The sequence below is a fragment of the Arthrobacter sp. TJ-178 genome (genome assembly GCF_058269275.1).
The window spans coordinates 226,029-341,371 of record NZ_JBZCNK010000002.1; the positions used below are offsets into that span (position 1 = coordinate 226,029).

Annotated in this window: 82 protein-coding genes, 1 tRNA gene and 2 pseudogenes (1 of these 85 only partly in view); 38 read left to right on the forward strand and 47 right to left on the reverse strand. The window is 63.9% G+C overall.

The window, feature by feature from the left end; all coding sequences use genetic code 11:
- Nucleotides 1-734 precede the first annotated feature (734 nt).
- From AC4D2Q_RS07400 to AC4D2Q_RS07420, 5 genes are all read left to right on the forward strand, one after another.
- Nucleotides 735-2,330, forward strand: coding sequence for an acyl-CoA carboxylase subunit beta (locus AC4D2Q_RS07400; protein ID WP_490945869.1), 1,596 nt, complete (start codon nt 735-737; stop codon nt 2,328-2,330).
- Nucleotides 2,327-2,587, forward strand: coding sequence for an acyl-CoA carboxylase subunit epsilon (locus AC4D2Q_RS07405; RefSeq protein ID WP_490927211.1), 261 nt, complete (start codon nt 2,327-2,329; stop codon nt 2,585-2,587). Before AC4D2Q_RS07400 ends, AC4D2Q_RS07405 begins: the two co-directional genes overlap by 4 nt.
- Nucleotides 2,588-2,671: 84 nt before the next feature.
- Nucleotides 2,672-4,396, forward strand: a complete 1,725-nt coding sequence (locus tag AC4D2Q_RS07410) for a DUF885 domain-containing protein (protein ID WP_490945870.1) — start codon at nt 2,672-2,674, stop codon at nt 4,394-4,396.
- Between the two features lie 260 nt (nt 4,397-4,656).
- Nucleotides 4,657-6,012, forward strand: coding sequence for a dicarboxylate/amino acid:cation symporter (locus AC4D2Q_RS07415; RefSeq protein ID WP_490946213.1), 1,356 nt, complete (start codon nt 4,657-4,659; stop codon nt 6,010-6,012).
- 93 nt (nt 6,013-6,105) lie between these two features.
- Nucleotides 6,106-6,741, forward strand: a complete 636-nt coding sequence (locus AC4D2Q_RS07420) for a Maf family protein (RefSeq protein WP_400926312.1) — start codon at nt 6,106-6,108, stop codon at nt 6,739-6,741.
- A gap of 222 nt (nt 6,742-6,963) precedes the next feature.
- Here the strand turns inward: AC4D2Q_RS07420 and AC4D2Q_RS07425 are convergent, their stop codons facing one another.
- Nucleotides 6,964-7,779 carry an endonuclease domain-containing protein gene (locus AC4D2Q_RS07425; protein ID WP_490945871.1) on the reverse strand — a complete coding sequence of 272 codons (816 nt, stop codon included), beginning with the start codon at nt 7,777-7,779 and terminating at the stop codon, nt 6,964-6,966.
- A 354-nt stretch (nt 7,780-8,133) separates the two neighbouring features.
- Here AC4D2Q_RS07425 and AC4D2Q_RS07430 point away from each other — a divergent pair, with 354 nt between their 5' ends.
- Complete coding sequence (locus AC4D2Q_RS07430; protein WP_490945872.1) at nt 8,134-10,014, forward strand: acetyl/propionyl/methylcrotonyl-CoA carboxylase subunit alpha; 1,881 nt, start codon at nt 8,134-8,136, stop codon at nt 10,012-10,014.
- 71 nt (nt 10,015-10,085) lie between these two features.
- On the opposite strand, the gene AC4D2Q_RS07435 is transcribed toward AC4D2Q_RS07430, so the two are convergent.
- Nucleotides 10,086-11,483 (reverse strand): MFS transporter, encoded by a 1,398-nt coding sequence (locus AC4D2Q_RS07435; protein WP_490945873.1) that lies wholly within the window; start codon nt 11,481-11,483, stop codon nt 10,086-10,088.
- Nucleotides 11,484-12,154: 671 nt separating this feature from the next.
- Complete coding sequence (locus tag AC4D2Q_RS07440) at nt 12,155-13,558, reverse strand: NAD(P)H-quinone dehydrogenase (RefSeq protein ID WP_490945874.1); 1,404 nt, start codon at nt 13,556-13,558, stop codon at nt 12,155-12,157.
- Between the two features lie 94 nt (nt 13,559-13,652).
- On the opposite strand from AC4D2Q_RS07440, the gene AC4D2Q_RS07445 reads away from it, so the two are divergent.
- Together AC4D2Q_RS07445 and AC4D2Q_RS07450 are read left to right on the forward strand one after the other, a co-directional pair.
- A complete protein-coding gene (locus tag AC4D2Q_RS07445) occupies nt 13,653-14,453 on the forward strand; it encodes a purine-nucleoside phosphorylase (RefSeq protein ID WP_490927205.1) in 801 nt (266 codons plus the stop codon).
- Between the two features lie 53 nt (nt 14,454-14,506).
- Nucleotides 14,507-16,267: a phospho-sugar mutase gene (locus AC4D2Q_RS07450; RefSeq protein WP_490945875.1), complete on the forward strand. Its 1,761-nt coding sequence runs from the start codon at nt 14,507-14,509 to the stop codon at nt 16,265-16,267.
- Between the two features lie 25 nt (nt 16,268-16,292).
- Here the strand turns inward: AC4D2Q_RS07450 and AC4D2Q_RS07455 are convergent, their stop codons facing one another.
- The 3 genes from AC4D2Q_RS07455 to AC4D2Q_RS07465 all read right to left on the reverse strand — a co-directional run bounded on the left by AC4D2Q_RS07455 (nt 16,293) and on the right by AC4D2Q_RS07465 (nt 19,427).
- Nucleotides 16,293-17,858, reverse strand: a complete 1,566-nt coding sequence (locus tag AC4D2Q_RS07455) for a putative bifunctional diguanylate cyclase/phosphodiesterase (RefSeq protein WP_490945876.1) — start codon at nt 17,856-17,858, stop codon at nt 16,293-16,295.
- Nucleotides 17,851-18,288, reverse strand: coding sequence for a SpoIIAA family protein (locus tag AC4D2Q_RS07460; RefSeq protein ID WP_490945877.1), 438 nt, complete (start codon nt 18,286-18,288; stop codon nt 17,851-17,853). The genes AC4D2Q_RS07455 and AC4D2Q_RS07460 overlap by 8 nt, the downstream gene beginning before the upstream one ends.
- A 101-nt stretch (nt 18,289-18,389) precedes the next feature.
- Nucleotides 18,390-19,427, reverse strand: a complete 1,038-nt coding sequence (locus AC4D2Q_RS07465; RefSeq protein WP_490945878.1) for a hypothetical protein — start codon at nt 19,425-19,427, stop codon at nt 18,390-18,392.
- Nucleotides 19,428-19,887: 460 nt separating this feature from the next.
- Here AC4D2Q_RS07465 and deoC point away from each other — a divergent pair, with 460 nt between their 5' ends.
- Nucleotides 19,888-20,562: a deoxyribose-phosphate aldolase gene (deoC, locus tag AC4D2Q_RS07470; RefSeq protein ID WP_490945879.1), complete on the forward strand. Its 675-nt coding sequence runs from the start codon at nt 19,888-19,890 to the stop codon at nt 20,560-20,562.
- Nucleotides 20,563-20,601: 39 nt separating this feature from the next.
- A complete protein-coding gene (locus AC4D2Q_RS07475) occupies nt 20,602-20,853 on the forward strand; it encodes a hypothetical protein (protein WP_490927198.1) in 252 nt (83 codons plus the stop codon).
- 98 nt (nt 20,854-20,951) lie between these two features.
- Here AC4D2Q_RS07475 and mfd read toward each other — a convergent pair whose 3' ends face one another.
- Entirely contained in the window at nt 20,952-24,581 is a 3,630-nt protein-coding gene (mfd, locus tag AC4D2Q_RS07480; RefSeq protein ID WP_490945880.1) for a transcription-repair coupling factor, read from the reverse strand.
- Between the two features lie 655 nt (nt 24,582-25,236).
- On the opposite strand from mfd, the gene AC4D2Q_RS07485 reads away from it, so the two are divergent.
- Nucleotides 25,237-26,829 carry a carboxylesterase/lipase family protein gene (locus AC4D2Q_RS07485; protein ID WP_490945881.1) on the forward strand — a complete coding sequence of 531 codons (1,593 nt, stop codon included), beginning with the start codon at nt 25,237-25,239 and terminating at the stop codon, nt 26,827-26,829.
- 424 nt (nt 26,830-27,253) lie between these two features.
- Here AC4D2Q_RS07485 and AC4D2Q_RS07490 read toward each other — a convergent pair whose 3' ends face one another.
- Nucleotides 27,254-28,954 carry a M28 family peptidase gene (locus AC4D2Q_RS07490; RefSeq protein WP_490945882.1) on the reverse strand — a complete coding sequence of 567 codons (1,701 nt, stop codon included), beginning with the start codon at nt 28,952-28,954 and terminating at the stop codon, nt 27,254-27,256.
- 340 nt (nt 28,955-29,294) lie between these two features.
- On the opposite strand from AC4D2Q_RS07490, the gene AC4D2Q_RS07495 reads away from it, so the two are divergent.
- The 4 genes from AC4D2Q_RS07495 to nhaA all read left to right on the forward strand — a co-directional run bounded on the left by AC4D2Q_RS07495 (nt 29,295) and on the right by nhaA (nt 32,401).
- A complete protein-coding gene (locus AC4D2Q_RS07495) occupies nt 29,295-30,023 on the forward strand; it encodes a hypothetical protein (RefSeq protein ID WP_490945883.1) in 729 nt (242 codons plus the stop codon).
- 146 nt (nt 30,024-30,169) lie between these two features.
- Entirely contained in the window at nt 30,170-30,667 is a 498-nt protein-coding gene (locus tag AC4D2Q_RS07500; protein ID WP_490927192.1) for a DUF2505 domain-containing protein, read from the forward strand.
- Nucleotides 30,668-30,679: 12 nt separating this feature from the next.
- Nucleotides 30,680-30,913, forward strand: coding sequence for an SCO4848 family membrane protein (locus AC4D2Q_RS07505; RefSeq protein WP_490945884.1), 234 nt, complete (start codon nt 30,680-30,682; stop codon nt 30,911-30,913).
- 69 nt (nt 30,914-30,982) lie between these two features.
- Nucleotides 30,983-32,401 (forward strand): Na+/H+ antiporter NhaA, encoded by a 1,419-nt coding sequence (gene nhaA / locus AC4D2Q_RS07510; protein WP_490945885.1) that lies wholly within the window; start codon nt 30,983-30,985, stop codon nt 32,399-32,401.
- A gap of 15 nt (nt 32,402-32,416) precedes the next feature.
- Here nhaA and AC4D2Q_RS07515 read toward each other — a convergent pair whose 3' ends face one another.
- From AC4D2Q_RS07515 to AC4D2Q_RS07540, 6 genes are all read right to left on the reverse strand, one after another.
- Nucleotides 32,417-33,319, reverse strand: a complete 903-nt coding sequence (locus AC4D2Q_RS07515) for a hypothetical protein (RefSeq protein WP_490945886.1) — start codon at nt 33,317-33,319, stop codon at nt 32,417-32,419.
- Nucleotides 33,320-33,458: 139 nt separating this feature from the next.
- Entirely contained in the window at nt 33,459-33,959 is a 501-nt protein-coding gene (locus tag AC4D2Q_RS07520) for a hypothetical protein (RefSeq protein WP_490945887.1), read from the reverse strand.
- 13 nt (nt 33,960-33,972) lie between these two features.
- A complete protein-coding gene (locus AC4D2Q_RS07525; protein WP_490945888.1) occupies nt 33,973-34,911 on the reverse strand; it encodes a hypothetical protein in 939 nt (312 codons plus the stop codon).
- Complete coding sequence (locus tag AC4D2Q_RS07530) at nt 34,911-35,663, reverse strand: signal peptidase I (RefSeq protein ID WP_490945889.1); 753 nt, start codon at nt 35,661-35,663, stop codon at nt 34,911-34,913. Before AC4D2Q_RS07530 ends, AC4D2Q_RS07525 begins: the two co-directional genes overlap by 1 nt.
- 8 nt (nt 35,664-35,671) lie before the next feature.
- Complete coding sequence (locus AC4D2Q_RS07535; RefSeq protein WP_490945890.1) at nt 35,672-36,247, reverse strand: hypothetical protein; 576 nt, start codon at nt 36,245-36,247, stop codon at nt 35,672-35,674.
- 97 nt (nt 36,248-36,344) lie between these two features.
- Nucleotides 36,345-36,881: an alternate-type signal peptide domain-containing protein gene (locus AC4D2Q_RS07540; protein WP_490945891.1), complete on the reverse strand. Its 537-nt coding sequence runs from the start codon at nt 36,879-36,881 to the stop codon at nt 36,345-36,347.
- Nucleotides 36,882-37,176: 295 nt separating this feature from the next.
- Between AC4D2Q_RS07540 and AC4D2Q_RS07545 the strand changes: the two genes are divergently transcribed.
- The 5 genes from AC4D2Q_RS07545 (at nt 37,177) to AC4D2Q_RS07565 (ending at nt 42,204) form a co-directional block, all read left to right on the forward strand.
- Entirely contained in the window at nt 37,177-37,752 is a 576-nt protein-coding gene (locus AC4D2Q_RS07545; protein WP_490945892.1) for an arsenate reductase/protein-tyrosine-phosphatase family protein, read from the forward strand.
- A complete protein-coding gene (locus AC4D2Q_RS07550) occupies nt 37,749-38,303 on the forward strand; it encodes a VanZ family protein (RefSeq protein ID WP_490945893.1) in 555 nt (184 codons plus the stop codon). The genes AC4D2Q_RS07545 and AC4D2Q_RS07550 overlap by 4 nt, the downstream gene beginning before the upstream one ends.
- Before the next feature lie 242 nt (nt 38,304-38,545).
- A complete protein-coding gene (locus AC4D2Q_RS07555; RefSeq protein WP_490945894.1) occupies nt 38,546-38,908 on the forward strand; it encodes a hypothetical protein in 363 nt (120 codons plus the stop codon).
- A gap of 106 nt (nt 38,909-39,014) precedes the next feature.
- Nucleotides 39,015-40,760, forward strand: coding sequence for a sensor histidine kinase (locus AC4D2Q_RS07560; protein WP_490945895.1), 1,746 nt, complete (start codon nt 39,015-39,017; stop codon nt 40,758-40,760).
- A 757-nt stretch (nt 40,761-41,517) separates the two neighbouring features.
- Nucleotides 41,518-42,204 (forward strand): 7-cyano-7-deazaguanine synthase, encoded by a 687-nt coding sequence (locus tag AC4D2Q_RS07565; RefSeq protein WP_490945896.1) that lies wholly within the window; start codon nt 41,518-41,520, stop codon nt 42,202-42,204.
- 525 nt (nt 42,205-42,729) lie between these two features.
- Here AC4D2Q_RS07565 and AC4D2Q_RS07570 read toward each other — a convergent pair.
- Entirely contained in the window at nt 42,730-43,551 is an 822-nt protein-coding gene (locus tag AC4D2Q_RS07570; protein WP_490945897.1) for a response regulator transcription factor, read from the reverse strand.
- Between the two features lie 116 nt (nt 43,552-43,667).
- On the opposite strand from AC4D2Q_RS07570, the gene AC4D2Q_RS07575 reads away from it, so the two are divergent.
- From AC4D2Q_RS07575 to AC4D2Q_RS07590, 4 genes are all read left to right on the forward strand, one after another.
- On the forward strand, nt 43,668-45,350 hold the full coding sequence (locus AC4D2Q_RS07575) for a sensor histidine kinase (RefSeq protein WP_490945898.1): 1,683 nt from the start codon (nt 43,668-43,670) through the stop codon (nt 45,348-45,350).
- 449 nt (nt 45,351-45,799) lie between these two features.
- Entirely contained in the window at nt 45,800-46,852 is a 1,053-nt protein-coding gene (locus tag AC4D2Q_RS07580) for a glycosyltransferase family 4 protein (RefSeq protein ID WP_490945899.1), read from the forward strand.
- Nucleotides 46,839-48,110, forward strand: coding sequence for a lipopolysaccharide biosynthesis protein (locus AC4D2Q_RS07585; RefSeq protein WP_490945900.1), 1,272 nt, complete (start codon nt 46,839-46,841; stop codon nt 48,108-48,110). The genes AC4D2Q_RS07580 and AC4D2Q_RS07585 overlap by 14 nt, the downstream gene beginning before the upstream one ends.
- Nucleotides 48,111-48,166: 56 nt before the next feature.
- Entirely contained in the window at nt 48,167-48,964 is a 798-nt protein-coding gene (locus AC4D2Q_RS07590) for an ATP-grasp fold amidoligase family protein (RefSeq protein WP_490946214.1), read from the forward strand.
- Nucleotides 48,965-49,708: 744 nt separating this feature from the next.
- On the opposite strand, the gene AC4D2Q_RS07595 is transcribed toward AC4D2Q_RS07590, so the two are convergent.
- From AC4D2Q_RS07595 to AC4D2Q_RS07605, 3 genes are all read right to left on the reverse strand, one after another.
- The gene (locus AC4D2Q_RS07595) at nt 49,709-51,868 is read right to left on the reverse strand and encodes an acyltransferase family protein (RefSeq protein ID WP_490945901.1); all 2,160 of its coding nucleotides are present in this window, start codon (nt 51,866-51,868) and stop codon (nt 49,709-49,711) included.
- A gap of 748 nt (nt 51,869-52,616) precedes the next feature.
- A complete protein-coding gene (locus AC4D2Q_RS07600; RefSeq protein ID WP_490945902.1) occupies nt 52,617-53,867 on the reverse strand; it encodes a hypothetical protein in 1,251 nt (416 codons plus the stop codon).
- Nucleotides 53,868-53,941: 74 nt separating this feature from the next.
- Nucleotides 53,942-54,907: a glycosyltransferase gene (locus AC4D2Q_RS07605; RefSeq protein ID WP_490945903.1), complete on the reverse strand. Its 966-nt coding sequence runs from the start codon at nt 54,905-54,907 to the stop codon at nt 53,942-53,944.
- 312 nt (nt 54,908-55,219) lie between these two features.
- Here AC4D2Q_RS07605 and AC4D2Q_RS07610 point away from each other — a divergent pair, with 312 nt between their 5' ends.
- The 5 genes from AC4D2Q_RS07610 to AC4D2Q_RS07630 all read left to right on the forward strand — a co-directional run bounded on the left by AC4D2Q_RS07610 (nt 55,220) and on the right by AC4D2Q_RS07630 (nt 62,370).
- Complete coding sequence (locus AC4D2Q_RS07610) at nt 55,220-56,704, forward strand: tyrosine-protein kinase domain-containing protein (protein ID WP_490945904.1); 1,485 nt, start codon at nt 55,220-55,222, stop codon at nt 56,702-56,704.
- A 79-nt stretch (nt 56,705-56,783) separates the two neighbouring features.
- A complete protein-coding gene (locus AC4D2Q_RS07615) occupies nt 56,784-58,181 on the forward strand; it encodes a sugar transferase (protein WP_490945905.1) in 1,398 nt (465 codons plus the stop codon).
- 1 nt (nt 58,182) lies between these two features.
- The gene (locus AC4D2Q_RS07620; RefSeq protein ID WP_490945906.1) at nt 58,183-60,093 is read left to right on the forward strand and encodes a DUF4012 domain-containing protein; all 1,911 of its coding nucleotides are present in this window, start codon (nt 58,183-58,185) and stop codon (nt 60,091-60,093) included.
- 242 nt (nt 60,094-60,335) lie between these two features.
- Nucleotides 60,336-60,914 (forward strand): LPXTG cell wall anchor domain-containing protein, encoded by a 579-nt coding sequence (locus tag AC4D2Q_RS07625; protein ID WP_490945907.1) that lies wholly within the window; start codon nt 60,336-60,338, stop codon nt 60,912-60,914.
- A gap of 142 nt (nt 60,915-61,056) precedes the next feature.
- Nucleotides 61,057-62,370: a UDP-glucose dehydrogenase family protein gene (locus AC4D2Q_RS07630; protein WP_490945908.1), complete on the forward strand. Its 1,314-nt coding sequence runs from the start codon at nt 61,057-61,059 to the stop codon at nt 62,368-62,370.
- A 458-nt stretch (nt 62,371-62,828) separates the two neighbouring features.
- Here AC4D2Q_RS07630 and AC4D2Q_RS07635 read toward each other — a convergent pair whose 3' ends face one another.
- The 3 genes from AC4D2Q_RS07635 to AC4D2Q_RS07645 form a co-directional block, all read right to left on the reverse strand.
- Complete coding sequence (locus tag AC4D2Q_RS07635) at nt 62,829-62,966, reverse strand: hypothetical protein (RefSeq protein ID WP_490945909.1); 138 nt, start codon at nt 62,964-62,966, stop codon at nt 62,829-62,831.
- Nucleotides 62,967-63,110: 144 nt separating this feature from the next.
- A complete protein-coding gene (gene sufU, locus AC4D2Q_RS07640; RefSeq protein ID WP_490927165.1) occupies nt 63,111-63,575 on the reverse strand; it encodes a Fe-S cluster assembly sulfur transfer protein SufU in 465 nt (154 codons plus the stop codon).
- On the reverse strand, nt 63,576-64,892 hold the full coding sequence (locus AC4D2Q_RS07645) for a cysteine desulfurase (protein ID WP_490945910.1): 1,317 nt from the start codon (nt 64,890-64,892) through the stop codon (nt 63,576-63,578). It abuts the gene before it with no gap.
- A gap of 298 nt (nt 64,893-65,190) precedes the next feature.
- Between AC4D2Q_RS07645 and AC4D2Q_RS07650 the strand changes: the two genes are divergently transcribed.
- Together AC4D2Q_RS07650 and AC4D2Q_RS07655 are read left to right on the forward strand one after the other, a co-directional pair.
- On the forward strand, nt 65,191-67,440 hold the full coding sequence (locus AC4D2Q_RS07650) for a LamG-like jellyroll fold domain-containing protein (protein ID WP_490945911.1): 2,250 nt from the start codon (nt 65,191-65,193) through the stop codon (nt 67,438-67,440).
- A gap of 99 nt (nt 67,441-67,539) precedes the next feature.
- Entirely contained in the window at nt 67,540-67,965 is a 426-nt protein-coding gene (locus tag AC4D2Q_RS07655; protein WP_490945912.1) for a VanZ family protein, read from the forward strand.
- Here the strand turns inward: AC4D2Q_RS07655 and AC4D2Q_RS07660 are convergent.
- Nucleotides 67,958-69,448 carry a glycerophosphodiester phosphodiesterase gene (locus AC4D2Q_RS07660; RefSeq protein ID WP_490945913.1) on the reverse strand — a complete coding sequence of 497 codons (1,491 nt, stop codon included), beginning with the start codon at nt 69,446-69,448 and terminating at the stop codon, nt 67,958-67,960. The two genes, AC4D2Q_RS07655 and AC4D2Q_RS07660, sit on opposite strands and share 8 nt — an antisense overlap.
- Entirely contained in the window at nt 69,445-69,897 is a 453-nt protein-coding gene (locus AC4D2Q_RS07665; protein WP_490927160.1) for an FAD synthase family protein, read from the reverse strand. The genes AC4D2Q_RS07660 and AC4D2Q_RS07665 overlap by 4 nt, the downstream gene beginning before the upstream one ends.
- A 247-nt stretch (nt 69,898-70,144) precedes the next feature.
- Between AC4D2Q_RS07665 and AC4D2Q_RS07670 the strand changes: the two genes are divergently transcribed.
- The 3 genes from AC4D2Q_RS07670 to AC4D2Q_RS07680 all read left to right on the forward strand — a co-directional run bounded on the left by AC4D2Q_RS07670 (nt 70,145) and on the right by AC4D2Q_RS07680 (nt 75,654).
- Nucleotides 70,145-73,255: a CBM96 family carbohydrate-binding protein gene (locus AC4D2Q_RS07670; RefSeq protein WP_490945914.1), complete on the forward strand. Its 3,111-nt coding sequence runs from the start codon at nt 70,145-70,147 to the stop codon at nt 73,253-73,255.
- Between the two features lie 192 nt (nt 73,256-73,447).
- Complete coding sequence (locus tag AC4D2Q_RS07675) at nt 73,448-74,122, forward strand: hypothetical protein (protein ID WP_490945915.1); 675 nt, start codon at nt 73,448-73,450, stop codon at nt 74,120-74,122.
- Nucleotides 74,123-74,184: 62 nt separating this feature from the next.
- Nucleotides 74,185-75,654: a tyrosine-protein kinase domain-containing protein gene (locus AC4D2Q_RS07680; RefSeq protein ID WP_490945916.1), complete on the forward strand. Its 1,470-nt coding sequence runs from the start codon at nt 74,185-74,187 to the stop codon at nt 75,652-75,654.
- A gap of 336 nt (nt 75,655-75,990) precedes the next feature.
- Here AC4D2Q_RS07680 and AC4D2Q_RS07685 read toward each other — a convergent pair whose 3' ends face one another.
- From AC4D2Q_RS07685 to AC4D2Q_RS07705, 5 genes are read right to left on the reverse strand one after another with little or no spacing between them, the layout of a single operon-like run.
- Entirely contained in the window at nt 75,991-77,223 is a 1,233-nt protein-coding gene (locus AC4D2Q_RS07685) for an MATE family efflux transporter (protein WP_490945917.1), read from the reverse strand.
- Entirely contained in the window at nt 77,224-78,015 is a 792-nt protein-coding gene (locus tag AC4D2Q_RS07690) for a CDP-alcohol phosphatidyltransferase family protein (RefSeq protein ID WP_490945918.1), read from the reverse strand.
- Complete coding sequence (locus AC4D2Q_RS07695; RefSeq protein WP_490945919.1) at nt 78,012-79,490, reverse strand: O-antigen polymerase; 1,479 nt, start codon at nt 79,488-79,490, stop codon at nt 78,012-78,014. Before AC4D2Q_RS07695 ends, AC4D2Q_RS07690 begins: the two co-directional genes overlap by 4 nt.
- Nucleotides 79,480-80,610: a glycosyltransferase family 4 protein gene (locus AC4D2Q_RS07700; RefSeq protein WP_490945920.1), complete on the reverse strand. Its 1,131-nt coding sequence runs from the start codon at nt 80,608-80,610 to the stop codon at nt 79,480-79,482. Before AC4D2Q_RS07700 ends, AC4D2Q_RS07695 begins: the two co-directional genes overlap by 11 nt.
- Nucleotides 80,603-81,460 carry a glycosyltransferase family 2 protein gene (locus tag AC4D2Q_RS07705; RefSeq protein ID WP_490945921.1) on the reverse strand — a complete coding sequence of 286 codons (858 nt, stop codon included), beginning with the start codon at nt 81,458-81,460 and terminating at the stop codon, nt 80,603-80,605. The genes AC4D2Q_RS07700 and AC4D2Q_RS07705 overlap by 8 nt, the downstream gene beginning before the upstream one ends.
- Nucleotides 81,461-81,539: 79 nt before the next feature.
- On the opposite strand from AC4D2Q_RS07705, the gene AC4D2Q_RS07710 reads away from it, so the two are divergent.
- Entirely contained in the window at nt 81,540-82,322 is a 783-nt protein-coding gene (locus AC4D2Q_RS07710) for an SGNH/GDSL hydrolase family protein (RefSeq protein WP_490945922.1), read from the forward strand.
- A gap of 20 nt (nt 82,323-82,342) precedes the next feature.
- Here the strand turns inward: AC4D2Q_RS07710 and AC4D2Q_RS07715 are convergent, their stop codons facing one another.
- The 14 genes from AC4D2Q_RS07715 to AC4D2Q_RS07780 all read right to left on the reverse strand — a co-directional run bounded on the left by AC4D2Q_RS07715 (nt 82,343) and on the right by AC4D2Q_RS07780 (nt 106,232).
- Nucleotides 82,343-83,017: an LbetaH domain-containing protein gene (locus AC4D2Q_RS07715; RefSeq protein WP_490945923.1), complete on the reverse strand. Its 675-nt coding sequence runs from the start codon at nt 83,015-83,017 to the stop codon at nt 82,343-82,345.
- On the reverse strand, nt 83,014-84,390 hold the full coding sequence (locus AC4D2Q_RS07720; protein ID WP_490945924.1) for a glycosyltransferase: 1,377 nt from the start codon (nt 84,388-84,390) through the stop codon (nt 83,014-83,016). The genes AC4D2Q_RS07715 and AC4D2Q_RS07720 overlap by 4 nt, the downstream gene beginning before the upstream one ends.
- Before the next feature lie 3 nt (nt 84,391-84,393).
- Nucleotides 84,394-85,362: an NAD-dependent epimerase/dehydratase family protein gene (locus AC4D2Q_RS07725; RefSeq protein ID WP_490927148.1), complete on the reverse strand. Its 969-nt coding sequence runs from the start codon at nt 85,360-85,362 to the stop codon at nt 84,394-84,396.
- Nucleotides 85,363-85,411: 49 nt separating this feature from the next.
- Nucleotides 85,412-86,944: a sugar transferase gene (locus AC4D2Q_RS07730; RefSeq protein WP_490945925.1), complete on the reverse strand. Its 1,533-nt coding sequence runs from the start codon at nt 86,942-86,944 to the stop codon at nt 85,412-85,414.
- Nucleotides 86,945-87,415: 471 nt separating this feature from the next.
- Nucleotides 87,416-90,220 carry an AAA family ATPase gene (locus AC4D2Q_RS07735; protein ID WP_490945926.1) on the reverse strand — a complete coding sequence of 935 codons (2,805 nt, stop codon included), beginning with the start codon at nt 90,218-90,220 and terminating at the stop codon, nt 87,416-87,418.
- A complete protein-coding gene (locus AC4D2Q_RS07740) occupies nt 90,217-93,093 on the reverse strand; it encodes a helix-turn-helix transcriptional regulator (RefSeq protein WP_490945927.1) in 2,877 nt (958 codons plus the stop codon). Before AC4D2Q_RS07740 ends, AC4D2Q_RS07735 begins: the two co-directional genes overlap by 4 nt.
- Nucleotides 93,094-93,336: 243 nt before the next feature.
- Complete coding sequence (locus AC4D2Q_RS07745; protein WP_490945928.1) at nt 93,337-96,081, reverse strand: helix-turn-helix transcriptional regulator; 2,745 nt, start codon at nt 96,079-96,081, stop codon at nt 93,337-93,339.
- Between the two features lie 199 nt (nt 96,082-96,280).
- Complete coding sequence (locus AC4D2Q_RS07750) at nt 96,281-98,986, reverse strand: LuxR C-terminal-related transcriptional regulator (protein WP_490945929.1); 2,706 nt, start codon at nt 98,984-98,986, stop codon at nt 96,281-96,283.
- Between the two features lie 34 nt (nt 98,987-99,020).
- Nucleotides 99,021-101,639, reverse strand: a complete 2,619-nt coding sequence (locus AC4D2Q_RS07755; protein ID WP_490945930.1) for a helix-turn-helix transcriptional regulator — start codon at nt 101,637-101,639, stop codon at nt 99,021-99,023.
- Between the two features lie 395 nt (nt 101,640-102,034).
- Nucleotides 102,035-102,619: an aminoacyl-tRNA hydrolase gene (gene pth, locus AC4D2Q_RS07760; RefSeq protein WP_490945931.1), complete on the reverse strand. Its 585-nt coding sequence runs from the start codon at nt 102,617-102,619 to the stop codon at nt 102,035-102,037.
- A 66-nt stretch (nt 102,620-102,685) separates the two neighbouring features.
- Complete coding sequence (locus AC4D2Q_RS07765) at nt 102,686-103,294, reverse strand: 50S ribosomal protein L25/general stress protein Ctc (RefSeq protein ID WP_490945932.1); 609 nt, start codon at nt 103,292-103,294, stop codon at nt 102,686-102,688.
- 299 nt (nt 103,295-103,593) lie between these two features.
- On the reverse strand, nt 103,594-104,577 hold the full coding sequence (locus AC4D2Q_RS07770) for a ribose-phosphate diphosphokinase (protein WP_490945933.1): 984 nt from the start codon (nt 104,575-104,577) through the stop codon (nt 103,594-103,596).
- On the reverse strand, nt 104,577-106,088 hold the full coding sequence (glmU, locus tag AC4D2Q_RS07775; RefSeq protein WP_490945934.1) for a bifunctional UDP-N-acetylglucosamine diphosphorylase/glucosamine-1-phosphate N-acetyltransferase GlmU: 1,512 nt from the start codon (nt 106,086-106,088) through the stop codon (nt 104,577-104,579). Before glmU ends, AC4D2Q_RS07770 begins: the two co-directional genes overlap by 1 nt.
- Nucleotides 106,089-106,160: 72 nt before the next feature.
- A tRNA-Gln gene (locus AC4D2Q_RS07780) sits at nt 106,161-106,232 on the reverse strand.
- A 199-nt stretch (nt 106,233-106,431) separates the two neighbouring features.
- Here AC4D2Q_RS07780 and AC4D2Q_RS07785 point away from each other — a divergent pair.
- Together AC4D2Q_RS07785 and AC4D2Q_RS07790 are read left to right on the forward strand one after the other, a co-directional pair.
- Nucleotides 106,432-107,019: pseudogene (locus AC4D2Q_RS07785) on the forward strand (TetR/AcrR family transcriptional regulator); the annotation flags it as partial.
- Between the two features lie 51 nt (nt 107,020-107,070).
- Nucleotides 107,071-107,457 (forward strand): annotated as a pseudogene (locus tag AC4D2Q_RS07790) (NUDIX hydrolase); the annotation flags it as partial.
- Between the two features lie 559 nt (nt 107,458-108,016).
- Here AC4D2Q_RS07790 and AC4D2Q_RS07795 read toward each other — a convergent pair.
- The 3 genes from AC4D2Q_RS07795 to rsmA all read right to left on the reverse strand — a co-directional run bounded on the left by AC4D2Q_RS07795 (nt 108,017) and on the right by rsmA (nt 111,914).
- Nucleotides 108,017-109,882: an ABC-F family ATP-binding cassette domain-containing protein gene (locus AC4D2Q_RS07795; RefSeq protein ID WP_490945935.1), complete on the reverse strand. Its 1,866-nt coding sequence runs from the start codon at nt 109,880-109,882 to the stop codon at nt 108,017-108,019.
- 61 nt (nt 109,883-109,943) lie between these two features.
- On the reverse strand, nt 109,944-110,924 hold the full coding sequence (locus tag AC4D2Q_RS07800) for a 4-(cytidine 5'-diphospho)-2-C-methyl-D-erythritol kinase (protein WP_490945936.1): 981 nt from the start codon (nt 110,922-110,924) through the stop codon (nt 109,944-109,946).
- A gap of 66 nt (nt 110,925-110,990) precedes the next feature.
- Nucleotides 110,991-111,914 (reverse strand): 16S rRNA (adenine(1518)-N(6)/adenine(1519)-N(6))-dimethyltransferase RsmA, encoded by a 924-nt coding sequence (gene rsmA / locus AC4D2Q_RS07805; RefSeq protein WP_490945937.1) that lies wholly within the window; start codon nt 111,912-111,914, stop codon nt 110,991-110,993.
- 255 nt (nt 111,915-112,169) lie between these two features.
- On the opposite strand from rsmA, the gene AC4D2Q_RS07810 reads away from it, so the two are divergent.
- A complete protein-coding gene (locus AC4D2Q_RS07810; RefSeq protein WP_490945938.1) occupies nt 112,170-113,414 on the forward strand; it encodes a helix-turn-helix domain-containing protein in 1,245 nt (414 codons plus the stop codon).
- An 84-nt stretch (nt 113,415-113,498) separates the two neighbouring features.
- Here AC4D2Q_RS07810 and AC4D2Q_RS07815 read toward each other — a convergent pair whose 3' ends face one another.
- Nucleotides 113,499-114,665 carry a resuscitation-promoting factor gene (locus AC4D2Q_RS07815; RefSeq protein ID WP_490945939.1) on the reverse strand — a complete coding sequence of 389 codons (1,167 nt, stop codon included), beginning with the start codon at nt 114,663-114,665 and terminating at the stop codon, nt 113,499-113,501.
- A 371-nt stretch (nt 114,666-115,036) separates the two neighbouring features.
- Nucleotides 115,037-115,343, reverse strand: the 3' portion of a protein-coding gene (locus AC4D2Q_RS07820) for a TatD family hydrolase (protein ID WP_490945940.1). 596 nt of this gene lie beyond the right edge of the window; only the last 307 of its 903 coding nucleotides appear in the window; its start codon lies beyond the right edge, outside the window; its stop codon occupies nt 115,037-115,039.

Sequence of the window (115,343 nt, forward strand, 5' to 3'; positions counted from 1 at the left end):
GAGCCGGGTTTGGCGGGCTCCGGTGCAGTTCGGTGCCTGCGGGTCCGTCGTTTGTACAGATAACGGCCCTCTTCAAATCCGTTGTACAGATAACGGGCCTAAATCCGCTGCTTAGGCCCGTTATCTGTACAACAGTCCCAACGAGCACCGGCGGGAGACTGCCACATTTGCCCGAGGTTCCGCGGGAACGTCGAAGTTGGACGCCCGCCGCGAGGCCGAGCCGGCTGGCTTCCCGAAAATGAGCAGGCCGGGCCGGGAACGCGGAGACAGGTTCTGCGACCCTGCGGAGCCACCCCTGGGGCGAAACCTGTCCTTCGTGCAGATAACGGGGGTTTCCACATTCCTTCGTGCAGTTCCCGGGCTTATATCGCGCAAAAAGCTTGTTTTGGCACCGGTGTCTGCACAGAGGATCTCAACAGCCTTGTTTTGACCCCGGTATCTGCACGAAGGATCTCAGCCTCCCGGTTATGACCCCGGCAGCTGCCCGAAGGATCCCCGCCCACCTGGAAACCTCGCCGGGCCACAGCAATCCGAGCACCACCAACACACCCGCCGCACCACTCAGGCCAAGGGCAGCGGCGCGAAATTGTAGGATCCCTACACCGGGGGCGGACGAATGCCCTCACTAGACTGGATAAATCGCCGTGTGCATTGTGCAGTTCCTACTTAACGCAGAAATCCCGCATCAACACCGCACCGCGAACGCCCCACCCACTCAGCGCTCCGGAGACCAGATGAGCATCGACCAGGACCTTGATCTGCAGACCACAGCGGGCAAGATCGCGGAGTACCGCCGCCGCCAGGCACAGGCTGAAATGCCGTCCGGGCCGGCAGCCGTAGAGAAGCAGCACGCCCGGGGCAAGCACACCGCCCGCGAGCGCATCGAGATGCTGGTTGATGCCGGATCCTTCGTCGAGTTCGACGCCCTGGCCGTGCACCGCTCCACCGCCTTCGGCATGGAAAAGAAGAAGCCGCTGGGCGACGGCCTGGTTTCGGGTTATGCAACGGTGGACGGCCGGCCGATCGCCGTCTACAGCCAGGACTTCACCGTGTACGGCGGCTCGCTGAGCCAGGTCAACGGCGAAAAGATCGTCAAGGTCCAGGAACATGCCCTGCGCAACGGCTGCCCCGTCGTCGGCATCCTGGACGGCGGCGGCGCCCGCATCCAGGAAGGTGTCGCCTCGCTCGCCATGTTCGCGGACATCTTCCGCAACAACGTCCACGCATCCGGCGTGGTCCCGCAGATTTCCCTGATCATGGGCCCGTCCGCCGGCGGCGCCGCCTACTCCCCCGCGCTCACCGACTTCGTGGTCATGGTGGACAAGACCAGCCACATGTTCATCACCGGCCCGGACGTCATCAAGACCGTCACCGGCGAGGACGTGGACATGGAAACCCTCGGCGGCGCCCGGCAGCACAACACCAACACGGGAACGTCCACCTACCTGGCCTCCGACGAGGAAGACGCCATCGAGTTTGTCCGCGAGCTGCTGGACTTCCTGCCCTCCAACAACCTCGCCGAAGCTCCGCTGGCCGCCTTTGCCCCGGACATGGAACTGAACGACGGCGACCTCGCCCTGGACGAGCTCATCCCGGACTCCGCCAACCAGCCCTATGACATGCGCACCGTCGTCGAACAGGTGCTCGACGACGGCCACTTCCTGGAAATGCAGGCCCTCTACGCCCCCAACGTGATGATGGGCTACGGCCGCGTGGAGGGACACACGGTGGGCATCGTGGCCAACCAGCCGATGCAGTTCGCCGGCACCCTGGACATCGCCGCTTCGGAAAAGGCCGCCCGCTTTGTCCGCCACTGCGACGCCTTCAACATTCCCATCCTCACCTTCGTGGACGTTCCGGGCTTCCTGCCGGGCACGGACCAGGAGTTCAACGGCATCATCCGCCGCGGCGCCAAGCTGCTCTACGCCTATGCCGAGGCCACCGTTCCCAAACTCACCGTCATCACCCGCAAGGCGTACGGCGGAGCGTACATCGTGATGGGGTCCAAGAAGCTCGGCGCGGATCTGAACCTCGCCTGGCCCACGGCCCAGATTGGCGTCATGGGCGCCCAGGGCGCGGTGAACATCCTCTACCGCGGCCAGCTCAAGCAGGCGTCCGACGCCGGTGAGAGCGTTGAGCAGGCACGCGCGGACTACATCACCCAGTACGAAGAAGAGCTGCTCAACCCTTACCAGGCCGCCGAGCTGGGCTACGTGGACGCCGTCGTCGCGCCGTCCGAAACCCGCCTGCAGCTGATCCGCGGCCTGCGCGCCCTGCGGGACAAGCGCGCGTCGCTGCCCGCCAAGAAGCACGGGAACATCCCGCTGTGACCGCCTGGGACATGCCGGACACCTGGGGCCGGGAACCGCAGGCCGCACCGCCGCAGCCGCCGCTGTTCTCCGTGCTCGGCGGAAATCCGTCGGACGAGGAGCTGGCGGCGCTGGCCGCCGTCGTCATGGGTCTCACGGCCGACGACGGCGCCTCCCGCCCCGCGCCGGAGTCCGCCCGCCGCACGTGGCACCGGCGTCGGATGCTCAGCCTCGCGCCCAAACCCGGCCCCGGTTCCTGGCGGCGCAGCTTCCGCTAGCCGGCGGCCCGCGGGGCAACTGTTTGCGTTACGTTGGGATTTCATTCATCCGGGGATGTCCGAGGGACGCGTTAGGCTTCACCTGTGACCCAACAGACTCCTTCATCAGATCCCCTGTCCTTCGCTGGCTCGCACAACCGCCAGCCGACCGCCATCGACGCCGTTGCCGATGCGTTCACTGAGACGCTGCTGCAACTGGATCCCTCCCTGGCCACTTCGCTGGGGATCCCCGGCCACGAAACCGAGTACGCGGACTATTCCCCCGCCGGACTTGAATCCGGTGCCGAAGCCATCCGCGAGACGCTGGAACGCCTGGACGGCCTGCAGCCGACCGACGACGTTGACCGCGTCACCCTCGACGCCATGCATGAGCGCCTGGGCCTGGAACTGGAAATCCACGCCTCCGGCTGGAACCTCTCGGACCTGAACAACATCGCGTCCCCGGCCCAGGAAATCCGTTCCATCTTCGACCTCATGCCCGCGGCCACAGTCGAGGACTGGCAGCACATTGCCGGACGCCTGCATAACGTTCCGGACGCCGTCTCCGGCTACATGACCTCCCTGCGCGCCGGCAAGGAACGCGGCCTGCTGCCGGCCCGCCGCCAGGTGCTGATCGTCATGGAACAGACCACCAAGTACGCCGAGGACGGCGGCTTCTTTGACAGCTACGTCGCCGGCGCCGCACTGGCCGACGGCGGCGCCCTCTCCGAGAGCCTCACCGCTGCGCTGCGCGACGGTGCCGACGCCGCGCGCGCCGCCTACCGCAACCTGGCCGCGTTCCTGGAAAGCGAACTGCTGCCCGAGGCTCCGGAAAAGGATGCCGTGGGCCGCGAGCGCTACGCCCTGATGTCCCGCCGCTTCCTGGGCTCCGCCGTGGATCTCGAAGAGACCTATGCCTGGGGCGTGGCCGAGCTGGACCGCATCATCGCGGAGCAGGAAGCCGTTGCCGAGCAGATCAAGCCCGGGGCCACCGTTGAGGAGGCCATGCGCCTGCTGGATGAGGATCCCGAGCGGCAGCTGCACGGCACCGCCGAACTGCAGGCCTGGATGCAAGGCCTGGCGGACCGCGCCGTGGCCGACCTCGCCGGCACCCACTTCCAGATTGACGGGCCCATGCGCGAAATTGAGTGCATGATTGCCCCCACCCAGGAAGGCGGCATCTACTACACGGGCCCCAGCGACGACTTCAGCCGCCCGGGCCGCATGTGGTGGTCCGTTCCCGCCGGCGAAGACACCTTCACCACGTGGAAGGAAACCACCACGGTCTACCACGAGGGTGTGCCGGGCCATCACCTCCAGATCGCGACGGCGACGGCGGCCCGCGGGCTGCTGAACAACTGGCGCCGGAACATCTGCTGGGTCTCCGGACACGGTGAGGGCTGGGCCCTGTACGCCGAGCGGCTCATGGATGAGCTGGGCTACCTCAGCGATCCCGGAGACAAGATGGGCATGCTGGATGCCCAGCGCATGCGCGCCGCCCGGGTGGTCTTCGACATCGGTGTTCACCTGGAACTGGACATCCCCGAGCGCTGGGGCTCCGGCACCTGGACCGCCGAAAAGGGCTACGAATTCCTGAAGCAGAACATCGCCATCTCCGAGGGGCAGCTGAACTTCGAGTTCACCCGCTACCTCGGCTGGCCGGGACAGGCCCCCGCCTACAAGCTGGGCCAGCGCCTCTGGGAGCAGATCCGCGACGAGGTGCGCACCCGCGAGGGCGACGACTTTGATCAGAAGCGCTTCCACACCCGGGCGCTGGAGCTGGGTTCGGTCGGACTGGACACCCTGCGCCGGGCACTGCTGGAGGCCTAGCATCCGCATCAGATGACGGCTTCCCTCAGCCGCACGGTGCGACATTCCTCACAGCACTCCGCGGAATAACCCCCGGGACGGGCGATTCAACGCCATGTTCCGGGGGTTTTCGCTTTTACTGGCGCGAAATCGCCCAATCGGCGGACGTAACATTTCGCAACGGGCAATCGAGTCTGCTAATGGCCCCCCGCTAGTGTTTCAGGGTGACCACACAGACCCCCTCCACCAAGACATCGGCCGGCCGACGGCTGCCCCACTGGATGACTGCCTTCGGACCGCAGATCATCGCCGCCCTGGTGGCCGGCCTGCTGCTGGGCCTGCTGGCCAAGAACATGGGCACCGCCGGCGACGGCGAGCCCAACTGGCTGACGACCACTCTGAGCACCATCGGCACAAGCTACGTCTCGCTGCTGAAGGCCGCCGTCGTCCCCCTGATCTTCACCGCCGTCGTGAGCTCGATTGCGAACCTGCGCGCCGTGTCCAACGCCGCCCGGCTGGCCTGGCAGACCCTGCTGTGGTTCGCCATCACCGCGCTGATCAGCGTGGTCATCGGCATCCTGCTCGGCGTCATCCTGCAGCCCGGCAGCAACGCCGACGTTTCCGGGAAGGATTACACCGGCAGCCAGGGCAGCTGGGTCGGCTTCCTGACCGGCCTGGTTCCGGGAAACTTCCTGGGTCTGGGTGCCAGCTCCAAGGTTGCGGAGAGCGGTGACGTCAGCACCAGCGTGAGCTTCAACGTGCTGCAGATCCTGGTGATCGCTATCGCCGTCGGCATTGCGGCCCTGAAGGTCGGCAAGCCGGCCGAACCGTTCCTGGCCCTGAATGCCTCGGCCCTCGCCGTGATCCAGAAGGTCCTCTGGTGGATCATCCGCCTGGCCCCGGTGGGCACCATCGGCCTGATCGGCACCGCCGTGGCCACCTACGGCTGGGACACCATCGGCTCCCTGGGCATGTTCGCCCTGACCATCTACATCGGTCTGTTCCTGGTCCTGTTTGTGGTCTACCCGGTGCTGATCAAGTCCCACGGCCTCTCCGTCCGCCAGTGGTTCTCCGGCGCCTGGCCTGCCATCCAGCTTGGCTTCGTCTCCCGCTCCTCGGTGGGCACCCTGCCGCTGACCCAGCGCGTCACCGAGCGCAACCTCGGCGTCTCGCGCTCCTACGCCTCCTTTGCCGTGCCGCTGGGCGCCACCACCAAGATGGACGGCTGCGCCTCGATCTACCCGGCCGTCTCCGCGATCTTCGTGGCCCAGTTCTTCGGCGTTGACCTCGGCTTCACGGACTACCTGCTGATCGCCCTGGTTTCGGTGCTGGGTTCGGCCGCAACCGCCGGCACCACCGGCGCCGTCGTCATGCTGACCCTGACGCTGTCCACCCTGGGCCTGCCGCTGGCCGGCGTCGGCCTGCTGCTGTCCATCGATCCGATCCTGGACATGGGCCGCACCGCGGTGAACGTTGCCGGACAGACCGTGGTCCCGGCAATCGTCGCCAAGCGCAACGGCCTGCTCGACGCGGCCATGTACAACGCCAAGCGGACCGGCGATCCGTTCGCGGATGACTCCGCGGACATCGACACCCGCGTTGAGGTGCCGGTGCCGGAGACCGCCCGGGCCCGCTAAGGCTCTGACTGTGTCACCGAAGGCCGCTCCGGATGTCCGGGGCGGCCTTCTTGGCGCTCCGGGACTGTGCGCCGGCCGGGCTAGGCTTGAGGGGTGACTGACCTGAATCTGATCCTCGCTTCCGCTTCCCCCGCCCGCACCAAACTGCTGACCAACGCCGGCATCGCGCACAGCGTCATGGTGTCCGACGTCGACGAAGACGCCGTCACCGCCCGCTACGGCACCCCGGACCCGCACGACACCGCCCTGCTGCTCGCCCGAGCCAAGGCCGAAGCCGTTGCTGCGCTGCCCGAGGCCGAGGGCTCCCTCGTGGTGGGCTGCGACTCGGTCTTCGAATTCGAGGGCGAAGCACACGGCAAGCCCTGGGAGCCCGAAGTGGCCCGCGAACGCATCCGCCGGATGAGCGGAAACGTGGGCGTGCTGCACACCGGCCACTGGCTCGTGGACTGCCGCGACACGGACGACGACGGCGGATCCGGCGCCACTCTGGGCGGCGTCAGTTCTGCCTCGGTCCACTTCGCCAAGCTCACGGACGAGGAAATTGACGCCTATGTCGCCACCGGAGAGCCCCTGCAGGTGGCGGGGTCCTTCACGATCGACTCCCTGGGCGGAGCGTTCATCGAGAAGGTTGTGGGCGACCCGCACGCCGTCGTCGGCCTGTCCGTCTCGATGCTGCGCGAGCTTCTGGCCAGCGCCGGCGTGAAGATCACGGACCTCTGGGACCGGTAACCCCCTCCTGGCCCGTCCGTTGTACAGATAACGGCCCCATTCCGGCTCCACTCCCGTCCGTTGTACAGATAACGGGCCTAAAACAGCTCCGCTGCAATCCTTCGTGCAGCTCCCGGGCCCAAAACGGCTCTGCGCAAATCCTTCGTGCAGCTCCCGGGCCCAAACAGCCGCTAAAAGCCCTTTTGAACCCTTTATCTGCACGAAGGATTCTGGCAAAGCCCGTTATCTGCCCAAAGGACCGGGGTTCCACCCTCCCAGCCTCAAACCGCGTTGAACCTTCGTCAGCACATGGGCTTTGCCCCGCCGCATATCCTCCTTGCTGACTTTCACCTGGTGCCAGCCTGCTTCGGCTGTGAAAAGGTCTCGCTGATGATCGCTGTGTTGCTGTTCCGGGGAAAGGTGATGGCCGCCGTCGTATTCCAGGCAGGTGCGGAACTGCTCGCAGGCCAGGTCCGTCCATGCCTGCGGACGCCCCCGAGAGTTCAGCAACGGATAATTGGGCACAAACTCAGGCAATCCGGCATGGTGAAGCAGGAGCCGCAACCAAGACTCCGGCGGCGAATCGACTCCCACGCGCATGAGGGCCAGCGCGTCACGGGCACGCTGCAGGAAGGGCAGCCACTTCTTGGATTCCACGTAAGCAGTCAGTTCGGCGAGCGGGACAATCGCAAACCGGGGAGGTCCGAACGCGCGGTGGTGCTCACTGACCAGATGGTCCCCGGCGACCACCAGCTCATCGACAGACAGCATCGCCGCCATATCCAGCCAGGTCCGCTCCACCGACGTCACGGCTACCCCCGAAACAGTTATGACCTCCCGTTCAGCAAGCGCCAGCCGGTGTCCCGTAACCTGCCGCCGCCTTGGCACGGCTTGCGAAGGCTCCCTGCTGAGATGGAGGGTGGGATCCGCTTCAGCCCTGAGGGGCAACACCATTCCGTGGATACGGGCCGCTGACGTATGGCTCACGACCACCCCGGGAAGAAGACCCGCGTAGGGCCGGCACCGTTCCACAAGCGTCGGTTCCTGGCCGGCCGGCATGCGGATTTCTCGGCTGGGCGCGTGAAGGTCGGAACCCCGGAGACGGTCGGGGGTCAGGCCTGCCGCTAGCCCCTGGGCCACGGTGAAGGGACTCAACAATTCGGGAGGGAGGGGACGGCTGGAGCGCATGCGTCAATTACGCAACGAATCTGCCCCGCCTGCAGAAGTTATCCACAGCCGAGGCCATGCCCGCCGAACCTCTGTCCGAACACAGCGGGATGTCCGGACAGCAGGTCCAGTTGTAGGGTCTCCACAACGAAACGCCGCGTCCCACGCAGAAACAGCACGCATTATGGCCGGAGACCACAAAATCGCGCTAGGCTCCGAGAAGATCAAAAGGAGCCAGTGCATTCAATGAGCCAGTTCAACCCCGCACCCGCCGGCAGCCCCGAGGGATCCGCGCAGGAGACCCTGCAGGACCAGGACCGCCCGCAGACCAGTACCCCGAACACCCGAAGCATCACCAAGGTCCTGATCGCCAACCGCGGTGAAATCGCCGTCCGCGTCATCCGTGCAGCCCGCGATGAAGGCCTCGCCTCCGTTGCCGTCTACGCCGATCCTGACCGGGACGCCCTGCACGTCCGCCTCGCCGATGAGGCGTATTCCCTGGGCGGGAGCACCGCGGCGGAGTCTTACCTGGACATGGGCAAGATTATCGACGCCGCCCGCAAGTCCGGCGCGGACGCCATCCACCCCGGTTATGGCTTCCTCTCCGAGAACGCCGAGTTTGCCCAGCGCGTCATCGACGCCGGCCTGACCTGGATCGGTCCCTCCCCGTATGCCATTTCCCAGCTCGGCGACAAGGTGCAAGCCCGCCACATTGCGGCCAAGGTTGGCGCACCGCTGGTTCCGGGCACCGCCGATCCGGTGAAGAACGCACAGGAAGTCCTGGACTTCGCGGACACCCACGGCCTGCCGCTGGCCATCAAGGCAGCTTTCGGCGGCGGCGGGCGCGGCATCAAGGTAGCCCGCACCCGCGCTGAAATCCCCGAAATGTTCGAGTCAGCCGTCCGCGAGGCCACGGCTGCGTTCGGCCGCGGCGAGTGCTTCATCGAGCGCTTCCTGGATGCCCCGCGGCACGTGGAAACCCAGTGCCTCGCCGACGCGCACGGCAACGTCGTCGTCGTCTCCACCCGGGACTGCTCGCTGCAGCGCCGCAACCAGAAACTGGTGGAGGAGGCTCCGGCTCCGTTCCTCACCGAGGACCAGAACCAGCGCCTGTACGCCGCATCCAAGGCGATCCTGCGCGAAGCCGGCTATCAGGGTGCGGGCACCTGCGAGTTTCTCGTGGGGACCGACGGCACCATTTCCTTCCTCGAGGTCAACACGCGCCTGCAGGTGGAGCATCCGGTGTCCGAGGAAGTCACCGGCCTGGACCTGGTCCGCGAGCAGTTCCGCGTGGCCCGGGGCGAGGAGCTCGGCTACGGCGATCCGGAAATCCGCGGCCACGCCTTCGAATTCCGCCTGAACGGTGAGGATCCGGGCCGCAGCTTCATGCCCTCCCCCGGCACCGTGGACACCTTCAAGCTGCCCACCGGCCCGGGTGTCCGCGTGGACTCCGGCATCGAAGCCGGTGAAACCGTCGGCGGGAACTTCGATTCCATGCTGGCCAAGCTGATCATCAGCGGCGCCACCCGCGAACAGGCCCTCCAGCGCGCCCGCCGCGCCCTGGCCGAAATGGAAATCACCGGCATGCCCACCGTCCTGCCCTTCCATGCCGCGGTGGTGTCGCATCCCGATTTCGCGCCGGAAGAAGGCCCGTTCAAGGTCCACACCCGCTGGATCGAGACGGACTTCGTCAACGAGATTCCGGCCTGGTCCGGTGAGCAGAATTCACGGAACGACGACGGCGGCCGCCAGCGCGTCACCGTCGAGGTCGGCGGCAAGCGGCTCGACGTCGTGCTCCCTGCCGGACTGGGCGGCAACGGTTCGAATGGCGCAGCAGGCCGCGGTGCCGGTGCCAACGGCAAGGCCCGCAAGTCCTCACGCATCCGCGGCGGGGCGAACCCGGCCGCCACCGGTGCGGACCTGACGTCCCCCATGCAGGGAACCATCGTGAAGGTGGCCGTGCAGGACGGTTCGGTAGTCGCTGAGGGCGATCTCGTCGTCGTGCTGGAAGCCATGAAGATGGAGCAGCCGCTGACCGCGCACAAGGCCGGCACCGTGTCCGGGCTGAGCGCGCTTCCCGGCGCCACTGTCTCCGCGGGTGCAGTGATCGCCTCGATCCTGGACTAGCACTTACGGCAGCAACAAAACGGCTCGGCCCCCTTCATCGGGGGCCGAGCCGTTTTCGTTAGTCCAGGGACTTAGCTGGAGTGGTTCGCGTAATCCACGTTCTTGGTGTCCTTGGTGACGAACAGGGCGATCAGCGTGAGCACCGCCATGGAGGACAGGTACACGCCCACCAGCCACGGGCTGCCGTCCGCTGCCTGCCACAGGGCCACGGCAATGAACGGAGCCACGGCCGCGCCCAGGATCGAGGAGACGTTGTAGGCAATGGCCGAGCCGGTGTACCGCACGTTCGTGGGGAACAGTTCCGGCAGCATGGCGCCCATCGGTCCGAAAGTCAGGCCCATCAGCGTGAAGCCGATGATCAGCAGCGCCATGACACCCACAGTTCCGCCGTCGAACAGCGGCGAGAAGGAGAACCCGAACAGGAAGATCCCGGCGGTCACCACCAGCAGCGTCTTGCGGCGGCCGAACTTTTCGGCCAGCGGGCCGGAGACCAGCGTGAAGATTCCGAAGAACACCACACCCACAATCAGCATGAGCAGGAAGTCGTTGCGCGCGTAACCCAGGCCGGCGGTAAAGGTATCCGGGTCAAAGGCCTTTCCGGCCTTCTCTGCAGCGGCCCGGGCTGCGTCCTCGCTCTTGGCGGCGGTGCCGTAGGAGAGGGTGAACGTGGTCATCAGGTAGAAGAGCACGTACGTGGCCAGCATGATGAACGTGCCGGCGATCATCTGGCGCCAGCTGTACTTGAAGGCACGGCTCAGCGGCAGCTTACTGATTTCACCGGAGTCGACCACCTTCTGGAACGCCGGGGTCTCCACGAGCTTCAGCCGCACGTACAGGCCGATGATCACCATGACGGCGCTGGCCAGGAACGGAATGCGCCAGCCCCAGGAGTCGAACTGGTCGGCGTCCAGCTGCAGGCTCAGCAGCAGGAACAGGCTGTTCGCCAGGATGAATCCGATCGGCGCGCCAAGCTGCGGGAAGGTTCCCCACACCGCGCGCTTGTTCGCCGGGGCGTTCTCCGTGGCCAGCAGAGCGGCGCCGGACCATTCCCCGCCGAGGGCCAGACCCTGGGCAAAGCGCAGGACCACCAGCATGGCCGGAGCCAGGATGGTCCAGCCGTCCGTGGCGGTGGGCAGGCAGCCGATCAGGAAGGTGGCAATTCCCATGGTCAGCAGGGATGCCACCAGGGTTCCCTTGCGCCCCACCTTGTCCCCGAAGTGTCCGAAAATGATGGATCCCAGCGGACGGGCAACAAAAGCCACGCCGAAAACGGCGAACGAGCTCAGCAGTGCCGTGACACCTTCCGCGTTAGGGAAGAACAACCTCGGGAAGACGAGGACGGCAGCCGTGGCATAAACATAGAAGTCGTAAAACTCAATGGACGTTCCAACGAGGCTGGCAACAATCACCCGGCCCTTGGTATTGGCCTTGGCCGGTGCCGGCGCCGCAGAGGGATTCGTAGTAGACATGAGGAGTCTTTCTCAGGTGGGAGTGAAGTTATCGACAATGCTAAGAGCTCTATCCCACCATTCGGACATTGTGTCCACAATATGGACTATGTTTCTTTTTGGGAGTTTTCAGGGCCCGACGACGGCGTCCGGCACCTTCCGTGCCCACCCGCCTGACCTCCCCTGCTGCCGAGACAGGGTGCGGGTTTGTCCGGGGACTTCTCCGTGCTCATGCGCTCAGGTCTGCGACGGATGCCGGAGCCTGTTTGGGTTGCCGTTGCCGCTGCCGCTTGGATCCTTCGTGCAGCTCCGGGGCTCAAACAAGCCCTGCCCAAATCCTTCGTGCAGCTCCCGGGCTCAAACAGGGCCTCCCCAAATCCTTCGTGCAGAGCCCGGGCTCAAACAGGGGATTTTTCCCGGAATGGCCCCGTTATGTGCACGAAAGAATTTTCATGGTCCCGTTACCTGCACGAAGGAATACCGTCGCCCCATCACCCCATCGCTCCCATCTCCCCGCTCCCCGCTCCCCGCTCCCCGCTCCCCGCGCCCCGCGCCCCGGACCAGGATCCCCCAACAGCCCCCAGCGCGGATAACCCGCACTTCGAACACCCAAGACACAAAAAAGCCCGCACCCGCAGCGGAACAAATCCGCCGCGGATGCGGGCTCAACAATCTCAGCCGGCTGGGAAAAGCTACATGTGCACGTGCAGGCGCCGGGCAGCCTCGGAAATGGACCCGGTCAGCGACGGGTACACCGTGAAGGTGTTCGCCAGGTCATCCACGTGCAGCTTCTGCGTGACGGCGATGGCGATCGGGAAGATCAGCTCGGAGGCACGCGGGCCCACCACCACGCCGCCGATCACGGTGCCGGAACCCTTGCGCGCGATGATCTTGACGAAGCCTTCCTTGACCTCCATCATCTTGGCCCGGGCATTGGTGTGCAGGGAAAGCTTGATGACGTCGCCCTGGTAGCGTCCGTCGGCAATGTCCTGCTCGGACACGCCCACGGAGGCAATCTCGGGCGAGGTGAAGATGTTCGAGGCGACGTTCTTGAGCTTCAGCGGCTTCACGCCGTCGCCCATCAGGTGCGCAATGGCGATCCGGCCCTGCATGGCGGCCACGGAGGCCAGGTTGAACACTCCGGTGCAGTCGCCGGCGGCGTAGACATTGGAGGCCGTGGTGCGCGAGACTCCGTCGACCTTGATCTGGCCGCGCTCGTCCAGCGTCACGCCGGCTTCCTCCAGGCCAATGCCCGCAGTGTTGGGAATGGCACCCACAGCCACGAGGCAGTGGCTGCCCTCGACGGTCCGGCCGTCCTCGAGCTGCACCACCACGCCGTCGCCGGTGTTCTTCACGCTTTCCGCACGGGAGCGGTTCAGCACGGTCATCCCCCGGTGCTGGAAGACGTCTTCCAGCACGACGGCGGCATCGGCGTCTTCGCCGGGCAGCACGCGGTCGCGGCTGGAGATCAGCGTGACCTTGGTGCCCAGGCCGTTGTACGCGGACGCAAATTCGGCCCCGGTGACACCGGAGCCGATGACGATCAGGTGCTCGGGGATTTCCGTGAGGTTGTAGATCTGCTTCCAGGTGAAGATGCGTTCGCCGTCGGGCATGGAGGATTCCAGCTCGCGCGGGTTGGCACCCACGGAAATCAGCAGGGCTTCGGCCTCCACGGTCTCGGTGCCGCTGTCCGTGGTGACCTCGATGGTGCGGTTGTCCAGCAGCCGGCCGTCTCCGATGATGACCTTCACGCCCACACGTTCCAGCGTGGTGCGGATGTCATTGGACTGTTCCTTGGCCAGCGCCAGCAGGCGGTTGTTGACCATCTTCAGATCGGCCACCGCGGGCTGGCCGCTGGTGCCGAAGTCCACGCCGAGGCTGGAGGCGGAGGCGAAGCGGGTCATCACGTCCGCGGTCGCAATCAGCGTCTTGGAGGGAACGACGTCGGTCAGCACGGCGGAGCCGCCCAAACCGTTGCGTTCCACGATGGTGACGTCTGCTCCGAGGGATGCGGCTACCATGGCAGCCTCATATCCGCCGGGGCCGCCGCCGAGGATTGCGATTTTTCGAGCAGTGAAATCAAGTTGGGTCGTCACAGTTGTCCATTCTGTCCCATCCCCGCCGCCCGCTCAAACGCCGGGACTTTACTGCTTCTGCCGGGGGTGGCAGATATCACGGTAAGTTGGACGGGTGAACAATGATCCTTTTGAACTAGCCCAGCAGGCCGCCACGTACATTGCCGAGAAAACCGGTGTGCCCAGCCACGACATTGCCCTGGTCCTCGGCAGCGGCTGGGGTGAGGCCGCCGACCTGATCGGCGAAACCACCGCCACCCTCGACGCGAGCGAAATCCCGGGCTTTTCCGCCCCGGCCGTGCAGGGCCATGTGGGTACCATCCGCTCCGTCCTGACCCCCTCCGGCAAGCGCGCCCTGGTCCTGGGTGCCCGCACGCACTACTACGAGGGCAAGGGCGTCCGCGCCGTCGTCCACGGCGTGCGCACCGCAGCCGCTGCAGGCGCCAAGGTGATGGTCCTGACCAACGGCTGCGGCGGCTTGAACCCCAGCTGGAAGCCCGGCACCCCGGTCCTGATCAGCGACCACCTGAACCTCACGGCCACCTCCCCGCTCGAAGGCGCCACGTTCGTGGACCTGACGGACCTGTACTCTTCCCGTCTGCGGGATCTGGCCCGCACCGTGGACCCCACCCTGGATGAGGGCGTCTACGCCCAGTTCACCGGCCCGCATTACGAAACCCCGGCCGAGGTCCGCTACGCCAAGACCATCGGCGCCGACCTGGTGGGCATGTCCACCGCCCTCGAAGCCATTGCCGCCCGGCACGCCGGCATGGAGGTTTTCGGCATTTCCCTGGTCACCAACCTGGCCGCCGGCATCAGCGACGAGCCGCTCAGCCATGCCGAGGTCCTGGAATCCGGAGCGGCCGCCGGCCCCCGCATCTCCCGGCTGCTGGCAGACATCATCGGCAAGCTCTAACCCAGCTGCCTCTTCCGCACATCCCGAACTACCCCGATCCGTAGGTATTCCCCATGACGCTAAACCCCACTGAGCTCGCCGAGCTCGTGACCGCCGCCAAGAGCTGGGCGGATGAAGATCCCGATGAGGCCACGGCCGCCGAGCTGCGGACCCTGCTCGCAGCCCTGAGCACCGATGCCCCCGCAGCGGCAGCCGCCGCCGAGGAGCTGGCAGACCGCTTCGCCGGAACCCTGGAGTTCGGCACCGCCGGCCTGCGTGCCGCCCTCGGTGCCGGGCCGCGCCGGATGAACCGCGTGGTGGTGCGCCGCACCGCCGCCGGAATTGCTTCCTTCCTGCAGGACGCTTCCGGCGACAAGTACACGCCCAGCGCCGTGATCGGCTACGACGCACGGCACAACTCCCACGCCTTCGCCCTGGAGACCGCTGCCGTGTTCAGCGCCGCCGGGATCGAAACGTTCCTGCTCCCCTGCACACTTCCGACGCCGGTGCTCGCCTACGCGGTCCGCGCCCTGGACACCGACGCCGGTGTCATGGTCACCGCCAGCCACAACCCGGCAGCGGACAACGGCTACAAGGTTTACCTGGGCGGGCGGACGGTGAAGGGGCCGGGCAAGGGGGCGCAGATTGTTGCACCCTACGACGCCGAGATTGCCTCGCGCATCAACTACGACGTGCCGCTGGACAGCATCGAGACGGCGCCCGAAGGCTGGACCGATGTCTCCGAATCCATCGTCGCGGACTACACCAGCGTGGTGGACCGGCTGGTGGCCCAGGAGCACTATCCGGAGCGGGACCTGAAGATTGTCCTGACCTCACTGCACGGCGTGGGCGGCGCAACCATGAAGGCGGCCCTGAAGGGCGGCGGTTTCTACAGCGTCATCCCCGTGGCCGCCCAGGCCGAGCCGGACCCGGACTTCCCCACGGTCGCGTTCCCGAACCCCGAGGAGCCCGGCGCCCTGGACATGGCCCTGGAAACCGCCGTCGAACACAACGCAGACCTGGTGATCGCCAATGATCCCGACGCCGACCGCGTGGCAATTGCCGCAAAGAATCCGGCCGACGGGCAGTGGCGGATGCTGCGCGGAGATGAGGTTGGTGCCCTGCTGGGCGCTCACCTGACCCGCCGCATCAAGTCCGGCCACTGGAAGGTCCGCGGGGACAAGGCGCGCTCCGGCGTCGTCTTCGCGAACTCCATTGTGTCCTCCCGCCTGCTGGCACGCATCGCCGAGGACGCCGGGTTTGCGCATGTGGAAACCCTCACCGGATTCAAGTGGATCTCCCGCGTGCCGCAGCTGACCTACGGGTACGAGGAGGCGCTGGGCTACTGCGTGGCTCCGGGCCTGGTGCGGGACAAGGACGGCATTTCCGCCGGCCTGCTGCTGGCCGAGCTGGCCGCAGCGCTGAAGGCCAAGGGGCGCACCCTCTTTGACGAGCTGGATGACCTGGCGGTGCAGCACGGCCTGCACCTGACGGACCAGCTCTCCATCCGGGTGGAGAACCTGGACCTGATCGGGACCATGATGAACCGGCTGCGCTGGCACAAGCCCGCGTCTCTGGGCGGCTCGCCGGTGGATTCCGCCGTCGACCTGGCGGTGGGCACCGCAGACCTGCCGCCCACCGACGGCATGCTCTACCTGACTGCGGACAACACCCGCGTCATCATCCGGCCCTCCGGCACCGAGCCCAAGCTCAAGTGCTACCTCGAGGTGATTGTGCCGGTGGACGCCGCCGCGGACCTTCCGGCCGCGCGCGAGCAGGGACGGGCCCGGCTGGACGCGGTTCTCGCCGATGTGAAGACCGCCCTCGGGCTGTAATCTTCGCGGGCCGCCGGCTGTTCCTTCAGGGAAGGGCGCCGGCGGCTTTCGGGAGTACGACGGCGGCAGCGGGCAGGGCGCGGCCCTCCCGCAGCAGGGCGGTCACCTGATCTGCCGGGACCGGCCTGCTGAAGTAGTAGCCCTGCCCGCTGCAGCAGCCCATTTTCTGCAGCCGGCGGGCCTGCTCCGCGGTTTCGATGCCTTCAAAGACCGCTTCCATTCCGGCGGCGCGGATCAGGTGGTGCACGGCGTCGACAAACCGCAGCTGGCCGTCGTCGTCGTCGATGTCCGCAATGAGTGTCCGGTCCACCTTCACGGTGTCCACGGGAAGCCGCCGCAGGTAGCTGATCGAGGAATAACCCGTGCCGAAATCGTCAATCGCCAGGCTCACGCCCAGCGCCTGCAGTGACCGCAGCGAGTAGGTCTCCACGTCGCCTCCGGAGATGAAGGCACTTTCAGTAATCTCCAGGACGAGTTCGCCGGCCTGCGATCCGGTTTCCCGCAGGGTCCCGCGGACGAAGTCCACCAGATCCATGCTCTGAAGTTCCGCTGCGGCCAGGTTGACCCGCAGGAGGAACTTCTCCCCCGCAGGGACGAGCGGCCGCCAGCGGGCATGGTGTTCCAGGGCGGCCCGCAGCACCCACCGGCCAATGCTGACAATCAGCCCCGTCTCCTCAGCCAACGGGATAAAGGCATCCGGCATGACCTGCCCGCGCGTGGGATGGTTCCACCGCACCAAGGCTTCAACACCCTGCATCCGTCCGGTCGCGAGATCCACCACGGGCTGGTATTCCAGGAAGAATTCACCATTGGGCACGGCCCGGCGAAGCTCCTGCGCCATATCCCGGCGCAGCTGTCTGCTGTACAGCATCACCGGTTCAAACACCTTGATCCGCCGGTGCATGTCTTCCTTCGCCGCATACATTGCGGTGTCAGCGCGCAGCAGAATTCCGCCGGCATCCTCAAGGGGAGCGGCCAGATGAATGCCGATACTCGCCCGCGGCCACAGGTCCACGTCTTCCACCAGGATGTGCCGGTTCAGGGCCTCCGTAATTGTTGCTGCCGCTTTCCGGGCCTGCTGCACCGTGGACACCGGCAGCAGCACGGCAAACTCATCTCCGCCCAAGCGGGCGACGAAGGTCCCGGCGCCCGCTGCCTTCACCAGCCGGCCGGCGATTTCGATCAGCACCAGGTCCCCGGCGTGGTGGCCGAAGCTGTCATTGATATCCTTGAAGTTGTCCAGGTCGATCATCAGGATCGCCGGGCCGGGCTCCCCGTCCTTTCGCTCGCGAACTGCTGCTTCCAGTTTCTGGTGCAGGGAAGAACGGTTGCCGGCCCCGGTGAGCGGATCCGCCATAGCCATCTGCTGCATGGTCAGATGTGCTTCCTGAAGCTCACGGGTCCGCACCTCCACCCGCTGTTCAAAGTCGGCATAGACCTCGTTGAGTTCCCCGGCCAGCAGGTTGATGCCCGTGATCACGGCGTCCACCTGGTCCCGGGCCGGAGACACCGGAATGTACGTGTTCAGGTCCCCGGAGGCCATGCGGATGATGCCTTCAACAACCTGGCTCAGCCGGTCATCTTCAGCCACAGGCAATGTTTGTCTTTCTCTTCAGCCAGGCCAGGGCCTCCTGCTCGGTTGAAAAGTAGCGGGTGGGGCAGGGTTCGGCGATTCCGCCGAGCCGGAAGTTTGCGATGACCCGGTCAACCGGTGTGACGCCGAGAACGGCAACAGCGGCCAGGAAACCCGCAGCGCTGAAAATGCTGCGGGCTTCCCGGGTGACAGCCTCCACTCCGGTCAGCACCAGCAGCAGCGGAACCTTCCGTGAACCTGCCAGCCTGGCCAGCTCTGCGGAGGCGGCCTCCGCCATTGCTCCGGTGACCACTCCCCCGGGCGGCAGCACGAGGACAAGATGTCCTTCCGGTGCCATGCGGACGCTGATCGCTGCGGTGTGCAAAAACGTTGAGCCGTCCGGAAAGTCGTTCCCCACTTCATATTCCGTAGATCTTTGCTGTGCCATGCTTCCCCCCAGAAGCGTCACGACATTTCTGCACACTGACTCCGCAGTATCCCGTTCCGCGCTTAGACCAAATACCTGCTTTGCGGCGCCCGGACTACTGCTTATGTTGGTGCTGAAGTGCCGGTAATGCTCTCGATAAGGTTGCGGGACTCAAGGGCCCTGCGATGTGAACCGTGCCCAATAAAAACTTTCTCGGAATGTACTGCCGCGGCCAACGCTTCATCATTCCGTCCAAGCTCGTGCAAAGCAAGAGCTGAAACGTATTCCACTTCCGCCAAGGTGTGCTCGGGGAGAAGTTCTTGGTGGGCCAGGATTTGAAGCGTTATTTCAGCAGACTCAGCAGCGGCACCACTGAGAACCAGCCAGAGAGCCCGTGCGGTGGAAATCTCCAATTCCAAGATCGGGCTTCCGCCGGTCACTGAGTTGGCAAGTTCTGCGCGTTCGATACAAGCAAGAGTTTCATCGTCCACGACGCCGGCGATGAGCCGCGCGTGCGCTGACCCCTTGTTAAAAAATGCCCACGTGTTGACGTCATTACCGGGAGCCAGATTTTCAGCCGCCAACTTATGGTAATAGATTCCCTTTTCAGGATCCTCGTTCAAAAAGGCAACGTTTCCGACGGCCCAGTATGCCTTTCCGGCAACTCGCTGATTCTCGACCTCACTGGCCAATTCGGCCATCTTCAATGCGTACTCCCATGCCTCTTTCTCATAGCCGCTTTCCGCGAGGGCGGCGATCAGGCCGTGAAGCATTTCAACTTCTTCAACCTTGTCCACCAGGCCGGACACATCGATGGCAGCGGCTTCCCGGGCCACGACCAGTGACTCACCCGTATGCCCCAAGGCTTCCAGTGCCCTCGAATGCAGCACCTTCGCTCGCTTCACAAGCACGCGGTCCCCTTGCACAGCGGGATTCTCAGCCAGCTCCTTTGAACTGGCGGCGAATTCTTGCACCATACCCAACTCCAGCTGGCACTCCGCCAGAAGGAAGGTCATCCGCCAATATCCGGTAACATCTTCCTTCCCCAGGGCTTCATCGGCGGCTATCGTCGCGTGACTCAGCGCAGCCTTGTAGTCCCTTCGGTCCCAGTGCAAACGCGCACGATACTCATTCAGCATTTGGTCGACAGAGTTGCTCAATTCCCACGGCACCTAACTATGCGGCTCAACCCCGGTGTGTTCTTTCTGCCATACCCTACTCCAGATCTGCATTGACACGATGCATGCCCTTCCGCAGGGTCGTTCTTCAGCCGAGAGCGGAGTAAAAAAATGCAGAATAATATCTTCAGGGTCTCGATTTTTACAGTCTTATCCGCGATGCTTATCGGTGTTGTTATTTATCACTACTTGGAGGAATCAGATGAAAAAGCTCGGATCCGCTCTACTACTTGCTGCAACCATTGCAGTTGTCGGTGCAGCGGCACCCGCATCTGCCGCCGGTCTCAGTGCTGCACCGTCTGTAGTCAAGCCGCAGACAATCTTTCCTGTTAGCTTCGACTAGCAGTCACCGTATGGCCGGGCGTCGTCGTTAGACGATTCCCGGCCATACGTTTATCCGGCACCGAAAACGGCAATGCACCCCTGTGGCAAGATAGAGGGCATGTCTAATGCCATTGCCTCATATATCGACCACACGCTCCTCAAGCCCGAAGCGAGCCGTGAAGACATCCTGAAAGTCTGCGCTGAAGCAGCCGAATACGGATTCAAGTCTGTCTGCGTCAACCCCCTGTGGGTTGGCACCGTGCGCAATGCGCTCAAGGGCAGCGGCGTGCTGACCTGCTCGGTCATCGGTTTCCCCCTGGGCGCCACCACCACCGAGGTGAAGGTCTTCGAAGCCCGCGGTGCACTGCAGGACGGCGCGGATGAGATCGATATGGTCATCGACATCGCCGCAGCCCGCCGCGGAGACCGCGAAACGCTGGTCCGGGACATCGCCGCCGTCGCCGATGAGGTCCACACCGGCGGAGGAATCCTCAAGGTCATCATCGAGACCTCCCTGCTCACGGACGAGCAGAAGGTCCTCGCCTGCGAAGCAGCCGTGGAAGCCGGCGCCGATTTCGTGAAGACCTCCACCGGATTCAACGGCGGCGGAGCCACTGCTGAGGACGTCGCCCTCATGCGCCGGACGGTCGGACCGGACCTGGGAGTAAAGGCTTCCGGAGGTGTCCGCTCGCGCGAAGATGCGCAGGCTATGATCGACGCCGGAGCCACGCGTATCGGAGCAAGCTCAGGTATCGCTATTGTTAACGGTGGGAACGTCGCGTCGGACTACTGATCCGCCGGCTACTGAACACTTTGTGAAACGGAGAAAACCATGGCAGGAACACGGGTCAAGCAGCCCACGCACTCGGGTGAAGGGCACCTTGGCAGCAACCTGGTCAGCTTTATCATCTACCTGGCGATCTTCCTCGTCGGCCTGTACTCGCTGACCTGGCTGAGCCTGGACAACGTCTGGCCGATGGCCATCTGCCTGGGCCTGTGCACGCTGGCTTACTTTGTGCCGTTTGTCACGGGACGCTCCGACACGGCCAAGGTTCTGGCCGAGGGCCGGGCTGCAGGCAAGTAGCAGCACCCCCTAAACAACATCTGCACGCAGCCGATTCGGCTGCGTGCAGATCTGTTTAACGGACGGGGTCCCTCATATCCGGGCCCCGTCCGGCAGGGTCACTCCTTGAAGACCGCGTCCACCACCTGCTGCGCCCAGGCCAGGATCTCGGCGTCCACCAGGTCCCGGCCGCCAATCCGCGCGGTCTTCGGCTTGGGCACCAGCACGGCGTTCAGCGCCGGCTTCACCTGGGCGCCGGGGTACATCCGCTGCAGGCGCATCACGCGGGATTCGGGCAGGTTTCCGGGGGCAAACTTGATGAAGTTGCCCTGCAGCGCCACGTCCGTGAGGCCCGCCTCGCGCGCTCCCACCCGGAACCGGGCCACATCAATCAGGTTCTTCACGGCCAGCGGCGGCTCGCCGTAACGGTCCACCAGCTCTGCCAGCACCTCGTCGATCGCCTCGTACGTCACCGCGGAGGCCAGCTTGCGGTAGGCCTCGAGCCGCAGCCGCTCCCCCGGCACGTAATCGTGCGGCAGGTGCGCATTGACCGGCAGTTCGATCTTCATTTCGGCGGCCTTTTCCTCGGCCTCCCCGCGGTAATCCGCCACGGCCTCGCCCACCAGCCGGATGTACAGGTCAAAGCCGACGCCGGCAATATGCCCCGACTGTTCCCCGCCGAGCAGGTTGCCCGCCCCGCGGATCTCCAGGTCCTTCATGGCCAGCTGCATGCCGGCGCCGAGCTCGTTGTGCGTGGCCACGGCCTTGAGCCGTTCCAGCGCCACCTCGCCCAGCGGCTTTTCCGACGGATACAGGAAGTACGCGTACGCACGTTCCCGGCCGCGGCCCACGCGTCCGCGCAGCTGGTGCAGCTGGGACAGGCCAAAGTGGTCCGCCCGGTCCACAATCAGGGTGTTGGCGTTGGAGATGTCCAGGCCGGTTTCAATGATGGTGGTGCACACGAGCACGTCGAAGCGCTTTTCCCAGAAGTCCACGATGATCTGCTCGAGCTTGGATTCGCTCATCTGCCCGTGCGCGACGGCGATGCGCGCCTCCGGGACCAGCTCCTGCAGGTGCGCGGCGGTGCGGTCGATCGAGGAGACCCGGTTGTGCACAAAGAACACCTGGCCTTCGCGCATCAGCTCGCGCCGGATGGCGGCCGAGGCCTGCCGGTCCGTGTACGGGCCCACGTAGGTGAGCACCGGATGCCGCTCCTCCGGCGGGGTGGCCAGCGTGGAGGTTTCCCGGATGCCGGTCAGCGACATTTCCAAGGTGCGCGGAATCGGCGTCGCACTCATCGCCAGCACGTCCACGTTGGTGCGCATCTTCTTCAGCGCTTCCTTGTGCTCCACGCCAAAGCGCTGTTCCTCATCCACAATCACCAGGCCCAGGTCCTTGAACTGCACTTCCTGCGAGAGCAGCCGGTGCGTTCCGATCACCACGTCCACTGAGCCGTTCTTCACGCCCTCAATGGTTTCCTTGGCCTGCTTGGCGGTCTGGAAACGGGACAGCGATTCCACCCGCACCGGGAAACCGGAGAAGCGTTCGCCGAAGGTTTCCATGTGCTGCTGGGCCAGCAGCGTGGTGGGCACCAGCACCGCCACCTGCTTGCCGTCCTGCACGGCCTTGAACGCGGCGCGCACCGCAATCTCGGTTTTGCCGTAGCCCACGTCGCCGGAGACCAGCCGGTCCATGGGAACTTCCTTCTCCATGTCCGCCTTAACCTCGTTGATGGTGGTCAGCTGGTCCGGAGTTTCCACGTACGGGAAGGCTTCCTCCAGCTCACGCTGCCACGGGGTGTCCTTCGCGAACGCGTGCCCCTTCGAGGCCATCCGCGCGGAGTAAAGCCGGATCAGCTCGCCGGCAATTTCCTTGACGGCCTTGCGCGCCCGGGACTTGGTCTTGGCCCAGTCCGAGCCGCCCATCTTGGACAGCACCGGGGTTTCCCCGCCCACGTAACGGGTGATCTGGTCCAGCTGATCGGTCGGCACAAACAGGCGGTCCCCGGGAGCGCCGCGCTTGGCCGGAGCGTATTCGAGCACCAAGTACTCACGCACAGTCTTGTTCTGCCCGGCGCCGGTGGCCCGCTGGATGAGTTCCACAAACCGGCCCACACCGTGCTGCTCGTGCACCACAAAGTCGCCCTCGTGCAGCTGCAGGGGGTCGACGGCGTTGCGCCGCTTGGAGGGCATCTTGCGCATGTCGCGGGTGGAGTAGGCGCTGGCCCGGCCCAGCAGATCCGCCTCGGTCAGCAGTCCGGTCTTGAGCCCGTCAAAGACGTAGCCGCGCCCGGCGCTGGCGGTGGTGATGGAGATGATGCCCGGCGCCGGCTCGGTGTCCAAGGATTCGGTAAGCGCGGCGGGAATGTCATTGTCGCGGAACAGCTCGGCCAGGCGGGAGGCCGGGCCGGGGCCTTCGGTGACGACGACGACGCGCCAGGCATCGCGCACGCGGGAGCCGATGAACTCCATCATTTCCGCCACGTCGCCCTGGTAACCGCGGGGTTCGCGGGCGTTGATGGTCAGGGTGTCGATGTCCAGGACGGTTTCATCATCCGGATTGAAGGACGTGATGGACCACCAGCCCACCGAGTTGGCCAGGGCTGCGGAGCGGGTATCGGCCAGGGACCGGAAGCTCGCTGCCTCCAGGTCCGCGCTGATGCCGGCGGACAAATCCAGGGGTGCGGCACCGCCGTCGGACGCGGTGGCCCAGGCGGCGGCGAGGAATTCCTCGTTCGTGGCAGCCAGGTCATGGGCGCGGGCGCGGACCTTTTCAGGTTCGATCACCACGGACAGGGAACCGGCGGGCAGCTGGCCCATCAGCGGCACCATTTCATCCACCAGCACCGGAGCCAGGGATTCCATGCCCTCCACGGCGATGCCGCCGGCAATCTTTTCCAGCATGTCCGCCGCGGCGGGCATCTGGGACTGCAGCTTCGCGGCGCGGCTCATCACCGACGGCGTGATCAAGATTTCGCGGCAGGGCGGGGCATACAGCTCGGTGGGCTGGGTGATGTGCGGTCCGGTGAGGGTGCGCTGGTCGGCGACAGCGAACCAGCGCATCGAGTCCACCTCGTCGCCGAAGAAGTCAACGCGGATCGGATGGTCCTCGGTGGGCGGGAAGACGTCCAGAATGCCGCCGCGGACGGCAAATTCGCCGCGGTGGGAGACCATGTCCACGCGTGCATAGGCGGCCGCGGAGAGTGCCTTGACGACGTCGTTGAACGGACGCTCCTCCCCCACCTTCAGCGTGACCGGCTGCAGATCACCGAGTCCGGCAACCAGGGGCTGAACGACGGCGCGCACCGGCGCCACGATCACGGAGATGGGATGGCCTTCGGGATGGGCCAGCCGGCGCAGGACGGACAAGCGCCGGCCCACCGTGTCCGAGCGGGGCGAAAGGCGCTCATGCGGCAGGGTTTCCCACGACGGGAATTCCTCGATGCCGGCCAGCGGCAGATAGGACCGCAGCGCTGCGGCAAGGTCCTCGGCCTCGCGGCCGGTGGCCGTCACGGCGAGCACCACGGGAGGTGCGGTCGCAGCGTCGGGGATGGCGCCGTCGTCGGCCGCGTCCTTGGCTGCTTCGGCGAGCCCGTCCACCATTTCCGCCAGCAGCGCCGCCCGCATTCCCTGCGGGGCGCCGATCTGCAGGTCTTCGCTGCGGCGTTCGGGGGTGCGCGAGGCGAGGGTTCGCACCCGTGCGTAGGACGGGTCTTCGGCCAGGGCGGCGCGCAGTCCGTTCAGGCTCATGGGGAGGGGCTCCTTGACGTGAAACAACGCAAATAACCCGAAGTTCACTGAGGAACCCCGGGGCTTTTGTTCCAGACTACCCGCTGGGCCGGGGCGGTTCGGGCCTCGTCCGCTGCAGGCTGAGAGCCGGTGCAGCCGGTTCGCTGAGTCCTGCCCGGCCGCCGAGTGTCGAGCTCCTGCGGCATACCCCCCCCGCCGACCCCCGCCGAGTGTCGAGGTCCTGCGGCTTACCCCCGCCGAGTGTAGAGCTCCTGCCGGAATGCGCACCTCAAAGCGGCATGAGCGCAGCAATGGATGTTCCTATGCGCCACTATCTCGACACTCAGGGCACCGCTTCCGGACTCTAGCCCCCGGTGACGGGCATTAGTAGAGAAACACGAGCGCCCTCATTGTTTATCGCGCAATCATGCCTCACGAGCGAAAAAACGCTTGCCCGCCCTGAATCCGCCCTCAATACTCGGCGAACGCAGCGTTCACTCGCACCACTAAAACTGCAGCCCGGAACGCTGATGGACCGGAAGTTCAGGAACGGCAATGGTGCCCGCTTAGGGCCTTGCCGCCTATAAGTGAGGTTCCAATGATCAAAAGCAGAAGAACGCGGCCCTGGCTGGCCGCTGGAATTGCCGCGGCCCTATCCTTCACAGGCGTTGCATCTGTGACCGGTGCGGTCGCCAACTCGCAGGGGTACGAAGATTCGGATTACGCGGATTCGGACTACGGCGATGCGCAGTCCGGATCGGGATACCGGGGCCAGTACCCTGTGGTGTCCACAACCAACGGCGCTGTGAAAGGCGTTGCGACGTCGATGGTGACGTCCTATAAAGGCATCCCCTATGCGGCACCCCCGGTCGGGGATCTGCGTTGGAAAGCTCCGGCACCGGCAGCACCATGGGACGGAGTGCTCGACGCGACGCAGTTTGGCGGTTCCTGCACCCAGGGAACCGGATGGGACCCGGGCTATGACCAGCCGACCCTGAATGAGGACTGCCTGTACCTCAACGTCTACAGCCCCAGCGGGCCGTCCTCCAAGAAGCTCCCGGTGTTCGTGTGGAACCACGGCGGAGGCAACGTTGCCGGCGCGGGGCGTGACACCGACCCCACGAAGTTCATCACCAAGACTGAGGCCGTCTACGTCACCATCAACTACCGCGTCGGTGCCATGGGCTGGTTGGATACAGCCGGGCTGGAGGCTGACAACCCCGACGGCGCGGCCGGCAACTTTGGTCTTCTTGACCAGCAGGCGGCGCTCAAGTGGGTCCGGGAGAACATCCGAAAGTTCGGCGGAGACCCTCGAAACGTCACCCTGGCCGGTCAGTCTGCGGGCGCCTCGAACACCTGCGCCCAGATGGCTTCGCCCGGAGCCAAGGGCCTTTTTGACCGGGCCATCCTGCAGAGCGGCGGATGCTCGGCCCGGACACCGGAGGCAGCGCGCCAGTCCGGTGCCTCGTTCGCGACGGCGATCGGCTGCCCCGATCCCGCCACGGAGCTGGCCTGCCTGCGGAGCAAAACTCCGGCCGAGGTACTCGCTGCGCAGACGGCAGCTCGGCAGAGCGGACCCGTCTACGGAAACGCCGTTCTGCCGAAAGATCCGCTGGAACTGCTGAAGGCCCGCAAGCTCACCGACCTTCCGGTCATTGTGGGCGGCACTGCCGACGAGTCGCAGCAAAGCGTCTTTGGCGCTTACGACTACGTCAACAATCCGATCACCGCGGAGATGCTCGCGGACCTGATCTCCACCACCTATCCGGCCGATGCGGCTGCCGTGGCCGCCGCGTACCCCGCCGCCAACTATGCCTCCCCCACCGTCGCTTGGGGAGACGTCCAAAGTGACCAGCGCGCGTGCCGTGACCAGACCCTGCGGGACCGGCTGGGTGCGGACACCAGGACCTACGCCTACGAGTTCGCAGAGAAGAACGGTCCGGCGTTCACCTCGATTTGGCGTCTGGGCACGGATTACCCGTTTGGTGCCACGCACGTCAATGACCTTGGCTACCTGTGGGACTACCTCGGAACGGCTCTCCCGTTCAGCAGCGAACAGGTGCAGCTCTCGGATCAGATGATCAGCTACTGGTCCAGCTTCGCCGAGGACGGACGCCCCGACGTGAAGTACGCGCCGCGGTGGCCTAAGTACCGCCCGCAGGGAAACCTGCTGCAGTTCGCCGCTCCCAGCGCCCAGGTTGTCAGCCACTCGACAATCGACGCGGAACACGGATGCGACCTGTGGGACCGGGTAAGCCCGGCTCCCTGACCCATCTCCGGAAGCCCAGCTCGACAGACAACCGCCGCCCGTCTCATGACGGGCGGCGGTTCTGTGCCGGGGGCTAGGCTACAGAAATAGGTCTTCGCCGAGTGTCGCGCTCCTGCGGCTTACCCCCGCCGACCCCCGCCGAGTGTAGAGCTCCTGCCGGAATGCGCGCCTCAAAGAGGCATGAGCGCAGCAATGGATGTTCCGACGCGCCACTATCTCGGCACTCGACACCCGACGGCGACGGCGACGACGAGAGGGTGGTCCTCCGCCAGACGTGCAGAAACAGACAGAAGTGCACAAAGGAACAGACGTGCACAAAAGGAAAGGCGGAAGGCCGCTGACTCCGGCCTCCCGCCCTTCCCGGCACCCGGGCTACATTCGGCCCGGCACCCTTACCTCACTGCTTCATCACAGCATCACTGCATTACTTCACTGCTTCGTTGCCGCGGTACTGCAGCTCGACATCCGCCGGTGCCAGCCGCTTCGCCTGAACGTCGCCGCCGCCGCGCAGGTCCGCGTCCGTCCGCGCGAAGGTCAGCACAGAATGCGCCACGGCGTCGGACATCTGGTCCAATCCGCGGCGGTTGATGTTCCCGAGGTCGTCGCACTTCTGGTGGTAGCAGGGGTCGTAGGCTTCCCCCGCCGTGCCGCCGAACAGTGCAGCTTCCTCGTCGGTCTTGATGCCTTCGGCACCGCTGAACAAGCCACCCGCCGGAATACCGTTTTGGATGAACGCCGAGTAGTCGGAGCGTCCGCTGAACTCAGTGGGTGCCGAGGCCAGCTGCTGCCCCGAGAAATACTCCTCGAAGATGCGCTCAATCTCATCCGAACCCACCGGCCGCGGAGCGTCACTGTCGGGGAATGCAGAGCCGTCACCGTCGTAGACAAAACGAACCAGGTTCGGCGAACCCAGCATGTCAAAGTTCAGGTTCGCGAGGGTGCCGTCCAGCCCTGCCTGATCAAGCTGCGAGACGTAGTGGTTGGAGCCAACCAGCCCGTTCTCTTCTCCGCCCCAGAAGGCAAAGCGGACCCGGTTCTGCAGCGGGTTCCGCTTGGTGGTCTCGGCGAGCTGGATGGCGGTTTCCAGGACGGCCGCGCTGCCGCTGCCGTTGTCATTGATGCCCGACCCCACCGTCACGGAATCAAGATGCGCGCCCACGACGACGGTACGGGCCGCGTTTCCGCGGGGTGTGTCGGCCAGAATGTTGAACGAGTTGGTGGTCCGCACCCCCGAGTCAACGGTGAGCCGCAGTTCCACTCCGGTCGTGCCCGCCAGAGCCTCGCCCAGGGCAAAGGTGATGCCGACGGCCGGGATGGCTGACAACTCCGTGCCCAGGGTGCCGTTGACCAGCCCGGTGCGATCATCGTTCGGGACCTCATTGCCCTGGTTGAAGATGACGACGCCGGCAGCCCCCGCTGCCGCCGCGTTCACCACTTTGTCCCCAAAGGGGCAAGTTCCGCGCTGGATCAGCGCGATGTTGCCGGCGGCAAAGCCGGTGAAGTCCTCTGCCTCGCAGCCGGAGGTGCTGGCCCGGTCCCCGGTGAGATTGATGTCCACCGCGCTGACGGGTGCCGTGACATCCCCCGGCCCGGAGTAGCTCATGGTGGTGAAGTCGGTCCCGGCCGTGTACGTCGTGGCCGTCGGCGCGGTCTGCTCCAGGGCTTCGCTGTTCAATTCGAACTGGTCGTAGGAGAAGTCCTGGCGCACCGGCTTGTATCCCGCCCGCCGCAGCTGGTCCTCGATGTACTGTCCGGATGCCTCATAGCCGGGTGTGCCGTCTGCCCGGTTGCCGTCGTTGGCATCGGCGGCGTCCTGCAGTCCCTCCAGATGGTCAAAGACATTGTGAAGCGTGACCTTGGCGCGCAGTTTTTCGCTCTCATCCTTCACAGGCTTGACCGGTTTCCCTGGTTTTCCGGGCTTTCCCGGCTTCCAGGGATGGCCCGGCTTCCCCGGATGGCGGCCCTTGCCGCTGTCCGGGGCAGCGGAAGTGCCGTCCGCAGCGGTGCCGTCCGTCACCGTGGTGCGGGCTGCCCCGGACTCGGCGAACACCGGTCCGGCGGTTCCGGCGGTGAGGACAACAGCGGCTGCGAGCGCAGTTCCGCGGAGAATACGTGGTGTTTTCATGCTTCCCCTCATGGGTGCGAGTGATTTCCGTGCCGGCGGTGCGTGAACAGCCGCCGGGTTCCGGCCCCTCCCCAGGGAAGCCGTGCCGCAGACGGTAAGGCACGGAACCGTGTCCGGGAAGCGAAAGCCCGGCAACCGGGCCGCACTTGGGCAAAAAACCCGCCTCCCGCCGTCGTACCTGTTCTCAACGGCGACGGCGGCGGCTAGGTTGGGGAGTTTTGCCCGGGCATCGCCCGCCGGCACCCAATGCGCGGCAGTGTTCTGGTGTTTCATTCCCTGCCCTGCCACGCTGGAATGGCACGGGCACACGCCGGATCCCAACGTACGTAAGGATTGCCCCATGGCACGCAAAGCCTTCCTCCTGGCCAGCGCACTTCTCCTGTCCCTGTTCGCCCTGGCCGGCTGCAACGACAATGAATCCGGGGGCGGCTCGTACTCGGCCGACAATGAAGAGGCAACCTCAACGGCCAGTCCGGAGTCCTCGGGCGAGGACACGGCGGCGGCCTGTGCGTCTGCTTCTCCGGGGAGCGCGGCGCAGGAAAGCTGTGAGGCGCAGGGCATCCCGGGAGTGACCGAGGACCCCAACCGCTGCGGCACCACCACCCCCAGCCCCATTGCCAGCGGCATCATCCAGGGCACGTTCGGCACCTATTGCGAGAACGCCATTGCCAGCACCTACGACACCTCCTTCGTGCCCGACGGCGCTGACACCACCATCACGGTCAATGACACCGAAGCGAACACCACGCTGGAGATGATCGTGCGCGGCTTCGCTCCGAACACGGAATTCACCGCCGAGCTGCATCAGAAGCTGTGCGGCCCCGATCCCTCCGATGCCGGCGAGGAATACGAGGACACCCGGAACGAGGATTCGGATGACCTGAGCTTGGACTTCACCACCGACCGCGACGGCGGCTCCACCGCCAGCGTCACCGTGCCGTGGGTCCTGCCCGACGACGGCATTGGCCGCTCGCTGCTGATCACCCTCGACGACGACGAGACCGCCAGTGCGAGCCCGGACGCCTCGGACGATGACCGTGCCGTGGCCTGCGTGAGCCTGGAACGCTAGCGGTTCCGGGCCGCACCGGTTCCCGGGAGAGAACGGGCCGTTTCGGAGCTGGGGACCGCCGCAGATTAGGATGATTGCGGGCCGGTTGAGCTGTGCGCACCTGCGCACCGCACGCCGGCAAAGCGACTTACCTATCTGGAGGACCCATGGCCCTGAACGCCTCGACCACCCTGCCCCACGACGTCCGCACCGTCACCGACACGTTCACCAATGAGGACTTCCTGCGCAGCGTCAGCGAACACGTTGGCGGCTCCCTGGTCTCGGCCACCGTGGACGGCGACACCGCCGGGGCATTTGTCCTGACCGCAGTGCGCACCCTGCCCACCGACCGGCTGCCGGACATGGCCAAGAAGTTCGTGGGCGCCACGCTCACCGTCACGCAGAAGGAACACTGGGCGGCTCCGGCGGCCGACGGTTCCCGCGAGGCCTCCGTTGACCTCTCCGTGGGCGGCGTACCGCTGAAGGTTTCCGCCACCCAGCGTCTGGTGCCCCTGAACGGAGGAACCCGCGTGGACGTTGACGGCAAGGTCAGCTCCTCCATTCCGTTCCTGGGCGACAAGATCGCCAAGTCCGCCGAGCCCATGATCGGCAAGGCGCTGACCATCCAGGCCGGCCAGGCCGGCAAATGGATCGAAAACCGCTAGGACCGCGCAGCAATGGACAACAGCTTTGCCCTGCCCACCGCACTCTCCGTCATCCTCATCATCGCCGGACTGTGGAGCCTGATGGTCTGGCCGCCGTACCTGGTTGAGGCCTACAAGAGCCCGAAGGCCCGCGACGAGAAGGGTGCCCCCACCCGGTACCTGACCATGAACCTGATGAAGGTCACCACGTCCATGGTCTTTGGCCTGGTCACCGTCATCGTGGGTTTCCGCGCCCTGATCGGCTGACTCTGATGGGCTAACCGCCCCGGATGGTGCCAGACTTCGGATATCCCGTTTTTCTGTCCGAGGAGCTCCATGGCACCGGATCCGCAGAACACCCCCGCCGGCCGGCCCGAGCCGCCCCGCCGGCCGGGCGGCACGGTCCTGGCCCGCTCCAGCTATCCGGAGCTCCTGCGCATCGGCGAGATCCTGCGCAAGGAAACCGTGGGCGGGGTGCTCCTGCTGATCGCCACGGTGGCCGCACTGGTCTGGGCCAACTCCCCGGCGTCGGACTCCTACTTTGCCGTCCGCGACTTCGAGTTCGGCTACGAACCCTGGCACCTGAAGCTCAGCGTCGGCGCCTGGGCCGCAGACGGCCTGCTGGCCATCTTCTTCTTCCTGGTGGGGCTGGAGCTCAAGCGCGAATTCGTGGCCGGAGACCTGCGCCAGATCAGCAAGGCGATCGTGCCGGTGGCCGCGGCAGCGGGCGGCGTCGTCGTTCCCGCCCTGATCTATACGGCCGTTAACCTCGCCACCGGCACGGACGCGCTGCGCGGCTGGGCCATTCCCACCGCCACCGACATTGCCTTTGCGCTGGCGGTGCTCGCGGTGATCAGCTCCCACCTGCCCTCGGCGCTGCGGATCTTCCTGCTGACTCTGGCGGTGGTGGATGACCTGATTGCCATCACCATCATCGCGTTCTTCTATTCCGAAGACGTGCATCTGCTCTACCTGCTGATCATGCTTGCCCCGCTGGCCCTGTTCCTGTTCCTGGCGCAGACTCGGCGGCGGTTCTTCGCCACCCGTCCCGCGGCGGCCTGGCTGATCCTGCTGCCGGTCGGGGTGGCGGTGTGGGCACTGATGCATGCCTCCGGCGTGCACGCAACCGTGGCCGGAGTGCTGCTGGGCTTCTGCATCCCGGTGCTGCGCCGCGGCCCGGACGGCACGCCGGTGCTGCCGCAGCCGGGCAAGCCGGGCCTGGCCGAAATCTTCGAGCACCGCTTCCGGCCGGTCTCCACCGGTTTTGCGGTGCCGGTGTTCGCGTTCTTTTCCGCCGGCGTGGCGATCGGCGGCGTCAGCGGGCTGGGTTCGGCGCTGACCGATCCGGTGGCACTCGGCATCCTGGCCGGACTGGTGGCCGGCAAGCCGCTGGGCATCCTGGCCACCACCTGGGCCATCACCGCCGCCACCCGCGCCCGGCTGGACTCCACCGTGAAATGGATCGACCTGCTGGGCATCGGCATCCTCGCCGGCATCGGCTTCACCGTGTCACTGCTGGTCAATGACCTCAGCTTCGATCCGGGCAGCGTGCACAATGACCATGCGAAGGTGGCCATCCTGACCGCCTCGGTGACCGCAGCGGTGCTGGCGGCGGTCCTGCTGCGGATCCGCAACCGGCATTACCGGCTGGTGGAGGCACAGGAGTCCGCGGATGCGGACGACGACGGGATTCCGGACGTTTACGACGACGACGGCGGCGAAGGGGGCGACGACGGCGGGAGCGGGCGTTCTTAGCTGGAAACGGTTGCGCTACCCAGATCCGTAGAAGCATCCGAAGCTATTTGGCTGAAATTGCAGGGTCAGATATTGGGGGTCACCACCAGCGCTCCCCGCCATGGGCTGCACCCTGACGTTGTAACTCCCGAAATATGCTTCTGCGCCTGTTTCGCCGGACGGCCGCTGGATCCGGAATACGGCGCCGGATCCTGTTACCGATGTTTCGGCGCCATATCCTTTTTCATTGAGCACCCGCACAGAATAAGCAGTGGCTTTATTCGCTGTGGGCCAGCTCAGCGCGAGATCGGAGTACGCGCCTTTCCCCGGTCCGCTCAGCGGTGCGCACTTTACAGGTTCCGCGCTGCCCGCGGGGGAAGCCTGCGCAGCTTCTGCCCCAAGTCCCGCGTGGCAGTTGGCGCTGCTCCAATGGGCGTAAGACAGCGTCTGATACAACGGATCACCCGGAACGGCGCCATTCATGGGCAGGATGCGGACGGTGTAGTCGGTGTAAAAAGGTGTGGGGCCCGCCTCCGGCTGCCCTGTCCCCTCAACGGATTTTTGCCGGATGAATTGGAAATCAGCCGTCGCGGCAGAGACAGTTTTGGTTTGCTGGTAACCGTATCCGCCCGAATTGGACCTAATGGTGATGACATAGCTGGTGGCACTGGCGGCGCTCGGCCAAGAAAAGCGGATGTCCGTGGTGGTCTTGGGAATCATGGCTTCTTGCGTTGCAAGGGTGCTGCAGGTCAGAGCAGTGACCTTTCCCGGCCGCGCCGCCAGGACAGGGTTTACAACCGCGAGGGTTGTACCGGCAGGAACAGCAGGGACCTCCGAACGGGTAGTTCCGCTGATGGTGGCCACGGTAGCCGACTGACTCCAGTAGGCGTAGGCAATGGTGCTGCCCGCGCCCAGCACCACGGTCAGGACAAAGGCCACGGCCGCGGTCCGGAAGCCGGGAAGGGCACGCAGCCGCTGAAACAGACGGGGGCGATTGTCCGGCGGCGGCGGTGGTCCCGGTTCATTGGCAGAAATGGTTTTCCCTCAACTTCGTGCAGTTCTACGGGTGCGGCCAGGACTAGGACCTGCAGGGAAATCCTGCAATTCCCAGGTTCTGGTATCCCATCATTACAGGAGTGCTGGGTTCAGAAGAAAACAACAGGTCCGCAGGTGCAATGCGCACTGTTGCAGATGATGGAGATCGAACAATGGCTGTTTGAACGGTCACGGTCAGTGGATATTCCCGAAAGGAATAACCCAGCTCGTCCTTCAGATCGAGGTAGTACGGCTCAACCCGCAGAGTCCCCCGGGGAAGCGCATAGGAAATCGGACGGTCCAGCAACTTGGAGTCAAAAGTGACGATGTAACGCGCTTCCGGATCAATTCCGGCAGTGTTCGGCCATTCAATCCGGTTGACGAAGCTTGATTGGCACCTGACATCTGCAGGAACAGGGGTTTGCGGCCGCGCTGTCTGTCCGGAAATGATGACGCTGGCCTGCTGACTCCAGTAGGCAAATGCGGCTGTGCCGCCAATTCCGAGTACAACGGTCAGGACAAAGGCCACTGCGGCGGCCCGCATGCCCGGAAGCTTCCTACTCATCCAACTGCCGCTTCCGGAAACGAAGAACCACAGCAGCAGCCAGCAGCACGGACATGGCTATCAGGAGCGTGCCCTGCAGCGTCCGAATAATTGGTTCCACCGTGCTCTGGAAACCCGCCGGGATAATGGCGGCTTGGGGATTCTGCTCTGCCGGACCGCCGGCCTGCGGCGGGTTGGCTTCAAATGGCGGGTTGGCTTGACCGCCGCTTTCAGCGCGTTCGGGCAGAGCTGCCGGGAAGACGCTGTTAGGTGCTGGCTGCGGAGTCCCGCGTGTTCCTTGCAGGGCTGCGACTTCTGAAGGCTTGCCCGCTGCCATCGGATCGGGGTTATTGGCGGTTGTTCCTGATTCGTCCGGCGGCTGGGTGGGATTCCCCAGAGCAGCACAGGCAGTCCGGGATACAGCGTCCATCGATTCCAGCAAGAAGACAACGTCGAAGTCCGCCGAGCGGTTCATCGTGTCATTCGGAGCATCCACAGCCAGGTCGAGGACCAGCCGCATCTCACGTTCTTCCCCCGGCTTGAGTTCCCAGGCATCCTGCAGATCAGTGCAGGAGCCTGAGCCGCCAAGTGAAGTGCGGGGCGAAAGGCCGGAGTCCTTGCCGGTTCGAAGGCCCAGATAGTTGTTCATCTCGGGATCAGAGCGGACGACGAGGGCTGCCGAGGACAACCGGGCCGGGTCTTCGCTGTTGTTGCGAACCCAGAGAGTGGCGCTGCGTGTGCCGCCGGGGACGTAGTCAAGGGATTCACCGAAGACTGAGCCGGCAACCGTGGAGGTGAAGGTCTCGCCGTCGAGGCTGAACTCCAGGTAATCGCCGGCTGCGAAAGCGCCGGGCGCTCCGGCCAGGGACACCACCGTGCCGACAACACCGGCAACAGATGCTCCGACCAAACTCCGGCGCCATCCCGCAGCGGGTGCTGTGTGCCGGCTCATCAGACGGTTGCGTGCTTCCGGGCCTCAATGCGGTGTGCATGGTTGTTCCGGTCGCCGCGGAGTTCGTCGTGATCGCAGCCGTCGCAGTCGGTCAGGATGGAATCGTCGTGGCGGGGCTCGCTGCCGGCGCCTTCGGCCGGGCCGAAGTCCGGGAAAACAAACGGGTCGTTATCGCTGCCGCGGCTGTCTTCATCCGATTCGCCCTCGTTGCGCTTCTTGGCCAGTGCGCCGCGGACAAGAGCAATCACGCCGTATCCCATGAGGGCCACGGCGCCCCACTGGGCCATGGCACCGCGGTCGGAATTGCCGAGGCCGTTGGCCACAAAGCCTACGTAGGGAACGGCGTAAAAGAGCTTGCCTTTGACCTGGACTTCGCGCACGGGCAGTTCGTCCTCGACGTCGTTGTTGTCGCCCTTGGTGATGAACACAATCTCGCCGCTCTGTTCGGCGGTGACGGAGGTAATGCGGTGCGTGATAACGGCAGGGGAACCCGAGTTGATCTGGTAGGTGATGATGTCCCCCACCTTCAATTCCTCAAAGGGAACGGGCTTGACCACCAGGAAGGTGCCGGGAGCATATTTGGGAGCCATGGAGCTGGTGAGGACGCTGTACGTCTGGGACCCGGTAATCATGGGAACGGCCACAAGAATGAGGGCGGCGAGAGCGGCGAGGCAGAGCGCAACGTAGCTGAGGCAGGTGCCAATGAAGCCCAGGGGGCTGGTGGTGGCTTCTGCTTTAGTGCGAGCGCTCATGATTCTTCCTATCCTCGTGGTGTTACTTGGGTTCCGGGTGCCAGTTGCGTCACGGTGAGCTTTGCCGGGATCTGGATGACTTTGCCGAGTTGTGCGGGAGGCGTGGCAGCGTTGAGTTCCACTGCAACGCAGACGTTTTGCGTGGTCCCCAGGGCCAGCGCCCGGGAGATGCCGTTCGGTGGGACTTCCTTGTACGACGCCGCAGCTACTGCCTGGCAGTTGCCGCCCGGAGCCGGCACGAAAGTCTTGACCACCAGGTTCCCGCCGAAGTTGTCCACCGGCACCAGGGTGAGGTCAAAACCAAGCCGCAGCGGGGAAGCCGCCGTGACATTCACGTTGTTTCTAATCTCGATTGCCGCGTAGGCGGTCTTTCCACGGGCCAGCTCACCGATGGGGAGCTGAACCTGCGTTCCCCTCATGTCCACCCCGTTGACCAGAATGCTGAAGTCCGCGGCCTGGACCGTTGAAGGGGCGGTGTTTACTGTGGCATTCCACAGTGCGTAGCTTCCCTGAACAGTCATCAGCCCGAGCGCGACGGCGGCGAGGATGAGTCCTGCCGCTTTCAGTGCTCGAAGGCTCTTCACGGAATGTATCTCCAGGGAACAGGTTGTGCGCGGAGCGTGCGCTTCGCGCACAACCAGGGGTTAGAACAAGGTGGCGTTAGCCGTTGCTGCTTAGCCGTTACGGCTTGGTAGCCGGGGCCTGCTGGTCGAGCTTGTAGGAGATGGCGCCGAAGGTGGCGGCAGCGTTGACGCTGCTCTGTCCCTGGTCCGCCCGGTTGTTGAAGGTGAACTTGGCCGAAGCGATGACGTCACCGGAATCCGCAGGCTTCAGGATGGCCGGGATGGGCGTGCCGTCGGCCTTCTTCAGGGTGGGTGCTTCCACGGTCACGTCTGCGGCAGCGAATCCGCCGTTGCCGAAGGCCGGCTGCGTCATCGACAGCTTGGCTGTCATCAGGTCACCGGTCAGCTTGACGTTCAGCTTCTGCGTGTAAGTCAGGACATCACCCGGAACCACCTTGTAAGTGTTCAGATCCACCACGGTGCCAACAGCGTTGGTCCATTTGCCTTCGCCGCCCACAACCGGAGACAGCTGCAGGTCACCGGCGGTAATCGAGCCGGCGGCGGTAGTCTCGGAATCGTTCCAGATGGCGAGGGTTCCGCCGCCGCCGAGGAGGAGTGCTGCGCCTACGCCGATTGCCAGTGCGCCTTTAGCCATCTTGTTCATTGTGTTCCCCTTGTTTGTTCTGCTTGAACCTTTTCGGCCTAGGAAGGTTTTCCTTGCCGCTGGGTATTACTTTGCCGCCCGGTCCTCAAGAAACAACGCGCTCTTCCCGCAGGGTTGATGCAACGTTTGGCCAATGCGCAAGGCCGGCACAAGGTAACCTCAAGATCAACGCAATGAACCGTGGATTTGTCCGCAAAAGCCCGTTTCAGCGCCCCAAAAGCATTCCAAAGCAGTCGCAGTAACCGCAAAAGCACCCGTTAGAACGCGCAATTCGAAGCCCGGAGACATGAGCACCAATACCCCGTTCCGCATCCTGACCGTCTGCACCGGCAATATCTGCCGCTCCCCCATGGCCGAGCGTCTGCTCCAGGCCGGCTTCGATGAGATGGCCCCGGGCGAGTTCACCGTCGCCAGCGCCGGCACCGGCGCCCTGGTGGGCTCCGGCATCGAACCGCATGTGGCCGGGTTCGTGAATGTTTTCGGCGGGGACTCCACCAACTTTGTCTCCCGGCAGCTCAGCTCCGACATCCTCGCCGGCCAGGATCTGGTGCTGGCCCTGAGCCGGGCGCACCGCAGCAAGATTGTGGAACTCGCCCCGGGCCTGCTGCGCCGCACCTTCACCCTGCGCGAACTGGCTCGGCTGCTGCCCGAGGTGGACGGGCAGGACGACGTCGGCGCCTCCGAACGCTGGACGGCCGCCCTGGGCAGGGCGCTTCGCCTGCGCAGCGCCAACCCCGGGGGCCCGGGCGAGGACGACGTCGTGGACCCTTACCGCCGCAGCGAGGAGACCTACCAGCAGATGGTGCAGGAACTGACCCCGGCGGTGAACACCCTGCTGGCCTGGGAACGGCAGTACCGGTGACAGCAGCCCGACAGCAGCCTCCCCCTCCCCCGTCGTATCCGCCTCGCCTGGCCCGGTCGGCCCCAACACCGCGGTCCCGGCCTGCCCCGTCGCGCCCCGCGGGTCCATCCCGGCGGGTCCGGCAGCGCAGGACTCTGGCTGTTCTCTTTCTCCTCTATATAGGGATGCTCGCATTCATCGTGCTGTGGCCCTCCCCCGTGGACCAGGGATCCGCCGGCACCCTGAGGGCGGTGCTGAGCAGGCTGCACGGTATGGGGGTTCCCGGCTGGGTGAATTACTCCTTCGTGGAGAATCTGGCGAACGTGCTGATGTTTGTGCCCTTTGGGCTGATCGGCGCTGCCTGGCTGCCCGAGCGGCGGATCTGGCTAGCTGCCGCCGGCGGCATCGCGGCCTCCTGCCTGATTGAATCCGCGCAGGCCGTGCTGCTGCCGAACCGCTTCGCCACCATTTACGATGTGACCGCCAATTCCCTCGGCGCCGCCCTGGGCTGCATTGCGGTCTACGCCTGGCGAACCCGCCGAGATGGCAGTAAGTGCGCGTCTGAGCGCTGAGAGATGCACCTACTGCCATCTCGCGGGGTGGGAAAGACCCGGACGCACAATCTTGCCCCGATCTTGCGTCTTCCCCGGGGCAGTTCCTGAGCAAGTGCTGGCATTGTCGTAGATATCAAGCAGCCTTACAGAGCACCCAGTCCCGCCGCACATCACCGCGGCTCCCAGAGCGGAGGACCCCTTATGGTTCTGACAGTATCCGCTTCAACCAGCTGCACTCCTCTGCTACCCGGAGCCGGCCGATGATGGCCACGGCCGAGCACGGCCCGGACCTGATTGCCCGCGAGCAGCTCCTGGACCTGACCGACCAGCTCGGTCCGGCGTCCTGCCGCGAGTTCATCGGCAACTTCATCAACATGTGGGAGTCCCGCTATGAGCGCCTGCTCCGTGCGGTCACGGGAGCGGACGACGCCGCCACCATGGACGTGGTGCTCAGCATCAAGATCTCCAGCGAAATGGCCGGCGCCAACCGCCTTGCCGAGCTGGCCCGCTGCGCCCAGCAGCGCCTGACGCACTCCGGTGCCGCAGGGCTCGTCTCCATGCTCGCCCTCTTCGCCGCATGCGGCCGGGAAACCATGGCCTGCCTGCTGGCCGTCCTGGACTAGCCGCACCGCGGAAACGGCGCCGCAGAAATTCCGGCGAGGTGCCGCCGAACAGGCAGGTACCCTGAGAGCACGGCAGTTCGCTTATCCAGGGGGAGTTTCACCAACCATGTCACGGCTCGGCACGCGCATGCTTTCCCGGCTGGGACTGCACTCGGACTTCCACGAGCTGACGCTGCCCCAGCGGGTGCGGATCAGCCAGACCCCGCTCGTGATGACCATTGGCCTGCTCTGCATCATTTACGCGGCCCTGCTCCCGGAGATCATGGGCCGCCCGCAGTTCCAGGCCGGCCTGATACTGCTGTTGCTCATCACCGTTGCCGGCGCCGTCGTTCCCTGGGACCGCCTCTGGCATGCCGCCTACTGGATCCTTCCGATCCTGGACTTTGTTGCGATCGGTCTCCTGTATCAGGGCGGGTTCGGCCTGGCCATGGGACTTTACCTGCTCAGCGTGTTTCCCGTCTTCTGGCTGGCCTGGTCCCGCGTATCGGCGGCGGGGGCACTGGTGCTCAGCTTCATCTGCCCGCTGATCATCGTGTGGTATCCGGTGTTCAGCTCGCCCGCGCCCACTACCGGGCAGCGCCTGGCCGCGCCCATCCTCGGGCCGCTGGTCACCCTGGCGGTGGCTTTTACGGTGGTGGTCATCCGGCGGGACATGGATTCCCGGCAGGCCGCCCTGGCGCACAAGGACCAGCTGCTGGGAGACGCACTGGCCCAGAGCACGGACCGCTCCCGGCTGCTGGACGTTGTCCTGAACGCCATCGACGTCGGCGTGCTGGTGGTCGGCCCGGACGGTTCGGCTGTGCATAAGAACGAACGGATGCGCGTGCTGGATGACCACATCCGGCCCACGGATATGGAGCATACCCGAGAACAGGATCTGCTCTTCTTCGGCCCGGACCGCACCACCGCCCTGACCAGGGACGAGCGGCCCGTGGTCCGGGCGCTGAAGGGCGAGGCGTTCCAGGACATGCTGATGTGGGCCGGGCGACCCGGCCACCTCATGGCACTGTCCTGCTCCGCGAGCATCCTGCGCAACGAGAACGGGTTTGACGGTGCTGTCATCACCTTCAATGACGTCACCGCCCTAATGGATGCGCTGCGGGCCCGGGATGATTTTGTGTCCAGTGTTTCCCACGAGCTGCGCACTCCCCTGACCTCGATCATCGGCTATCTGGATCTGGCACAGGAAGAAGCCGAGGACACCGGCCTGACCGGCACCATTCCGCACGCCGTGGAGGTGGCCCAGCGCAACAGCGAACGGCTGCTGAGCCTGGTCTCGGACCTGCTGGCCGCCGCCTCGGGCAGCGTGGCGCTGGATCCCCGTCCGTGCTCGGGGGAAGAACTGGTCAGCGCCGGGCTGCGCTCCGCCCTGCCGCGGGCCGCAGCCGCAGGCGTGCACCTCAGCGCCGAGTGCGCTCCGGGCCTGACCGTTCACGGTGATCCCGGGCGGCTGGCGCAGGTGCTGGACAACCTGCTCTCCAACGCCATCAAATACTCGCCCGACGGCGGGACCGTCACCGTGCGTTCCTGGTGCGAGCCGGGCCTGGCGTTCCTGCAGGTGGAGGACTCCGGCATGGGCATGAGCGAGGAGGACCAGCGGGAGCTGTTCACCAAGTTCTTCCGCACCGGCGCCGTGCGCCGGGCCGGGATCCCCGGAGCAGGTCTGGGCCTGGCCATCACCAAGAACATTGTCGAGGCCCACGGCGGCACCGTCGCCCTGGTCAGTGCCCCCGGCGAAGGATCCACCTTTACCGTCTGCATCCCGCAGCCGGCGCAAACGCCGTCATCCGCTGACGGAACGGCCACCGCCGAGGAGATCGAAATTGCCGGAGCCGCTTTGTCTTCTGAGTGACACAGCCGCCCCAGAGCTGTGAGGCAGAAAGCCAGGGAGGACGTTCTCGAGGAGACTATCGATCTGGTCGCTGAGTGAACAGTGTTGGCCACCCGAGATTGCGAGCAAGCGGCCGAACTCTCCGGTGAACTACCCGCGCGGTTCCGGGTCGTTGGCACAGCGCCAGCGGTGCTGCCGCCTGCAGGGCTGTGGACGTGTCCTTCAAGTGACTGTCGCTGACCAGGGAAAGATTCGTTGAGTTTGAAGAATCGGCGGCGATCACCGGCCTGCCCGCTTATGCCACGGCGGTCGCGGAGACTGATGACTAGCCCAGGTTGTGGGTGGTACGACGAGCTGGCGTGCCTCGACCGGGATCCGTGGCTAGGATTCTTCGAGCAGTCTTGGGTGGAGAAGCAAGACGTACTGCGCGCTGCGCTGACCGCACTGGAGATACTGGATCCCTCCCCCAGCACATATCACGCTGGCTTCCGTGCCCGAGCGCAACGGGTCACTGGTTGGCTGTGAGTTCACCCTGTGTTCAAGCAGCTTGTGGCCTCCAATATGCAGGAGTGGAACCGTTTTACGCGGCAGGATGCCGACTGCAGACGGAGGGGTAAGCCTCTTTTGTATTCATTTCCCTAGTCATGCGGGTAGACCGAACGTGCGTGTAAGAGCAAGTATAATTGTTGCAAGACAATATAAATTTTTTGGGGGAAACGTGTCACGCCAACCAACACTAAATGTTCTCTGGACGTCCGGATGGGACTCGACCTATCGTGTGATTGATCTGCTTTTAAATCAGTCAGCAACCGTACAGCCGTGGTATGTAATGGATTCCGGACGTCGGTCGACGAAGCGGGAACTTCAAGCGATGAAGGAAATTCGAGAAGCTTTGGAGGCCAAGGACCCTTCAGTGGCTGAGCGGTTCCTTCCGACGAAGATCTTTAAGATCGAAGACATTCCTGCTGACAAAGAGGTGACTTCCGCGTACGAGCGAGTAGCCTCCCGTTATACCTTAGGTAGACAGTACGAATGGTTAGCCCGTCTGGCTCGCAGCCAGCAGGTAACCCTTGAACTCGGCGTTCACCGGGATGATAAGTTCCATAATGTGCTAGGCGCAGAAATTCGCCCGACCGGAACGGGCTCATACAGTGTCGCCGGAACCTCTGACCCGGATCTAACCGTCTTCGCCAACTTTGAATTTCCAATTTTCGATATGACTAAAATCGAAATGCAACACTTTGCCGAAAAGTATGAATTCGATGACATTATGGAGATGACATGGTTTTGCTTTAGCCCTCTTTTGGATGGAAAACCGTGTGGGTTCTGCAACCCATGCAGGTACACCCGCGAGGAAGGATTGGGTAGACGAGTTCCTGCGCGATCACGAACAAGACGCGCTCACCACATAGCTCTCAAGGTATTGTGGAAGGTGCGAACCACGGCAATGTCAAAGGGCAAATAGCCCCGGATGATCCGAGCGTCGGCGAACAGAGGCCCACAACGGATGCTGCGGATCCACATTTATTCGGGCTGACTTCGCATCCCGAGTGGGTCAATCGATAAGGTAACAACCGACGGAGACCACTGGTCACCTAGCCTCCACCTGTACTCTAGGCCAGACGGGGCGCCGTTGTGGTCCATCACCCGTTTGAAGCCAGGTTCTATGTACTTGTTGCTTATGGAGGACACCCGTGAACCATGAAGAAGACGACGTCCGGCCGACGTCGTACGAACAATTAGGGTCTAAGTGCAGCAGCTCTTGCCTTAAGCCAAATTTGTGATCCTATTCGCCTCAGACGGTCAGTGATGCAGGACTTCCAACGTCGGTAGGAACAACGTAAAGCCGTTTTTCCTACCGACGCTCCAGCTGGACAGACTTAACCGGTATCTCGCCTTTGGAAATATGTAGCCACCAACCTCGGAGACGAAGGCATGCCGCCCAAAGGTGCTGTGAGAAATGGCAGCCGGCACCCATTCCTAAGGTCGATTAGCGGGACGGAGCGAGCCGGTAGCCGACGCCGCGGACCGTTTCCAGCCAGCGCGGAGAGCGGGAATCGTCGCCGAGCTTGCGGCGGACGTTGCCGATGTGAACCTCAACGGTGCGTTCGTCGGCCTCGCTGATGAACCCGCCGGCGTCGTATTCGTCCCCGCGCAACCGGCGCACCAGATCGGTCTTGGTGCGCACCCGGCGGCCGCTTTCCAGTACGGCGTGCAGCAGTTCAAACTCGGTGCGGGTCAGATCCACCGGCGCACCGTCCACTTCGGTGGTGCGGGTTCCGAAGTCCAGGCTCAAGCCGTTGTGCAGGAAATGACCGGACTCTTTGCCGCCGGCTTCAGCGGGAGCGGCAGCCGCAGCGGCCGACATCGCGGGCTGCGCGGAGGCATCTGCCGCCCCCGGCGCCGCGGGCTGGGGAGCAGCATCGGCGGTTTCCTCACTTGAGCGGGGGCGGCGCAGCATCGCGGAGATGCGGGCGCGCAGTTCGCGCGGGCGGAAGGGCTTGGTGATGTAGTCGTCGGCGCCGGCTTCCAAACCCATCAGGGTGTCCAGTTCCTCGGCGCGGGCCGTGAGCATCACAATGTAGGCGTCGGAGAACAGGCGCAGCTGTCGGATCACTTCAAAGCCGTCAATATCCGGCAGACCCAAATCAAGGGTCACCACCGTGGGGTTGTGCGTCCGGACCGCTTCCACGCCCTCAGTTCCGTTGGGTGCGGTAAAAACGATAAATCCGGACTGCTGCAATACCGCGTTTAATAGGTCGCGGATATCCTTGTCGTCTTCGATGATGACTGCAACGCGCTGTGTTTCCATATGGTGCTGTTTTTCCATCCTGCGAGACCTTCTGATAACCCGCTCCCCTTACCGGAGATACTACAGGGTTCCCCTATAATCACAGCTACAGCCATGAGGATTCCGGGGGTCCATTTTTGTCCAGTTTTGAGCGCCGGGCTCTGGCACTGGTGGGAATTTCGAACGAATTCCATGCATTGTCGCTGCGCCTCCGGGTGGCCGCCAGCCAGCTGCCGCTGGTGCTGTCCGTGTTGGTTACCCTGCTCCTTGTTGCCGTGGTCAGCCCGGCAACTTTTTCCGAAGACGCCTTTCAGCTCGGATTGCTGCTGCTCGCCGTCGCCACCGCGGCAGCCTTCGCCGTGCCCTGGGACCGGTTGTTTGTACCGGCATACTGGGTGATTCCACTGGTGGACTTCTCCGCCATCGGTTTCCTCTACACCGGCGGGCGGAGCACTGTTACAGGCCTTACCCTCCTGTGTGTCTTCCCCGTCTTCTGGCTGGCATGGTCCGGGGTAGCCACCCATCTTGGCGCCTTGCTGAGTTTTGCCGGCACGCTGCTGGTCGTGTGGTCGCCGGCCATCAGCAGCGGCGTGGAGTCCGTCAGGGATCTGGCCAGTCCGCTGTTGATTCCGTTCATCATGCTGGCAATCTTCAACACCGTGACGATTGTGGAAAGGGACACCACTTCCCAGCACAAGCGCCTTCTGGAGGCTGAGAAGGGACTTCAGGACAGCCTGCAGGAAAGCCGGATGCGCACCCAGCTGCTTAACGGCGTGCTGGAGACTGTCGACGTCGGCGTGACCGCATTGGCTGCCGACGGGCAGATCCTTTTGATGAACAGCCGCCAGAGAACCAATTACGCCTTGGCCGGGCTGGCCGGAACCGCCGACCCCGACAACCGAGCGCTGATTTTCGGCCTGGATCAGGTAACGCCACTGACCCTGGCGCAGCGCCCCACCCAGCGGGCGATGCGGGAAGAATCCTTCTCCGACGTGATCATCTGGGTAGGAACGGGAAAGGACCAGCGGGCGCTGGCTGTCTGCGCGCGGGCGCTGCGCGACAACGGCACGTTTGCCGGCACGGTTTTGGCGTACAGCGACGTCACTGACGTGGTCAACGCGCTGAACGCCAAGGAAGACTTCGTCTCCAGCGTCTCGCATGAGCTCCGCACGCCCCTGACCTCAATCATCGGTTACCTCGATCTGGCGGTCGACGACGCCGAGGAACAGAATCTGCAGGGCCCCGTCCGCACCGGACTGCTCGTGGCGCAGCGGAATGCCGAGCGGCTGCTCACGCTTGTCGCTGACCTGCTGACCACGGCCTCGGGAGTGATGTCCCTGAGGAAGTCCAATGAAGACCTGGCGGAGCTCGTCCAGACTGCTTTGGATTCAGCCGGCCCGAGGGCCGAAGCCGCCGGCATTCACCTGAGCAGTGACATCCCCGGGGCCCTGCCACTGCGGATGGATTCCGGGCGGATCCTGCAGGTGCTGGACAACCTGCTCTCCAACGCCATCAAGTACTCCCCCGACGGCGGTGCAGTCACCGTACGGGCTTGGGCGGAGCCGGACTCGGTGGTTTTGGAAGTCACCGATAACGGCATGGGGATGAGTCCTGAGGATCAGCTGGAGGTGTTCACCAAATTCTTCCGGACGGGGCAGGTGAAGAAGGCTGCCATTCCCGGCGTGGGCCTCGGCCTGGTCATCACCAAGTCCATTGTGGAGGCCCACGGCGGGTGCATTTCGTTTGAGTCAGAGCCTGGAGTTGGGACCACGTTCCGGGTCGGACTGCCTATAGACGTCGGCAAGAATAATGTCTGTTGACCACGACGATGAACTCGCTTCCACTGTCTGAACGCTTCTGGATAGCTTCATAACGTTCATCCCCTCATCAGTGGAGGTGAGGGAGATGGGTCCCGGCGGAGATGCGCCTGATTATCATCCGCTGCACAGAGTGGCAAAGCTGCATTGACCTTCAGTTTGACTTGGCAGCAAACTGTCCTGACGCAGGTTCAACTCCACCCCCGCAATGCTCTTATTCAAAAACCCGTGCCGCGCCTAGTTTCACCACCTTCTCATTAAGCTCCTGCTCGTCAACCGCACTATTTGGTGCATGCAAGCATAAGCCCTAAACTAACTTTGGACATGCTCAAATTTGGTCATGCCTCACTGACCAGTTGATGCCAGAGTAGTGGCGACGAGCAGCGACGACTGACGAAGAGCTTTTCCGAGATCTTCCTGAGCGAACCACCGCTGTCAGAAAGAGGGAAGTTTTGAAAGTTCTCGTTATTGGTGATCCCCCCGGCACACCCGGTGGAATAGCACAGGTAATGACGCTTGTGAACTCATGGTGTGTAGCAAAAAATGGAGTCACACCGACCTTCCTCAATCCACTTGCAAAAAAGAATCCATCCGGACCACCAAGTCTGGCCAGGCTCCTCCAGGCACTCACCCATATCGTCCTCGTACGCCCGAACATTGTTCATTTCAATACTGCATCTCGGGGCAGCACTTATCGCAATATTATATTCAGTCTTGCTGTTCGAATATTACGCGTGCCATATGTGATTCATCTACACGGTGGTGGCTATCCCGGCTTTATAAAAACGATTTCGTTTTGGCAGAAGCGTTTGGTACTAGATTACTTCAAGCACGCCAAGGTTATTATTGCCTTAACACCAAGCTGGAGCAAGTTTCTCAGTGAACAGCTAAACGTTGACAACCGTAAGATATCTGTCATACCTAATGGCACTGCCGATCCGGGAGCAGCCCTAAAGAGTACCGTCCACAAAAGCCCTGTCCCGACCTTCGTATACGCTGGTCGACTCACTAAAGCCAAGGGCGTGCCGGAACTCGTCAGTGCCTTCAACGCACTTCCTGAAAACCTGAATGCAGAGCTAATACTAGTTGGCGCCGGAGCAGACGAATCCGTCACCACTGCAATCGCCGAGTCATCCGGGAACATAACTCAGCTCGGCTGGTGCACAAACGCAGAAACTCTTGCCGCAATGGCCAAGGCATGGGCGGTTATCCTTCCCTCACACTTTGAGAATATGCCGCTCACTGTTTTAGAGTCCATGTCAGTTTCTACCGCAGTAATAGCGAGTCACGTCGGCGGAATACCAGAGATGATTCGTGACAACATCGATGGGATCCTAGTCTCCCCAGGTGACATCCCCGAATTAACACGCAGTATGGTTGAACTCTGCGATCTCGAAAAGGCAACCCAATACGGAGCTCTCGGGCGTTCCGTATGGCAAGAGAAATACACAAGCGAAAAAATGAGCGCCTCACTAATAGATCTGTGGAGTAATGCGCAAGAATAATCTATTGTCCAAAAGTTTCGGAGTGCTTTTAATTCGTATCGGTGGCGCTGCACTCCAACTCGCTCTCGTTGCACTGGCAGTTGCTTTTTTTCCAGTCAATGACGTCGGCCAAAATGCCATCCTCTGGAGTGCGGCGATCATGGCTCGGGTAGGAGGAACATTTGGACTAGATCTATATGTTCTTCGCGAACTGCCGACTCTGTGGGAAGACTCTCAGCCGGAATTCGGCCATCGGAGCAAAGGGATACTGTTAAGTCTTTTACGGGTGCTGTTGCCTTTGGTCATTGTGCTCTTGGCCGTCGGATTTTGGCTGGCCTCATTGGATTTGTTCCATCTGGAGATGGCGCTTGCGCTTCCCGTTGTAGTTTTTGCATCGGCGTTGCAGCGGCTATGGTCTTGCCAGTTACGCGCTCGTGGTCAGCTGATGATGGGCCAGACACTCGATGCTGTAATCCTTCCCCTTACCGCGATTATCTTCCTTTTTTCAAGCCACCTGTGGGCGCCTCATTTATTTATCGCCGGCCAAGCCGCGTCGATTGTGCTTGTTACACTACTAATGTCCGCATTGCTATGGACGGATCTGCGTCGCAGTGGAAGGCATCAACAACTTATCGCCCGCGACTGGAAGCAAGTCATTCCTCTAGGCGTTGGATCAGGGCTAAGTGTCGTCGCTTCACGTGCTCCAATTATGTTCGTTGGGGCAGCGTCCATTACGCAGGCGGCATCGTTTGAAATCGGTCAAAGAATTCATTCTGCCGCTACCTTGGCCTCCGCATCTGCTACAGCGGTCCTGTTCCCTCGAGTGAAGGGGCATATTAAACAAGGGGATGCTCGACAGCTTCTTCGTGAATTACTGTCCGCTTCCGTTCTGGGCCTTATTCCGGCGCTGTGCATCCTAATCGGCCTCGTTCTAGTGGGACCCGAACGAACTCAGCTGTTGATGGGACCAGATTACGCGGGGGCATGGGCAACTGCCGTTGTCCTTGCTGCCGCTGCATGCGTTAATTCTGTGACTGGACTCTGCCATGGGGTCTTAGCCATGTCAGGATCCGGGCAAGCGTTCTGGATCATTGCAGCTATCCAGGCTTCGATCACACTTGTCTATGGTCTATTTTATTTTGACGGCGTAGCAGTTCATATGGCCACATTTGTCCTAATGATGGAGATTGTCCGGGGTACCGCGCTCCTTCTACTCATGAGTCGACTCTTGAAAAATATTGCAATGCCGATGCACAAAATGGAAAGTGAAATACTATGATAAAAGATCTTGCTCGCCAGGCATTCTATCAACCGCTCAGGTTTCTTCCACTTACCATGCGACGAAGCCTAATCTACCTTCGAGCATACAAGCGTCTCCCCGATCTAAGGTCGCCTTCGCTGTTCTCGGAAAAAATCAATTGGCGCATAGTTCATGATCGTCGCGAGTCCATTGCGTTTACCTGTGACAAAGTCAAGATGAAGGAATACGCGGAATCTAAATCAAGTTCTGTTTTGGTTCCCAAAACAATTTGGCATGGCCGCAACCTGGACGAACTAGCTTCCCTAGACGTCACTGTCCCGTGGATACTGAAACCGAACCATAGTAGCGGTCAGGTAATCTTGGGCGGGAACGCAGCCATCGACGTCAACGCCTTGAAGGCCAGGACCAAGAGCTGGTTGAAAGATTTCAACTTCAGTGTGTTGGGCGAGTGGGCATATAGTCAGGCATCCAAAGAGTATGTTCTTGAGGAAATGATCGGTGATGGAGAAACACCGTTGCCCGATTACAAGTTCTATGTGTTTGATGGCAAGGTGCGCTTGATACACGTTGATATTAGTCGCTTCGGGAGCCCGACTCGCCGAATGTACACCCCGGACTGGGAGGCGCTCGATTACCATAACAGCATTCCTCTGGGGCCAACGCAGGAACGTCCTGACAATCTTGATGAGATGCTAGAAATCGCCTCTATTATTGGAGACGGATACGACTTCATGCGCGTAGATCTTTACAGGGATAACGGCAACATTTGGTTTGGCGAAATGACTCCCTATCCTGCCGGGGGCGCGAAGCCCTACCGCCCCAAGGATCTCGATCAGATTCTGGGTGGATACTGGAAGCTTCCGGCATTGTAGCCGCCACACACACCGATCAGCCCAGCTGCACCGGGTTCCATGATCGACCTCATAATCGCAGGCGCCCGTTTGGTGCTCTCCAGTTGTGCGGATCTCGTTATTGTTACGCCGGTGACGCCGTGGACCTCGATCGGCAGACCTGCGTGAGGACCGGCTCCTCTGTGCTGCTCGATTCCTAACAGGAAGGTCCGTAGCCGGTCTTTCCGCGGTGACCGAATTGGGAGGGTTCCTGTAGGCGGGAGTGTCGCCAGCAGCTCCTTGGACCAGCCTAGCGCCGGCGCCCCCAGGCAGTACTACGGTGCGAGCACAGTAACGGGCCAGTCAAAGAAAGACTCTGTCCAAGCTTGCAGCATACGCCGGTCTGGTTGGGCCCAAGCGCCCTCTCCGTTACACCCAGAACCTGCTGGAACGAGGTAAGGCGAAAAGACAGCACGGGTACACTGTCGCTCCTCGCAATAGGCGGGCCGGACCGCCATGACCCGAACTGGCCAGGATCCTTATGGACGGCCAATCTCTGGGTTACGAACCGTGCAAGCCCGCGGCAGGTGCTCCAGACGTGCTGACGCAGCCTTCGGCACTGAATAATAGCAGGACAGTCGTATCTACAGATTAGGGATGGCCGACAGCCCCACCACCACCTAATTTGGGTGGCAAGTATACTCACCGATCGTAGAAAATCAGCACTCTCCGTCTTCGGTGCAGAGGCGGACCGTTGCGGGCAAGCTCTTGACCTGCCCGCAAAGACTACAAGCCGAGAGAAGGCGGCATGAGTTCCCGGAGCGCCGGAGCAATTCTTTCCCCGTACTCAATTGTGATGTGGGCTCTATCCGATTTGGTTGGCACGTCCCCAACAAACGCAGGGCAGAATCGGTCCAAACAGTAAAGACGTCGCGTATCTACGACTGACCACCTGTTGGCCTTGGCCACTCCAGATTCCGCGTTGAACACATCGGACCACGAAGCTTGAATCGCTGACACACAGTCGGATGGTGACCGGACCCTGTTATAGCACTCCTTCGGGTCCTTATCTGCTGGAGGGGCAGACAAAAACACGATTTTGTTAGGATCAATTACTAGTTCCGAGGCTGCCACCCGAACAGTTTCAGCCCATTGGCCGGAGGGCATCGGTGCTGTCTTACCCACTTCTGTACGAGGGGCATAGCTGTTTGCGATAAAAACCGCGTCCGGCTGAAGTTCCTGAACGAGACGGATGCTACCGGCGTTACGTGCTCCGCACCCTTCAACGATCGCCGGGTCTGAGTTTGCGACCGTTACGGAAGAGAATGAGCATCCGTACATGCCACCGCTTACAACTTTCCAATCGTCGCCAAGCGCTTTCTGTACGGGGTTTGCCATTGTCATGGCTATCGAGTCGCCAAGCACGATTGCGGTCCGTGGCGCGCTGCCACTACCAAGCGTGCACCGGTCGACATCGAGTGGACCAGGATCACCACAGGTAGCGATAGAAGCAGGCGCCTGGGGTGCGTCGAGTGCCTCATCCATGGACATAGCTAGGTCTGGCCATGTGCTTGCCTGTAAGGCAGCTGAGATCTGATTCTGCAGGGCAGCAAGTTTCGGAGGGAGTTGTTCCGCTTCAATTGATTCATGTGTTGTCGTGGGCGCAGGAACGAAAGCCTTTGCCGCCGGTGGCATGACATTCGGCGGCGAAATCAGCAATACAGCCACCAGACCGGCGGTGATGGTCGCAAGCAACCCAACTGCTGTCACCCTATACCTATGGCTAATCGTCGCCGGATTCCGGATTGACGTTGCGAACTTCTTGCCCCATCCGGGCTTACGGATCGGATCTTCCACCAGATGGTACGCGAACACGGAAGCGACCAGCATCATTGACAGAGCCAACAGATAGTAGGTGGATCCGTTGTCCATAAACTGGCCGAGGAAAATGATCACAGGAAAGTGCCAAAGGTAAAGCGAATAGGAAATATTCCCAAGGTAGCCACTCACACGATTTGTTAGAAAAGACAGACTCCTATGAGGAGGAGAGCCTGTCCCAGCAGCAATTACCATCATTGTCGCCAGCACCGGCAAGAGAGCTGCCGGCGCAGGAAAGGGAGTTGCGTTACTGATCATTAAAAGTGATGCAAGCAAGCCCGCGATCCCACTCCACGCAATGTAGATCCGTAGGGCGAATGGGATTTTTTCGAGAAGAGGCATCAACACCGCAAGCAGGGACCCAAGCCCCAGTTCCCAGCCACGAGAGAACGTAGAAAAATAAGATAGAGCAGGGTTATTTGCTGTCTCGTAAAGAGCCCACGCTATAGAAGCCAGAGAAACGACAGTGATGGCTACACCCGCCACGAGTCTCACAGCTCGGGGGTCGTTCCTTCGTTCACCTCGTAGGAATATGAAAAACGCGCCGAGCATCAACCATGGCCAGACGAAGTAAAACTGCTCTTCCACCGAAAGCGACCAATAGTGCTGAAGCGGAGAGACCGGACCATCCGCTTGGAAATAATCCGTACCCTCGGACGCGAACCTCCAGTTAGCGGCAAAGAGAGTGGCCCAAATTCCGTCCCACAAGGTTTCGATGAAACGGGAACTATTGAAAATAAACTTGGCGCAGATGACAGTTACTGCAAGGACCAGGAGGGATGCTGGGAGAATGCGCTTCACCCTGCGCAGGTAGAAGCCTTTGAAGGATAACTGACCTGTATTCTCGTACTGACGCAAGAGCTGGCCAGTGATCAAGAATCCAGAGATTACAAAAAATACATCAACCCCAATGAATCCGCCGGAAGGCCAATGGACCAAGTGATCCAGTATGACCACGACCACGGCAAAGGCCCGTAGGCCCTGGATGTCCGGGCGAAACGATTTTTTTGGCGCTGTAGCAGACTTGAAACTCGCCAAGCTTTTCCGGGCGCTTTTGCTGTAAGACATAGATTTCCCCACGTTTGAGACCTTCAATAATCATATCTCTATATCGAAAATGCTCCTAAAGAGACTCCATGGCGACCCTACGTCTAACGAGAAGGTGAAGAAGCAAGCAGTGGTCTTGTTATTAGCCTCACCCTAAACCGCAGAAAAAATTTGCTTCTCGTGCATTCTCCTACCGCTGAATGCGAGTTTACCTTCCAGAAAGGCTGCTACCAGCCGACTCTCGCCCAGAAAAACGAATTACAGTCATCACGTTAGGACCTGGTCAGTTGCGGCATGGTTTTACCCAAATCACCCATGACGGGGGTGCTGCAGACGGTACAAGCTTGGCAGCCAACCAGCCAACCAGCCTCCAGAACGCGGATGGGCTTCCTGCACTTACCGACCAACATAAGTCAGCACGAGGCACCAGCTCAACCATAATTACCGGGCCAAAAGAGTAGCCATGTTTTCCTTCAACACCTGCAAGACCGGCCATTGCGCGGTGGCGTTCCGCCGCTAGGCGAGAGACCTTTTCCATGACATGTCCTGCCGCGGAACGAAAATAAGCTCAAGACATCGCCACCGGCATCGCTAGTAGTATTAAGGTCCGTAGGTTGGTCTGCCCGCCGCCACCGCGCACTGCCCTTCACAGTGCGGCACGACGCACCCCCCATCGCCCTCTGGAATCACGTCGTAGTAAAGACGTTATCGGTACGAGGTAAGGAATTGTGACCCTTGCCCGGTGGTCAGAATCTTTTTAAGGCCATTTCTAAGCGGCACTAAGCTTAGGCCGTGGATCTTTGCCCGTAGTGACTACTTCCACTTTCGAGCTCTGGCCGCCCTTAGTCGAGACACGTAGCGATGCTGAATAGATTGCAAGCCCCCAGACCGTAGCCACCGTTGGACGGTCAAGCAGGGCATTACTAAGCACCATTCCGGACACAATAGCGATGAGGGCCGCACGACCGTTGTTTGAGATATTCATATAGACGTAGGCTAGATATACCACCAATGCGAAAACACCTACGATTCCGAATTCCATCAGTACGGTCATGGCATCTGAATGAGCCCCCTTCTCACTCCACCACCACAGCGATGTCGTTCTGAAATCACTATAGGGTCCTCCGCCCAACAGCTTGGTTATCACTCCGCTGTTAATGAATATGTCGATACGTTCCATCCAGGAGTCCAGACGCCCAGATCCAAGCGAACCGATACCTAGCGACGCCACATCTCCGCCAGCAACCTGGGTACTGTCGCGCCACGCTGCACCGATTGGGATAACGACGGCGGCCACTACCCCTATCCATTTAAAGCTCAAGTTAAAATGGTCGAACGCCACAGCAGCAAGAAACATCACTAGCATCAGCAAAGCAGTAGTTACTCCGTAGCCGGCACAAAGCACAGTTCCAATCATGCAAAGTGGTGCCCTCACCAGGAGGGGCCACGGCGAACACCACAGAATAATGACGAGCGCCACCATAGTGATAGATGAACTATGCACTGCCGTTTCCCCACCGAAAAAAGGGGCGAAACGGGCTACTCCGGAATAGGTAAGCGGCCCTGATGTTACGGCGACCACCACCGCATAAAGTAGAAGGACTGTCGCGCCGAAACTTAAAAAACGACGATGATCACCCACGCGAGCAAATGCAAAAACTCCTAGTGCTGTCAAGGAAATACAATATCGAGATAGGGGGCCGAAGTTTGCGGGATTTTCTCCGGTCGACGCAAGGATTAGGGTAATTATTACGAACGTACCAATAAGCGCTATTAATCTCGCGCCAAACCTCAAGTTAAGCACTGTGGAAAAAAATGTGAACACAAAGAACAGGGAGGAAACACCGATGGACAACAAACTAGCCACTGAAGAGACATTATTATAAGCTATAATGTAGCAACATTGAACAACCCACAATAGTACTAGCGCGAGGGTGGTAATTGAATCAGGGGCATGTGTTTCTTTTACCGCAGGTGCCAGTTCCATCCTTTGCTTGTCAAAACTTTGCAGGTCATCCACTCTTTCTAGTATTTATCCAAGGATTGATACAGCAGGGCACTTTTCAACATGGCATTTCAACTGAAGTTTTCTGACTAGTTTGTTGCATGTAAGTCATATTCTTTTGTGGGCAATCCTAGCACTGGCTTTGAAGCCATCGCGCTTCCCAGAACTCCAGGGTTCACATTGGCAAGCTCCAGCTCGTAGCCCAAGCCCCTACGCGTAAGTTCCCTTGTTATTTGCTCTTGGTGATCGTCGACATGTTCCCCATAGGCCCTATGCCGCGTCATCAGTACCGGCGTTTTACCCAAGTCCATAATTCTAAGCGCTGAACCAACACCGGCATGAGTTATGACCACATCAGAAGTTTCAACATGGAAGTCGAATTCCGCAGCATCCATCATTTCTGTGGAATACCCTTTAATATCGGTCCGGGAGGTTGCCCCTAGCTGCCACACAATTTCATGGGTGCCAAAATTGGCTAAGATTGCGTCAATAGCACGGTCGAACCTATAGGGCCTAATGGTCCCGAGCGTAACAAATATTTTAAGCTTGTCTTTTTGGCTTTTATTCCCCGGAACTAGGTAATATTCGTCTAACACTGACGGGCCCAGCCGCCATCGCTTGTTTGCCCAACCGGAATGCTGTGTGTAGAGCTGCGTCCTAGGAATTTTGGCTACAATTTTGCCGGTTAGGGAGGGCCCATCAAAACGCGAAACGCTTTCAAGATAATATCTCGATACTCCCGTCGTCATGGCCGCAAGAAATACAGGAACAGCAATGGCGGCACCCGTACTGAATACGAGATCATATGGCTGCCGCCGCAGTTCTTTCCTGATCTGTTTAAAAGTTTTTCCTGCAGTCCGCCAATCACGCGATGCTATGTACGGAAGATACATAACATGCTTTTCATCCTTCAACAGCGATTTTGATTGTGCATTCTCAAAAGTAATCCAGAGCGGGTCGTCAGCGATATCGAGATGTGGGAGCAAGCGATGCAACTGGGCCAGATGCCCTCCAGTTGACGCGGCAAGCACGGCTCGCGCTCTTTTGTTCTTCACGACGCTTGTCCCCTGTCCTATCTTCCTTCGTTACAGCTCGCTAACTATAGGCGAGAACCTGTACATGCACAAAAAGGGGAAGTCTCATAGGCGCAGATCCTGCTACGCACGGAGCGGTCTGATGCAATCCCAGTAGGGTGTTTGCCAGTAAGGGCATGCGCTTCTTCCTGGATCTGCGCCGCTTCATACCAAGCTTCAGCGATTAGGCTGGATCAGCCAACTGGCCTAATCTTACTTTGTTGCTAGGTCAAAACGATGATGTTCCAGAGGGCGTCCGCTCACCCCGCCTAGCCTTTGAAAGGTAAAAGGAACTTGGAAATACGCGAATACCTCAGAATTTTGCGGCGAAATTGGCTGTTGACCGTAGGATGCGTTCTGATCGCAGTACTCACAGCTGCACTGGTATCGCTGATCGCCAAACCTACGTACACCGCTACTACTCAGCTGTTCGTTTCGATACAGAACTCAGGCAGCGTCAGTGAGTTACAGCAAGGAAACACCTTTACCCAGGCACGCGTGCAGTCGTATGTCAAGACAGCAAAGACGCCGGCCGTATTACAGCCCGTCATCGACGAACTAGGACTGGATGTCAGCCCAGCTGGCTTAGCCGAGAAAGTACAAGCCTCTGCGGACCTGAATACCGTTCTCATTACTGTTACAGCGTCGGCTGCGTCACCTGTCGACGCTGCTTCCCTTGCCCAAGCCACTGGGGACAGTTTAGTGCGTGTTGTAGGAGATCTGGAGGGAACGTCCCAAGGGGGTGCCTCGCCGGTGAAGCTCTCTGTTATCACGCCTGCAATAGCGCCGTCCGAACCAGCCAGTCCAAATGTCGAACTAAACCTTGCCGCTGGAGTCTTTGTTGGTTTGATTCTCGGATTGGCATTGACGCTTTTGCGGTCCATTTTGGACCAGCGAGTTAGAAATGAATCTGACCTGCGTAAGGTTACCGATGCACCTTTGCTAGGAGGGATTTCCTACGATAAAGACGCCGAAACGAAACCGCTGCTGACTCAGGTTGCTGCGCAAAGTCCCCGAGCAGAATCATTTCGTCAGATCCGGACTAACCTCCAATTTGCTCAGGTCAACAGAAAGTCTAATTCTGTCTTGGTCACGTCGTCCTTACCTGCTGAGGGGAAGAGTACAACCGCGACGAACCTAGCCATTGCACTCGCCCAAGCGGGGCAGTCCGTGGTCTTAGTCGATGCGGATCTGCGAAGGCCGCGGGTCGACGATTACTTGGGCCTCGAAAGAGCTGCGGGACTGACTACTGCCCTTATAGGCCAGGCTTCCGTCGATGACCTGCTGCAGCCGTGGGGCGACAACGGCCTTCAGGTGCTCACATCTGGCCAAGTGCCTCCGAACCCGAGTGAGCTTTTGGGTTCCACCGCCATGAAGGACCTACTCACACACCTTGAATCCGTTTTCGATGTAGTCGTTATAGATGCATCCCCTTTGTTGCCGGTGACGGATTCCGCGGTCTTAGCGCAGCAGGTTGGGGGCGTAGTCGTGGTAGTTGGCTCCAACAAACTAAAGACGACAGAGCTCACGAGATCTCTAGCCGCGCTGAAGCTTGTCGATGCTGAAATATTGGGAGTTGTCTTTAACCTTATCCCCACGAAGGGTCCAGATTCCTACGGCTACAGCTACTATTCTTATGCATCGCCCGAGCCGACAGAATCCTCAACTCATCCCATCTCACGCAGAGCCAAAAAACTCGGGACTAGTGGCGGAACAGAACGCACCCTAACATCTGGTGCGATGTCATCACACCCAAATTTGTCAACCCATGGTCACTGATGTGCCGGACAGCCATTCGGAAACTGAAATAGCGCTTTCTAACAGTCGTCGTGACTGGAGACAGCGATATAAAACTCGAATGGCAGTTGTGGACGCTCTTGTCGTCATATGGGCTACTTCGGGGGCGCTCATATTTCGCTTTGGCTCCGCAGATAGTTCAAGTCTTCTAAGTGTGGACGGAAAGCCTTACGTGGCAATTTCCGTTTTCCTAGCAGCAGCCTGGTGGGCAATGCTAGGAATATGGGGAAGCCGTGATCCGAAGGTAATGGGGTATGGAACAGAAGAGTTCAAACGTCTGCTGAGTGCTTCCATCTGGCTCTTCGGACTTGTTGGGTTAGTTTCTTACAGCTTCCAGTTTGACACCGCAAGGGGTTACATAGGTGTAGCGCTCCCAGCAGGTGTCATAGGGCTGATAGCGGCTCGAGCTTTAGTCAGGCGTCTTCTTAGGATTGAAAGAAGACGGGGTCTAAGTACAGCGACGGTCATGGTCATTGGAGGGGTAACCAGCGTTGAGCACCTAGTGCGTTCCCTTAAGAGTCAGCCAATGGCCGGCTACCTTCCAATAGCAACGTATCTCCCTCATGCCGCGCCGGGAACGACCATTGACCCAAAGCTCGGCTTACCCAATCTGGGATATGAGGCATCGACCCGGGAATTGATACGCACCATTCGAAATGCTGCTCCCGATGCCGTTGCGTTTTCCTCAGGAGTTCCACTCCCGCCACGAACAATCCGTGAATTAGGGTGGGCGCTCACCGATTTGGACATTCGCATGATCATGGCGCCCGCGCTTACGGACGTGGCTGGTCCTAGGATTCATACGCAGCCCTTAGCGGGTTTACCCCTGATCCATGTATCCACACCAAATCTCAGTGGATGGAAACGCCTAGCTAAACGGACATTTGATCTGGTGGGTGCTTCGTTGTTGATTTGCCTGAGCTCACCTTTTCTTTTGATGACGGCCATACTCATCCGTTTGGATAGTTCCGGGCCCGTTCTCTTTCGGCAGAAACGTGTCGGTACTTCAGGCAAGCATTTTGAAATGCTTAAATTCCGCTCGATGGTTACTGATGCCGAAGAGCAACTGGTGGAGTTGCAACGTCTGAGCGAAGGCAACGGCGTCATGTTCAAGATGAAGTCTGATCCGCGTGTGACACGCGTGGGTAAGTTCATTCGCAGATACAGCATCGACGAGCTCCCACAGCTCTTCAATGTACTGGGCGGCACCATGAGCCTCATTGGTCCACGTCCTCCACTCCCCTCCGAAGTAGAAACCTACGAGACATACATGCTCCGAAGGTTGCTGGTCCGACCAGGCTTAACGGGCCTTTGGCAAGTGAGTGGGAGGTCACTGCTCTCTTGGGAAGACACTATTCGCCTTGACCTCTACTACGTAGAGAACTGGTCTCTAGCCGGTGACATTGCCATTCTCCTGAAGACGTTCAGGGCCGTTGTTTCGCGCCATGGAGCCTACTAGCATGACACCGTTTCCCAAGTCTATGTTTCACCGCCGAGCCACCGATGATGGGATGCCGGTTTCCAGGCACAATGATCGGCGACCAAACGATCCAGCATCCAGGGAGCGAACAAAACGCATCAAAGTTCGATTTGGATTAGCAGCATTAGTGATGGTGCTACTAGCAGGCTGCACGGGCGGGCTCCTTGCGCATCAGGCATTAGCCGCGCGCGGTCAGCTCGAAGGAGCCGTTGATCTTGTTCCTTTGCTACGCACACAGCTGTCTGAAGGAAATCAGAAACAGGTGGAACATACTTTTGATGCGATTAGCTCTCAGACGGCGGCTGCGAGGGAGACAACCGATGGGCCCTTGTGGACGATTGCAGCTTCGGTCCCATTTGTTGGAGCCAACTTCAGCGCCCTAAGAGAAATTGCCGTATCTGCAGACGATCTAACAACGAAAGCGGGCACTCCGCTGCTGAGTGTCTATGGATCATTGGAACTAGAAATGCTTTCGCCTAAGAACGGGCAAGTAGACATCTCTCAACTGCAGGATGTGGCGCCGAGCATCATTGGCGCCGCCGAAACAGTGAGACTCTCTCACGATCGCTTGGCATCCATTGACCTGGCTACCCTTGTTCCGCAGTTAGCAGGCCCAGTGCGTTCTGCAACTGACATGCTCGGTGAGCTTAACAGCCTTATGAATACAGCTTCTTCGATCTTTCAACTCCTTCCAGCCATGCTGGGGGCAGAGGATTCACGAGATTATTTAGTGCTGGTGCAAAATAGCTCTGAGACTAGAGCTACAGGAGGCATCCCAGGAGCCTTAGCCGTACTACACACCGATGACGGGACTATAAGCCTAGGCGAACAAACCAGTGCCGTCGCTTTAGGAGCCTTCCGCCCCGCAATAGACGTGGACTCAGAACAAGTCTCCCTGTATACGGGTCGCCTCGGAACCCAGATGCAGAATGTGAATCTGACTCCGGATTTCCCCACCGCCGCCCAATCAGCAAAAGAGATGTGGGAACAACGCCACCCTGGCCAGACAATCGACGGCGTGCTCGCGTTGGATACCGTGGTGCTGAGCCACCTTTTGGAGGCCACGGGACCGCTAGATTTGACCGACCCTCAGGTACTGGATGCGATTCGTGATACGGACTTGCCCTTGTCTCTCACGAAAGACAACGTCGTCCCCACGCTCCTGTCAAAGGTCTACAAAGACATAGAGAACCCCGAAGCGCAGGATGCTTATTTCGCCACCGTGGCCAGCCGGGTCTTCTCTGCCTTCACGGAAGGCCAAGGAAACGGCGCTCAACTGATTAAGGCCCTAGGCGCGAGCACTGCAGAAAACCGCCTATTCTTATGGTCCAGCCATCCCGCAGAAGAAGAAATCATCGCTTCGACCCCTGTTCACGGCTCAGTTACAGGACCGGACGGCGGAGGAGCTGCCTTTGGCGTGTACTTCAATGACGGCACTGGCGCCAAAATGGACTATTACGTTACTCGAACCGTACAGATCATCCAAGCCTGCCCAGTGGGCGATTACGGGCGATACACGGTCCGTGTCGCCGTAACCAATAATGCTCCAACGGACGCTGCATCTAGCCTGCCCGCATACGTTACGGGGGGCGGCGCTTTTGACGTCGAGCCTGGTCGGGTACGCACCAACTACGTCATGTACGGACCTGCACAATCGTTTGTGGAATCCGCCAGAGTGAATGGCGAAATGGTACCCGTGGGATCCGGAAAGCACGGCCAACGTCCGGTAGGAACCCTCACCCAGGAACTGGCTCCGGGAGAAACAGCAATCCTAGAGGTGGATTTCACCCGCGTTGTCCAAGATTCTGAGCCACTCCTTCACGTTACGCCCACGGTCCAGCCCGTAAAAGACGTCGTACTCCCCACGATTCGAGCAGAAGCCTGTCAATAAACGCACGGAGAACTGGTTACATAGCATATGGAGCTTGGAGGAAGCCCTTTTACCTGTTACCGTATGAGTGTTTCCGCTTCGTAAAAGCTTCGCGGACGGGCGCATGTCACCGGATTATCATGGGAGAGCGCCGGGACATAACACAGAGTTTTATATTTTGGCTTGGTTTCACGGGTTCTATGGTGGCAACCGACCGACTAACATATCGCAGTCTTTATCAAATGTACCGGGGAGTCTCACACATGAAAAAAACCGTATCCGCACTGGTCCTGGCCGGATCGCTCGCTTTCGTCGGCGCAGGAGCCGCCAACGCTGTCAATAGCTATCCCGCACCTGTTACCGGATCGGTCAGCGCAACCATCGTTACACCCGGTGCCACCATTGTCTTCAGTGGATCCGGATTCACCGGCGGCGAGCGAATCGTCATTGACGTGACCTACAACAATGATCCCCAGGTTGTTGCCGGAACCGGCGTCAACGGACCTATCATCCTTAATCAGCTCATCAGCAGCAACACCGTAACGGCGAACGCAGATGGCACCTTTGCCGCTGACGTGACCCTTGGAGATGCCCCCGGCACCTACACGCTGGTGGCCACAGGCCAGACCTCAGGACACCAGGTGACAGCTACTGTTGTGGTGGATCCGGCAGCCGGAAACGCCGCTGGCACAGGTAATGGAGCCGGAACTAACGCTGGTGCCAACAACGGATTGGCTAACACGGGTGCAGATTCGGCCATGCTCCTCTGGGGTGCCGCGGGCATCGTAGCTGTCGGCGCCGGCGTTGCGTCAGTAGCAGTTGCACGCCGCAAGAACGCATAACTTAGCATTACAGCGACATCTGGGAGGGCAGAAACCGATTGGTTTCTGCCCTCCCAGCTTTTTCTTAGTGCTTCGGCGACATTATGGTCTCACCCCTAAGTCACCGGCACATTTATCAGCTTTAGAAATATTTAGGGGAACCGTGCGTATATCTGTCATCGGCTGCGGCTATCTGGGAGCCGTGCACGCTGCGTCCATGGCAAAGCTCGGACACGACGTTGTGGGGATTGACGTTGACCAGGCAAAAATCAATGAACTGACTTCCGGCCGGGCACCGTTTTTTGAGCCCGGCCTTCCGGAGCTGCTCACGGAATCTATTGCCTCCGGACGTCTGTCTTTCAGCACGGACATGGCTGACGCGGCGGGGGCCGATGTTCATTTTGTCTGCGTGGGAACCCCGCAGCGCAAGGGCGAATATGCTGCAGATCTCCGCTTTGTGGATGGCGCTTTCTCCTCCCTGGCGCCCTACCTCAAGCCCGGCAACGTGGTGATAGGAAAGTCCACCGTTCCGGTCGGAACAGCAGCGCGGCTGGCAGAGGACCTGCAGGACTCGGCACCGGAAGCTATCCTGGTATGGAACCCGGAATTCCTCCGTGAAGGCCATGCAGTGCAGGATACCCTGGCACCGGACCGCTTTGTCTACGGCATTCCGTCAGGAGATGCCGGAACAGCCGCCGTGGCCGCCCTTGACGAGGTGTATGCCACTCCCCTGTCCACCGGCACGCCGCGTTTGGTGATGGATTACGCCACCGCCGAGCTGGTCAAGACGGCCGCCAACTCATTCCTGGCCACCAAGATCAGCTTCATCAACGCCATGGCAGAGGTCTGCGACGCAGCCGGAGCAGACGTCACCGCCTTGGCCGACGCCATCGGCATGGACGACCGGATTGGCCGCAAGTTCCTGAACGCCGGTGTCGGCTTCGGTGGAGGCTGCCTCCCGAAGGACATCCGCGCATTCATGGCACGCGCCGGAGAACTTGGTGCAGACCAGGCATTGACCTTCCTGAGGGAAGTGGACACGATCAACATGCGCCGCCGCACCCGCGTAGTGGAAATGACCCGCGACATCTGCGGAGGCTCGTTGATGGGCAAGCGCATCACCATACTGGGAGCGGCGTTCAAGCCCGACAGCGATGATGTCCGGGACTCCCCCGCGCTGAGCGCCGCGGCTCAGATGCAGCTGCAGGGCGCCACCGTCACGGTGACCGACCCCGAAGCTCTGTCCAACGCCAAGGGCCGTTTCCCGGAACTGGGTTACGAACCAATCACCGAAAACGCCATCGAACGTGCCCATGCGCTGGTGCTCCTGACCGAGTGGAAGGAATACCGTGCGCTGGATCCCCGTGTAGTTGGTGCTCTCGTGACGGAAAAGAACATGATTGACGGGCGCAACGTCCTGGATTCCGCTGCATGGCGCGAAGCCGGCTGGAATTTCAAGGGTATGGGACGCCCGTAACTGCGCCTCAGTGGTATGGCTTTTACGGTGTGCTGCAGGACCAATTAGTTGGCTTGCAGCACACCGGTGTTTAAAACCTATCCGCAGCTCGCAAGCCCTGCTACGATCGACCTGCTCACCGTTCCTCCGCGAACCGGTTGGAGCCAATCGTCTCATTTGCATTACTAGATTCCTGGGGGAATTCTTGCTTTCAGCAGCCTTTATATCTGCACTTCCATTTTCCGGCGACGTCGCCAGCACCGGCATGATCATCTGGGCCCTCATCGGGCTCGCAGGCATGCTAAGTGGCATTCTGACCGTCGGGGCCGCCCGGCGCCGAAGCCGTCTGACCGAGCCGACCGTTGCCGCTGCACCTGCGGACTCTGTACCGCAGGCTACGCCCGCCGCCGAGGCAGGGCAGGACAGCCTGATTCAGGCCGCTTAGCGAGCTCTTAGGACCAGCTTCAGAGAACCCGTCCTCACTGCATCAACACTGCCGCAACCACACCTGCCGTCACCATCGTCAGGAGTGCCAGTCCGGCGTAGCTGATCCACTCACGGCGGCTGCGGCGATAGTGCTTCCGGCGCCATTCTCTGGTGGGCTCAACTGTGTCCATGCATTCGAACATACGGTCCCTCTACAGGCGCGCAGAACCGTACTTCCTACTCGGTTCCAGCTAAAACCTACGTGCACGCCGACGGGGGATCGCCGCTGCACCCGATGCGGCCGCCCCGCCGTCGTCGGCCGCCGCGCGAGTGCGTCAGTTCGCCGCCAGCAGAGCTTCCTCCAGCGCAACCCACGCGAGCATCGCGCACTTGACCCGCGCCGGATACCGGGAGACCCCGGAGAACGCCGCAGCGTCCCCGAGCACCTCTTCATCGGCCTCCACCGTGCCGCGGGAGCGCATGACCTCGCGGAAGTTCTCCACCAGGTCCATCACCTCGTCCCGGGACAGCCCGGCGGCCAGATCGGTGAGGACCGAGGCCGACGCCATCGAAATGGAACAGCCCTGGCCCTCCCAGCTGATGCCCTCCACCGAGGGCGCACCCGCGCCGGATCCGTCCAGCACCGCGCGCAGCGTGATCTCGTCGCCGCAGGTGGGGTTCAGCTGGTGACTCTCCCCCGCCTTCGCCCCCGCCGGGGCCTCCACCAGGCCGGCGCCGTGCCGGGCCTTGGCATGGTCCAGGATGATCTGCTGGTACAGCTGCTGCAGCTCGGCGCTCATTTACTTCACTCCAAAGAAGGGACGGACGCCGGCCACCGCGTTCAGGAACGCGTCGACGTCGTCGGTGGTGTTGTACAGGTAGGTGCTGGCGCGGGTGGTGGACACCAGGCCCAGCCGGCGGTGCAGCGGCTGCGCGCAGTGGTGGCCCACGCGCACGGCGATGCCCTGGTCATCCAGGAACTGGCCGACGTCGTGGGAGTGGACGCCGTCAACGTCGAACGCCGCCAGCCCGATCCGCTCCACGCCGGCGCGGGGCCCGAGCACGCGGATGCCCTCGATGGCTTCCAGGCCGGACACCAGCCGCTGGCCTAGCGTGGCCTCCCACGCGTGGATGCGGTCCATGCCGGTTTCGCTCAGGTAATCCACCGCGGTGCCCAGCGCCATGGCCTGGGAAATGCGCTGCGTGCCGGCCTCAAAGCGCTGCGGGGCCGGCAGGTACTCGGCCTTCTCCATGGTCACCGTGGTGATCATGGAGCCGCCGGTGAGGAAGGTCGGCATCGCGTTGAGCAGCTCCGCCTTGCCGTACAGCGCGCCGATGCCGGTGGGGCCCAGCATCTTGTGCCCGGAGAACGCGGCAAAATCCACGTCCAGCGCCTTCACGTCCACCGGCAGGTGCGGCACGGACTGGCAGGCATCGAGCACGACGAGCGCCCCAACGTTGTGTGCCAGCGTCACCAGTGTTTCCACCGGGTTGATGGTGCCGAGCACGTTGGAGGCGTGCGTGAACGCCACGATCTTGGTGCGCCCGGTGATCAGCCGCTCGGCCTCCTCCAGCCGCAGCGCGCCGTCGTCGTCCACCGGAATGAACTTCAGCGTGGCGCCGGTGCGGGCGGCCAGCTCCTGCCAGGGAATCAGGTTGGCGTGGTGCTCCATTTCGGTGACCACAATCTCGTCCCCCTCGCCCAGCGCGAAGCGGCGGGCGGCCTCTCCCCCGCGGCCGGCGGCGGCGTTGGAGAAGGCGTAGGCCACCAGGTTCAGGGCCTCGGTGGCGTTGGAGGTCCAGACAATCTCATTGGGCCGGGCGTTGATGAACGCGGCCACCTTGGCGCGGGCGTCCTCATACACGTCGGTGGCGGCGACGGCGAGGGTGTGCGCGCCGCGGTGCACCGCTGAGTTGCGCTGTTCATAGAATTCCTGCTCCGCCTCGATCACGCTGAGCGGATTCTGCGAGGTGGCGCCCGAGTCCAGGTAAACCAGCGGATGGCCGTTGACCTGCTGGTGCAGGATCGGGAAGTCGTTGCGGATGCGCAGGACCTCGGCGTTGTCCATCAGCCCGGCGGCGGGCTGAAGGGTCTCGGGGGTGGAAACCACAGGCACGGGGAAACTCCTTGGCTGGCGGGGGCTGGTGCGGGGTGCGCAGGATGACGGAGACCATTACGCAACACAAGTCTGTGCTAATCATCCCACTGCGCGGCCGCGAGCGCACGTGAGCTGCGCCTTAGTTGAGGGCACGGGTACCCCGCAGGCAAGGTGCAGAGGAACTTAGCGTGGCGTGCTCCGGAATACAGGTACCGCGTACTCGTGCTGCCCGCCCGCTGCCGGGAGTAGCTTCCTTGATGGGTGCCGGATTGCGCCCACTGAAGTGCCGCTGGGGCGCAGAGGCAGGGGTTTGGGCATGAACAAAAAACTGACGGCCATTCTGGGCGGGGTTGTTCTCGCCGTTTCGTCAATGATCGGATTTACCCCGCCGGCGTCCGCACTGTCCCCCGGAGTGGACTTCTCCGCCAACAACCTCCCCACCTGGCAGACCAACGGCATTGTCTGGACCATGGCCGAATCCAACGGGGTGGTCTACGCGGGAGGAACCTTCACCGCCATCCGCCCGCCCGGCGTTTCCGCCGGAGGTGCCGGAACCCAAAGCGCGGTGAACTTCGCCGCCTTTGACGCCTACACCGGCAACCCGATCCAGTGCTCCCTGTCGGTCACCGGCAGCGGAGCCACGGTGCGGGCCATGGACGTCTCCCCCGACGGGCGCACCCTGTACATCGGCGGCAGCTTCAGCAACGTCAACGGAGTCAGCACCAGCCGCATCGCCGCCGTCAACCTGCCCTCCTGCACCGTGAACACCGACTTCCGCCCGCCGGGTCTCTCCGCCACCGTCCGCGCCATCGAAGCCACGAACACCGCGGTCTACCTCGGCGGGGACTTCAAGACCGCGGAAAGCGCCACCCGCAACGGCCTGGCCGCCGTGTCCCCCGGCACCGGCGCACTGCTGCCGTGGGCGCCGTCGGCGGACCAGCCCGTGCGGGCGCTGCACGCTCCGGCAGGGCGCGGCACGGTGATTGCCGGCGGTGACTTCCTGACCATGAACGGCGCCGATTCCAAGGCGCTGGCGGTGCTGGACAGCACCACGGGTGCCAACGTGCGCACCTACCCCAACTTCTTCATTCCCAAAACCTCCAGCGTCAAGTCCATCGACTCCGACGCCACCGGCTTCTACATCGGCAACGAGGGCACCGGCGGCGGCGTGTTTGACGGCCGCGCCCGGCTGGACCTGGCCACCTACAACCAGGTGTGGCGCGACACCTGCCTGGGCGCCACGCAGGCGGTGTCCGTGTACGGCAAAACCCTCTATGCCGCGCACCACGCGCACGACTGCTCCAGCATGGACGCCTTCACCGACGGCGTGCGGGTCCACCTCAGCGCACAGAGTGTGGACAGCCCCTCCCCCATGATGCAGTGGAATCCCATCACCAATGACGGCCAGGGCGAAGGCCTGGGCCCGCGGGCGCTGGCCCACACCACCGCCGGCGCCGGCAGGGACGTCCTCTGGACGGGCGGGGAGTTCACCACCGTCAACGGTTCCGCGCAGCAAAGCCTGACCCGTTTCGGACCCGGTCCGGGAACCGCAGGCCCCGGCACACCCCAGTTTGTCAGCGGCGAGTCCCGTGCCTCCGGGCAGAACACCGTCACCTGGCAGGCCGCCTCGGATCCGGACGATTCAAACCTCACCTACAGCATCTACCGGAACGGGTCCTCCACTGCGCTGGGCACGGTGGCGGCGTCGTCGCTCTGGTGGGACCTTCCGCAGGTGTCCTTCACGGATACGACGGCGGTGCCCGGCACCGTGTACACCTACCGGGTCCGCGCCAGCGATCCCAGCGGGCACACCGGCGCACTCTCCGCGCAGGTGCAGCTCACCACCGCGTCCTCGGCGTCCGCCTATCCCGCCCTGGTGCGGGCCGACGGCGCCACCACCTACTGGCGGCTGGGCGACGGCTTCACTGCGGCCGCGGATTCCTCCGTGGGAAACCGGATGGGGCTGCCTTTCGGCGGACCCGGAGTTGCCGGAGCAGCCGGAGCCCTGGCCGGGGACAGCAACCGTGCCGCCACCTTTGACGGCACGGATGACCTCATCTACGCACCCCAGCGGATCAATGCGCCGTCGGTCTACAGTGCCGAGGCCTGGTTCCGCACCGACACGGTGCAGGGCGGCAAGATCCTGGGCTTCGGCAACGGACAACCCCGGCGCAACGGAACCTACGCGGGCTACAGCTCCGCGTACGACCGCCACGTGTACATGACGGACGCCGGGAAACTGGTGTTCGGCGTCTGGACGGGCTCCCGGGTGACTGTCACCTCCCCCGCCAGCTACAACGACAACGCGTGGCATCATGTGGTGGCCACTCAGGGCCCGCGCGGCATGGTGCTGTACGTGGACGGCGTGCAGGTTGCCGCCAATACGGTTTCGGCGAACACCGTCAGCCTGGGCTCCTGGCGGATTGGCGGGGATTCGATTCCGTCCACCTGGCCGAGTGCTCCGACCAGCCGCCACTTCAAGGGCGCCATTGACGAGTTTGCCGTCTATCCCACGGCGCTCACCGCCGCGCAGGTGGCGGCGCACAACCAGCAGGGGCGCCGGTAAGCATGGGACAGCAGCATCAGCGCTGACGGGGCGGACGGCGGCAGCACGCGGGGACGGCGCATTGCGCTCCTGGCTGCCGCCGCCGTCGTGCTGGCCGGCATGGCCGCCGTCCTGCTGTGGCCGGCGCCGGTGGACCGCCCGCTGTACGGCACCATCCTGCGCCTGATCCGGCGGCTGCAGGGCCACGGGCTGCCCGGGTGGGTGGACTACGCTGCCGTGGAGTCCGCCGCGAATGTGCTCCTGTTTGTTCCGCTGGGCGTCCTCGCGGCTGCTTTCCTGCCGGTGCGCCGCTGGTGGCTGGCGGTGCTGCTGTGCGCCGGGCTCACGGTGGCCGTTGAGGGGTTCCAGGATGTCTTCCTTGCCGGCCGGCAGGGCGACGTCCATGACGTCATCCTCAATACCTGCGGCGCGCTGCTCGGTGCACTGGCAGTATCCCTGGTGCGGCAGCTCGGCAGCGCCTACCGGCGGCGCCGCCGTCGTCGTTCTGTGCTGTCCCGGGATGCCGGCGGGAGGGGCCCTAGGTGACCTTCACGCGGCGGAACTCCACCGGCGCGTCGTCGGAATAGTTGCGGGAGAGGCCAAAGTAGCCGCCGCGGAACTTGCGGTCCGAGGCCTGGCCGGACCAGCCGATGCCGTCCAGCCGGGTGTAGCGGATGCTGTCCGGAGCAATGTCGATTCTGAAGGTCATCCATTCACCCGCCGTTACCGGCTGCGTATCCACGGAGCTCAGGCGCAGGCCGCCGGCCTCCCCGGGGCTGCGCAGCAGCAGCGACATCTCCCCGGTGGGGCGGACGATCAGGTGGTAGCCGCCCACGTCGCTGGGAATCAGCACCCGGTAGGGGCGGTCATCGTCCTGGCCGAAAATGATTCCGGCATGCAGGGCGTTGTCCGGCGGCAGGATGTCCGGCCAGCGCATGTCGAACTGGATGCTGTACAGCTCCCGCTTCACCGGCCCCATGGAGCCCAGCCGGTAGCTGCTGTTGGCCTTGGCCGCCATCAGCAGGGTTCCCTCGGCCGGAATCAGCGCAGGCTGCAGGTCCCAGCCGGCGCCCACCTGCCAGGGCAGGTCCCCCGCAGCCCGGAGGCCGTCCGCAAAACAATCGGAGGTCTCCAGCGGTTTGTCCGCGGCAAGATACGGCAGGTTTGCGCACATCAGCCCCGAGGCTCCCAGGTCCAGGAGCCGGTCCCGCAGCTCGCGGGTGTGGACCTCCCAGCAGATCACGGGCTTGCCGGTGGCCACCACGGCGGCCAGTTCGGCGTCGGACGCGGAGTGATGAACGCCCAGAAGAGTGAACTGATCTGCGAGCGCCGGAACCAGTTCCAGCTGCTCCGCGGTGAAATAGCCCCAGCTGGTGTACCCGCGCTTGGTTGCCGCCTCCACCTGCCCGGCCTGGGCGGACTGTTTCCAGATGAAGTGGCTGTGTGAGTCGGGATAGCTGTCCATCAAATCCAGCAGCGCCTTGGCGTTGGTGCCCTGCTTGTCCTCAAGGAACACCACATGGGTGGAGGCGAAGGCGTCCAGGACGTCCTTGAGCAGGGGAATCTTTTCCGGCTTCGACTCCGGGCCGAGCCATGCCCGCGCGTCAACAAGCACCTCGGAGAGCTGGGCGTAGGTGGAATCCTTGATGACCAGCTTGGTTCCGGTGGTGCGTTCGGTGGTCAGGTCATGGTGGCAGACCAGCTGCCCGTCCAGGGTGGCACTGACCGATACCTCCAGGGCAACGGCTCCTGCCTTCACGGACTCCCGGTACGCGGTCATGGTGTGCTCGGGCCAGTTATCCCAGGATCCGCGGTGCGCCACCAGGAACGGCGTGGCGGCAAGCATCGATTCCACGGTGTGGACGGGAGGCGGTTCAGGGGTGGGTTCGGTTGCCGCGCCGGGAGTAAGCCTGCCGGTGCAGCCGGCCAGGAACAGGCCCAACGCACCCAGGCCAAGCACCTGACGCCGGGACGGCCCGGAAGGGGCGCGGGAGTTCCCCGGCGGATTCATGCGGTCCAGCGGATTCATGCCTGACGGGCTGCGTCCTCGGCACGGCCGCCGTCAAGAATCGTCAGGGCTCGGCGGAGCACTGTCGAAGAGGTGCTGACGGTGTACGGGAAGTAGACCACTTCCACTCCGATCAGGGCCATGTCCCGTTCCAGGCGCTCGCCCTTCTCGGTGCCCTTCCAGTCATCACCCTTGAAGAAGATGTTGAACCCCACCTCGCGCCAGGTGTCCGCCTTGTTCAGGTGCGTGTCCACCACCACCGCATCCACATAACGGACGCTGCGGACAATCTCCATCCGCTCCGCCAGCGGAATGACCGGTGTGGTTCCTTTCAGGCGCTGCGTCATTTCCGGAGAGGCAACTCCTGCAATCAAATAGTCGCACTGGCTGCGGGCGTGCTTCAGCAGATTCAGATGGCCGATATGGAAGAGGTCATAGGCGCCCGAGGCGTAGCCGATCCTAACCGCCATGTGTCCCTACCCCCGCGTTTGATCTGTGGTTTCCGTGATCATCGTGCGGGGCGCAGGGGGTGCCGGTAAAGCGTTTATCCCGGATTCACGTAGCACCCCGGAAAACATGAGTAGAAGCAACTTACCGGCGGGTAGGCACCGCAATTAGTCGAGTAAAGGCCACCGTGTGCCCTGCGACGCGCCGCCGCTACGATTCCAACAGATTCGGGCCGTGGGTCCGTCCTTCTTTCCATAAGGTGGTCTGGCCGTGTACAAAAAACTGGCGGCAGTTTGTTCAGCTGCAGCTGTTGCAGCAGCATCATTGATCGGCCTGGCCGCTCCCGCATCCGCGCTGTCCCCCGGTGTGGCGTTCTCCGCAATTGCCCTGCCCACGTGGCAGACCAACGGCATTGCCTGGGCCATGGCCGAGGCCAACGGCGTGATGTACGTGGGCGGAACCTTCACCCAGGTCAGGCCGCCGGGCACCGCCGCCGGCAGCAGCCAGTCCCAGGCAGCAGTGAACTTCGCCGCCTTTGACGCCTACACCGGCAGCCCCGCCTCCTGCTCCCTGTCCTTCACCGGCGGAACGGGCGCCACGGTGCGCGCCATGGACACCTCCCCCGACGGCCGGAAGCTGTACGTGGGCGGAAACTTCACCACCGTGAACGGCGTGACCGCCAACCGGATTGCCGCGATCAACCTTCCGGACTGCACCGTGGACACCACTTTCCGTCCGGGAACCGTCAACAGCACCGTGCGCACCATTGCCGCTACGGCCAATGCCGTCTATTTCGGCGGAGACTTCACCACCGTCAACGGAACGGCACGCAGCCGCTTCGCCGCCGTGACCCCCTCCGGAGCGCTTCTGCCCTGGGCTCCGGCAGCCGACGGCGTGGGCCGGGCGATCGATGTGCCGGCCGGCCGCAGCGTGGTCCTCATTGCCGGGGACTTCAGCAACGTCAACGGCGCCGAGTCCCGTGCCATGGCCGTGGTGGACAACGCCGCCGGCGCCAACGTGCGCACCTATCCGGCAGCGGGCTACATCCCCGCCACCGCCGTACTCAAGGACATCACCAGTGACGGCACCAGTTTCTATGTGGCCGGCGAGGGCATGGGGTCACGGTCCTTCGACGGCCGGGCCCGGCTCTCGCTGAGCAACAACTATGAGCAGATCTGGAAAGACACCTGCCAGGGCGCCACGCAGGCCGTGCTGCCGTACAAGGACGTCCTCTACGGTGCGCACCACGCGCACGACTGCTCCAGCATGGGCGGGTTTGCCGACGGCGTGCGCCGGCACCTCACAGCCCAGGACATCAACAATCCCTATCCCTTCCTGGGCTGGAGCCCGGACACCAACGACGGCGCCGGCGAAGGCCTTGGCCCGCGGGCCCTGGAAACCACGAACACCGGCAACGGAGATGTCCTGTGGGTAGCCGGTGAATTCACCACCGCCAACAGCACCGCCCAGCAGTCGCTGACCCGCTTTGGCCCCGGCCCGGCGTCGGCCGCACCCGGCACCCCGGCCAACGTCCGGGCAGCAAGCCTGACCGCGGGCCAGAACCAGATCCGCTGGACCCAGAGCGTGGACAACGACGATTCGCAGCTCACCTACAGCGTGTACCGCAACGGCAGCTCCACCGCCCTGGGCACCGTGTCCGGAAACTCCGTCCTGTTTGAAACGCCCCAGCTCACCTTCACGGACCGCACCGCCACTCCGGGCACGGCGTACAGCTACCGGGTGCGGGCCAGCGACGGAACGAACGTCAGCGCCCTCTCCGCCCAGGTCTCCGTCACCACCGCCACCAGCACGCAGCCCTATCCCGCGGAAGTACTCGGCGACGGTGCCTCGACCTACTGGCGTCTTGACGACACTCCGGCCACCGCACCCGTGGACAGCTCACCGGGCAACAACCGCGGCGTCACCTACAGCTCTCCCCTTCTGGGCGGCACCGACGGTGCCGTAGCCGGCAGCACCGCCGCCGTGTTCGACGGCGTGGATGACCAGGTGTCCGGACAGCAGCGGTCCGCAGCCCCGGCCAGCTTCAGCGAAGAGGTCTGGTTCAAGACGGACACCGTCAACGGCGGCGAGATCATGGGCTTCGCCTCCGGCCAGCCCAACCGCAAAGGCGACCGGAACAGCACCGGCACCGTGGACCGCAACCTCTCCATGACGGCCTCCGGCACCCTCGTTTACGGCGTCCTCAACGACGCCAATGAGCGGGTCAACCTCACCACCGCCGGGACCTACAACAACAATGCCTGGCACCACGCCGTCGTCACCCAAACACCGGCAGGAGCCACCCTGTACGTGGACGGCAACGTTGCAGCCAGCAGCCAGACCGCTGCGGCGCAAACCTACACCGGTTCCTGGCGGGTGGGCGGAGATACTCTCCCCGCCGCCGCAGCGGACCCGACCACAGGTTTCCCGGGACGGCCGGTCGCCAACTACTTCGCCGGTGCCATCGACGAGTTCTCCGTCTACCCCGCAGCGCTGACCGCCGCTCAGGTGGCAAAGCATTACGTGGCCGGGGGCGGCACCATCGCCCCGCCGGCTCCTGCTCCCGACACCACGGCTCCGGCCGCGGTCACCGGTGCCGCAGTTGCCGTCAGCGGCACCACCGCCTCGCTGAGCTGGAATGCCGCCACGGACAACGTGGGTGTCACCGGCTACCGCGTGTACCGCTCAACGGCCGGGGACTTCAGCCCGTCCGCGGACACCCTGCTGACCACCACCCCTGAGTCAACGCTTTCCTACACCGATGCGGGGCTGGCCCCGGGAACGTACTACTACCGGGTGGCCGCCGTCGACGCCGCCGGCAACGTCGGTGCCCCGTCCGCCCCGGCCAGCGCCACGGTGGCTGCTCCGCCGCCCGCGAAGCCGGTGACGCTCTCACTGACGCCCGCCGAGGACACCTACGTCAACCAGGGTGCGCCCAGCGCCACCAACGGAACCGCCAACTCCATGGCATCCCGGGGCACGTCCGCCTACATCTCGTACCTGCGGTTCACTCCCGGCACCCAGGTGCCGGCCGGCATGCGCCTGATCTCTGCATCGCTGCGGCTCTACACCGTTTCCGACTCGATCAGCGGATCGGCAGACCAGCACACGGTCCAGCCGGTGACCGGCAGCTGGACGGAAGCCGGCACCACCTACCGCACCCGGCCCGAGCTCAGCTCCGCGGTGCTGGGAACCCTGTCCCCCGTTGCAGGCAATACGCCCTACACCGTGAGCCTGGACCCCGCAGCTGTCTCCGCAATGCTGGAGAACTCTGTGGACCTGGCCGTCACCAGTGCGGGAACAGACAACGCCTGGTTCTACACCAAGGAGGCCACCTCCACCCGGCGGCCTGTCCTCACCTTGGAGTTCGCTCCCCAATGAACCCCCTAGCCCACCGTCCGGCCGGAAACCGCGGCCCCTAGTTTTGCCAGTTGGTCCCCTCGATAGAAAGTCCAGTTCATGAAACCAGGTCTCAAAAGATGTGCTCTGGGATTGCTGCTGTTGCCGCTGCTGGGTGCGGCAACAGGATGCAGCTCCCAGGATTCTTCACCCGATGCGGCGGCCCCAGCCACCGTGCCCCCGTCTGCGGTAAAGCCAGGGGCAACGCCGTCCTCCTCTGCGGGAACCGCCACCGGTTCGCCGGCAGCCGATAAGCCGGCTGCTGGTAAGTCCGCTGCTGCCAGCCAGGAGCCGGCGGCGGGAACCGATCCCGGAGCTGACTCCGGCGCCAGCTCCGGGCCCGACCCCGGCGCCGTCGTCCAGTCGCCGCAACCCGCTCCGGAACCCACCTTCGACGCGCCGCAGGCAAAGTTCCTGGCGGACAAAGTGCCCGAAGGCACCGATCCCAATGCGGTGCTGCAGGTGGGGCAGGAACGCTGCGACCAGCTGATCAGCGCCAAAGCCATGGATCCCGAATCGGTGATCAGCGAACTGATCATGAACCCGGCTTCCGACACCATGGATGCCATCGGCTCGCTGTGCCCGGAGATGCAGCCCGAGCTGGATGCGGCGGCCCGGGGATTCCCCGACGGCACATTCACCGTTGGCCAGGCCGCTCCGCACAGCGAGACACCCTCGATTGCACCGGGCACCTACCGTGTCTACGGCGCCCCCGAGGGCTGCACCATCTCCGTCTACGCCGGAAACGGCAGCCTGATCGGCGCCTACGACGGCTCCTCGCCGGTGGAAATCACCGCCGGAGCAGCGCGCGTGGAATCGGATCAATGCTATTCCTGGTTCCGGCCATGACACCGGCCCAGAATTTACTTCACATTCACCTGCCTATCCTAGGGAAGGGGTAACCAATGGATATGCGAGAACAAATACTTATTCTTCGCCGCAATTGGATGCTCATAGTCTCACTGGCCCTCATCGGGCTCATCACTGCCGGCATTGTTTCGGTGGTAATGCCAAAAACATACACAGCAACAAGCAGCGTGTTTGTTTCCACCCAAAACGTGGGAACCTCCGCTGAACTCCAGCAGGGCAGCGACTTTGCCCTGGCACGGGTACAGTCCTATGTTGATCTGGCCACCAAGCCGCAGGTCCTGGATCCCGTGATCGAGAATCTGGAACTGGACATGACCGCCCAGGAGCTGGCCACCAAGATCAAGGCATCGACGTCCCGCAACACCGTCCTTATCGATATTCAGGCGGTGGATTCATCGCCTGAAGGGGCAGCGGATATTGCCAACGGCGTGGTGGCGAACCTGATTTCCTCAGTTGCTGATTTGGAGCGGCCCACCAACGGGCTGCCGTCTCCGGTGCGCATGAGCTCGGTGGACACGGCCCAGCCGCCCACCTCGGCCTCCAGCCCCCAGACCTCGTTGAACCTGCTGCTGGGCCTGTTGTACGGGCTCGCCGTCGGACTGGTGGTGGCAATCCTGCGCCACGTCCTGGACCGGCATGTGCGGTCCGAAGCCGACGTCCGCAAGTCCACGTCGCTGCCGCTCCTGGGCGGAATCACGGAGTCCCCGGCCACTCGTCACAGTTCACGGCCGATCGTCCTGGGCGGCCCCGGTACTGATGCCTTCCGCCAGTTGCGGACCAACCTAGAGTTTGCCGCCGTGAGCCAGCAGATGAAGTCGCTGGTGGTGACCTCCTCCCAGGCCGGGGAGGGCAAGAGCACCGTGGCACTGAACCTGGCCCTGAGCATTGCGCAGAGCGGCCAGAAAGTGATTCTGGTGGACGCTGACCTGCGGCTTCCGAGCGTGGCCGCGGCTACCGGTTTGGAAGGCAACATTGGTCTGACAACGGTTTTGATTGGCCGGACAACGCTGACCGAAGCTACCCAGCACTGGGGCTCCGGCGGCCTGTCGGTCCTGACCTCCGGACCCCTGCCTCCCAACCCCACCGAGCTCCTGGGATCCGCCGCCATGTCGGAGCTGATCGCCGAGCTCGAACTGGAATACGACACCATCATCCTGGATGCTCCGCCGGTGCTTCCGGTGGCCGATGCTGCGATCCTGACCCGACAGACCGACAGCATTCTTCTGGTGGTCGGTGCCACCCGGGTCAGCCAGCACAACCTGTCCAAGGCCGTGGAACAGCTGAGCCTGGTCAACGCGAATGTGGTGGGCGTAGTCCTCAACCGCATTCCGCGCACCGGACCGGATGCCAATTCCGCTTACCTGTCCGAGTACGGCGTGACTCCGCTGCCGGTACTCCGGGACAGCGACGGCGGCCCCGCGTCTCCGGTGGCCGAAGCTGAAGCAGCCATTCTGCGCGACAGCGACAACGCCTCGGACCAGCCGCTGCGCTCCGGAGCACACACCGCCTAAGGCCGACAGCCGCAAACAGCCCTCCGGACGATGTGCAGGTTACCTGCGCACCGTCCGGGGGGCTGTTTGTGTTGGAGGGCCGTTTGCGTGGGGGGTGTTTGGGTTGGAGGGCCGTTTGGGTTGGAGAGCCGTTTGGGTTGGAGGGCCGTTTGGGTTGGAGGGCCGTTGTCCGTGCGGGCTCGTGGGTTCACGATCCCGCCGGGCTTTGTATCCGCCGGGCGGTGGGCTGCCTGCCGGGTGGGTGTGTGTCCCAGTGCCGGGTGGAGGCGTGCCTGCCGGCCGGATGCAGGTCTGCCTGCCGGGTGGGTGGGTCCCAGTGCCGGGTGGAAGTGCTTGTTAGTCTGCCGGTTCGAGCGCGGCATCCGCCGTCCGTACGGAGCGGTTCCGGATGCGCACGGCCATCAGGCCGGACACCGCAGCCACAGCCACGGCGGCCGCAAAGCCCCAGGCGGACGCGGCAGCAGATCCGGTGGCGGCAAAGCCCAGCGGCAGGGCCAGGGTCAGAGCGGCGAGGACGCCGCGCATCAGGGTGGAAAGCTGGTTTGCCTGCGATGCGCGGAAATACGCCAGCAGCACCGTGTAGGGAACCATTGCCAGATACTGCAGGGCGTACGGCAGCCGGAGGTCCTCGGCATTGCGCCAGGTGTCACCGAGGACGAACTCCCCCGCGGACGCCGGCAGCAGCAGCACAGCCGCTCCCCAGCCCACGGCCAGGACCAGCACAATGGCCAGTGTTTCAAGCAGCCTGCTGCGGAAGGCAGAGGTTCCCCGGGTGCGGACCAGTTCCGGAATGACGGCGGTCTTGATGGCGCCAAATACGGTGTTCAGCGGAGAGAAGAGCAACTGGGCCGCGCGGAGAGCACCCACGCCGGCCGCCCCCAGGGGAAACACCAGCAGATACAGCACAGCAAAGGTGGAGGCATTCAGGGTGAGGAACTCGGCCAGGTAGCGGAACGAGAAATCCCGGTTCAGCCAGAGCCAGCGCGCCCCGGAGACAACCGCCGGAACGCAGCGGGCCAGCAGCAGACCGATCGCAAGGGAGGCGGCGGCCCCGATCCCCCACCACAACAGGACCAGCATCAGGCTCCCGCCGGACCGTACCGCCAGCAGCATCGCAGTGATCGATCCGACGGCCCAGATCCCGTCGATGAGAAGGGCAAGGACGGGCCGCGCCTGGCAGATAAACAGGTAGCGAACAGCGTCCTGCAGCAGGACAAAGGGTGAGAGCGCAGCCATGAGCAGCCAGAGCTCGGCATGGTCCGCTCCGCCCAACAGCGCCCCGACCAGCAGGAACAGAACGGCTGGAACGGCAACCAGCACTGTTGCACCCAGGCTCGCTGAAGCAGTGGCCGGGGTCAGGTCGCCTGTCCGGGAGTAGCGCACCAGGAGGGTCTCCCCCACCAGTGCGCGCTGTGCGCCCAGGAACAGCAATAACCCCGCATACGCGAGGGAGAACTGGCCAAAATCAACAGCGGTGGCTACGTTGGCGGCAATCGCCACGGCCACGAAGTTGGAAATGCTCGAAACACCCTGGTCTGCAAAGGTTACGAGCCGCCGGACACCGCTCACTTAGTCCAGCGCCAGGAGCTCGGACCGCCACTTGGGCAGGAACGCCAGGCACATCAGCACATGCGCCGCAGCCAGCACCGCATATGCGGCGAGGAAGACCGTGGGCCAGGGCAGCAGCAGGAAGGCCAAACACGTCATGCCGTAGTCCACGGGCAGGGTCATGATGGAGCGCCGGAGCAGGCGCCGGTTGTTCTCCCGGTCGGCAGCAGGCGACGCGGAACCTGAAGATGCAGCCGCGGCCGTCTCCGTCCGGCGGGCGGCGTTGCGGCGCAGCTGATCCACCAGTGCTCCGCCGAAGAAGATGCAGGAACTGGACAGGAGGAACAGTCCGCAGCCTGCTGCCAGGAGCACATGGTCATAGTCGGTGGTCCGGGCCAGGAAGCAGAAGACCGCCACATGCATGACGGTAATGCGTCCGTTGTCCAGGGCATGGTCCAGCCATTCTCCGAAGGCGGAGCTGGCGCCCTGCAGCCGGGCAAGCTGCCCGTCAGCGGAATCCAGCACGTACCCCAGGGCCAGCAGGACGCCCACCAGTGCCGTGGAGAGGTTGGCCTGCGCACCGAACGCCAGCCACAGCAGTGATCCGTACGTCAGCAGTGCGCCGGCGAAGGTGACATGGTTGGGCGTGAACCGGCTGTGGCGAAGGGCAGCGGCAACGGCCCGGCCCGCGGGCCGGTTGACGTACAGGAGGTAGAGCGGGACGCCCTTGCGCGTTTTTTGTGCCTGTTTGAGCTCGCTGAAAGACTCCTGGAAGGTGGCCCGGGCAGAGGGCGGCGGTACGGTGCGGCTCATGATTGCAGCCTTTCTTGGCGGTTGGTCACGGCTGTCAGGATCAGGATGGAGAGCACCAGGACCACCAGCCGTCCCATGGACTGCAGCAGGGATCCGCGCAGGAGGATGAACAGGTACCCGGCGAAGATGGAAATGCCCAGGTAACCCACCGAGCCCTTGCTGAGGATTTCCGCCCGGAAGCCCGTGTCCAGCCGCCGGGCCAGCAGGCCCAGTCCCACAAACGTGACGATCATCCCCAGCAGTCCAAAGTTGATCCAGGCTTCGGCCCACAGCGGAGCCGAGAGGTTGAGGTTGTTGCTGTTCATCCACAGCCCCACCTCGACGCCGGTGTCCAGCGGTTTGTCCGTCCAGGCCACCCGGGGCACCCAGAACAGAATCGGGCCCAGCATCTGCATGCCCCATGAGTATCCGTGGTCCAGGGTGTAGCCCAGGGTATTGGCCAGCATGGTGAACTGGTCGTAATCCTTGGTGGCGATGGTGGTCCAGATGGAATCCACCTGCAGGGGTACGCCCGCGCCGGCAGCCCGCCGGGTGACGTCCGCCAGCGGGAAGACCACCACGGAAGCAATGACGCCACCGGCCACGGCAGCGTTGAACAGGCCCTTCCTGCCGCGGATCAGCGGCAGCATCAAGCCGAAGAGCACGGCCAGGGTCCAGTACCGCGAGTTGGAAATGGGGTTGTTGACAATGACGTTGATGATCACCAGGGCGGCGACGATGAAGCCGTCGACGGCGAGCAGCTTGCGGTCACGGGTCCGCCACACATGGATGTAGAAGATCAGTGCCGTGAGGCAGGCTACGGAGCCCAAGGCAGAGACGATGGCACGCAGGGCCTGCCCGCTGTCGGGGCTGATCGCATCCAGCGCCTGGCTGGTTTCCTGGCGGCTCAGGAAGAACACCTGCGGCCCGCCAACCTGGACGATGTACACCAGGGCTGCCACCAGTGACGCGACCGAGAACACGCGCAGCACGTCCAGGCTGCGCAGCGTCCGGAAGCGCAGGCGGGGACCGCGGAAACTCCGCCGCCGCGCCCGAACATGGTAGGCGAGGTCGAAGCAGACGCATCCCAGCAGCGTGAGCAGGCTGGCCATGGTCAGCAGGGTTTCATCCACCTGGATGGCCAGGGCGGTGCTGCGGCCGGTGGTCAGCTGCGCCAGCGGCGCCAACCCCATTCCCGTGTAGACGAAGATCCAAAACACGCCGGCGACCGGCCTGATATCCGTCTGCCAGAGGAGGGTGGCCAGCTTGGTGGCGGCGTAGACCAGCACGGCGTAGCGGATGAGGAAGTTGGTGTCCGTATAGAACACGGCCGCGGCACCGCGCACCTGCAGCGGCAGCACCACCGCAAACAGCAGAAAGGCAACCAGTGCGACGGCGGTGCGGACACCTGAGCGGCGCGAGTCACTTGGCGCTCCGTCAGCCGGGTCCGGCAGGATGAGGGCGGAGCGCCGCACGGGCATGGGTTCAGCGTGCATCGGCGGCCTCCGCATAGTGGGCGGCGAGGCTTTCCGCGAGCCGTTCGGCGGACCAAAGCCGGTGGTGCAGCCGACGGGCATTGGCGCCCAGCTCGGCCCGACGCTGCGGGTCCACGGCCAGCTTGCGCATGGCTTCGCAAAAGGCATCAGCTGACGGTTCCGCGAGCTCAGCGGCGTCACCGGCACGCAGATCTGCCGACAGTCCGCAGTCGTTGGTGATGATCATCGGTGTTCCCACCGCAGCCGCTTCAAGGACTGACATTGGATAGGGCTCCTTCAGTGCCGGCAAAACGTAGGCGGTGCTGCCAGCCATGGCTGCCTGCAGTTGTTCCGGGGCCAGCTCCCCGGTCAACGTGAACCGATCGGCGTGTGCCGAAGCTTCGATCAGGGCGCGGACGCGGGCTTCTTCGCCCTGGTCCGGGCCGGCGAGGACAAAGCGGGCCTCGAGTCCGGCGTCGAGCGCTGCCAACGCAGCCTGGACAAAAACGGCGGGCTGTTTGCGGGCGGAAAGCCGCGCCGCAAACAGGAAAACTGTCTGCTCCGGGTCTGACCAGCGCAGCGTGGTCTCTGCGCTGGCGTTGACCACCCTGCGCATCCGCGTCCGGTCCACGCCAAGCTGTTGGAGTCCGTCTTCTTCTTCCGCGGTCAGGGTCAGCCAAAGCTGCGGTATCCGTACCAGCCAGCGTGTGATGACGGCGTCGAACAGGCGCACCGGCAGTGAGGATGAGGGGGCCAGCATGCCGTGTGACTGGGCGATCACCGGGGTCCTCCCCCGCCGCAGCAGCGCGGTGGCGGACGTGGTGATGAAGTCCCGGCACAGGTGCACCTGGACTACGTCGGCCGTGCGGGCGCGGGCAGCAACGTAGCGGGGCAGCTGCAGGCTCGCCAGTCCCCTCAGCCGCGCTCCGGGCAGCGGACGGCGGACCCGGAAGAACTTCGCCGTGCCGTCGGAGGACGCCGGGAGCTTGCCCAGCCATCCGCCGATGAGTTCCACCTGCATGCCCGCACGGCGCAGCGCCGCGCTCTGTGTCCGGGCAACAGCCCAGACTCCGCCGGCGGCGGCCCCCGGACCGGCCAGGCCGCCAAGCTGAATGACCTTGGCGCTTGAGGTACTACCCACGGTCCGTGCCCCCGGCTCCGTTGGCGCCCGCGCGCTGCAGTTCACGGCTCTTCAGGCCGATCTGCCAGTAATAGGTGGACAGAGCCAGGGCGTAGTCAAAACCCGCCCGGCCGTCCAGGAAACCGCGGCGCAGCACGTAGCTGTACAGAAAGAACACCAGGGGCTTCAGCGGAACGGCGTCGAACCGCCGGCCCTGGCTGCTCTTGGACTCCCGGACGCTGCCCCGGGTTTCAGGATGGGTGCGGATATACGCTTCCCAGTCGGAATAGCGGTTGTGCCGGTCAAACCAGGTCCGCACCGGGTCAACGTCATGGTGGACCAGCAGGGCCTCGGTGCGCCCCACGGGTCCGTCCGGTTCAGGCTGGTAATGCGCTTCAACTTCGCCCATGCCGGGCAGATGGAGCAGGTCGATGTTCCGGAACGCGTTGTGTCCCCGGCGCAGGAAGGAGCGCTTGACCACCCGGTGTCCGTGGCGCAGGCCGGTGCCGGCAAAGTGATAGGCAACGGGCAGGTCGTAGGCAACCCGGGTCTGCTCAGGGTCTTCGGCGATGGCCCGCAGCTCCTGCGCAAGTTCCGGCGTGGGGTATTCGTCCGCATCCAGCATGAGCAGCCACTCGTTGCGGGTTTCCACCTGTTCCAGCTGCCACTGCTTCTTCTGCGGGAACTTCCCGTCCCACGTGAAATTAATGACTGTTGCTCCTGCTTCCTTGGCTAATTCCGCCGTGCGGTCCGTGCTGTTTGAATCTACAACAATAACCTCATCAAACTCTGTCAAGGCCGCAAGGCATTTGTTAATTCCCTCTTCTTCGTTCTTTGTTTGAACCAACACGGAAACAGGTATTTTATTCACGTACTCTCCCCCTGAAGCAGGTATTTCATGTTTTTTATTGGAGCATTCATTCCAGAGACCGCTCAGTTATCATTTAGAAATGCCAACTAGCCGTGAGGTTCGCCGCACATCCTATTTCTCCCGTCGCCGATGGCCCCGTGCCCTGGGCTTTCTGGTGCTGCTCGCTGCAGCCTCCCTGCTGTCCTTTTACGCCCTTTCCAATTCGGATCAGGCGATCGGTGACCCGCGCACCGGAACGGCCGCGGAAGGACCCGCTGTCCCGAAGGTTCCCCAGCTGGACATCCTGGGAGACTCCTACGTGGCCGGCTCCTCCGAGGGCGGCATCGGACCGGCCAACTGGACCCGGCTGGTGGGAACCCGCTTCTACGAACAGGGCCCCCAGGTGGAGATGAGCGTCATGGCCCAGCCCGGCTCCGGTTACCTCACCCGCGGCGCCACTGATCTGGTGTTCCGGGAAGCCGCCACGCTCCGGCTTCGCTCCACCGCCGACGTGGTGGTGGTCTTCGGAAGCCGCAACGACGGCCGGCAGACGGACATGGCCATGTACCAGGCGGCCAAGATGCTGTACTCCGACATCCACGACATTGCCCCTCAGGCCAAGGTGGTGGTTTTCGGCCCGGTGTGGGTGGACGCCGATGTCCCGGACTTCATCTCCGCCAACAACGCGGCCATGGCCCGGGCAGCTGCCGAGGAAGACGTCCAGTACATCGATGCCCTGGCCGAAGGCTGGTTTGCCGGCTCGGAGCAAGGGCTGATCGGCGAGGACGGCATCCACCCCACCGATGTTGGCCACGCTTACCTGGCCGAGAAGATCTTCCCCGTTCTGAACGAGGTCATCCGGAACCTCCCCCCGGCCGCCTAGCCCGCCCCGCTCTCCGAAGTTCATGCCGGCCCGCCGGCATCTTCGGCACCGGGCTCCGCGGGGAACCTGTTGCCCAGTTCCGCGGGCTGGGCCGTGGAGCCGTACACGCGGTTTGCGCCCACGGTTCCCTTGACCACAGTCATCGGCTGGACGACGGCGGACTCCCCGATGCTGGACCCGCCCAGCACCATGCAGCGCGAGGTAATCCAGGCGCCGTCGTCAATCCGGATGGGACTGGTGACCAGCCCCATGTCCGTCCGGACGCGGTGGCTGCCCGTCGTCAGGAAGGTCTCCTGCGAGATCACGACGTCCGATCCCACGTAGACGTGGTCCTGGTTGTGGAACCAGACGCCCTCGCCAATCCAGGTGCGCTCCCCGATGTGCAGCTTCCACGGCGACTTCACCCGCGTGCGCGGACGGAAAATCACGCCCTCCGCGATTTCCGCGCCAAACGCCCGAAGCACGGCCACGCGCAGGCGTGAACTGATCTGCCACGGGTTGGTGACGAACACCAGTTCGCAGGCGGACCAGAGATACACCACGGCGCGCGGCTTCCCCCACGATTCCCCGGCACCGGGGGCAAGGGACAGGTCAATCGGAGGACGACGGCGCCGGCGGCTGCCGCCGTCGTCGTCCTCCTGCGGGTTCCCCGCCGGCGGCTGCCGGGCTGAACGCTGTGCATGTTCGAGCATCATGAGACCTTTCGTGTACTGTCCCGGAGCCCGGGGGCCGCCGCATGCGCGGGACGGACCCGCGGCGGAACACCGTCGGACTGCTGGGCGGCGGCTTCCGCCAGGCCGTCGGGAAAGCCCGCCGCCCGGGCCGGGCGCTCGGCCAAACCTGCCGGAGCACCGGGGAGCCCCGCCACGGCATGCTTAAGCACCGCTTCAAAGCGGTCCGCGATGGGCCCGATGCCGAAACGGTTTTCGGCTATGCGCCGTCCGCGTGCCCCAGCCGCCTTCGCTGCCGCCGGGTCCTCATCCAGCCTGCGCAGCCAGCCCACGGCTGCTGCCACCCCGTAGTCGGTGGGCGGGCCCACAAACCCGGAGGCTTCCTTGATGTCATCCGCCGCCGGGTTGTCCTCCGGCATGAGCCCCAGAATGGGGCGGCCGGCCGCGAGCGAGGAAAGGACCTTGCTGGGAATCGAGAACCGGGAAGCTCCCGGTTCCAGAATGGTCACCAGGACGTCCGCGGAGCCCAGCATCTCAGGCAGGTCTGCCGCCGGCTGGAACGGCAGCAGGGTGACCGGAAGTTCCGGTTCCCGGGCCAGGTCCTCGCGCAGCATGTCGATGCCCTCGCCTTCGGATGCCACAATCAGCCGCACCGGCAAACCAGCGGAGAGCGATTCGCGCAGCAGCGCACCGAGCAACAGCGGATTGTGCTTTCGGCCCAGGGTTCCCGCGTAGAGCAGCCGCAGCTCCCCTTCGTGCGGAAGGTGGGCGGCTGACCACGCGTTGTCCCGCGGACGGGGCGTGATTTCATCGATGGGTGCCCAGTTGGGAATGATCGTTACGTGGCCGGTGTCCAATCCCCACTGCCGGTAGGCCTGGCGGAACTCCTCACCGATCGCCACAACCTGGCGGGCACCACTGACCACACCTGCCTCCATCCGGCGCACGACGGCGCCGCCTGTGCCGGCAGCAGCGCCGGGGAGTTTGCGGCCCAGTTCCTCGGAGATCGCATTGCTGAACAGGTCCTGGTGCCAGAGCACCCACGGCAGGCCCCGCCGGGCAGCAGCCCGCCGGAAGTCCGCGAGGGCAAAGAGCGGCACGTTGCAGGCAACCACGCAGTCGGGAACGGTTTCCTTGGTGTGGGCCAGCCAGGCCGCGGCATAGGAGCGTTCAAACCGGATGCGGCCCACCGCGCTGTATTTTTGGAACGGCTGTTTTGCGGTCAGCGGCGAGAAGTTCAGCAGCTCCGAGTCCGCCGCCGTGCGTTCCAGCGTTCCTTTTCCGCTGCCGTACTGCGTGGAATACACGTGATCCACCGAGTGTCCGCGCGCAGCCAGTTCCCGGGACAGTTCGGCCTGAAAGGGATGGCCGGAAAAGTCATGCACTTGGATTCGCATGGCTCAGACCCTCTGCGCCTTGACCTGGTCCTGGATCCATTCGTAGGTCCGCTCCAGTCCCTCCTGCAGGCTGATGGACGGTTCCCACCCGTAGGTGGCCTTGAACAGGGTGTTGTCGCTGTTGCGTCCGCGGACACCCTGCGGTGCATCCAGCTTGTAGCGGCGGTTGACGATGGTTCCGGAAATCTGCTCCAGCTTGTCAGCCATCTGGTTGATGGACACCAGTTCGGCCGAGCCGAGGTTGACGGGTTCCGCGGAATCTCCGTTCATGATTTCGAGGATGCCGCGGACACAGTCATCGATGTACATGAAGCTGCGGGTCTGCTCCCCGTCTCCCCAGATTTCCAGGTCCAGTTCCCCGGTCAGGGAGGCATGGGCAAACTTCCGGCACAGAGCGGCCGGCGCCTTTTCCCTGCCGCCTTCCCAGGTTCCTTCCGGGCCGTACACGTTGTGAAAGCGTGCCACCCGGGTCTGCATGCCGTAATCCTCCTGGAAGTGCCGGCACATCCGCTCGGTAAAGAGCTTCTCCCAGCCGTAACCGTCTTCGGGCTGCGCCGGGTAGGCGTGTTCTTCCTTCAGGGCCACAACATCAGCGGAGGTCTGGTGGTCCGCGGCGTAGACGCACGCCGAGCTGCTGTAGAAGAAGCGTTCCACTCCGGCGTCGCGGGCGGCAACCAGCATGTGGGTGCTGGTCAGGACGGTGAGCATGCACAGCGCCTTGTTGTTCTCGATGAACCCCATGCCGCCCATGTCCGCTGCCAGGTTGTACACGTGCTGCATTCCCCGGCTTACCTCGTGTGCCGTTTCCAGCAGTGAGCAGTCGCCCTGGATGTTCTCTGCCGAGTCGTGGACCTGGTACCACTCGTCGAGGGGCTTGCAGTCCACGGCCCGCACTTCATGGCCTTCGCTGATGAGCCGCGCCACAAGATGGCCGCCGATGAATCCGCCGGCTCCGGTAACAAGAGATTTCATGGTTGTTTCGCTTTCTCTAGAGGGGACCAGCCGAAGCCGGAGGAAGTTTTTAGTAAGCGCCCACTGGCCGGCGGACAACGCCCACCGTGCGCCAAAGGATTCGGAGGTCGCCGGCCAGCGACCAGTTTTCGACGTAGTAGAGGTCCATTCGCACGCCCTCTTTCCAGTCGAGTTCGGACCGGCCGTTGATTTGCCACATCCCGGTCAGTCCCGGCTTGATGTAGAGCCGGCGGTGCACCCGGCCGTCGTACTGCGCCACTTCACGGGGCAGCGGCGGACGGGGGCCGACGAGGGACATGTGGCCCCGGAAGACATTCCAGAACTGCGGCAGCTCGTCCAGGGAGTGTTTGCGCATCCATCTGCCCACCGAAGTCACCCGGGGATCGTGTTCCATCTTGAAGAGCACCCCGGAACCTTCGTTGCGGTCCAGCAGGCCGGCCAGATCGTCTTCGGCGGACTGCACCATGGACCGGAACTTGAGCATCTCGAAGGACTTCCCGTCGCGGCCCACCCGTTCCTGGCGGAAGATCACCGGACCGGGGCTGTCCCTTTTGACCAGGACGGCCAGCACCGCGAAGACCGGAATCAGCATCACCAGGGCGGCAAGGGAGAGCACCACGTCCAGGCCGCGCTTGAGCACGTGCTTGCTGCCCGAGAACTGCGGCAGCTCCACGTGCATCAACGGAAGGCCCTCCACCGGGCGGGTGTGGATGCGGGGACCGGCAACGTTGGTCAGGCCGGTGGTGAGGATCAGCTGGGTGGCGGACTCTTCCAGTTCCCAGCCCAGTTCCTGCACATAAGAGCTGGGGCCCTTGACCCGGCCTGCCACGATCACGGCATCCGCCCGCAGGCGCCGGACGGCACTGACAATGGTGTCCTGGTCCGCCACCACGGGAATCGGTTTGGCGGCAGTGCCGCATTCCCGGTGGCCGGATGACGTCAGCGCAACACCGATCACCTGGTAGACAGAGTTTTCCCGGCGCTGGATCTGCTTGGCCACGTAACGGACATCTTTGGGCCGGCCCAGGATGATCACCTTGGACAGATAGCGGCCCCTGGCACGCTGGCCTTTCAGCCACTGCCGAAGCAGCAGCCGGCAAAGGATGAGGCTGCCGAGGCCCACGGGGAAGGCAAGGGCAAAGTATCTGCGGGAGATGTCCACCTGGAAGGTGAGGCAGAAGACGGCGATCAGTCCCATCACGATCACCGTGGAGCTGATGACGCGTTTGTACTCGTCCACGCCCGAGCCCACGATCCGCGCATCCCGGGTGCGGTAGACGGCCAGTGAAGACATCCAGGCCATCCAGATTCCGGCGGAAACTGCCAGGTAGGGGATGTTCAGCCTCCCGCCGCCGGACATGTACTCGGTGCTCACGCCAAACCGCGTCAGGTGGGCCAGGGTCACGGCCAGGGTTACTGACACCAGGTCAGAGACATGGAGAATTTTTCGGTACTTGTTGGTCCAGCGGACGCCGTCGCTGGCCTGGCGTGGCGCAGGTCCCGCGAGCTTGAAAGCGGAAGGGGAAATGGTGGAGGACAGTGCCCGTTTTGGCCGGAGTCCAGCATCTTTAAGGTCGGTCACCGAGACTCTCCTATGTTGCTAAAACGTCCGAAGGGGCCGACGGCGGCTGGGGGGAAGCCTTGGTCTCAAGAGGCTTCGACACCGTCGACCCCGCTCGGGGGACCGGCGCCGAGGGCGCCGGAAGATTGATTTGCGGGGCGGTCTATCGGTTTCCACCGGGATATTCCCACCGGGAGCACCGCGCACTCGGACCGAAACTTCCAGCCGTACGTGCGGTGATAGCCCGCATCTTTTCCCTGCAAATCAATCAACACACCAAAGACTAGGAGGGGCATTTAGGCCCTGCACGAGTAATGGTTACTCGACTCCTCAGGCCAATTTCTCCCTCTGCGGGAGGGATACCTAGCGCTACTTGGCCGGACAACCGAGCCGCCGCACCTTGAGGGATTTAAACCCCAAAAGCCCCGCTGCGGCCCTGGATTTCAGGGGCACAGCGGGGCTGATGGGGCAGGACCTATGCGGACGTCCGGGCTATTCCATGGCCGCCGAACTCGCACCGGGTTCCAGCGCCAGATAAGCGGCTTCCAGGTCCGCGCGCCGGCTGATGCCAAGCTTGACGTAAATCCGGTAGACGTGGCCCTCCACCGTCCGCTGGGAGAGGGTGAAGTGCGCCGCCACATCCTTGGTGCTGGCACCGCCGAGCAGCAGATCGACAATCTCATGCTCGCGGCGGGTCAGCCGGACCAGGTGCAGCGACGGGCTCAGGTAGGACACCGTCACGCCGGCCAACTCTCCCCGGCGGCGGCGCAGCTGCTGAATCAGCGCACGCTGCCGGCGCAGGTTGCCGTGGACACCGTAAAACCGGATGGCATGGCCAATGCTTTCCACGGCGAGCAGATACTTGCGGTGCCGCACGGCTTCATCCGCTGCCGCCACCATGAGATCCGGGTTGCCCGAAACCACCGCACGGGCGTAGGCGTTCAGCGCCTGCGCCTCTCCGCCTTCAAACTCCGCGCTGACGTCCTGCAGGCGTGCCGCATAACGCAGGTCGCCGACGGCGAGGCACAGTTCCAGGATGTCCTTCTCCGCCGCGAGGTAACCTTGCTCCTTCGCCTGTGCGGCAAAGTCCGCCAGCTCTGCCGGCACGCTGCCGTCCGGTTCGGGTGAAGCCAGCGCCGCGGCCGCATAGGCCTGGCCCATCAGCCACAGCGGACGCGGCCCCGGGTAGCCAATGCTGCGCAGCTCCTTGGCGTAACGGGCTGTCTGGCTCCGGTCCCCCACCACCGTGGAGGCATAACCGGCTAGCCCGAGGGCGTAGGGCAGCAGCATTTCCGGGTCCGAGATCCGCAGTGCTTCCACTGCCGGGTGCAGCCGCTGCAGCCCTTCACGCAGCCGGCCCTGGTGGATCTCCACCGCTCCCTCGAAGACACCCATGGTGCCGCCGTAGGCGATGAGCTGCTCCGGTGTGCTGTCCAGCTTGGCATCGAGAAGGCGCTCCAGCTCAGCGAAGCGGCCGCCGTGAAGCAGGCCCTGCGCATGACGCACCACTGCGGAACCGCAGTGCACATGCACCGGCCCGCCGAGCCGCGAAATCAGCTCCAGCGCCGCGCTGGAGTGTTCCAGCGCGCTGCTGATTTTTCCGCGGGAAGTCAGGATTTCCGCCATCAGTTGATGGGCCGCCACCAGCCACAGGGCCTCCGGTCCGGCCTGTTCCGGGCGGGCCCCCTGAAGGAACGGGGCAAGCCGGTCCATCGCCGAGGAGTGATCCCCGGCGGCGACCAATGCCACGATGCGCAGCAGTTCGGCACCGGCGGCCGCCTCGGCAGCCGGTTCGGCTGATCCCTCCCCTGATCCTTCCCCCGTACCTGTGCCTGTGCCTGTGCCGCGGGACGACAATTCAGCGGAGACGGCCAGCCAGTTCCGGGCGAGGCTCTCCAATTCCCCTGCGTTCCGGCCTGACCGGACACAGATCAGGGACATGGCCAGTGCTGCCCGGCGCAAGGTCTCCTCATCCGGAACCGGCGTTGCCTGTCCGGGTTCCAGGATTTCCCCGAGCAGGTCCCGTGCATGGGCATACTCGCCCATTTCCACCTGCGCGGCTGCTATTTCCACCCGGGCCGGCAGCAGATGCGGGCCCTCTTGGACTGCCGACGCGAGGCGGGCAGCCAAAGACGACCGGCCGTCGTCGTTCGCTGCCCGGGCCGCCTGCAGGAGTTCCTCCTCCGCGACGGCATCCCCGCAGTCCAGCGCCCACTCGAGGCGGCGCAGCCAGGCCTGCTTCTCGGACGGATGAGTGAGATCAGGCCCGGCTCCGGCGTCCAGGCAGGACAAAACCCTGGCGCGGATGGCTGCACTGCGGACAGCCGGAACCAGGAACCGGATGGCGTCCGCGTGCAGGGGCCGGGCCAATGACAGCGATTCGGAGGGGCCGGGCACTGTGGACAGGACCCCTTCGGCAAGGAGGGCATGCACCGGGGCCGGCCCGCAGACGGCAATCAGGACGGAGCGGGGCAGCGGCTGGGCCAGTGCCAGGGTTTCCAGGGTGTCGCGTTCCTCTGCGGTCCTGCCGCTGAGGTGTCCCTTGACCTGGTCCACCACACCGGTGACCAGTCCGTTCGGTTCGCCGCGCAGGAACCATGCTCCGTTGCCTTGGGCCAGCACTCCCAGTTTGCGTGACTGTGACAGCAGGGCTTTCAGGTACAGCGGGTTGCCCCCTGATGCCCGCGCCAGCAAGGCGCTGGAGGCCCGCAGCAGAGGTCCGCCCAGGACTCCCTGGCAGACTTCGTGGACCGCATCCGGGGACAGCGCCCCCAGATCGATGCGTGCCAGCAGCCCGTCACGCGCGAGGGAAAGCAGTTCGTGGATGCTCAGGGCACGCGGCCGGGTCAGCACCAGCAGCCGCAGTTCCCCGGACATGGCCAGCTGTGTCAGCACGTGGCAGCTGGCTTCGTCCAGGTAGTGGGCGTCATCGATGACCAGCAGCGGCTGGGGGCTGCCCGTCTCGCTGATCCGGCGGAAGTGGCGGCGGATGGTCCGGAGCACGGCAAGGGTCGAGTCCATGTCCTCGGGACCGGCGTCTTCCAGGTACGGCGAGAGCACGCCGTAGGGCATGCGGGACAGGACGGGGCTGCCGTGGATGAAGGACGGGGTAACAATTCCGTCCAGGCGCTCCAGGACGTGGTCCGCGAGCGCCGATTTCCCCATGCCTCCCTCCCCCACGATGACCACTCCGCGCATGCCCGGTTCGAGCAGCCGCGACGTAGCCTCCTGCGCTTCCCGGTCCCGGCCAAACAGGGCCGCCCGGACGGCGTTGGCTGCGGGATGTGCGCCTGTCATTTGCGTGCCCCTGACTTGTCCGCAATGACTTTGGCCAGCTCCCGCCGGCTCCCTACATGGAGCTTGGAATAAACCTGGTACAGGTGCCCCTCCACGGTCCGCACCGAGATGTTCAGCTCAGCGGCAATGGCTTTATTGCTGGTTCCCCCAGCAGCCATGCGCGCGATGGAACGTTCCCGGAAGGTCAGGGCGCCCAGGTACTCGTCCGCCCCGTCGGTTCCCTCGGCCGGCTGGACTTCGGCTCCGCGCCGGCTGCGGTGAATGAACCGGACCGTGGCGCGGTCGCCGGCGCCGGAGGCCACCGCCAGTGCCCGTTCGGAGGCTTCCTTGGCGAACAGGACGTGCCCGGCCGCTTCCCCCTGCTCACCGGACTGGATCAGCAGCTGGGCGTCATAGCTTCCCACCCCCTTGGCATACGTTTCGCACATCCGGGCGAAACTGCCCTGCTGGTGGGCGGCTACGCTCAGCACGCGGTCAAGGTTCTCCATGTCGCCCAGCCGGACTGCGCTCAGCAGCGAAAGCAGCTCATAGGAGTACGCACCGCGGCGGTGGTCATGGGCGGACAGGTCAACGAAGCGGCGGGCGGCCTGGGGTGCGCCCAGGGCTGCCTCGGCCAGGGCGGCGAAGTGTCGGGCGGCCCGGCGCATGGTCCAGGGACCGCCGTCGGCCGCTTTGGCGCGGAGCTGCAGATGCGCCTCCGCACCCTCCCTGTCCTTTTGCAGGGCAAGGCAGTACGCCGCTGCCGCTGCCGCCATGGGGAGCATGGATTCCGGTCCGCTCAGCCGCAGCTGGGCGACGGAAGGCACCAGGCAGCGAAGCGCCGGGCCGGGATTTCCGGCGTAGGCGTGCAGCAGTCCGCCGGCGAGTTCGCTGAACATCCCGGGCAGCAGCGTCTGGCTGCCGTGGCGGATCTGCTGCTCCAGCACGCTGCGCGCGCTGCTCAACGCACCGATGGCGAAATGGACGTGGATGATCCGGGCCAGGGACCGGGTGCGGCAGTCGCGGCCGACGTCGGGGTCCTGGAGCAGGCGTTCCATTTCCTGGGTCAGCTCCACCGCCTCATCCTGCCGGTCGGTCATGCCCAGCGCCTCGCAGAGCCAGGAACCGATCAGGACACGGAACTCCTTGTCCTGGCCGGAGGAGTCCGCCTGCAGCGGCGCCAGGAACACGGCGTTTTCGAGGAACCTGCCGTGGGTGGAATTGCACTCTGCACGGGCCAGGATCAGCTGCCGGTTCAAGGCGGCGACGTCGGTGCGGGCTACTGAGCCGTCGGCGGCCAGCTCTGCCGCCAGCTGCTCGGCCTTGGCCAGCAGCTCTTCATGTTTCTTGGCGGCGCCCGGCGGCAGCATCCCGGCTGGACCGTCAGCGGCGAGCGCGCCGGTGGCTGCCATGCACAGCACCCGGTTCTCGGCGATCAGCAGCCGCGCTTCCTCCAGCGGATCGGGCTGCCGGCCCCTGGCCCGGTAGGTGCCCAGGGCGGAAAGAGCCGCCCCGTACTCCCCTGCTGTCATCCGGGCGGTCACCAGCTCCAAAACTGCTTCCGGGTTCTTCGCATAACCCTTGCTGCTGGTGAGGAAACGGACCGCGGCCGCGGTGTTTCCGGCAGCATTTGCCGCCCGGGCTGCGACGACGGCGGTGGCGGTATCCAGCACCTCACCGCTGTCCAGCTGCCACTTGGCCAGCCGGGACGGGTCCACAACCGACGTAACCGGGTCGATTGCGGCGTCGTCCTGCGCGTTGGAGGATTCACCGGCACGCCCCCCAGCCGGAACCGCCTCCCGCAACCGGTTCAGGAGACTCTTTCGTGTGCTCTCGCTCAGGGAAAGGCAGACGGCGCCGGCCAGCACCTGGTCACGGATCATGACGTGCGGAACGCCGTGCTGTTCCACGGAGAGGATTCCCTGCTCCTGCAGGGTGTCCACTTCCCCGGGCTCCACGTCATGCACGGCAGTGGCCAGCGGCAGCGAACCGGCCAGGGCAATGGTCCGCACCAACACCAGCTGCCGGTCCGTCAGCTCGTCCAGCCGGGCCAGCACGGTGTCCGTGACGCGCCCGGCGGCTACGGGTATCCGCGGCTGCAGGACCCAAACCTTTCCGCTGCTGCGAAGCCTGCCGGACTCACGGTAATCGGCGCAGCCCAGCGCCAGCAGATGCGGGTTTCCCCCGGTATGGCGGTGCAGGTTGGCCACTGCGGACCCGGAGACGGGGCCGCCCAGCTGAGCTGACAGCAGTTCTGCCGTTTCGGGAAGATTCAGCGGCTCCAGATCCACGCGGGACAGGATGCCCTCACGCCAGAGACCGGCGAATTCCGCCGGTGCCCGGCTGAAATCACGGAAGCAGGCCAGCAGGCCGGCGGTACGGCTCAGCACCATTTGGCTCAATGCCATGGCGGAGAATTCGTCGAGTTCTTCGGCATTGTCCACTGCGAGCAGAACAGTTCGGCCGTGTGCGCGTTCCTGGATCAGGCGGGTGAGTCCGCGCAGGATCAGGACCGGATGCGATGAAACGTCCGGATCAAGGTCCGACAGAAGGAACGTCAGCGCGCCGAAGGGAGTACGTCCGGAGAACGCCGAGCCCCGGACGTGGACCACATAGGTATCCGGCCCGCACTGCCGCAGTACGTGGTGGATGAGGGCGGTCTTCCCGCTTCCGGCCTCCCCCACCAGGATGCAGCCGGCGCCGCCGCCGGAGGTCAGCCGGTCGAGGATGGTCCGGGTGACTGCCCTGCGGCCCACGAACAGTGGCGGCGCGGATTCTTCCCGTGCTGCCGCGTCCGGTCCCGGGATTCCGGGCAGGGAGGAGGCGGCGCCCAGGAACTCCGGGCGGGACGTGGGCTGACGTAGGACATGGGACGGTGTACTGCTGTTCTGCACGGTGAGACCCGTTTCTGCCGGTGATCTGTGCCCTGCCCCAAGGTCAGCAACACAGATCATGTTCTATACCTGCCGTCACAGTAGGAGCAGAACAGAGTGCGAACACGAGTACCGTGTACCAGTCGAGCAGAGCCACTACTTAGATTCGGGTACACACACGAACCGGAACCACTTGGTTCTTGAGTACCCGGCAGGGGAATTGCTCAGTAGTGCCGTTCGGCCGAGGCCGCTGGCCCGGCGGCGCTATGTGCCGCTTCCGGTGCTTTCTTCCGGCGTGCCGAGGATGGCCCGCAAGTCGCTGCGGCCGGAAACGTGCAGGTGTGCAAATACCCGGCCCAGGTGCCAGTCCACCGTCCGCGCCGACAGGTGGAACCGCCGGCCGAGAGCTGCACTGGTTTCCCCGGCAGCTGCGCGGAGCCCCAGCTCACGCTCCATATCCCCCAGCTGGGCGAGTCTGAGCTGAACACTGTTGGCCGGCGAGAGGTCACGGAAGGATTCATATTCCAGATGCCGCACCCGCCGCAGCAGGGCCCGGCTGGTGCCGCCGGCTGCTCCCAGTGCGCCGGCTGCGCAGGCCGCTGCGTGGACAAGCCGGGTGTTCTGCTGCCGTCGGGCTGTTCCGCTGGCTTCGATCAGGGCGGGAATGTCATTGTTCAGCAACCCGGCTGCCAGCTCCCGCAGCCCGGTGGCCAGGGTGCCCGTGGCGTGGGCGGCTGCCGCAGCAAGTGCCGACGCCGCCGGCTCGGACCCCAGCAGGGCGGCAGCGGCGTAGCTCAGGAGTGCGTCGGGCACATTCTCCTCAGCCATTGCCTGCGCGGCTGACATGCGCAGTTCCTCTGCCTTCGTGTCCGGTTCCCCCGCCGAACCTGACCGACCCGACAGGATCCGGAAATATCTGACAGCGGCGTCCACGGGAGGATCTGCCCGGTACCGGGGTTCCGGCGGAAACTCCACCTCCGGGGCCTTTCCCGTCTGCCGCTTCAATTCGCCGCAGTACGCTGCGGCTGCGAACGCCAGGGGAAGCATTTCATCCGGATCGGAGGATTCCAGCTGCGCCAGCGCCGGCGTCAGGAACTCCAGGGCAGCATCTCCCCGGCCGGCGTAGGCATGCACCAGTCCGGTGGGCAGTTCCGTTCCGGCGGAGGTGCGGAGCCCGGATCTGCCGCCCGGGTCGGCCGCCGCATTGGTGAGTTCCAGGGCTTCGCCCAATTCCCCGCAGCGAATCAACAGGAAGAAAAGATGGTGGAAGAAAAGCTCGCGGCTCCGCGCGTCCGCTTCCAGGCCTGCTGCCAGTCTGGACCGGACCAGCGTCACCAGTTCCATGGCCTCGGCGAAACGGCCGGCAGCAGCATGCTGCTCCGCCAGCCGGATTGCTGCCCACAGCCGTGCGGCGGGAGTAACGGCGGGATCCTCCAGATCATCGGCCAGGGATGCCGGCAGCTGATGAAGCCTGTTGTCCAGGGACAGAAGCTCCACCCGTGCCAGCGTTGCCTCCACCCTGGGTCCGGGACTGGCGCCGGTGTCCTCGGGCAGCAGCCGTTCCGCCTGCTCCAGCAGGGGCCACGGGTCCTCCGGGCGCCCGTGCATACGGGCTGCGGCCAGGGCACGGGCCCCCAGCAGCCGTAACTGCAGCTCCTCCTCAGCGCCGTCGCCGTCCGGTTCCGCGGCAGCGAGGACCCGGTGAGCCCCGGCATGGTTTCCGGCGGCGCGCAGCGCGGCGGCTTCCTCCAGGATCAGGGGCAGCGGTCGCGGGTGCGCCCCGGCCCGCGAGAACCGCAGGGCCTCCTCCGTGTCTCCGATTTCATTGGACCAGTGCGCAGCTGCCAGCGCCACGCCGGGGTCCAGGGCGAGGCCAACAGACAGCGACCACGCCGCCAGACCGGCAGCAGCCGCTCCGTTCAGCCCGTGCGGAGCGGCGATCAGGGAGACCTCCGACCAAAGATCCCGGCTGCGGCCGTAGGGAATCCGGGCTGCGATGGTTCCCGGCTGGAGGTTCCAGGCGAGGCGGACCGGCTGGCCGCGGCCGCCGTGAATGGTGATTAGTGAACTTTCTTCCAGGGCGTCCACAATGCGGGCCGGCACCAGGGAGAGCAGAACCTCCAGCGGCAGCTCCCGGCAAAGCGCCAGGATCTCCACGGCCCGCCGCTCCTCCTCAGTGAACCGGCGAAGCAGCGACTCCACCCGTTCCGGCAGTTCACCGGAATGGATGAGCGGGCCGGCCCAGGTCCAGTAACCGCGGCGCCGAACCAGCGACTTGGTGGCAAGGTGGTCGCGGCAAAGAAGAAGGGCCAGCAGCGGATTTCCGCGGCTGTGCTGCCAGAGCATCTCTTGGGCCAGGGTGGTGAGGGGCGCACCGGCCGCGGCAGCGAGCAGCTCTCCTGTCTGGTGCACATCCAGTGCACTCAGATCCACCCGCCGGAGGGCACCGTCGGTCCACAGCCGGACATATTCGCGGTGGCACCGGATCAGGTCTCCGCAGACCAGCAGGAGCGCAGCGGTGCCGCGGCGGCAGAGTTCCGCCGTGACGAGAACCGTCAGGTCATCGACCATCTCGGCGTTGTCAATGACAATGATGATCCGCCGGCCCGCTGCGTCGCGTTTCAGCAGTGCCTCCAGAGCCCGCAGCACCAGGACCGGATTAGCCAGCTCCTCCGGCGGCAGGTCGCTCAGCAGCCAGGCCAGGGCGCCGTACGGAGTCCGCGCAGAGAGGGTGCTGCCGCGAAGATGCACGGTAAATGCATGCCCGCAGAGCCCCACGACTTCCCTCGCGAGGGTGGTTTTGCCGATTCCGGCCGGGCCAAGGATTACCGCGCCGGATCCGTCGAGCGCAGCAAGAACGGCCGCGCGTGCGGCATCCCGCGGGTCCTCCCGCCGCGGCTGCCCGGACGGACCGCGGGCTGGAACCCGGGCAGAAGTCCGGGAGGGTTTTATGGGAATACTTGAAACCAGGGACTCGCGGGACGGGCCTGAATGCTGGAGAGTGCTCATCGGGGACCTCAATATGGCAGCGTGTGACCCGGCTGGCGGTTCTCAGCCGGGTGTTCGGCGAGACCTAACATCTCCCGGACCGTCAGCGGCACGGGAAGCAACCCCACCTTATGCTCCCGGCAATTCGCCGGGCACGCGTAAGGAGTACCCGGATGTACCGGACGCCACTGCGTGGACCTACTGTTGGGCAGCTGGCAGGCTACTGGTTTTTCCCGGGCTGCCCGGTTCCCAGAAGCTCCTGTTTCAGTTCCTCCCGCTTGCTGATGCCCAGCTTTTCGAAGGTCCGGTAGATGTGTCCTTCGACCGTGCGCACCGAGAGGAAGAGCCGCTCGGCAATCTCAGCATTGCGGTAGCCCTGCATTACGAGTGAGGCGACGTCACGTTCCCGGCGGGTGAGCACAGGCAGTCCCGCATTGGAATTCCGGCCGGCGGGCAGCCCGCTGTCCTGCTTGCCGAGAGTCCGCTGGACCCGCTGGAGCAGTGCACGGTCTCCGCTTGCCTTTGCCAGCCGGAGCGCTTCCTCTGCGCATTGCTGGGTCAGCCGCTCCCATTCGGGGTCGCTGGTGGAGCCGCAGCTGAGCAGCTCATCCACATCCTCATCCAGGACTGCCCGGGCAAAACGGTTCAGTATGGGCGCCTGCGGACCCTCGAATTCCTCGGTGATCTTCAGCAGCCGGCTCAGTCCGTCCAGGTCCCCGAGGGATACGGCCAGGTACCGCAGCTCCAGTTCCACGGCCATAAAGCCCGCTTCCTCCGCCTGGTCTGCAAACTCCCGGAGGGTTTTCGAGGGTTCCCGTTCCATCAGGATCAGCGACCGGGCAGCCGCCCGGTACCCGTTTGACAGCACGCGGTAGCTGGCGGGTCCCCGGGAAGACGGTCCGGCGCCGTCGGCCAGCAGTTCCTCCGCCGCGGGCATCTGCCCTTCCATCGCGGCTATCAGGGCGGCCAGTGCCAGGGCGAGTTCAAAGAGTCCCTCCGAGTCACTCGTACGCAGCCCCTCGACGGCAGCCAGGAGGTGGGTGAGTCCCGAGGCGTTGTCATTCTTTCGCAGATGCATCACGGCAAGGGAGAACTCCACGGCGCCGGCCACATGCACAATTCCGCCAAAAACCCCGGCGATGCCGCGCTGCGCAATGGCCTGGACCTCTTCCCACTCCCCCAGCCACAGCAGCGCGGTCAGATGGCGCTGGAGGACAAACTGGTAGTAGGAGAGAAACCGCTGTCCGCCGGCGTCAAGGATCCGCAGTGCCTCAAGTGAAATCCTGTAGGCACTCCGGGCACGGCCCGTTTCCGCCATGATCTCGGCCAGCAGCGTTCCGGCGATGAGCGTGGCTTCATCATCGCCGGCCTGCCGCGCGTCCTCGAGGATGGAATGCAGTTCCTCCTCTGCAGGGCGAAAACTACCTGCGCTGACCATGCCGACCAGAGCCAGCAGGCGTCCGCCGCGCCGCGAGGAAACGATGTCCGCGACCAGTTCCTCGCCGGGGTTTTCTCCGGCAGCGGCCTCAATACGGTCCACGCCGGCCAGCCAGTCCGCGGAGACGGCAGAGAGACCACCCCGGCCGCTTCGGTTCCGGCGGGCCAGTTCCACCCTGATGAGCACTGCCATTTTTAGGGTGGTCAGGTCAGCGGCGGCATCAGTTACACCGCTGACCAGTTCATGGGCCATCTCAAGGTTCCCGTCCTGAAGCCAGGCACGGGCGGCCTGCACTCTGGCAGCCATCGTCTGTTTCGGGCCCTTGACGGCGGTGGCCAAACGCAGCGCGGCGGCACTGTCAAAGTGGTTGTTCGCGCGGTAGGCGGCGGCCACGAGGGCGGAGTCCGGCACGTCCGCGCCGCAGTCCAGTGACCAGGTCACCAGCCGCAGCAGGTTGTCGGAGCTCTCCCGAATCGGAGCGGAGACGGTGAGCAGCCGACGGCGCAGGCGGGCGCTGCGGGCGGCGGGCACCAGTTGGCGGACCACGTCGCCGTACAAAGGGTGCAGAGGCCGCAGCAGTCTGGCCGGCTCCGCAGAAATGGTCACCAGTTTGGCTTCGGTCAGGGAGTCCACCGCGCGGTGCAGGCCGAGCTCAAAGGCCGCGGCCGCGGGCAGCGGTTCTGCCAGAGCGATAATTTCCAGCGCGTCGCGTTCCTCTTCGGTCAACCCCCAGAGCTGCGCGCGGAGCAGATCACCAAGCCGCCCCTCCGGCGGATGCATCTGTTCATGCAGCAGCCAGACACCGTGCCGGAACACGAGGCTGTCCACCCGGACGGTTTCGGACAACAACGCCAGCACGAGCATGGGGTTGCCACCGCTGACCCGGGCCAAATCACTGCTGGTGCTGGTCAGCACCGGACCGCCCAGTACCTGGACGCAGAGTTCGTGGACCTGGTCTTCGGTCAGCGGAAACAATTCATGCCGGGAAAGTGAACCCTCCCAGACCAGGTTGGACGCCGCGGCGGGGATGTCGGCAATCCGCCGGGCCAGGAGCAGGAGACGAATACGGGAAGCGGCAACAAGCTGTACCAAAAGGTCCGCTCCGGCCTCGTCCAGGCAGTCGGCGTCGTCGACTATCAGCAGCGGTGCGCCCGAAGGGCCCGGCTCGTTCCCGTCCGGAAACAAACGGTGCAGCAGTGAGCGCATCACGGCAAAAGGGGAATCAGCGTCCCCCGGGGCCAGGTCTGAGATCAGGGGTGCCAGCGAACCGAAGGGAACCTGCGCCAGGGATGAACTTGTGTGGATGCGGTGCACGGGGAAGCGGCCGTTCACCTTTGCGGCAACCGCTGACGCCAGGGCACTTTTTCCCATGCCGGCGTCGGCCACCACCACCGCGCCGTAACCGCCGGGGCGCAGGATGCTGGACATCACGGCATCGAGAACTGCCTCTCTGCCCACCAGCGGCCGCTCGCCAAACTCCTGTTTCATCAGCCTCCCCCCTGACCGTCCTGTCCTGTTTCGCCTAAGCCAGGACTTCGCTGAGCTCGGAGCGCCCCGAAACATGCAGCTTGTCGAAGATCTTACCCAGGTGCCAGTCGATCGTACGGGGAGACAGGTTCAATTCACCGCCAATTTCTGTTCGGGTTGCCGGACCTGCGGCCAGCCGGGCCAAATCTGCTTCAAACGGTGTCAGTGACTCCATCAGGACGGGGATGGAGTTGGCGTCGCAGAGTTCACGAAAGCTGAGGTGTTCAATGCTTCGGGCGGCCTTGGCCTGGGTGCGGCCTTCGGTATCGGTCCGGCCGTTCAGGAGGCGGAGTGCGGAGCCGGCAGCTGTGCAGGCCATCAGGACATTTCCCAGCGAGGAGGCCAGCTCGGCCGATTCCACCAGCAGTGCAGGGTCCTTTTGGTCCAGTCCTGCGCCAAAGCAGTACAGTGCCCGAGCCCACGTCCCGCTGGCGCCCGTCCCTGAGGCGGCCAGCTCACCTGCTGCCTCAGTGTCCCCGTGGCGTGCTGCCGCCGCCAGGCATTCAAGGGCCGGCATCACCAGTCCCTGCTCCCGGCAGCTGGCCGCCAGGACACGCAGTTCACGTCCCAGCAGCTGTGGGTCTGCGGCCAGTTCCGCCTGCAGCCGCAGCAGCCGGTCAAGGAACTGCAGGTGGGCCAGCGGCAGATACCGGTACTCCGGGATGTCTGCGGCAAGCTTCCCGGCCTCCGCCGGAGAGCCCAACAGCAACTGTACGTAGGCTGTTAACGTCCGGGTCAGGGGCAGCAGATCCCCCGGATCGCTCATCCGCAGCTGGGCGGCGAAAGGTACCAGCACCGAGCGTGCACGGTCTGCACGTCCCGCCAGCGTCTGCACCAGACCGGCGGCCGCTTCGTCGATGCCCCCCGGAACGGTTCCTTCGTCGTCCGCACCCCAGGTCCGTGCCACCAGGTCAAGCGCCCGGGCATACTCTCCGGCGGCAATCAGCGCCAGGACCATTCGCGCATGGACGGCAACTGAAACAGTTCGCGGCAAGGTGAGGGCGAACCCGACAGGTCCGGACTCCATGAGGTCCACTGCGTCATCCCCCCGGCCGGACAAAGCCAGGAACTGGGCCTGCAGGGCCATGGCCCGGGCCCGAAGAGCAGGCGGAAGCAGCAAATCCGTTCCCATGGCGGCGAGTTCTTCCGGCACGTCCCCCAAGCGGCCGGAGTCCACGGCAAGTGCACCGCGCGCCAGCACCAGGGCTGCCTCCCTTGTGCGGCTATGGGCTCCGGGGCGGTCTGCGTCAAGAGCCGCCTGCGCCTTTTCCAGCGCCTCGTGCGGGTCTCCGGCATTGGGAAGCCCCCTGAGCAGCCCAATCTTGTACTGCAGCAGCTCGGCCCGGCGGTCCTCATCCCGGAAGCCATCCGTTTCGCTCAGCTGTTCCAGCACACGCAGGGCTCCGTGGTTGTCACTGGAGGCGAAGAGCGCCCGCACTTCCTGCAGCAGCATCCCGGGGGTACGCCGGTCCGGGGCTACGGAAGAGACATAGCGCAGGGCCAGCTCCGTATTTCCGGCGGCGACGGCCAGTCCCGCCGCCCGCTCTGCGGTCTCTGGATCCAGTGTTCCGGAGCACCCCAGCGTCCAGCAGGCAAAGCCGGCCAGGGCTGCGGGCCCAAGTCTTGCGGGGTCAATAATCGCAGCAACTTCTTCCCAGAGTTCCCGGCTCCTGCCCGGAGCTATGCTTCCGGCGATGGCTGCCGTTGAACTTCCCGGAGCAAGACGGATATTTCCGGCAGGGGAAACGCAGGTCAGGCGTTCCTCTTCCAGGGCGTCCACGGTTTCTGCGGGAATCAGCTGGAGCGCTGTGTCCAGCGGAAGCTCCTCGCAGAGCGCCAGGAGCTGGATCAATGAGCGCTCAGCCGGGGGACGCCGCTTCAGCCGGACCGCCACCACCTCCGCCACCTGCGCGGAAAACTGCAGCGGCTTGACCAGGACCCATACTCCGTCCCGCTCAATCAGGTTGCCTTCCGCTGCCTGTTCGCGGGTGAGCAGCCGGGTGTAGTACGGGTTTCCGCCGGAATAAACGTGCACCGCGTACGCGGCAATCGATGAAACGCTGCCTCCGAGAATGCTCTCCATCAGCTCCCCGGTCTGCGCGCGGGTGTAGGGAGCAAGGTCTATCCGGTGGAGCAGGCCTTCGGTCCAGAGCGCAAGAAACTCCGGGGCCGCGCCGTACAGCGATTCGGCAGAAGCCAGGACGAGAGCCGAGGAGCGCCGAACCAGTTGGGAGACCACCATTGCGGTCAGGTGATCGAGGTGCTCCGCCCGATCCACCAGCAGCAGCAGCCGCTTCCCGTCCGCCTGGTCCAGCAAGAGCTGCTCCAAATCCTGCAGGAGCTGGGCGGGGCGGGCGGCCAGTCCCACGGACAGGCCTGAAATCAGCGAGGCGAGGGCACCGAACGAAGTCCGCTGGGACACGACGCTTCCGCGAATGGCCACCGCATGGAATTCCGGTCCTGCCGCCGCGCGGACAAGGGTGGTCTTCCCCAGGCCAAAGGCGCCCACGACGACGGCGCCGCTGCCGGATTCCAGCGCGTCCGCCAGCTCCGCCAGGGAATTCTCCCTGCCGATGAGATAACCGGATCTGCTGTCTCTTTGCACATCGAACATCTTGTAGCTCCACGCCCCCCGGCCGTCGAATGCTCTACTTACAGGTGCCTCTCACCAAAGCTCCCAGCAGCTGGTGGGCGGCTGGGAGCTTGAATCGTATTACGACGGCGAGGGCACCTGTCATTGGTGTGAGCGTACGCGGGATGCCGGGTTTCGTCCACAACATAGGAAGTTATGGACTTTTGCGTCACAGCAAATGCAGGTGATAAAAGAAAAGGGACCGGCGCCGGGATGGGGGTGGCCCAGTCTCGGAGGCCTCCCGACGCCGGCCCCAGCTTTTGAGTGCCCTAAGGCATGCCTCAATATTAGGCACGGGAAACGGGTCCAACAATGGGTCTGCGGGCTTTTGGTGGAACGGGAGCCTTACCTGTCTTCCCAACCGGACTACCTGCCAACTAGGCCGGGGTGTGGAATTTCTGCTGGGCGGCAGTGAGCCCTTCGGTTAGCAGCAGCTCTACGGCGTCCGCCGCATCTCCAATGAGGAAGGGCAGTTCCTTGGCCTCGGCGGGCGGGAAGTTTTTGAGGACGTAGTCGGCAGTATCCATGCGGCCGGGGGGACGTCCCACTCCAACGCGGACCCGGAAGTAGTCCTTTGTGCCCAGCGCCCGGCTCATGTCGCGGAGCCCGTTGTGCCCGCCTTCGCCGCCGCCGGCTTTAAGTTTGATGGTGTTGAAGGGGATATCGATTTCATCGTGTACGGCCACCACGTGGTCCGCCGGAATATCGAAGAACTTGGTCAGCGCCGAGACGGGGCCGCCGGAGAGATTCATGTAGGTCTGCGGCTTGGCCAGGATGACGCGGGGTCCGCCGATGCCCAGGCGCCCCTCCAGAATCAGGGCGCGGGATTTGTGGCTCTTGAAATTCCCGCCCACGCGTGAAGCCAGATCATCCAGGACCATCTGGCCGATATTGTGCCGGTTGCGGCTGTAGTCGGGCCCGGGGTTCCCGAGCCCGACTACAAGCCAGGTGTTGCTGTTCACTGCAGGTACTGCTCCTTCGACAAGAACCGGACGGCTCCGTTACGGGGAGCAGACCCCGGAGATGAATTAGACCTCTGCGTCAACTTCGGCAGCTGCAACGGCAATCTGCTCATCAGACGGCGCGCCCAGGTCCTGGACGACGGACTCGGAGATGTTGATGATCATGGTCTCGGGGTCCAGCAGCAGCTCAACGCCGGCCGGCAGTTCCAGGTCCTTGGCGTAGATGTGCTCGCCGGCCGTGCGGCCTTCGATGCTGACCACGATGGTTTCCGGCAGGTTGGTGGCATCGGCGGAAACCAGAACCGTGTTGGCTTCCTGGTTGAAGACTGCTTCGCCCGGTGCCAGTTCGCCCTCAACGTGAACGTTGACCTCAACCTCAACCTTTTCGCCCTTGCGGACGGTCAGGAGGTCGATGTGCTCGATGATCTGCTTGATCGGATCGCGCTGGATGTCCTTGGCCAGGGCCAGGTGGGACTCGCCGTCGATGTCGATTTCCAGCAGGGCGTTGGACGTGCGGACTGCCAGGGTGGTTGCCTTGGCCGGCAGCAGGATGTGCATGACCTCGGCGCCGTGGCCGTAGATGACTGCGGGGATCATGTTGGCAACGCGTGCCTTGCGGGCTGCACCCTTGCCGAATTCGGTGCGGACGGTTCCTGCGAGCTTCTGCTCAGACATTTCAAACTCCTGATATTGGATGTTCCGTGGTTGCCGGGACGAAGGCGCCGGTTATGGGAACAGCGCCGCGCGCTTCGCTCCGATCCGAAGATCAGGCACGCACGGTCAGAAGTTGCCAGCCACCGTCGATAACGGAGTACTGCCCGAATATTTTCGGGCCTCTCCCTCGCCTAGGCATCGCAGATAATCCTACCAGCACAGCGCTGCCCGTCCGAACCACCGCCCTGGAAGGAGCGGATGATTGGACGGGCAGCGCGGGTGATGCAGTTATTCGATTGGAGATGCCGCAGCGGAAGGAGTTACGCCTTGCCGTCGAACAGGCTGGTGACGGAACCGTCTTCGAAGACTTCCTTGATGGCCCGGGCGATCAGCGGTGCGATGGAGAGGACAGTCAGCTGTTCAAAGCGCTTTGCCGCGGGGATCGGCAGCGTGTTGGTGACCACGACTTCGCGGGCACCGGACTCGGCCAGCGTGCGGGAAGCCGGCTCCGAGAGCACGGCGTGCGTGGCTGCGATAATGACGTCCTTGGCGCCTGCTTCCATCAGGACGCGCACGGCTCCGGCAATGGTTCCGCCGGTGTCGATCATGTCATCGATGAGCACGCAGGTACGTCCCTGAACCTGGCCAACAACCTGCTTGGACACAGCCTGGTTGGGAACCGTCAGGTCGCGGCTCTTGTGCACGAAGGCCAGCGGGGAGCCGCCGAGGCGCTCGGCCCACTGCTCGGCAACACGGACACGGCCGGTGTCCGGGGACACCACGGTCACGTTGGAAACATCCACGCGGGTGCGGATGTAGTCCGCCAGCAGCGGGATGGCCATCAGATGGTCCACCGGGCCGTCAAAGAAGCCCTGGATCTGCGAGGTGTGCAGGTCAACGCTCATGATGCGGTCGGCGCCGGCGGTCTTGTACAGGTCCGCGATCAGGCGGGCGGAGATCGGCTCGCGGCCGCGGCCCTTCTTGTCCTGGCGGGCGTACGGGTAGAACGGCGACACTACGGTGATGCGCTTGGCGGAGGCGCGCTTCAGTGCGTCAACGGTGATCAGCTGTTCCATCAGCCAGTTGTTCATCGGGGCCGGATGGGCCTGGATGACAAAGGCATCGGTTCCGCGGACGCTTTCTCCGGGGCGGACGTAGATCTCGCCGTTGGCGAAGTCATAGGCAGCCAGCGGAAGCAGGTCCGTGTCGAGACAGCGGGCAATTTCCTCGGCCAGCTCCGGGTGTGCCCGGCCGGTGGCAAGGACAAGCTTCTTTTCACCTTGTGCGGTGATTTCGCTGCTCATTAATGATCGCTTTCTCGCGTGGGGGTATCAGTTTCTGAGGAGGTTTTGGAAGCGGCCGCCGCCGCAGCATCGGCTGCGGCTGTGCCGGGACGGTTGGTCAGCACCCAGCCGTCGAGGTTGCGCTGAGGCGCCACGTTGATGGCCAGGGAGCCGGCCGGAACATCCTTGCGGACCACGGTTCCAGCTCCACTGTACGCGCCGTCGCCCACTGTAACGGGGGCCACATACATGTTGTCGCTGCCCATCCGCACATGCGATCCGATGGTCGTGTGGTGCTTGTTGACGCCGTCGTAGTTCACGAAAACGGATGCGGCGCCGATGTTGGACTGCTCACCGATAGTGGCATCCCCCACATAGGAAAGATGCGGAACCTTGGAGCCCGCGCCGATCTGAGCGTTCTTGGTTTCCACGAAGGTGCCGATCTTGCCCTTGGCGCCCAGGACCGTGCCGGGGCGCAGATAAGCGAAGGGACCGACGTCGGACCCGGCGCCGAGGCGTGCATCGGAGCCGTGGGTGCGCACCACTTTGGCGCCCTCCCCCACCACCACGTTGGTGAGGGTGGTGTCCGGGCCGACGACGGCGTCGCGCGCCACCGTGGTGGTGCCGTGCAGCTGGGTGCCGGGCAGGATGGTGACGTCTTCGTCGAGGGTGACGGAGGCATCGATCCAGGTGGTGGCCGGGTCCGCGATGGTGACGCCGGCGCGCATCCAGCGGATGAGGTTGCGGCGGTTGTGTTCGGCGTTCAGGGCGGCAAGCTGGACGCGGTCATTGGCGCCCTCCACCTGCCAGAAATCGTCGGTCACGACGGCGGCAACGCGTCCGCCGCGGGCACGGGCGATCCCGAGCACGTCGGTCAGGTACATCTCGCCCTGCGAGTTGTCCGAGGTCACTTCCGACAGTGCGGCGCGCAGCACGGCGGCGTCAAAAGCGTAGATGCCGGAGTTGATTTCCGTGATGGCGCGCTGGGCGTCGTCGGCGTCCTTGTGTTCCACGATGGCCGTGACGGTGCCGTCTTCGGCGCGCAGAATCCGGCCGTAGCCGGTGGGATCCTCCAGCCGGGCGGTGAGCACGGTGACGGCGTTGGCATCGAGTTCATGCACGGCAACGAGTTCGCGGAGGGTGTCCGCCTCCAGCAGGGGCACGTCTCCGTAGGTGACGACGACGGTGCCAACCAGTTCGTTGAAGGCCTCCAGCGCCTGCAGTGCCACCTGGACGGCCCGGCCGGTTCCGGGGATCTCATCCTGGTCCACGATCACGGCCTCCGGCGCGGCGGCCGCAACGTGTTCGGCCACCCGGTCCCGCTCGTGCCGGACCACCACGGCGAGGGCGCGCGGCGCCAGTGCCTGTGCGGCGGCCAGGGCATGGCCCACCATGGAGGTTCCCCCGACGGGGTGAAGAATTTTGGGTGTCCGCGATTTCATCCTCGTGCCGGCTCCCGCCGCCAAGACGATAACCGCTGCCGGCCCGCCGCCGCGGGAGCTCTCTGTGGATTCAAGATCCTGTGTGGTCACGAAAAAGCGCTCCTGTGGTGGTACGGCCGCTGGTGGGGGCTGCAGACCGGGTCCGGCCCGGTGCTCCTGCCGTTCCGCCCATAGGATTCGAACCTATACTCCACGGCTCCAAAGGCCGGGGTGCTGCCATTACACCAGGGCGGAAAATGTGCCGGTTGCCCCGCACACAAGAGTTTAGTTTGCCATGCCGGCCGATGCCTTCGCGACTTGGGTCCCCGGCACGTGTTCCGCGTACGGCGCGCGCGAGCCTCCCGGCACGGGTTTTGCAGCCGGATCGGCCGAAGTTTGCAGGCCTTAGACTGTGGGAGTGGCAAGAAATCCGGCGGCAGGCGCCCGCCTTCGCATGACCGGCGTGCAGCGGCGCGCACAGCTGATTGAGGTGGCCCGGGGGATGTTCGCCCTGCGCGGCCTCGACGGAGCAACCATCGAGGACATTGCCGCTGCGGCAGGTGTCTCCAAACCGGTGGTCTACGAACACTTCGGTTCCAAAGAGGCGCTCTACACCGAAGTGGTGGACGCCGAGTTCAACCGGCTGCTCGCCGTCATCACCGACGCACTGGGAGCCGACGCCGGACCCCGGATCCTGATTGAACGTGCGGCCTACGCACTGCTGGACTATATCGAATCTCACACCGACGGTTTCCGCATCCTGGTCCGGGACGCCCCGCCGTCGCAGCCCGAAGGCACCTTTGCCACCCTGCTCTCCCAGGTCACCGGCGATGTGGAGCACATCCTCGCCAAGGAGTTCAGCAACCGGGGACTCAGCGCAGAAGTGGGCGGCATGTATGCGCAGATGCTGGTGGGGATGGTTGCGATGACCGGCCAGTGGTGGCTGGATGCCCGCACCCCGGACAAGGCAACCGTGGCAGCGCATCTGGTGAACCTGTCCTGGAACGGTCTCACCGGGCTGCAGAAGGATCCGCAGCTTCGCCATATGCAGCAGTCCACTCCGGAGGTCCTCACGCTCTCAGCCGTGCTCGTCCGCGATGCGGCCGGGCGGATCCTGCTGGTCCGCAAGCGCGGAACCGTGAAGTTCATGCAGCCCGGCGGCAAGCTGGAACCCGGTGAATCGTTCAGCGCCGCCGCGGTGCGGGAGATGCAGGAAGAACTGGGTCTCTCGGTTTCGGAGTCGGATCTGGAAGCGCTCGGCGACTGGTACGGCCCGGCCGCGAACGAAGAAAACACTTTCATTGACGCCGGACTGTTTGCGTACACGCTGCCGGCGGACGGTGCGTTCGGGAGCGGTCCCGTGGCCGCGGCAGAGATTGAGGAACTGCTCTGGCTGGATCCGGCGCAGGCGCTGGAACGCGACGACATTGCACCGCTGCTGCGCGAGCACATCCTGCCGCAGCTGCTGGCCGGGGCCTGAGCGGGGCGTTCCGGGCCAGCGTGCCAGGCAGGCGTTCCAGGCGTCCCTCCCGCCGGTATCCCCGCGTCCGGCATCTCTTCATCCGCAGCAGGGATAACGCTCTTTCCGGCGCACCAAGAGATCCTTCGTGCAGCACCCGGGCCCAAACACCCCGCCCCGAGATCCTTCTTGCAGCACCCGGGCCCAAAACAACCCGCCCCAAAATCCTCCGTGCAGCACCCGGGCCCAAACAACCCGACCCAAAATCCTCCGTACAGCACCCGGGCCCAAAACGGCCGATTTCGCCGCTTTGAGCCCGGGAGCTGCACTATGAAATTAGGCGAACCCCGTTATCTGCACACAGGATTTTCGTGTCGTGCAAACGGGCTATCCGGCGCAGGACCACCGAGAGTCGCGATCATGCCCGTTCCAGCACGCCAAAGCGGCTGGATCGCAGCACTCGACGCAGCAAAGCCGGAGGATCGCCACACTCGACGCAGCAAAGCGGCAGGATCGCGACACTCGACGCAGCAAGGCCGCACGATCGCCACGCTCGATGCCCAGGAGCACCTCCGGAAAGCTACTCGAGCTTTTCCGACGCCTCGAGCCACTGCATTTCCAGGTCCTCCTGATCGGCCGCCAGCGACTGCAGCTTCTTGTTCAGCTCGGCCAGCTGCTCAAAGTCCGCGCCGCCGGCTTTCTCCGTAGCGGCCGTCATCTGCGCGTTGACCTTTTCCACCTGCTGCTTCAGCTTGGACATCTGCCGGTCAATGCGGGTCAGGTCCTTCTTGGCAATCCTCTTCTCCGCCTCGGAGGCACCGGAGGCCACCGCCGTCGCCACCCCGCCGCCGGAACCCGGACGCGAGGACCCGGCCGCCGCCGCGCGGGCAGCCTGCGAGGATCCGCGGGCCGCCGTCGACGCAGAAGAGTTGGCCACCAGGGCTGCGTTGCGCAGCTCAAGGTACTGGTCCACTCCGCCGGGCAGGCCGCGCAGCTTGCCGTCACCCAGCAGGGCCATCTGGTGATCGGTGACGCGCTCCAGCAGGTACCGGTCGTGCGAGACCACCACGAGCGTTCCGGGCCAGCCGTCCAGAACGTCTTCCACGGCAGCCAGGGTGTCAGTGTCCAGGTCATTGGTGGGCTCATCGAGCATCAGCACGTTGGGCTCACCTACGAGCAGGCGCAGCAGCTGCAGGCGGCGGCGCTCACCGCCGGACAGTTCCTTCACGGGGGTCCACTGGCGCTGGGCGTTGAAGCCCAGCTGCTCCACGAGCTGGCCGGCGGAAAGTTCCCGGCCGCCCACGCTGAAAACCCGCTTCTCGTTTTCGATGACCTCGATGACGCGCATGTCCGCCACCTCGTCGAGTTCCTTGACTTCCTGCGTCAGCACGGCCGTCTGCACGGTGGTGCCGCGCTTCAGCCGGCCCCTCGTCGGCTCGATTTCGCCGTTGAGCAGGCGCAGCAGCGTGGTCTTGCCGGCACCGTTGACGCCCACCAGGCCGAGCCGCTCCCCCGGTGCCAGGCGCAGGGTGACGTTCTTGAACAGTTCGGTGTCGCCCAGGGTCAGGGACACTTCCTCAAGGTCCAGGACGTCCTTGCCCAGGCGGGCGGTGGCCATCTTGTTCAGTGACAGGGTGTCGCGGGGTTCGGGCACGTCGGCAATGAGGTTGTTGGCCGCCTCGATGCGGAACTTGGGCTTGGCGGTGCGGGCCGGTGCGCCGCGGCGCAGCCAGGCCAGTTCCTTCTTGACCAGCTGCTGGCGCTTGCCCTCCACCACGTTGGCCATGCGGTCACGCTCCGCGCGGGCCAGCACATACGCTGCGTAACCGCCGTCGAACGGATCGATCACGGCGTCGTGCACTTCCCAGGTGCGGGTGCAGATTTCGTCCAGGAACCACCGGTCGTGGGTGACTACCAGCAGGCCGCCGGCATCGGTGCGCCAGCGGTTCTTCAGGTGCTGGGCCAGCCACGCCACGCCTTCCACGTCCAGGTGGTTGGTGGGCTCATCCAGCATGACGACGTCGTCGTCCCCGGTCAGGAGCTTGGCCAGGGCCACGCGGCGCTTTTGCCCGCCGGACAGCGAGGAGACGGAGGCGTTCCAATCCACTTCCTGGATCAGGCCGCTCATGACGTCGCGGATGCGGGCGTTGGAGGCCCACTCATAGTCAGCGGCGTCGCCCACGATCGCCTGGCCAACGGTGAGGTCGCCGTCGAGCACGTCGGACTGGTCCAGATAGCCCACGGTGACGTCGCGGCGGCGGGTGACGCGGCCTTCGTCGGGGGTCTGCCGCTCGGCCAGCAGGCGCATCAGGGTGGACTTGCCGTCACCGTTGCGCCCGACGACGCCAATGCGGTCCCCCTCTTCCAGGCCCAGGGAAACCCCGTCCAGGATGGTGCGGGTGCCAAAGGAAATGCTGAGATTCTCAGCACCAAGCAGGTGTGCCAATCGGTACTACTTTCTTAAGGTGTCGGTGGGTTTTTATCAGTGGTGTCTCAGGAGGGAACAGTCAGCCGACGACGGCGGGCAGCAGCCGGGCGCCCGGTGCCGGTCCCTCTACGGCGAGGGCGCGGTGGCCCTCTGCACGCAGTGCTGATTCCAGCTCAGCCGCAGCGCCGGTGTCTTCAACCAGGAAGGCGACGGTGGGTCCGGAGCCGGACACCATGCCGGCCAGGGCGCCGAGCCGTTCGCCGGTGCTCAGCAGGTCCGCCAGTTCCGGAGCCAGCCGGAGCGCGGCAGCCTGCAGGTCATTGGAAATAACGGCTGCCAGCTCCCGTGCATTCCCGGACCGCATCGCGGCCAGGACGGCCGGATCAACTTCCGCCGGTTCCTCGGCCTCTTCCTGTGCTTCCGCGCGGAGGGCATCGAGTGCACCGTAGACGGCCGGCGTCGAGAGCCCGGAGTCGGAGGCCACCAGCACCCAGTGCAGCGGTGTCTTGGAAATGGCCGGGGTGAGGCGGTCCCCCACGCCCAGGCCGACGGCGGTGCCGCCGAGGAGCGAAAAGGGAACGTCAGCGCCGAGGCCGGCGGCAATGTCCGCCAGCTCTTCGCGGGACAGATGCGTGTTCCACAGGGCGTCGCACGCCACGAGTGCGGCAGCGGCGTCGGCCGAACCGCCGCCCATGCCGCCGGCCACCGGAACCCGCTTGGTGATGTGCAGGTGCACCCCGGTGGGGTTTTCTGCGAACCCTGCCAGCGCCTGGGCGGCACGAGCCGCCAGGTTGTCCGGTCCCAGCGGAATATCGGCCACCGGAACATGCAGGGGGCCGTCACTGTCCACCGTGACGGTGATGCCGGGAGCCTCGGTGGCCGTTGCCTGCACCTCTTCGAACAGCGAGACGGCCAGGTACACGCTGGCGACCCCGTGGTAGCCGTCGGTCCGGAGGGGACCGACGCGCAGGGATGCGTTGATCTTCCCCGGGGCCCGCACGCGCACGGACGCAGGGGCTGCCAGCGGGGCCGATACGGATGAAAACTTCGCTGCGCTCATATCTTCCAACTTAGAGGAAGGGCGGTCCCCGCCGTTAATGCGGCAGCTGCCGGTGCCGGTGTGCGCTTACTGCTGCGGGGCGCCGTCGGCCCCGGCTTCGGCGTCGGCAGGAGCTTCGGCGTCTTTGGACTCGGCAATCCGGGCGAAGGCGGTGATGTCGATAACCTCGCCGCGGGCACGCGGATCAACGCCGGCGGCGCGGAGCGCGTTTTCAGCCTGGGCCGGGCTGCCGGCCCAGCCGGACAGTGCGGCGCGCAGGGTCTTCCGCCGCTGCGCAAATGCGGCATCAATGACGGCGAAGACCTCTTCGCGGCTGGCGGTGGTGGGCAGCGGCTCGTGGCGGGTGAAGCCGACCAGGCCGGACGCAATCTTGGGTGCGGGCCAGAAGACGTTCATGCCGATCACCCCGGCCTTGCGCATGGTGGTGTACCAGGCAGCCTTGACCGAGGGCACGCCGTAGACCTTGGATCCGGGCACCGCGGCCAGCCGGTCCGCCACTTCATCCTGGACCATCACCAGCCCGTGCTGCAGGGAAGGGAAGCGTTCCAGCAGGTGCAGCACCACGGGCACCGCCACGTTGTACGGGAGGTTGGCCACCAGCGCCGTGGGTTCCACCGGAAGTTCCGTTATGCGCATGGCGTCGCCAAGGACCACGTGCAGCTGGTCAGCCTTCTCGGGCCGCCAGGACGCCACTGTGGCCGGCAGGCGTCCGGCCAGCACCGGATCAATTTCGACGGCGACCACGGACTTGGCCGCATCCAGCAGGCCCAGCGTGAGGGAGCCCAGGCCGGGACCGACTTCCAGGACCGTCTCTTCCGGGCCAACGCCGGCAGCTGCGACGATCCGCCGGATGGTGTTGCCGTCAATCACGAAGTTCTGGCCGAGGGTCTTGGTGGGGCGGACTCCCAGTTCCTCGGCCAGGGCGCGGATGTCAGTGGCACCCAGCAGCGGTTTGACCTGGGGACGGGAAGCGGAGGGGGATTCAGTCACTTAGCAATACTAGCCGAGCGCAGGCCGCAGGCAGGGGCCGCTCCCCCTGCTCCGCCGGCCGACGGATGCCCTGCTTTGGCAGGGCTGACCGGCGGTTATGTTCGTGCGTCTGCACGTGGACTGCCCGCCCGGTGCCCGTCTTCCTGCTGTTCGCTTCCAGAATGGGCGGGCACCCTGCCGGCGCCCGGACAGGGTCGGTAGCATCGCTGCTGGGCCCGCAACAAAACCCGCAGTCCAGGATGGACGGAAATCAGCATGGGCAATGCGTTTGGAATTCGGCTGGAGGAAGCGCGCCGCGAACGGCGGCTCACCCAGGAAGAGCTTGGCGGCGACGTGATCCGGGCACGTGATGTATCTCAGCTGGAAAAAGGACGCCGTGAACCCGGCGGCGGGGCCGTCCGCTTCCTGGCTGATCGGCTTTCCTCCGTCCCCGGGTATCCCCTGCCCCGGCCGGGAGCGGACAGCCGGATCTTTCTGGCGCTCTCGGCCGCACAGGCCTGGGATGAGCGCGACTACCTCAGCGCGCGTCGTTACTCCCGGTTGGCCGCGGACGAGGCGCTGGCCGAGGACGAGCCCAATGAATGGTGGGAAATGGCATTCATGGCGGCGGCCTGCCTCGGGCGGCTGCACGACTATCCCCGATGCATGGCTGAGGCGGAAGTACTTGCCCGGCACCCGCTGGCAGCGCAGGGCCAGCCGCTGCGCCCGGAGGCCGAGACACTGCTGGCCGTGGCCTGCCGGGGCGCAGGCAGATTGCCCGAGGCCGTTCTCCATGCCCGGCGTGCGCTGGAACTGGGCCTGTCCCTGAGGCTCGGAGTGGATCAGCTGCTTGAGGTGTACTCGGCGCTGATAGCCGCGTTGTCCGAAAGCGGGCTGCAGGAGGAAGCATGGGGGCACTGCCGGGCCCTGCTGATTCCCCTGCTCGAAGCGGCAACGGATCCGCAGCGGGCCGGAAAAGGGTACTGGGAGGTGGGGAATGTGGCGTTCCGCCGCGGAGACGTCGCCGCGGGCCTCCGCCACCATGCCAAAGCCCAGACACTTCTGACTCCGGATGCGGATTTGGAGGTGTGGAGCGCGTTCAACCGCAATTCGGCCTCCATGCGCCTGGCTGCGGGACTGCACGACGCCGCCACGCATGAGTGCATGGTGCATGCCGAAACAGCGCTGTCAGTGATGGGCGGCACCGAGGAAGACGAGCTGGAGGACCTGCACAGCCGCGGGCGGTGGCTGCAGCTCGGCGGTGACCACGGATCCGCGGTGAAGGTGCTGGCCGACGTTTACGCCCGCCGCGCTGCCCTCACTCCTCAGGGCGGAGCGGAAGTGGCACTGCACCTTGGGCTGAGCCGGGCGGCGTTGGGAAGCAGACAGGAGGCGGCGCAGCTCCTGGAGGCCAGTGCGGCGGCGTTCCTGACGGCCGGAGCGCTGGACCGTGCCGGTCATGCGGCCCGGCTGGCCGCCCAGACGCGCAGCGGTGACGCCGTGGTGACGCCGTGGGGTTAAACGAAAGGACCGGAGCCTGATTCCAGGTCCGGTCCTTTCATTGAGCTGTTCCGCCCAGTCTGCCGGCTAAGGGCAACGGCTGGTTTAGAGCAGTCCGAGCTTGGCGGCGCAGGCCGGCCAATGACCCCAGCCGCCGTTGGCCCGAAGCTTTTCAGCCACGGCGATCTGCTGCTCGGGGGTGGCCCCTGCTGCAATGGGGGCGTACTGGCCGCCGCCGGCACCGAGCCAGCTGGAAACGCTGAACTGCAGACCGCCGGAGTAACCGTTGCCGGTGTTGATGTGCCAGTCGCCACCGGATTCACACTGGGCCAGTGCGGCCCAGGTGCCGCCCGACGGTGCCGCGCCGCCCGGTGACGGTGCTTCCGGCGCCGGTGCGGCCGGTGCTGCAGGCGCCGCCGGTGCGGCGGGTTCAGCGGGAGTTGCAGGCTTTGCGGGAGCTGCCGGAGCCGGTGCAGCTTCCTTCTTCTTGGTGCCGACGGCAATCTTTGCCGCAACCGGCTCCCGGGAAACGCTTTCGCTGACCAGGGTCCGGCTGGCCTCACGGCCGTCCACCATTACGGTCTCAAAGACTTTAACCTTCTCCCCCGGAGTGCCTTCAACCGTCACCTTTTCCTCGCCCTCATAAAGGAGCGGGTCGGGTACCTGGGTGGTCTCAAACGGGAGGGCTTCGGTAACGGTGTCCTTCTGGCCGGTCTGGACACGGGTGACCTTCAGTGCCATTCCGTCCACGAGTGCAGCAGATTCGGGGGCTGAAACCCGGTCCGTTGCAGAAAGCTTGACGCCTGCCTGCTTGAGTACGTCCGCCACGGTCTCCGCAGTGGTGAAGCGCTCATACGGGGCGCCGTCGATCACGATGGTGACGGTTTTCGGGGTGGAGATGGACAGCTTGTCATCCATTCCGGTGAGCGACGTGTCCAGCGCCGCTGAAACGGCGGAGTTGGCAGAGACCCGCAGTTCGGACACCAGGTCCGCAACGGTCTGCCCGGTGGTGCTGACGGTGGTTTCTTCGCCGTCGAGGGTCAGGTCCACGTTCTTGGCCTTGAAGACTTCGATGGTGGTTCCGTCGGTGACCTCGGTCCCCAGATCGGGAAGAACCTTGTCCGCCTCGGTCACGGAAACATCAGCCTTTTCAAGGACTTCGGCTACGGTTCCGCCGAAGGTCTTGACGCTGGTGCTGGCACCGTCGACGCTGAGGACAACAGACTTGTTGGTACCGACAAAGGCCACCAGTCCCAGAATGAGGGCGACCATCACAACGGCCTGCCCGGTGAGTTTCAACCCACGCCTCACAAATGCATTTGCCACGGAATCCCAAACGTTCACAGTTTCCGGGCACGGGGATCAGGGCGCGTGGCAGCCGATGCCCCCGGATCTCACGGGGCGACTCTTTGCGCAGGCAAGGAACCTGAACCGAAACCGGGCACAGGTGTATTGCGGTGCTTCAGGCGAAGCACGCGCACAACTGTCCCCGGGACGGTGTGTGGTTCGATATCAGTTCCGGTGCCTTCCCCGACCCCGGCTAATAGGTCCTTACCGTAATCGAACCGTGATGTGAGGGCAACCCGGGGTTTTGGCCGCCCAAGTAGTCCGCGACGTTCCCGGGGACCGCCGGCGCCCCGGAACTAGTTCCAGTCGCCGTAAGTCCGGACCGTGTTCGCCACCAGCTCCGACCCCAGTTCGGCGAGGTCCGCACCGAGCTCAGCGGCCATGAACCGGACGGTGTAGGGCACCATGTAACTGGCATTGGGACGGCCGCGGAACGGGTGCGGAGTCAGGAACGGCGAGTCTGTTTCCACCAGCAGCAGCCGGCGGTCAGCCACCGCGAGCGCTTCCCGGAGGTTCCCTGCATTCTTGAACGTGACGGTCCCGGCGAAGGACATGTTCCAGCCCCGCTCGTTGCAGATCCGGGCCAGTTCCGCGTCACCGGAG

What these genes read in the sequence shown, in the direction of transcription:
- AC4D2Q_RS07655 (WP_490945912.1), top strand. Translation starts at nt 67,540, where the DNA reads ATGGCCGCCGTCCTGCTGTGGCCGGCGCCGGTGGACCGCCCGCTGTAC.
- AC4D2Q_RS07530 (WP_490945889.1), bottom strand. Translation starts at nt 35,663, where the DNA reads ATGAGCGCTCGCACTAAAGCAGAAGCCACCACCAGCCCCCTGGGCTTC.
- mfd (WP_490945880.1), bottom strand. Translation starts at nt 24,581, where the DNA reads ATGAGCCTGAACGGACTGCGCGCCGCCCTGGCCGAAGACCCGTCCTAC.
- AC4D2Q_RS07735 (WP_490945926.1), bottom strand. Translation starts at nt 90,220, where the DNA reads ATGACAGGCGCACATCCCGCAGCCAACGCCGTCCGGGCGGCCCTGTTT.
- AC4D2Q_RS07475 (WP_490927198.1), top strand. Translation starts at nt 20,602, where the DNA reads ATGGCAGGAACACGGGTCAAGCAGCCCACGCACTCGGGTGAAGGGCAC.
- AC4D2Q_RS07725 (WP_490927148.1), bottom strand. Translation starts at nt 85,362, where the DNA reads ATGAAATCTCTTGTTACCGGAGCCGGCGGATTCATCGGCGGCCATCTT.
- AC4D2Q_RS07695 (WP_490945919.1), bottom strand. Translation starts at nt 79,490, where the DNA reads ATGCACGCTGAACCCATGCCCGTGCGGCGCTCCGCCCTCATCCTGCCG.
- deoC (WP_490945879.1), top strand. Translation starts at nt 19,888, where the DNA reads ATGTCTAATGCCATTGCCTCATATATCGACCACACGCTCCTCAAGCCC.
- AC4D2Q_RS07540 (WP_490945891.1), bottom strand. Translation starts at nt 36,881, where the DNA reads ATGGCTAAAGGCGCACTGGCAATCGGCGTAGGCGCAGCACTCCTCCTC.
- AC4D2Q_RS07435 (WP_490945873.1), bottom strand. Translation starts at nt 11,483, where the DNA reads ATGTCTACTACGAATCCCTCTGCGGCGCCGGCACCGGCCAAGGCCAAT.
- AC4D2Q_RS07620 (WP_490945906.1), top strand. Translation starts at nt 58,183, where the DNA reads ATGACACCGTTTCCCAAGTCTATGTTTCACCGCCGAGCCACCGATGAT.
- AC4D2Q_RS07800 (WP_490945936.1), bottom strand. Translation starts at nt 110,924, where the DNA reads ATGAGCGCAGCGAAGTTTTCATCCGTATCGGCCCCGCTGGCAGCCCCT.
- AC4D2Q_RS07595 (WP_490945901.1), bottom strand. Translation starts at nt 51,868, where the DNA reads ATGTCTTACAGCAAAAGCGCCCGGAAAAGCTTGGCGAGTTTCAAGTCT.
- AC4D2Q_RS07710 (WP_490945922.1), top strand. Translation starts at nt 81,540, where the DNA reads ATGCCAACTAGCCGTGAGGTTCGCCGCACATCCTATTTCTCCCGTCGC.
- AC4D2Q_RS07450 (WP_490945875.1), top strand. Translation starts at nt 14,507, where the DNA reads ATGACGCTAAACCCCACTGAGCTCGCCGAGCTCGTGACCGCCGCCAAG.
- AC4D2Q_RS07755 (WP_490945930.1), bottom strand. Translation starts at nt 101,639, where the DNA reads ATGTTCGATGTGCAAAGAGACAGCAGATCCGGTTATCTCATCGGCAGG.
- AC4D2Q_RS07615 (WP_490945905.1), top strand. Translation starts at nt 56,784, where the DNA reads ATGGCAGTTGTGGACGCTCTTGTCGTCATATGGGCTACTTCGGGGGCG.
- AC4D2Q_RS07525 (WP_490945888.1), bottom strand. Translation starts at nt 34,911, where the DNA reads ATGAGCCGGCACACAGCACCCGCTGCGGGATGGCGCCGGAGTTTGGTC.
- AC4D2Q_RS07430 (WP_490945872.1), top strand. Translation starts at nt 8,134, where the DNA reads ATGAGCCAGTTCAACCCCGCACCCGCCGGCAGCCCCGAGGGATCCGCG.
- AC4D2Q_RS07460 (WP_490945877.1), bottom strand. Translation starts at nt 18,288, where the DNA reads ATGGCACAGCAAAGATCTACGGAATATGAAGTGGGGAACGACTTTCCG.
- AC4D2Q_RS07490 (WP_490945882.1), bottom strand. Translation starts at nt 28,954, where the DNA reads ATGAAAACACCACGTATTCTCCGCGGAACTGCGCTCGCAGCCGCTGTT.
- AC4D2Q_RS07425 (WP_490945871.1), bottom strand. Translation starts at nt 7,779, where the DNA reads ATGCCGGCCGGCCAGGAACCGACGCTTGTGGAACGGTGCCGGCCCTAC.
- AC4D2Q_RS07400 (WP_490945869.1), top strand. Translation starts at nt 735, where the DNA reads ATGAGCATCGACCAGGACCTTGATCTGCAGACCACAGCGGGCAAGATC.
- AC4D2Q_RS07505 (WP_490945884.1), top strand. Translation starts at nt 30,680, where the DNA reads ATGGACAACAGCTTTGCCCTGCCCACCGCACTCTCCGTCATCCTCATC.
- AC4D2Q_RS07665 (WP_490927160.1), bottom strand. Translation starts at nt 69,897, where the DNA reads ATGGCGGTTAGGATCGGCTACGCCTCGGGCGCCTATGACCTCTTCCAT.
- AC4D2Q_RS07660 (WP_490945913.1), bottom strand. Translation starts at nt 69,448, where the DNA reads ATGAATCCGCTGGACCGCATGAATCCGCCGGGGAACTCCCGCGCCCCT.
- AC4D2Q_RS07545 (WP_490945892.1), top strand. Translation starts at nt 37,177, where the DNA reads ATGAGCACCAATACCCCGTTCCGCATCCTGACCGTCTGCACCGGCAAT.
- AC4D2Q_RS07810 (WP_490945938.1), top strand. Translation starts at nt 112,170, where the DNA reads ATGGGCAATGCGTTTGGAATTCGGCTGGAGGAAGCGCGCCGCGAACGG.
- AC4D2Q_RS07690 (WP_490945918.1), bottom strand. Translation starts at nt 78,015, where the DNA reads ATGAGCCGCACCGTACCGCCGCCCTCTGCCCGGGCCACCTTCCAGGAG.
- AC4D2Q_RS07570 (WP_490945897.1), bottom strand. Translation starts at nt 43,551, where the DNA reads ATGGAAACACAGCGCGTTGCAGTCATCATCGAAGACGACAAGGATATC.
- nhaA (WP_490945885.1), top strand. Translation starts at nt 30,983, where the DNA reads ATGGCACCGGATCCGCAGAACACCCCCGCCGGCCGGCCCGAGCCGCCC.
- AC4D2Q_RS07720 (WP_490945924.1), bottom strand. Translation starts at nt 84,390, where the DNA reads ATGCGAATCCAAGTGCATGACTTTTCCGGCCATCCCTTTCAGGCCGAA.
- AC4D2Q_RS07635 (WP_490945909.1), bottom strand. Translation starts at nt 62,966, where the DNA reads ATGGACACAGTTGAGCCCACCAGAGAATGGCGCCGGAAGCACTATCGC.
- AC4D2Q_RS07770 (WP_490945933.1), bottom strand. Translation starts at nt 104,577, where the DNA reads ATGAGCAGCGAAATCACCGCACAAGGTGAAAAGAAGCTTGTCCTTGCC.
- AC4D2Q_RS07750 (WP_490945929.1), bottom strand. Translation starts at nt 98,986, where the DNA reads ATGAAACAGGAGTTTGGCGAGCGGCCGCTGGTGGGCAGAGAGGCAGTT.
- AC4D2Q_RS07625 (WP_490945907.1), top strand. Translation starts at nt 60,336, where the DNA reads ATGAAAAAAACCGTATCCGCACTGGTCCTGGCCGGATCGCTCGCTTTC.
- AC4D2Q_RS07715 (WP_490945923.1), bottom strand. Translation starts at nt 83,017, where the DNA reads ATGATGCTCGAACATGCACAGCGTTCAGCCCGGCAGCCGCCGGCGGGG.
- AC4D2Q_RS07650 (WP_490945911.1), top strand. Translation starts at nt 65,191, where the DNA reads ATGAACAAAAAACTGACGGCCATTCTGGGCGGGGTTGTTCTCGCCGTT.
- sufU (WP_490927165.1), bottom strand. Translation starts at nt 63,575, where the DNA reads ATGAGCGCCGAGCTGCAGCAGCTGTACCAGCAGATCATCCTGGACCAT.
- AC4D2Q_RS07590 (WP_490946214.1), top strand. Translation starts at nt 48,167, where the DNA reads ATGCGACGAAGCCTAATCTACCTTCGAGCATACAAGCGTCTCCCCGAT.
- AC4D2Q_RS07815 (WP_490945939.1), bottom strand. Translation starts at nt 114,665, where the DNA reads ATGGTCGCCCTCATTCTGGGACTGGTGGCCTTTGTCGGTACCAACAAG.
- AC4D2Q_RS07560 (WP_490945895.1), top strand. Translation starts at nt 39,015, where the DNA reads ATGTCACGGCTCGGCACGCGCATGCTTTCCCGGCTGGGACTGCACTCG.
- AC4D2Q_RS07585 (WP_490945900.1), top strand. Translation starts at nt 46,839, where the DNA reads ATGCGCAAGAATAATCTATTGTCCAAAAGTTTCGGAGTGCTTTTAATT.
- AC4D2Q_RS07520 (WP_490945887.1), bottom strand. Translation starts at nt 33,959, where the DNA reads ATGCGGGCCGCCGCAGTGGCCTTTGTCCTGACCGTTGTACTCGGAATT.
- AC4D2Q_RS07500 (WP_490927192.1), top strand. Translation starts at nt 30,170, where the DNA reads ATGGCCCTGAACGCCTCGACCACCCTGCCCCACGACGTCCGCACCGTC.
- AC4D2Q_RS07555 (WP_490945894.1), top strand. Translation starts at nt 38,546, where the DNA reads ATGATGGCCACGGCCGAGCACGGCCCGGACCTGATTGCCCGCGAGCAG.
- AC4D2Q_RS07680 (WP_490945916.1), top strand. Translation starts at nt 74,185, where the DNA reads ATGCGAGAACAAATACTTATTCTTCGCCGCAATTGGATGCTCATAGTC.
- AC4D2Q_RS07495 (WP_490945883.1), top strand. Translation starts at nt 29,295, where the DNA reads ATGGCACGCAAAGCCTTCCTCCTGGCCAGCGCACTTCTCCTGTCCCTG.
- AC4D2Q_RS07765 (WP_490945932.1), bottom strand. Translation starts at nt 103,294, where the DNA reads ATGTCTGAGCAGAAGCTCGCAGGAACCGTCCGCACCGAATTCGGCAAG.
- AC4D2Q_RS07745 (WP_490945928.1), bottom strand. Translation starts at nt 96,081, where the DNA reads ATGAGCACTCTCCAGCATTCAGGCCCGTCCCGCGAGTCCCTGGTTTCA.
- AC4D2Q_RS07415 (WP_490946213.1), top strand. Translation starts at nt 4,657, where the DNA reads ATGACTGCCTTCGGACCGCAGATCATCGCCGCCCTGGTGGCCGGCCTG.